The sequence below is a fragment of the Streptomyces sp. NPDC006174 genome (assembly GCF_040614075.1).
Lineage (GTDB): Bacteria > Actinomycetota > Actinomycetes > Streptomycetales > Streptomycetaceae > Streptomyces.
In genome coordinates this window covers 54,889-169,812 of sequence record NZ_JBEXTJ010000001.1, presented here as the reverse complement: position 1 = coordinate 169,812, position 114,924 = coordinate 54,889, and the positions used below count along the sequence as shown (strand labels likewise).

At 71.6% G+C, this 114,924-nt stretch carries 98 protein-coding genes and 1 riboswitch (2 of these 99 cut by a window edge); of the genes, 40 read left to right on the top strand and 58 right to left on the bottom strand.

What is annotated here, in order from left to right; translation table 11 throughout:
• The 4 genes in view from ABZ267_RS00785 to ABZ267_RS00770 are tightly spaced (at most 20 nt apart) and all read right to left on the bottom strand, a layout consistent with a single transcriptional unit that may run on beyond the window.
• Positions 1-1,016 carry the 5' portion of a hypothetical protein gene (locus tag ABZ267_RS00785; protein ID WP_356755816.1) on the bottom strand. Its footprint begins 19 nt before the window's first position, so the window shows 1,016 of its 1,035 coding nt (coding positions 1-1,016); it begins with the start codon at positions 1,014-1,016; the stop codon falls past the left edge of the window.
• A gap of 10 nt (positions 1,017-1,026) precedes the next feature.
• On the bottom strand, positions 1,027-1,959 hold the full coding sequence (locus tag ABZ267_RS00780; RefSeq protein WP_356755818.1) for an N-acetylneuraminate synthase family protein: 933 nt from the start codon (positions 1,957-1,959) through the stop codon (positions 1,027-1,029).
• A gap of 12 nt (positions 1,960-1,971) precedes the next feature.
• The gene (locus tag ABZ267_RS00775) at positions 1,972-3,210 is read right to left on the bottom strand and encodes an acylneuraminate cytidylyltransferase (protein WP_356755820.1); all 1,239 of its coding nucleotides are present in this window, start codon (positions 3,208-3,210) and stop codon (positions 1,972-1,974) included.
• Positions 3,211-3,230: 20 nt separating this feature from the next.
• Positions 3,231-4,613 carry a DUF6716 putative glycosyltransferase gene (locus ABZ267_RS00770; RefSeq protein ID WP_356755821.1) on the bottom strand — a complete coding sequence of 461 codons (1,383 nt, stop codon included), beginning with the start codon at positions 4,611-4,613 and terminating at the stop codon, positions 3,231-3,233.
• A 208-nt stretch (positions 4,614-4,821) separates the two neighbouring features.
• On the opposite strand from ABZ267_RS00770, the gene ABZ267_RS00765 reads away from it, so the two are divergent.
• From ABZ267_RS00765 to ABZ267_RS00745, 5 genes are all read left to right on the top strand, one after another.
• Positions 4,822-5,835 carry a glycosyltransferase family 2 protein gene (locus tag ABZ267_RS00765; protein WP_356755823.1) on the top strand — a complete coding sequence of 338 codons (1,014 nt, stop codon included), beginning with the start codon at positions 4,822-4,824 and terminating at the stop codon, positions 5,833-5,835.
• Entirely contained in the window at positions 5,835-7,229 is a 1,395-nt protein-coding gene (locus ABZ267_RS00760; protein WP_356755825.1) for a polysialyltransferase family glycosyltransferase, read from the top strand. The genes ABZ267_RS00765 and ABZ267_RS00760 overlap by 1 nt, the downstream gene beginning before the upstream one ends.
• 80 nt (positions 7,230-7,309) lie before the next feature.
• Positions 7,310-8,407, top strand: a complete 1,098-nt coding sequence (locus tag ABZ267_RS00755) for an acyltransferase (RefSeq protein ID WP_356899702.1) — start codon at positions 7,310-7,312, stop codon at positions 8,405-8,407.
• Between the two features lie 57 nt (positions 8,408-8,464).
• On the top strand, positions 8,465-10,399 hold the full coding sequence (locus tag ABZ267_RS00750; RefSeq protein WP_356755829.1) for a sialidase family protein: 1,935 nt from the start codon (positions 8,465-8,467) through the stop codon (positions 10,397-10,399).
• Positions 10,400-10,476: 77 nt separating this feature from the next.
• Entirely contained in the window at positions 10,477-10,938 is a 462-nt protein-coding gene (locus ABZ267_RS00745) for a MarR family winged helix-turn-helix transcriptional regulator (protein WP_356755831.1), read from the top strand.
• Positions 10,939-10,967: 29 nt separating this feature from the next.
• Here ABZ267_RS00745 and leuE read toward each other — a convergent pair whose 3' ends face one another.
• Positions 10,968-11,624: a leucine efflux protein LeuE gene (gene leuE, locus ABZ267_RS00740; RefSeq protein WP_356755832.1), complete on the bottom strand. Its 657-nt coding sequence runs from the start codon at positions 11,622-11,624 to the stop codon at positions 10,968-10,970.
• A 147-nt stretch (positions 11,625-11,771) separates the two neighbouring features.
• On the bottom strand, positions 11,772-12,383 hold the full coding sequence (locus tag ABZ267_RS00735) for a Uma2 family endonuclease (RefSeq protein ID WP_356755834.1): 612 nt from the start codon (positions 12,381-12,383) through the stop codon (positions 11,772-11,774).
• Positions 12,384-12,556: 173 nt separating this feature from the next.
• On the opposite strand from ABZ267_RS00735, the gene ABZ267_RS00730 reads away from it, so the two are divergent.
• Entirely contained in the window at positions 12,557-13,573 is a 1,017-nt protein-coding gene (locus tag ABZ267_RS00730) for a L,D-transpeptidase family protein (protein WP_356899698.1), read from the top strand.
• A 203-nt stretch (positions 13,574-13,776) separates the two neighbouring features.
• On the opposite strand, the gene ABZ267_RS00725 is transcribed toward ABZ267_RS00730, so the two are convergent.
• The 6 genes from ABZ267_RS00725 to ABZ267_RS00700 all read right to left on the bottom strand — a co-directional run bounded on the left by ABZ267_RS00725 (position 13,777) and on the right by ABZ267_RS00700 (position 19,217).
• Positions 13,777-14,949: a hypothetical protein gene (locus ABZ267_RS00725; RefSeq protein WP_356755838.1), complete on the bottom strand. Its 1,173-nt coding sequence runs from the start codon at positions 14,947-14,949 to the stop codon at positions 13,777-13,779.
• A complete protein-coding gene (locus ABZ267_RS00720) occupies positions 14,949-15,728 on the bottom strand; it encodes an RNA polymerase sigma factor (RefSeq protein WP_356755839.1) in 780 nt (259 codons plus the stop codon). Before ABZ267_RS00720 ends, ABZ267_RS00725 begins: the two co-directional genes overlap by 1 nt.
• A gap of 313 nt (positions 15,729-16,041) precedes the next feature.
• Positions 16,042-16,344 (bottom strand): hypothetical protein, encoded by a 303-nt coding sequence (locus ABZ267_RS00715; protein ID WP_356755841.1) that lies wholly within the window; start codon positions 16,342-16,344, stop codon positions 16,042-16,044.
• Between the two features lie 123 nt (positions 16,345-16,467).
• The gene (locus ABZ267_RS00710; protein WP_356755843.1) at positions 16,468-17,049 is read right to left on the bottom strand and encodes a hypothetical protein; all 582 of its coding nucleotides are present in this window, start codon (positions 17,047-17,049) and stop codon (positions 16,468-16,470) included.
• A 66-nt stretch (positions 17,050-17,115) separates the two neighbouring features.
• Positions 17,116-17,526, bottom strand: coding sequence for a DUF4328 domain-containing protein (locus ABZ267_RS00705; protein WP_356899697.1), 411 nt, complete (start codon positions 17,524-17,526; stop codon positions 17,116-17,118).
• An 80-nt stretch (positions 17,527-17,606) separates the two neighbouring features.
• The gene (locus tag ABZ267_RS00700) at positions 17,607-19,217 is read right to left on the bottom strand and encodes a family 20 glycosylhydrolase (RefSeq protein ID WP_356755847.1); all 1,611 of its coding nucleotides are present in this window, start codon (positions 19,215-19,217) and stop codon (positions 17,607-17,609) included.
• A gap of 405 nt (positions 19,218-19,622) precedes the next feature.
• Between ABZ267_RS00700 and ABZ267_RS00695 the strand changes: the two genes are divergently transcribed.
• The 10 genes from ABZ267_RS00695 (at position 19,623) to ABZ267_RS00650 (ending at position 27,092) form a co-directional block, all read left to right on the top strand.
• The gene (locus ABZ267_RS00695; RefSeq protein WP_356755849.1) at positions 19,623-20,246 is read left to right on the top strand and encodes a 2-oxo-4-hydroxy-4-carboxy-5-ureidoimidazoline decarboxylase; all 624 of its coding nucleotides are present in this window, start codon (positions 19,623-19,625) and stop codon (positions 20,244-20,246) included.
• Positions 20,247-20,473: 227 nt separating this feature from the next.
• Positions 20,474-20,854 carry a succinate dehydrogenase, cytochrome b556 subunit gene (gene sdhC / locus ABZ267_RS00690; RefSeq protein ID WP_073740310.1) on the top strand — a complete coding sequence of 127 codons (381 nt, stop codon included), beginning with the start codon at positions 20,474-20,476 and terminating at the stop codon, positions 20,852-20,854.
• 5 nt (positions 20,855-20,859) lie between these two features.
• Positions 20,860-21,342, top strand: a complete 483-nt coding sequence (locus ABZ267_RS00685; protein WP_356755850.1) for a succinate dehydrogenase hydrophobic membrane anchor subunit — start codon at positions 20,860-20,862, stop codon at positions 21,340-21,342.
• A 30-nt stretch (positions 21,343-21,372) separates the two neighbouring features.
• Complete coding sequence (gene sdhA, locus ABZ267_RS00680) at positions 21,373-23,127, top strand: succinate dehydrogenase flavoprotein subunit (RefSeq protein WP_356755852.1); 1,755 nt, start codon at positions 21,373-21,375, stop codon at positions 23,125-23,127.
• Positions 23,127-23,903, top strand: coding sequence for a succinate dehydrogenase iron-sulfur subunit (locus ABZ267_RS00675; protein ID WP_356755854.1), 777 nt, complete (start codon positions 23,127-23,129; stop codon positions 23,901-23,903). Before sdhA ends, ABZ267_RS00675 begins: the two co-directional genes overlap by 1 nt.
• A 149-nt stretch (positions 23,904-24,052) precedes the next feature.
• A complete protein-coding gene (locus ABZ267_RS00670; RefSeq protein ID WP_356363298.1) occupies positions 24,053-24,673 on the top strand; it encodes a hypothetical protein in 621 nt (206 codons plus the stop codon).
• 47 nt (positions 24,674-24,720) lie between these two features.
• On the top strand, positions 24,721-25,344 hold the full coding sequence (locus ABZ267_RS00665; protein WP_356755856.1) for a hypothetical protein: 624 nt from the start codon (positions 24,721-24,723) through the stop codon (positions 25,342-25,344).
• Between the two features lie 95 nt (positions 25,345-25,439).
• Entirely contained in the window at positions 25,440-25,880 is a 441-nt protein-coding gene (locus tag ABZ267_RS00660) for a hypothetical protein (RefSeq protein WP_356755858.1), read from the top strand.
• Positions 25,847-26,308, top strand: a complete 462-nt coding sequence (locus ABZ267_RS00655; protein ID WP_356755860.1) for a DCC1-like thiol-disulfide oxidoreductase family protein — start codon at positions 25,847-25,849, stop codon at positions 26,306-26,308. The genes ABZ267_RS00660 and ABZ267_RS00655 overlap by 34 nt, the downstream gene beginning before the upstream one ends.
• 10 nt (positions 26,309-26,318) lie before the next feature.
• Positions 26,319-27,092: a TetR family transcriptional regulator gene (locus ABZ267_RS00650; RefSeq protein WP_356755862.1), complete on the top strand. Its 774-nt coding sequence runs from the start codon at positions 26,319-26,321 to the stop codon at positions 27,090-27,092.
• A gap of 21 nt (positions 27,093-27,113) precedes the next feature.
• On the opposite strand, the gene ABZ267_RS00645 is transcribed toward ABZ267_RS00650, so the two are convergent.
• From ABZ267_RS00645 to ABZ267_RS00635, 3 genes are all read right to left on the bottom strand, one after another.
• Positions 27,114-28,667 (bottom strand): ABC transporter substrate-binding protein, encoded by a 1,554-nt coding sequence (locus ABZ267_RS00645; protein ID WP_356755863.1) that lies wholly within the window; start codon positions 28,665-28,667, stop codon positions 27,114-27,116.
• A 278-nt stretch (positions 28,668-28,945) separates the two neighbouring features.
• Positions 28,946-30,322 carry a metallophosphoesterase gene (locus tag ABZ267_RS00640; RefSeq protein ID WP_356755904.1) on the bottom strand — a complete coding sequence of 459 codons (1,377 nt, stop codon included), beginning with the start codon at positions 30,320-30,322 and terminating at the stop codon, positions 28,946-28,948.
• A 30-nt stretch (positions 30,323-30,352) separates the two neighbouring features.
• Positions 30,353-30,601, bottom strand: a complete 249-nt coding sequence (locus tag ABZ267_RS00635; protein WP_356755865.1) for a hypothetical protein — start codon at positions 30,599-30,601, stop codon at positions 30,353-30,355.
• A 133-nt stretch (positions 30,602-30,734) separates the two neighbouring features.
• Between ABZ267_RS00635 and ABZ267_RS00630 the strand changes: the two genes are divergently transcribed.
• Positions 30,735-32,000, top strand: coding sequence for a D-alanyl-D-alanine carboxypeptidase (locus tag ABZ267_RS00630; protein WP_356755867.1), 1,266 nt, complete (start codon positions 30,735-30,737; stop codon positions 31,998-32,000).
• A gap of 1 nt (position 32,001) precedes the next feature.
• Here ABZ267_RS00630 and ABZ267_RS00625 read toward each other — a convergent pair whose 3' ends face one another.
• On the bottom strand, positions 32,002-32,937 hold the full coding sequence (locus ABZ267_RS00625; RefSeq protein WP_356755869.1) for a YihY/virulence factor BrkB family protein: 936 nt from the start codon (positions 32,935-32,937) through the stop codon (positions 32,002-32,004).
• 186 nt (positions 32,938-33,123) lie between these two features.
• Between ABZ267_RS00625 and ABZ267_RS00620 the strand changes: the two genes are divergently transcribed.
• Both ABZ267_RS00620 and ABZ267_RS00615 read left to right on the top strand, forming a co-directional pair.
• Complete coding sequence (locus tag ABZ267_RS00620; protein ID WP_356755871.1) at positions 33,124-34,473, top strand: FAD-binding oxidoreductase; 1,350 nt, start codon at positions 33,124-33,126, stop codon at positions 34,471-34,473.
• A 40-nt stretch (positions 34,474-34,513) separates the two neighbouring features.
• Positions 34,514-35,269 (top strand): decaprenylphospho-beta-D-erythro-pentofuranosid-2-ulose 2-reductase, encoded by a 756-nt coding sequence (locus tag ABZ267_RS00615; RefSeq protein WP_356755873.1) that lies wholly within the window; start codon positions 34,514-34,516, stop codon positions 35,267-35,269.
• A gap of 24 nt (positions 35,270-35,293) precedes the next feature.
• On the opposite strand, the gene ABZ267_RS00610 is transcribed toward ABZ267_RS00615, so the two are convergent.
• Positions 35,294-35,884: a 2'-5' RNA ligase family protein gene (locus ABZ267_RS00610; RefSeq protein WP_356755874.1), complete on the bottom strand. Its 591-nt coding sequence runs from the start codon at positions 35,882-35,884 to the stop codon at positions 35,294-35,296.
• 102 nt (positions 35,885-35,986) lie between these two features.
• Complete coding sequence (trpS, locus tag ABZ267_RS00605) at positions 35,987-37,054, bottom strand: tryptophan--tRNA ligase (RefSeq protein ID WP_356755876.1); 1,068 nt, start codon at positions 37,052-37,054, stop codon at positions 35,987-35,989.
• A 280-nt stretch (positions 37,055-37,334) separates the two neighbouring features.
• Between trpS and rocD the strand changes: the two genes are divergently transcribed.
• Positions 37,335-38,540: an ornithine--oxo-acid transaminase gene (rocD, locus tag ABZ267_RS00600; protein WP_356755878.1), complete on the top strand. Its 1,206-nt coding sequence runs from the start codon at positions 37,335-37,337 to the stop codon at positions 38,538-38,540.
• 19 nt (positions 38,541-38,559) lie between these two features.
• Here rocD and ABZ267_RS00595 read toward each other — a convergent pair whose 3' ends face one another.
• Both ABZ267_RS00595 and ABZ267_RS00590 read right to left on the bottom strand, forming a co-directional pair.
• Entirely contained in the window at positions 38,560-39,747 is a 1,188-nt protein-coding gene (locus tag ABZ267_RS00595) for a glutathionylspermidine synthase family protein (RefSeq protein WP_356755879.1), read from the bottom strand.
• A 5-nt stretch (positions 39,748-39,752) separates the two neighbouring features.
• A complete protein-coding gene (locus ABZ267_RS00590; RefSeq protein ID WP_032756527.1) occupies positions 39,753-40,028 on the bottom strand; it encodes a hypothetical protein in 276 nt (91 codons plus the stop codon).
• Positions 40,029-40,158: 130 nt separating this feature from the next.
• Here ABZ267_RS00590 and ABZ267_RS00585 point away from each other — a divergent pair, with 130 nt between their 5' ends.
• Positions 40,159-41,001 carry a hypothetical protein gene (locus ABZ267_RS00585; RefSeq protein ID WP_356755906.1) on the top strand — a complete coding sequence of 281 codons (843 nt, stop codon included), beginning with the start codon at positions 40,159-40,161 and terminating at the stop codon, positions 40,999-41,001.
• A 30-nt stretch (positions 41,002-41,031) separates the two neighbouring features.
• On the opposite strand, the gene ABZ267_RS00580 is transcribed toward ABZ267_RS00585, so the two are convergent.
• Positions 41,032-42,435, bottom strand: a complete 1,404-nt coding sequence (locus tag ABZ267_RS00580; RefSeq protein ID WP_356755881.1) for a PLP-dependent aminotransferase family protein — start codon at positions 42,433-42,435, stop codon at positions 41,032-41,034.
• Between the two features lie 47 nt (positions 42,436-42,482).
• Here ABZ267_RS00580 and ABZ267_RS00575 point away from each other — a divergent pair, with 47 nt between their 5' ends.
• Entirely contained in the window at positions 42,483-43,007 is a 525-nt protein-coding gene (locus ABZ267_RS00575; protein WP_356755883.1) for a carboxymuconolactone decarboxylase family protein, read from the top strand.
• Positions 43,008-43,080: 73 nt separating this feature from the next.
• On the opposite strand, the gene ABZ267_RS00570 is transcribed toward ABZ267_RS00575, so the two are convergent.
• The 4 genes from ABZ267_RS00570 to ABZ267_RS00555 all read right to left on the bottom strand — a co-directional run bounded on the left by ABZ267_RS00570 (position 43,081) and on the right by ABZ267_RS00555 (position 47,420).
• Positions 43,081-44,070: a malate dehydrogenase gene (locus ABZ267_RS00570; RefSeq protein ID WP_356755885.1), complete on the bottom strand. Its 990-nt coding sequence runs from the start codon at positions 44,068-44,070 to the stop codon at positions 43,081-43,083.
• Positions 44,071-44,282: 212 nt separating this feature from the next.
• Positions 44,283-45,413 carry a DUF2690 domain-containing protein gene (locus tag ABZ267_RS00565; RefSeq protein WP_356755887.1) on the bottom strand — a complete coding sequence of 377 codons (1,131 nt, stop codon included), beginning with the start codon at positions 45,411-45,413 and terminating at the stop codon, positions 44,283-44,285.
• A 388-nt stretch (positions 45,414-45,801) separates the two neighbouring features.
• Entirely contained in the window at positions 45,802-46,515 is a 714-nt protein-coding gene (locus tag ABZ267_RS00560; RefSeq protein WP_356755889.1) for a DUF3017 domain-containing protein, read from the bottom strand.
• Positions 46,516-46,538: 23 nt separating this feature from the next.
• Entirely contained in the window at positions 46,539-47,420 is an 882-nt protein-coding gene (locus tag ABZ267_RS00555) for a bifunctional methylenetetrahydrofolate dehydrogenase/methenyltetrahydrofolate cyclohydrolase (protein ID WP_356755891.1), read from the bottom strand.
• Positions 47,421-47,639: 219 nt separating this feature from the next.
• Between ABZ267_RS00555 and ABZ267_RS00550 the strand changes: the two genes are divergently transcribed.
• Entirely contained in the window at positions 47,640-48,287 is a 648-nt protein-coding gene (locus ABZ267_RS00550) for an RDD family protein (protein ID WP_356755893.1), read from the top strand.
• A 120-nt stretch (positions 48,288-48,407) separates the two neighbouring features.
• Here the strand turns inward: ABZ267_RS00550 and ABZ267_RS00545 are convergent, their stop codons facing one another.
• The 3 genes from ABZ267_RS00545 to purN all read right to left on the bottom strand — a co-directional run bounded on the left by ABZ267_RS00545 (position 48,408) and on the right by purN (position 52,327).
• Complete coding sequence (locus ABZ267_RS00545; RefSeq protein ID WP_356755895.1) at positions 48,408-49,934, bottom strand: DUF2079 domain-containing protein; 1,527 nt, start codon at positions 49,932-49,934, stop codon at positions 48,408-48,410.
• A gap of 196 nt (positions 49,935-50,130) precedes the next feature.
• Entirely contained in the window at positions 50,131-51,684 is a 1,554-nt protein-coding gene (purH, locus tag ABZ267_RS00540; RefSeq protein ID WP_356755896.1) for a bifunctional phosphoribosylaminoimidazolecarboxamide formyltransferase/IMP cyclohydrolase, read from the bottom strand.
• Positions 51,671-52,327: a phosphoribosylglycinamide formyltransferase gene (gene purN, locus ABZ267_RS00535; RefSeq protein ID WP_356899696.1), complete on the bottom strand. Its 657-nt coding sequence runs from the start codon at positions 52,325-52,327 to the stop codon at positions 51,671-51,673. The genes purH and purN overlap by 14 nt, the downstream gene beginning before the upstream one ends.
• 279 nt (positions 52,328-52,606) lie before the next feature.
• On the opposite strand from purN, the gene ABZ267_RS00530 reads away from it, so the two are divergent.
• On the top strand, positions 52,607-53,488 hold the full coding sequence (locus ABZ267_RS00530; protein WP_356754755.1) for a hypothetical protein: 882 nt from the start codon (positions 52,607-52,609) through the stop codon (positions 53,486-53,488).
• Here ABZ267_RS00530 and ABZ267_RS00525 read toward each other — a convergent pair.
• Complete coding sequence (locus ABZ267_RS00525) at positions 53,478-55,115, bottom strand: DUF6350 family protein (RefSeq protein ID WP_356754919.1); 1,638 nt, start codon at positions 55,113-55,115, stop codon at positions 53,478-53,480. The genes ABZ267_RS00530 and ABZ267_RS00525 overlap by 11 nt on opposite strands.
• A gap of 126 nt (positions 55,116-55,241) precedes the next feature.
• Between ABZ267_RS00525 and ABZ267_RS00520 the strand changes: the two genes are divergently transcribed.
• Entirely contained in the window at positions 55,242-56,525 is a 1,284-nt protein-coding gene (locus ABZ267_RS00520; protein ID WP_356754757.1) for a helix-turn-helix domain-containing protein, read from the top strand.
• A 90-nt stretch (positions 56,526-56,615) separates the two neighbouring features.
• On the opposite strand, the gene sucD is transcribed toward ABZ267_RS00520, so the two are convergent.
• From sucD to ABZ267_RS00490, 6 genes are all read right to left on the bottom strand, one after another.
• Positions 56,616-57,500: a succinate--CoA ligase subunit alpha gene (gene sucD, locus ABZ267_RS00515; RefSeq protein ID WP_030561710.1), complete on the bottom strand. Its 885-nt coding sequence runs from the start codon at positions 57,498-57,500 to the stop codon at positions 56,616-56,618.
• Between the two features lie 19 nt (positions 57,501-57,519).
• Positions 57,520-58,701, bottom strand: coding sequence for an ADP-forming succinate--CoA ligase subunit beta (gene sucC, locus ABZ267_RS00510; protein ID WP_356754759.1), 1,182 nt, complete (start codon positions 58,699-58,701; stop codon positions 57,520-57,522).
• Positions 58,702-58,975: 274 nt separating this feature from the next.
• On the bottom strand, positions 58,976-60,247 hold the full coding sequence (locus tag ABZ267_RS00505) for a VWA domain-containing protein (RefSeq protein WP_356754761.1): 1,272 nt from the start codon (positions 60,245-60,247) through the stop codon (positions 58,976-58,978).
• Positions 60,244-62,784, bottom strand: a complete 2,541-nt coding sequence (locus ABZ267_RS00500) for a DUF5682 family protein (RefSeq protein WP_356754763.1) — start codon at positions 62,782-62,784, stop codon at positions 60,244-60,246. The genes ABZ267_RS00505 and ABZ267_RS00500 overlap by 4 nt, the downstream gene beginning before the upstream one ends.
• Positions 62,781-63,905: an AAA family ATPase gene (locus tag ABZ267_RS00495; RefSeq protein WP_356754765.1), complete on the bottom strand. Its 1,125-nt coding sequence runs from the start codon at positions 63,903-63,905 to the stop codon at positions 62,781-62,783. The genes ABZ267_RS00500 and ABZ267_RS00495 overlap by 4 nt, the downstream gene beginning before the upstream one ends.
• Positions 63,906-64,039: 134 nt before the next feature.
• Positions 64,040-64,486 (bottom strand): hypothetical protein, encoded by a 447-nt coding sequence (locus ABZ267_RS00490; RefSeq protein WP_356754767.1) that lies wholly within the window; start codon positions 64,484-64,486, stop codon positions 64,040-64,042.
• A 151-nt stretch (positions 64,487-64,637) separates the two neighbouring features.
• Between ABZ267_RS00490 and ABZ267_RS00485 the strand changes: the two genes are divergently transcribed.
• On the top strand, positions 64,638-66,044 hold the full coding sequence (locus tag ABZ267_RS00485; protein ID WP_356754769.1) for an SWIM zinc finger family protein: 1,407 nt from the start codon (positions 64,638-64,640) through the stop codon (positions 66,042-66,044).
• Positions 66,045-66,241: 197 nt separating this feature from the next.
• Positions 66,242-67,864, top strand: coding sequence for a DUF5691 domain-containing protein (locus tag ABZ267_RS00480; protein WP_356754771.1), 1,623 nt, complete (start codon positions 66,242-66,244; stop codon positions 67,862-67,864).
• Between the two features lie 60 nt (positions 67,865-67,924).
• Here ABZ267_RS00480 and ABZ267_RS00475 read toward each other — a convergent pair whose 3' ends face one another.
• Positions 67,925-68,338, bottom strand: a complete 414-nt coding sequence (locus ABZ267_RS00475; RefSeq protein ID WP_356754773.1) for a cobalamin B12-binding domain-containing protein — start codon at positions 68,336-68,338, stop codon at positions 67,925-67,927.
• Between the two features lie 293 nt (positions 68,339-68,631).
• On the opposite strand from ABZ267_RS00475, the gene ABZ267_RS00470 reads away from it, so the two are divergent.
• Both ABZ267_RS00470 and ABZ267_RS00465 read left to right on the top strand, forming a co-directional pair.
• Complete coding sequence (locus ABZ267_RS00470; protein ID WP_356754775.1) at positions 68,632-69,501, top strand: alpha/beta fold hydrolase; 870 nt, start codon at positions 68,632-68,634, stop codon at positions 69,499-69,501.
• Between the two features lie 205 nt (positions 69,502-69,706).
• Positions 69,707-71,326 (top strand): peptidoglycan DD-metalloendopeptidase family protein, encoded by a 1,620-nt coding sequence (locus ABZ267_RS00465; protein WP_356754777.1) that lies wholly within the window; start codon positions 69,707-69,709, stop codon positions 71,324-71,326.
• 66 nt (positions 71,327-71,392) lie between these two features.
• Here the strand turns inward: ABZ267_RS00465 and pcrA are convergent, their stop codons facing one another.
• On the bottom strand, positions 71,393-73,834 hold the full coding sequence (gene pcrA / locus ABZ267_RS00460) for a DNA helicase PcrA (protein WP_356754778.1): 2,442 nt from the start codon (positions 73,832-73,834) through the stop codon (positions 71,393-71,395).
• 259 nt (positions 73,835-74,093) lie between these two features.
• Positions 74,094-74,261, top strand: a riboswitch (cyclic di-AMP (ydaO/yuaA leader).
• Between pcrA and ABZ267_RS00455 the strand changes: the two genes are divergently transcribed.
• On the top strand, positions 74,260-75,483 hold the full coding sequence (locus ABZ267_RS00455) for an NlpC/P60 family protein (protein WP_356754780.1): 1,224 nt from the start codon (positions 74,260-74,262) through the stop codon (positions 75,481-75,483). (Overlaps the previous riboswitch by 2 nt.)
• 514 nt (positions 75,484-75,997) lie before the next feature.
• On the opposite strand, the gene ABZ267_RS00450 is transcribed toward ABZ267_RS00455, so the two are convergent.
• Positions 75,998-77,782, bottom strand: a complete 1,785-nt coding sequence (locus tag ABZ267_RS00450; RefSeq protein ID WP_356754782.1) for an AIPR family protein — start codon at positions 77,780-77,782, stop codon at positions 75,998-76,000.
• A gap of 287 nt (positions 77,783-78,069) precedes the next feature.
• Positions 78,070-78,423 carry a hypothetical protein gene (locus ABZ267_RS00445; protein ID WP_356754784.1) on the bottom strand — a complete coding sequence of 118 codons (354 nt, stop codon included), beginning with the start codon at positions 78,421-78,423 and terminating at the stop codon, positions 78,070-78,072.
• Positions 78,424-78,686: 263 nt separating this feature from the next.
• Between ABZ267_RS00445 and ABZ267_RS00440 the strand changes: the two genes are divergently transcribed.
• On the top strand, positions 78,687-79,814 hold the full coding sequence (locus ABZ267_RS00440; protein ID WP_356754786.1) for an NlpC/P60 family protein: 1,128 nt from the start codon (positions 78,687-78,689) through the stop codon (positions 79,812-79,814).
• A 39-nt stretch (positions 79,815-79,853) separates the two neighbouring features.
• On the top strand, positions 79,854-80,615 hold the full coding sequence (locus ABZ267_RS00435; RefSeq protein WP_356754788.1) for a GNAT family N-acetyltransferase: 762 nt from the start codon (positions 79,854-79,856) through the stop codon (positions 80,613-80,615).
• A 40-nt stretch (positions 80,616-80,655) separates the two neighbouring features.
• Here the strand turns inward: ABZ267_RS00435 and ABZ267_RS00430 are convergent, their stop codons facing one another.
• Together ABZ267_RS00430 and ABZ267_RS00425 are read right to left on the bottom strand one after the other, a co-directional pair.
• Positions 80,656-81,351: a response regulator transcription factor gene (locus tag ABZ267_RS00430; protein ID WP_084748772.1), complete on the bottom strand. Its 696-nt coding sequence runs from the start codon at positions 81,349-81,351 to the stop codon at positions 80,656-80,658.
• Positions 81,348-82,646: a PspC domain-containing protein gene (locus ABZ267_RS00425; protein ID WP_356754790.1), complete on the bottom strand. Its 1,299-nt coding sequence runs from the start codon at positions 82,644-82,646 to the stop codon at positions 81,348-81,350. The genes ABZ267_RS00430 and ABZ267_RS00425 overlap by 4 nt, the downstream gene beginning before the upstream one ends.
• A 180-nt stretch (positions 82,647-82,826) precedes the next feature.
• Between ABZ267_RS00425 and ABZ267_RS00420 the strand changes: the two genes are divergently transcribed.
• Both ABZ267_RS00420 and ABZ267_RS00415 read left to right on the top strand, forming a co-directional pair.
• The gene (locus ABZ267_RS00420) at positions 82,827-84,173 is read left to right on the top strand and encodes a PspC domain-containing protein (RefSeq protein WP_356754792.1); all 1,347 of its coding nucleotides are present in this window, start codon (positions 82,827-82,829) and stop codon (positions 84,171-84,173) included.
• Positions 84,160-84,423 carry a hypothetical protein gene (locus ABZ267_RS00415; protein ID WP_356754794.1) on the top strand — a complete coding sequence of 88 codons (264 nt, stop codon included), beginning with the start codon at positions 84,160-84,162 and terminating at the stop codon, positions 84,421-84,423. The genes ABZ267_RS00420 and ABZ267_RS00415 overlap by 14 nt, the downstream gene beginning before the upstream one ends.
• On the opposite strand, the gene ABZ267_RS00410 is transcribed toward ABZ267_RS00415, so the two are convergent.
• From ABZ267_RS00410 to guaA, 5 genes are all read right to left on the bottom strand, one after another.
• A complete protein-coding gene (locus ABZ267_RS00410; RefSeq protein WP_356754796.1) occupies positions 84,330-84,845 on the bottom strand; it encodes a DoxX family protein in 516 nt (171 codons plus the stop codon). The two genes, ABZ267_RS00415 and ABZ267_RS00410, sit on opposite strands and share 94 nt — an antisense overlap.
• 88 nt (positions 84,846-84,933) lie before the next feature.
• Positions 84,934-86,202: a hypothetical protein gene (locus tag ABZ267_RS00405; protein ID WP_356754798.1), complete on the bottom strand. Its 1,269-nt coding sequence runs from the start codon at positions 86,200-86,202 to the stop codon at positions 84,934-84,936.
• Between the two features lie 112 nt (positions 86,203-86,314).
• Positions 86,315-87,103 carry a class II aldolase/adducin family protein gene (locus tag ABZ267_RS00400; protein WP_356754800.1) on the bottom strand — a complete coding sequence of 263 codons (789 nt, stop codon included), beginning with the start codon at positions 87,101-87,103 and terminating at the stop codon, positions 86,315-86,317.
• 75 nt (positions 87,104-87,178) lie between these two features.
• Positions 87,179-87,784: a Uma2 family endonuclease gene (locus tag ABZ267_RS00395; RefSeq protein WP_356754802.1), complete on the bottom strand. Its 606-nt coding sequence runs from the start codon at positions 87,782-87,784 to the stop codon at positions 87,179-87,181.
• A gap of 135 nt (positions 87,785-87,919) precedes the next feature.
• Entirely contained in the window at positions 87,920-89,506 is a 1,587-nt protein-coding gene (guaA, locus tag ABZ267_RS00390) for a glutamine-hydrolyzing GMP synthase (protein WP_356754804.1), read from the bottom strand.
• Between the two features lie 342 nt (positions 89,507-89,848).
• On the opposite strand from guaA, the gene ABZ267_RS00385 reads away from it, so the two are divergent.
• A complete protein-coding gene (locus ABZ267_RS00385; RefSeq protein ID WP_356754806.1) occupies positions 89,849-90,127 on the top strand; it encodes a chorismate mutase in 279 nt (92 codons plus the stop codon).
• A gap of 316 nt (positions 90,128-90,443) precedes the next feature.
• Here ABZ267_RS00385 and ABZ267_RS00380 read toward each other — a convergent pair whose 3' ends face one another.
• The 7 genes from ABZ267_RS00380 to ABZ267_RS00350 all read right to left on the bottom strand — a co-directional run bounded on the left by ABZ267_RS00380 (position 90,444) and on the right by ABZ267_RS00350 (position 105,268).
• Positions 90,444-92,216, bottom strand: a complete 1,773-nt coding sequence (locus ABZ267_RS00380) for a peptidase (protein WP_356754808.1) — start codon at positions 92,214-92,216, stop codon at positions 90,444-90,446.
• A 93-nt stretch (positions 92,217-92,309) separates the two neighbouring features.
• Positions 92,310-94,190 carry a GMC family oxidoreductase gene (locus tag ABZ267_RS00375; protein ID WP_356754810.1) on the bottom strand — a complete coding sequence of 627 codons (1,881 nt, stop codon included), beginning with the start codon at positions 94,188-94,190 and terminating at the stop codon, positions 92,310-92,312.
• A 58-nt stretch (positions 94,191-94,248) separates the two neighbouring features.
• Positions 94,249-95,865: a succinic semialdehyde dehydrogenase gene (locus tag ABZ267_RS00370; RefSeq protein ID WP_356754811.1), complete on the bottom strand. Its 1,617-nt coding sequence runs from the start codon at positions 95,863-95,865 to the stop codon at positions 94,249-94,251.
• Positions 95,866-96,081: 216 nt separating this feature from the next.
• On the bottom strand, positions 96,082-97,746 hold the full coding sequence (locus ABZ267_RS00365) for a serine/threonine-protein kinase (protein ID WP_356754813.1): 1,665 nt from the start codon (positions 97,744-97,746) through the stop codon (positions 96,082-96,084).
• 144 nt (positions 97,747-97,890) lie between these two features.
• Complete coding sequence (locus tag ABZ267_RS00360; RefSeq protein WP_356754815.1) at positions 97,891-100,917, bottom strand: protein kinase; 3,027 nt, start codon at positions 100,915-100,917, stop codon at positions 97,891-97,893.
• A gap of 209 nt (positions 100,918-101,126) precedes the next feature.
• The gene (locus ABZ267_RS00355; RefSeq protein WP_356754817.1) at positions 101,127-103,310 is read right to left on the bottom strand and encodes a serine/threonine-protein kinase; all 2,184 of its coding nucleotides are present in this window, start codon (positions 103,308-103,310) and stop codon (positions 101,127-101,129) included.
• 251 nt (positions 103,311-103,561) lie between these two features.
• Positions 103,562-105,268, bottom strand: a complete 1,707-nt coding sequence (locus ABZ267_RS00350) for a glycerol-3-phosphate dehydrogenase/oxidase (protein WP_356754819.1) — start codon at positions 105,266-105,268, stop codon at positions 103,562-103,564.
• A 246-nt stretch (positions 105,269-105,514) separates the two neighbouring features.
• Between ABZ267_RS00350 and ABZ267_RS00345 the strand changes: the two genes are divergently transcribed.
• The gene (locus ABZ267_RS00345) at positions 105,515-106,777 is read left to right on the top strand and encodes a nucleotide sugar dehydrogenase (protein ID WP_356754821.1); all 1,263 of its coding nucleotides are present in this window, start codon (positions 105,515-105,517) and stop codon (positions 106,775-106,777) included.
• A 154-nt stretch (positions 106,778-106,931) separates the two neighbouring features.
• Positions 106,932-107,558, top strand: coding sequence for a hypothetical protein (locus ABZ267_RS00340; protein ID WP_356754823.1), 627 nt, complete (start codon positions 106,932-106,934; stop codon positions 107,556-107,558).
• Positions 107,559-107,639: 81 nt separating this feature from the next.
• On the opposite strand, the gene ABZ267_RS00335 is transcribed toward ABZ267_RS00340, so the two are convergent.
• From ABZ267_RS00335 to ABZ267_RS00320, 4 genes are all read right to left on the bottom strand, one after another.
• Positions 107,640-108,764 (bottom strand): GuaB3 family IMP dehydrogenase-related protein, encoded by a 1,125-nt coding sequence (locus tag ABZ267_RS00335; RefSeq protein WP_356754825.1) that lies wholly within the window; start codon positions 108,762-108,764, stop codon positions 107,640-107,642.
• A 104-nt stretch (positions 108,765-108,868) separates the two neighbouring features.
• A complete protein-coding gene (gene guaB / locus ABZ267_RS00330; RefSeq protein WP_356754827.1) occupies positions 108,869-110,371 on the bottom strand; it encodes an IMP dehydrogenase in 1,503 nt (500 codons plus the stop codon).
• Positions 110,372-110,521: 150 nt separating this feature from the next.
• Positions 110,522-111,097 carry a sigma-70 family RNA polymerase sigma factor gene (locus ABZ267_RS00325; RefSeq protein WP_006126954.1) on the bottom strand — a complete coding sequence of 192 codons (576 nt, stop codon included), beginning with the start codon at positions 111,095-111,097 and terminating at the stop codon, positions 110,522-110,524.
• 287 nt (positions 111,098-111,384) lie between these two features.
• Positions 111,385-111,996, bottom strand: coding sequence for a response regulator transcription factor (locus ABZ267_RS00320; protein ID WP_003948568.1), 612 nt, complete (start codon positions 111,994-111,996; stop codon positions 111,385-111,387).
• A gap of 451 nt (positions 111,997-112,447) precedes the next feature.
• Between ABZ267_RS00320 and ABZ267_RS00315 the strand changes: the two genes are divergently transcribed.
• A complete protein-coding gene (locus ABZ267_RS00315) occupies positions 112,448-112,789 on the top strand; it encodes a WhiB family transcriptional regulator (RefSeq protein WP_026238029.1) in 342 nt (113 codons plus the stop codon).
• Between the two features lie 64 nt (positions 112,790-112,853).
• Here ABZ267_RS00315 and ABZ267_RS00310 read toward each other — a convergent pair whose 3' ends face one another.
• Positions 112,854-113,744 (bottom strand): LysR family transcriptional regulator, encoded by an 891-nt coding sequence (locus tag ABZ267_RS00310; RefSeq protein ID WP_356754830.1) that lies wholly within the window; start codon positions 113,742-113,744, stop codon positions 112,854-112,856.
• Positions 113,745-113,825: 81 nt separating this feature from the next.
• Between ABZ267_RS00310 and ABZ267_RS00305 the strand changes: the two genes are divergently transcribed.
• Both ABZ267_RS00305 and ABZ267_RS00300 read left to right on the top strand, forming a co-directional pair.
• Positions 113,826-114,518, top strand: coding sequence for an MOSC domain-containing protein (locus ABZ267_RS00305; protein WP_356754832.1), 693 nt, complete (start codon positions 113,826-113,828; stop codon positions 114,516-114,518).
• 10 nt (positions 114,519-114,528) lie between these two features.
• Positions 114,529-114,924, top strand: the 5' portion of a protein-coding gene (locus ABZ267_RS00300) for an SDR family oxidoreductase (RefSeq protein ID WP_356754834.1). Its footprint extends 378 nt past the window's final position; only the first 396 of its 774 coding nucleotides appear in the window; its start codon is at positions 114,529-114,531; its stop codon lies beyond the right edge, outside the window.

Below are 114,924 nucleotides of genomic sequence, written 5' to 3'. Positions count from 1 at the left end.
GTCAGCCGCTGCACCCCCCGCGCCGTCTCCGTGACCCCGCTCAGGAAGCCCTGCGCGCGCGGCGAGGCCGTCGTACGGAGCCACTCCGGCGCGATGTCGCAGACCGCGACGTTCACGCCGGTGCCGGCCAGGGCCAGCGGGAGCGTGTGGACCACTGTGGACGGGAAGCTGACCACCGTGTGGCCGATGGGGCCGCGGCGGGCGATGAGTTCCAGCGGGAGGTCCGGGCGGACGATCTCCAGGCCGGTGGCGGCCTCCAGCGCGTGGAGCTTCTCGGCGGACTCGCGGCGGTGGGCGAAGTAGCGGGTGGCGCCGTGGGTACGGGCCAGGGCCGCGACCGCCTCCTGGTACGGGACCGGGTCGACCACACCCGTCTCCACCAGCGAGGTGCCGACCAGGTCCGCGCCCTTGCCGACGCTCGGCGGGCCGAAGCGGGCGCGGGTCCAGGCGAAGGTGTTCGCGGTGACGGTGACACCGGGCGGCGGCTCGACCGGCATCGCGGTGAAGACCTCCACCTGGTGCCGGGCCGTCGGCGTGAAGCGGCGCCGCGCGGTGGCCGTGACGGGGGCCAGGAGCAGCTCGCGCGGGCCGCCGCGGCCCTTGCGGTGCCAGCGGGTCAGCCGCTCGCCGCGCGCCAGCTGCGTGACGAACTCCATGGTCGCCGTGCCGTCGTCGACCACCGTGAGGCGCTCGGCGCGGACCAGGGTGAGCAGGAGCTGCACATAGCGGGAGAACGGGTCGCCGATCACGATGTGGTCCGCGCGCCTGACCAGTCCGGCCAGGGCGCGCAGGGCCTTGAGAGGCGCGCCGGAGTCCCCGCGCGCCTCCTGCCAGCGGACGGTGATGCCCTCGTCGCGGGCCAGCTCCGCCATCCGGCGCAGCTGGCCGCGCGACATCGGGTCGACCGGGGGGAGGACGACGACCGTGGTGCCGGCCGGATCGTCTCCCCCCATGGCGTGGGTCCACTCCAGGACGTTCAGGAGCTGGACCGGGCTCTCGACGAAGGCGAGGTTCACCGGTCGGCGCTCAGACCGCGACCGGCTCGGGGGCCGGCGCGTTCTCGGTCTCCGCGACGACGCCCGCGACCCGGCGGAGCTTCTTCATCGGGCCGAGCTCGGACTCGTACACCTTCTTGACACCGTCGCCGAGGGAGGCCTCGATGGTGCGGATGTCGCGGACCAGGCGGGTCAGGCCCTGCGGCTCGACGGAGGCGGCCTGGTCGGAGCCCCACATGGCGCGGTCCAGCGTGATGTGGCGCTCCACGAAGGTGGCGCCGAGCGCGACGGCGGCCAGCGTGGTCTGCAGGCCGGTCTCGTGGCCGGAGTAGCCGATCGGGACGTTCGGGTACTCCTGCTGGAGGGTGTTGATGACCCGCAGGTTCAGCTCCTCGGCCTTGGCCGGGTAGGTGGAGGTGGCGTGGCAGAGCAGGATGTTGTCGCTGCCGAGCACCTCGACCGCGTGCCGGATCTGCTTCGGCGTGGACATGCCGGTGGAGAGGATCACCGTGCGGCCGGTGGCGCGCAGGGCGCGGAGCAGTTCGTCGTCGGTGAGCGAGGCGGAGGCCACCTTGTGGGCCGGGACGTCGAACTTCTCCAGGAAGGCGACGGCCTCGGTGTCCCACGGGGAGGCGAACCAGTCGATGCCGCGCTCGGCGCAGTGCTCGGAGATGGCCTGGTAATCCTCCTCGCCGAACTCGACGCGGTGGCGGTAGTCGATGTACGTCATCCGGCCCCACGGGGTGTCGCGCTCGATGTCCCACTGGTCGCGCGGGGTGCAGATCTCCGGGGTGCGCTTCTGGAACTTGACCGCGTCGCAGCCGGCTTCGGCGGCCACGTCGATCAGCGCGAGGGCGTTGCCGAGGTCGCCGTTGTGGTTGATGCCGATCTCGCCGGTGATGTAGACGGGGTTGCCGGGTCCGGCGGTACGGGTGCCGAACGTGCGCAGACGGGAGGTGCTCATGGTGGTGCTTCCTTACTTGGTGGGGACTGTGGGGACAGGAGAGGTGGTCGTGGTGAGGGTGGGGCCGAGCAGCCAGGCCGCGATCTCGCGGATGGCGCCGTAGCCGCCGGGGGTGGTCGTGACGGCGCGCGCCGCGGCGCGTACCGAGTCGTGGGCGCTGCCGACCGCCACGGGCCAGCCGGCCAGGGCGAAGCAGCCCAGGTCGTTGACGTCGTTGCCGACGTAGAGCACGCGGTCGGGAGCGATGTTCTGCTCGTCGCACCACTGCTTGAGCGCCTCGTCCTTGCGGTCGATGCCGTGCAGGACGGGCACCTGGAGCTTGCGGGCGCGGGCGGCGACGACCGGGTTCTGTTCGGTGGAGAGGATCAGGAGCGGCACACCGGTCTTGCGCAGCGCGGCGATGCCGAGCCCGTCGCCCCGGTGCACGGCCACGGTCTCGCGGCCGTCGGAGTCGACCAGGACCCGGTCGTCGGTCTGCGTGCCGTCGAAGTCCAGGACGACCGCGTCCACGTCCGCGAGGGACGGCAGCGGCGAGGGGTCCAGGAGCGGCGCGAGCGCGCGGGCGCGGGCCAGGTCGTGCGGGTCGTCGATCTCCAGGACCCGGGCCGGGTCGGTGGCGACGAGCGCGGTGTGGCCGAAGAAGCGGTGGCGGTGGGTACGGAAGCCCGCCGCGTCCATCGCGTAGGCGGCGCCGGTCTCCAGGAAGTCCTGAGGACGGTCCTGGCGGCGCGGACGTACGGACTTGTCGTGGTTGACGCCGTACGTGCCGTCCTCCACCGCGTGCCCGTCGCGCCAGACGAAACCGTGGAACGGCGCGACGGTGACGGCCGTGTCGGCGCCTTCGTGGGCCACCGCCCGTGCCACGCCGTCGATGTCCTCGCGGGAGACGAACGGGCTGGTGCACTGGACGAGGAGGACCACGTCGACGCTCCGGGCGCGCTCGGCCTCGTAGACGTCCAGCGCGTGCAGCACGGCCGCCTCGCTGGTCGCGGTGTCGCCGGCGATGGCGGCCGGGCGCTCCACGCAGTGCAGCCGGTCGGCGGCGCCGAGGTGGGCGGCGGCGGTGCGGGCCGCCTGCGCGATGGCCGTGTCGTCGGTGGTGACGACGACGTCGGTGACCTCGGGTGCGGCGAGCGCGGCGCGGACCGCGCGGGCGACCAGCGGGATACCGCCGACCTCGGCGAGGTTCTTGGCGGGCACGCCCTTGGATCCGCCGCGTGCGGGGATCACGGCGAGGACGGTCGGTGTCATCGAAGCTCCTGAGGTGGTGGTCACAGCTCCCCCATCCGGCGGATCACCGGCGCGACGCGCTGGACGCCGTGCCGGTAGGCGCCGCGCGCCGCGTTGCGTACGGTCTCCCGCACCGCGCCGCGCACCCGGCCGGTCTCCTGCGGCGCGGCGGCACCGGGCAGCGGCGTGCCGTCCGGGGCCAGGTGGTGGCGGGCGAGGATGGCCGGGAGGTAGCCGGGCGCGGTGGCGGGCGTGTAGTACGGCGCCAGAGGCGGGAGTTGGCGGTCCGCCAGCAGCTCGGCCACCTTGGCGCGGGCCGTGTCGTAGGCGCTGCCGTACGAGCCGTCGGCGGCGACGCCCTGTCCGGCCAGCCACTCCTCGTCGGGGCGCGGGCGGTAGCCGCCGTCCAGCCGGTCCCAGGAGGTGAGGAGCCCGGAGCCGACGAAGTGGTGGTTGCCGAGAGGTTCGCGTACGCCGAGGTCGGTGAGGACCGCGGTCGGGATGCGGCGGTGCAGGGACTCCAGCGCGGCGGTGGAGGAGACGGTGACCAGGAGGTCGGTACGGTCCAGGACCTCGCCCATGTGCCCGTACACCAGGCGGAAGTTGGGCGGCAGGCCGCCGGGAAGCCTCTGCGCGAGCTTCTGGTACGGCAGTTCCTCGATGTGCGTGGTGTGCTCACCGGGCCTGGAGCGCAGCTTGAGCAGCACCTCGCGGCGCGGGTGGAGCCGGGCGTGCTCGACGAGCCGGCGGAGCAGGTACGTACGGTCGGCACGGGAAGCCGGTACGGAGGGCTGCGCGGCGAACACCACGGTGTCGCGGCCTTCTTCGGGCTCGTACGGGGCTCCGCCGAGGAAAGGCAGCGCGGCCTCGGTGACGGCCGAGGCGTCGGCGCCCACTCCTTCGTACACCGTGCGGAAACGTTCCGCGTCGTGGGCCGAGTTGGCGAGGACGACATCGGCGCCGTGGCGCAGGAGGAGGCCGTCGGCGAGCTTCTCGTAGACGACGCCGACGTATCCGGTGACGATGACCGGCCGGCGTGTGAGGTGCAGTGCGGCCAGGCCGTGCAGCATCGCCTGGACGCCGCCGCCGACGAGCGCGAGGACGACCACGTCGTACGCCTCGTCGCGCACGGTGTGCAGGAACTCGACGGCGGTGACCTCGCGGACCTTCTCCGCCTCGATGCCGACCTCGCCGACCTCCGCGAGCTGGCGAGGTGTCGGCGTGGCCCGGCCGCGCAGCAGCAGCCCGCTCACCTGGACGGGACGCGCGTCCCGCTCGTCCGCCTCGGCGGTCAGGCGGCGCGCGGTGAGCGCGCCCCATTTCCACCGGGTGTCGGAGTCGGCGAGGACGGCGACCCGCAGCGCCGGGCGGGGCTCGGCGGGGGTCGGGGCCGGATCGGCCGCATTGCTGGTACGTGGGGGCACGTCCTAGAAGTTAGGAAGGCATTTCGATGCGCGGCCCAACGTGACGGCAACAAATGGTTAACAGCGAGCCGACGGTTGGGGATTTCGCCGGCCGGAGCGGCCAACTGCCGCTCGACGCGGTTCGATTCACTGTTCGGACATTCATCGTTCACCCGCAGTACCTTTCCGGGACAAGGAAAGTGCCGGGCCTCCGACTAGCGTGACGCGGGTGGTTAAGCTCTCCGTCATCGTGCCGTTCTTCAACGTGCAGACATACGCGCCCGACACCCTCAGAAGCCTGCGGTCCAACGCCCGCGAGGACTTCGAGTTCATCCTCGTCGACGACTGTTCGACCGACGGGACGGCCGAGGTCCTCCAACGCGCGAGGAAGGACATTCCGGGCGCGAAGGTGATCGTCCACGAGCGCAACGGCGGTCTGGCCACGGCCAGGAACACCGGCCTCGACGCGGCGAGCGGGGAGTATCTGACCTTCCTCGACGGCGACGACTGGCTGGCTCCCGGCTACTTCGCGGAGCTGGTCGCCGCGGCCGAGCGGCTGGACTGCGATTTCGTCCGCTCCGACCATGTGCAGGTCACCGGCCGTACGCGGAAGGTGCACCGGGTGCCGCACGGCCTGCGGAACGAGGTGCTCAGCCCGCGCTCGGTGATACTTCCGGCCGACCGCACCACGTCGGTCGACTATCCGTACGCCTGGGCGGGCATATACCACCGCCGCCTTCTCGACCGGGGCCTTCTGCATTTCACCGACGGCCTGCGCACCGCCGAGGACCGGCCCTGGATCTGGCGGCTGCACCGGGAGGCGGAGAGCTTCGCGGCGGTCGGACTGCTCGGCGTCTTCTACCGGCGGGGAGTCGCTTCCTCGCTCACGCAGATCGGAGATGTCCGGCAACTCGATTTCATCCGGGCATTCGACCAGGTCATCGCGGAGACATCACAGGACCGCGACGCGGATGTTCTGCTGCCGAAGGCCATTCGTACGTATTGCGCGGTCATGGCCCACCACCTCGGCTCCATAGAACGGTTCGAACCGCCCGTGGCCCGGACGCTGCGCTCCATGAGCGCCGCCGCGCTGCACAGGCTTCCCGGCGACATCCTCGACGAGACCCTGCTCTCGCTGGGCGACCGGCGCGCGGCTCTGCTGCGCCGGGTGCGCCGCCGCGCCGCCGGTGCCGAACCCACGCCCGCCGCCTCACCTGCCGCCGCCTCCGGAGCCCGTGCCTGATGTCTGCCATCCGTTCCACCCAGCTCTTCTTCGCGGCCTCGCAGTACGCCGCCGCCACGGTGACCGCCGCGATCCGGGCGGGCCAGTTCGGCCCGCGCGCCGAACACCGCCGGCTGCTGATCGTCAGCGACACCTCTCCCGCGCCCGAGGTGGGCACACCGCTCGACCGCATGGCCGGATTCGGCTCGCTGCGGCCGGAGTTCGACGAGGTCCACTCGTGGAACGCGTTCATCAGGCCCTTCCATCCGGCGGGCTGGTTCCCGCGCGAGCAGGACGCCCTGCTCTGGGAGCGGTATCTGCGGCTGGCCTGGAAGCTGGGTGACGGGCCGGTGGAGATCGCCTGCGAGTCCATCCAGGCCAACCCGTCCAGCGCGGTGGCCAAGATCTTCGGCGAGAGCCCGATCCACCTCTACGCGGACGGCCTGATGAGCTACGGGCCCACCCGCAGCAAGATCGACCCGCTGATCGGCACCCGGGTGCGGCGCCTGCTCCACCTGGACCTGGTGCCGGGACTGCGGCCGCTGCTGATGACCGAGTTCGACGTCGAGCCGGAGGTCGTGCCGACGGCCGAGTTCCTCAAGGTGCTCGGCGAACTGGCCTCCTCCGCCGCGGAGTTCGATGCTCCGACGGACGCACCGGCGCTGCTGCTCGGCCAGTACCTCTCCGCCATCGACATCCTCACCGCGGACGAGGAGCAGGAGCTGCACCTGCGGATGCTGCGCGGCACGGTCGCGCTCGGCCACACCCGCGTGGTCTTCAAGCCGCATCCGGCCGCGCCGGTCGGCTGGTCGCGCGCGCTGGAGCAGGAGGCCGAGCTGCTCGGCGCCGAACTCACGGTGCTGGACTCGCCGGTGATCGCCGAGGTGGTGTACGAACGGACGCGGCCGGCGCTGGTCGTCGGCGCGTTCTCCACCGCGCTGCTCACCGCCGCCACGTTCTACGGGATCCCGGTGGCGCGGGTCGGCACCGAGGAGCTGCTCGCCGCACTGACGCCGTACCAGAACAGCAACCGCGTCCCGGTCACGATCGTCGACGCTTTGCTGCCGGCCCTGGAGGACCGCGAGGCGGTCACCTCGTGGCGGCTGCCGAGCGAGGAGCGCGTGCGCGCGGAGCTCTCGGGTCTGGTCACGGCCGTCGGCTTCGCGATGCAGCCGCAGATCTATCCGGGGCTGCGGGCCGCCGCCGCGCAGTACCTCGCCGCGCACCCCGCTCCGGCCTCCTCCCCGTACTTCCGCCGCCGCCGGCTCACCGCACTCGCGCTGCCGGGAGCCCTTCCGGCACAGTTCGACTTCATCCCGCGCAACGCGACGGTCCGCAGGATCGCCCGGCAGGCCGTGGCCTGGAAGCGCGGGACGGGCCGCCGCCTTCCCGGTGTCCGTGGCGCGCGCGGCTGATGGGGCAGGCGGTGAGCAGAGGAGCGGACCTGACGCGTACGCCGACGCTGCCGGTCCCGGAGGTCCGCGTCGCGGAACCGGTGCGGCCGGCCTCCGCTGCCGGGAAGCGGGACCGGATGGCGGCTCTGGACGGGCTGCGCATCCTGGCCGCGCTGATGGTCTGCCTCTACCACTACGCGGGCAAGGAAGGCCCGGTCGCCGAGTCCTGGGGCCAGTCGCCGGCGCACCTCTTCCCGACCCTGTCGTCGTTCGCGACGTACGGCAGTCTGGGTGTGCAGCTCTTCTTCATCATCAGCGGCTTCGTCATCTGCATGAGCAGCTGGGGCCGTTCGGTCGGTGACTTCTTCCGCTCCCGGGTCGCCCGCCTCTACCCGGCGTACTGGGCGGCGATCGTCGTCGTCACGGCCGCGGCGGTCGCGCTGCCCGTCGTGGTGAAGCCGCTGCGCCTGGACGAACTGCTGGTCAACCTGACGATGCTCCAGCAGCCGATGGGCGTGGACCGGGTGCTCGGGGTGTGCTGGACGCTCTGGGTGGAGCTGCGTTTCTACGTGCTGTTCGCCGTGTTCGTCGTCTGGCGCGGGGTCACGTACCGCCGGGTGGTCGTCTTCTGCTGCGGCTGGACGCTGGCGGGCGCCTTCGCGCGGATCGCCGACCATCCGCTGACCGACGCCCTGGTGATGCGGGACCACGCGCCGTACTTCATCGCGGGCCTCGCGCTCTACCTGATCCACCGGCACGGCAGCGATCTGCTGCTCTGGGGCATCGTCCTGGTCAGCTGGCTCCTGGGCCAGCGCTACTCGGTCACGGCCCTGTGGCATCCGGGCGGAGGCGGCGAGTTCGACCGCTCTCCGTACGTCATCCAGCTGATCGTGACGCTCTCCTTCGTGGCGGTGGCCGCCGTGGCACTGGGGTGGCTGAAGTGGGCCAACTGGCGCTGGCTGACGTTCACGGGAGCGTTGACGTACCCCTTCTACCTCCTGCACGAGCACCTGGGCTGGTTCGCGATCCGCATCATGAGCCGGGGTCTGCATCTGCCGCCGCAGCTGACGCTCGTCGCCACGGTGGTCTCGATCCTGGTCCTGGCCCATCTGATGCACCGGTTCGTCGAGAAGCCGTTCGGGCTCCGGCTGAAGCGGACGATGACGGAGCAGAGCCGGCGGGTGCGTTCCCGGAGGTGAAGAGGCGGGCACGCCCCGTGCCCGTCGACCACGCGTACGAAGACAGGGACGGACACCATGCGCTTGTTCGGACGGCCACCACGAGCACATCGCCACAGACCCCGGCTGATCACGGCCGCGCTGACGACAGTGCTGGCCACCACGGCCCTCGGCGTACCCGCTCCCGCCTCGGCCACGGCAGCGGCGGCAGCGGCAGCGGCCGTACCGTCAGCGGTCGCCACTCCGTTCGAGGCGAACACCGAGGGCTACCGCTGCTTCCGGATCCCCGCGCTCGTCACCACCACCTCGGGCGCTCTGCTGGCCTTCGCCGAGGGACGGGTCTCCACCTGCGCCGACATCGGCCACAACGACATCGTGATGAAGAAGTCCACCGACGGCGGCCGGAGTTGGGGCCCGCTGAAGGTGGTGGCCGGCACGGGTGACCAGGACGCGCACGGCAACCCGGCGCCCGTCGTGGACGCGGCGACCGGGCGGGTGTCGCTGCTGTACGCGACCGGCGGCTGGACCGACGGCACCGACGGCCCGTCCCGTGGCGAGCGCAGCCTGCGCGTCGTCCACAGCGTGAACGACGGCACCACCTGGACAACCGGCGCCTCACTCAGCCACCTGAAGCCGGCCGGCCGGCGCTGGATCTCCACCGGCCCCGGCCACGGCATCCAGCTCAACCGGGGCCCGCACCAGGGCCGGCTGGTCGTGCCGGGCGACTACACGACCACGGGCGACCGGGCCGGCGGCCAGCTGTACTACAGCGACGACGGCGGACTGACCTGGGTGCTGGGCGCGCAGGCGGACGTGGACCGCAACACCGCTCCCGCGTTCCCGGCCGAGCTCACCGTCGCGGAGACCACCGGCGGAGGCGTGTACGTGAACGCCCGCAGCTCGGCCCGGTGCGGCACGGACGACCACCGGATGGCCGCCACCAGCGCGGACGGCGGCGCCACCTTCGACGCGCCGTTCTCACCGGTGCCCGGTCTCGACACCGCGCCCGTCTCCGGCTCACTGCTCCGGCTGCACGCGAAGGAGCTGGGCGCCACGCAGAACCGGCTGCTCGTCTCGCTGCCGTCCCGGCTGGGCCCGCACGTCCTGGAGGACCGCCGTGAGCTGGCGATCCGCTCCTCCTACGACGAGGGCCGGACCTGGCAGACGGCCGGTACGGTGGTGACGCCGGGCCGGTCCGGCTACTCCGACCTGGCGCTCCTGTCCACGGGCGCCATCGGCGTGCTCTACGAGAGCGCGGGCAACATCCCGCACAGCGACATCGTTTTCACCTCGTTCACCGAGAGCCGGCTGGACGCGGACCGCCGCGAACTGCGCCTGCCCCGCACCTCGGACACCGGCCCCAACGGGTACGGCAACCACGCCGTGGTCCACGGCGGCGCCCAGCTCTCCACCCGTAACTCCGGCAAGTCCATGGCCTTCGACGGCCAGGACGACTACCTGCGCCTGGTCTCCTGCTCCGACTCGCTGCGCCTGGGCACGGGCGACTTCACCGTGACCGCCTGGTTCCAGCACTCGGCGACGACCGGCGCGCGGCCCATCATCTGGGGTTACGGCATGGGCTCCGGCGTCAAGCAGTTCTGGCTGCGGGCGGAGCCGGGCAGCGGCAGTCTGCGCGCCGCGATCGACACGGGCGGCGCCTTCGCCGACGTACGGACCACGTCCTCGTACAACGACGGGCAGTGGCACCACGCGGTCCTCAAGCGGCAGGCGGGCCGACTGACGCTGGCGGTGGACGGCGGCCAGGAGTTCAGCGCGGCGGCCCCGGCCGGCGACATCACTCCGTCCGCGCAGTTCTCGGTCCACATCGGCGCCCGCCCGGACTTCCCGAACCAGCCGGCCGGCGTCTCGGAGCTCTTCCGCGGCGGCCTGGACGACGTCCGGATCTACGGCCGCGGCCTGACGGCGCAGGAGGCGGCCCGGGTCAAGGGCGGGGCGCTGGATGTGGCCAACGAGGAGGAGCGGGTGCGGCTGGGGTTCTCCAGCATCTGGTAGCCACTGCCCGAACCGAGCGGTCCTGGACCTCAACTCCGCTTGACCTCAAGTGGACTTGAGGTCCTACCGTCACCGTCATGGACTACTCACACGACGACGCCGGACTCGCCCGCCAGCCGATCGGCTACTGGAGCTGGGCCGCGCACGACGCGACAGTGACCCACATCCGCGCGGCGCTGGCCGAGCACGGGCTGACCCAGCCGCCCTGGTGGGTGATCAACCAGCTCGTCGGTACCGAGGAGGACGGCCGCGACCGCGCCGAGGTGGTCACCTTCCTCAGCGGCTATCTCGACACCGGGACTGACGGCATCGAGGCGGCCGTCGACGAACTCCTCGGGCGCGACCTGATCACGCGGGACGACGCGGCACGGCTACGGATCACACCCGAGGGGCGGGCGCTGCGCGACCGGACGTTCGCACGGGTGGCGCGGGCCCGCGCGGAGATCCACGAAGGCATCGCGGACGAGGAGTTCGTCGCCGCGCTGAAGGTGCTCCAGCGGATGATCCACAACGTCGGGGGGAAGGCCTGGCACGAGTGAGGGAGCCGGCGGCCCAGGCCTCCGTACGCCTACACGCTGCTGAGCGAGAGCTTCGCCGCGAACCCCAGGAACAGCACACCGGCCGCCGAGGTCGCTCCCGCCGAGAGCCTCTTGCGGCGGCGGAAGGCGGCGGCCAGGCGGGTGCCGCCGAAGATCAGCGTGGAGAGGTAGAGGAAGCTGGCGAGCTGGAGCAGCGTCCCGAGCAGCAGGAACGACAGGGCCGGATAGGCATAGCCGGGGTCGACGAACTGCACGAAGAACGAGATCAGGAACAGGATCGCCTTCGGGTTGATCAGACTGACCACCAGCGCCCGCCGGTAAGGGTTCTCCACCGTGGCGGGCGCCTCGGCCGCCTCCGCCAGTTCGGCCGTGCGCTGATGCCGTTCGCGCCACAGGGACACCGCCACGCGCAGCATGCCGACCGCCAGCCAGGTCAGATAGCCGGCGCCCGCGTACTTGACGACGGCGAACAGCAGCGGCGTGGTCTGGAGCAGCGAGGCGGCGCCGAGCGCGGAGAGCGTCATCAGGACGGCGTCCCCGGTCCAGACGCCGGCGGCGGCCTTGTAGCCGGTGCGGACACCGCGCCGGGCGGCGACGGAGAGCACGTACAGCGAGTTCGGACCCGGCAGAAGCACGATCAGCAGCAGGCCGGCGAGATAGGTCGGAAGGTCGGTGACACCCAGCATGGACGGAGTCTCGCACAGCCGTACGGTGCAGCGCAGACACGTTCACCGACCGGTCACCGCGACGCCCGCGCCCGGGTTGCCCGACGCGTTCGCGGACCGGTCACGCACCGCCCGCCTCGGGATCCCCCAGGCGGGCACGTCCGGTCGTCAGTCCTCGTCGCCGTCCAGAAGACGGTCGACGGAGAGCTTCATCTCCACACCGACCACCTCCGGCACGACGAACGAGGTTCCGCGCTTGTGGGGCGTCTTGTTCCTGTACACCCCGGCCCGCGGATCGGTGCAGAGCAGCACCTGATCGTGCTTGCGGTCCGCCACCACGTAGACCGGCACACCGGCCTGGGCGTAGTCCTCGACCTTGGGGCCGAGGTCGTCGGCCCAGTTGGTCGAGGTCACCTCGAACACCATGCGGAAGACGTGGGCGGCATAGCAGTTCTTCATGACGTGAGCGTCCTTGATGTCGACCTCGACGACCGACAGGTCCGGAATCGCGTAGTCCTCCGGACCTGTGGGCAGCCAGAGCCCGACGCCTTGGACGAGCCGGAGCCCCACTTTGCGGGCTCGGGCACCGAATTCCTCGCTGAGCCAAGACAGAGCCAGCGCATGCGAGACGTCCGGCGGTGGTGTCACAATGAGCCTCCCCTGGAGAATCTCCACGCGATGCCCACGCAGCGAGCGTGCGAGCTGGCCGGCGACTTCACCGAGCGTCGGCTCGGGTTCTGCGTCCATCCGCACCTGCTCCTCGTGCTGTATTACAGCCACGGCATCCTCCTTTCGGGGACCACTGTTCACGAGTTTATCCAGGGCCTCGGACGTTCAGCCAGGGATCGCTCCTGAGGGTGACCTCCCCAGGGGGTCTGGACGCGCCGCCCCTGTCATGCGCAGGATGCGATCACCGGGCCGACGGGTGCCAGAAGGAAGCGGGGATGGCGGGGATGCTGGACAGGAACAGGGACGGGGAGAGCGACGCGTACGGAGAGGAGAGCGGCCGTCCGTACGCGCGACGGGGCTGGTACGGGAGCGGAGGCGGCGGCAGGCACGGCCGACGCGCCGCCACCTCGACCGCCGCCGGATTGCTCGCGATAGCCGCCCTCGCGGCGGGGTGCGGGCCGCAGGACCCGGCCGCCGACGCGCCGCGCCGACCACCGACGCCTCCACCCGCCACCACAGCCCCCGCCCCCTCCACCACCGACGACGCCAAACCCGAGGCCACATCCACCACCCCCACCCCGGAGACCAGCACCGCACCTCCGCCCTCACCCACCGCACCACCCACCTCCGCACCCGCCTCTCCCGCCCCGACCACGGCCTCTCCCCCGCCCCAGGTCCTCATGCGCACCGGCTCCGAGGGCGCACAGGTGCGGGAGTTGCAGGCGCGGTTGCGGCAGATCGGGCACTTCGGGCGCACGCCCACCGGCTACTACGGCACGGTCACCGCCGAGGCCGTCCGGTCCTTCCAGGTCAAACGGGGTACGGAGGCAACCGGCTCCACGGACGCGGTCACCTGGCGGAAGCTGCTGGCCATGACCCGTACGCCGACGGCCGATGAGCTGGACCCGCCGACCGAGCGGCCATTGGCCAAGCCGGACGAGCGGTGTCTGACCGGCCGGGCGCTCTGCGTCAGCAAGAAGAGCCGGACCCTGGCGTGGATGGTCGACGGCCGGGTCGTCTCCGCGATGGATGTGCGCTTCGGCTCGGAGTACACGCCCACGCGCGAGGGCGAGTTCAAGGTGTTCTGGAAGTCCCGGGACCATGTGTCGACGCTGTACGACACGCCGATGCCGTACGCGCTGTTCTTCAGCGGTGGCCAGGCCGTGCACTATTCGGCCGACTTCGCGGCCAACGGCTACGGCGGTGCCTCGCACGGCTGTGTGAACGTCCGGGACAAGGCGAAGGTGGCGGCCCTCTTCGACCAGGTGAAGAACGGCGACAAGGTCGTCATCTACTGGTGAGGGATCCGGCGGTGAGGAGAGGGCGCGGGCGGGACCGGGGGAACGTGTCCCGCCCGCGCCGATGCGCTGAGCCGAAGGTACGGGGGGAACCCCGGCTCGTCGCGCTGCCGATGACCAGTCGGCTCACTCTGTACTGCGCCCGGCCGTCGAAAAACGTCACACTTGTCGGCGGCGCACTTCTCCGCGTACGGATAAGGCGCAGGTCAGCGGGTGAGTACGGCTGTCGGGACAGGCGTCGCCGAGCGCGGCGGAACCGCTGCCTCCGCCCGTACGCCGACATCGGCGCGACGCTCGCCGTCCGCGTCGGACGGTGCGGGCTCGAAGGAGACGGGTGGCAGGGAGCCGCCGTCGCCGTCTCCGCGACCCGGTCCGTCGTCGTCTCCGCCGTCTCCGCCTCCGGGAGGGCCGCCGGAACCGGGACCGCCGGAACCGTCGCCGCCGAGGATCCGGTCGCAGAAGCGCTCCAGGTTCTCCTCGCCCTTGGCCAGCTGGATCAGCTGACGCCGGCTCCGCTCGTCGAGGGTGCCGGCGCGGAAGGCCTTGCAGGCCTTGACGGACTTCTCGTACCAGTTGCCGCCCTCGCCCTGGCCGCCGGAGCCGCCGGGCCGCTCGTCGCGTTCGGCCGGGTCCTTGGAGGCGTGTTCGCGGCCGGAACCGCCACCGCTTCCGCCACCGCTCCCGCCGCCGGAGCCATCCGTTCCGTCCGGGCGGTTCCGGTCGCCGGTGCGGTCGCCGCCGTCCGCCTCCGCGTCGGTCTCGCCGCTCTCCGGCCGCTCGGCCTCCTCAGACGCGCCGGGCTGCCGGCTCTCGGGCGAGGAGAGCGGACCGGGCTCGTCGGGCGGCGTCGGCAGGGCCTCGGTGGACGGGTCGTCGGCGGGCAGCCTGGAGACCAGCGGCTCCGAGGTCGCAGCCGATACGGAGGAGGCGGGCGCGGGCGAACCCTGGCCGCCGAAGGGGCCCGGGAGCATCCCCGTACCGGCGGCGACGGCCACTCCGCCGAGCGCGCAGCCCGCGAGCGAGACGGCCAGGCCGAAGCGGACCGGGCGGCTCCAGCGCGGGCGGCGCGGCGGTGCGGCGGGGGCGGCGCCGATGTGGACGGAGTGCAGCGTTCCGGGCCGGCCGGGGAGCGCGGCGCCCGCGTTTCCGGCGAGCCGGTCGCCGCCGGAGCGGGTGGCCTGCCGGAACGCGGTGAGGACGGCGTCCTCACCGGGCAGTTCACCAGCGGGACCGCGGCGGACGGCACGGGCCGCGCCGAGCGCTTCGGCGAGCCGGACGGCATCGTCGCGGGCCAGGTCGCCGAGGGGTACGACCGGCTCGCCGCGGAGCAGTTTCTCCGCCGCGTCCTTGTCGAGCCACTCGTACTGCTCGTCGGCCATCACATGTCCCTCTGCGTCCACGGTCGCGAATGCGTCACACCGGGAGTGACCCCGGCCGGCGCCGCCGGACCGCCCCTACCGGGGCGCTGAGAGGGTACGGCACCGAGTCCCGAATCGCCGCCCTGGCCTTGACCCGCGTCGCTCCCGGCCTCCTGGGCCGAAGCGCGGTCCGGCCCTTCAGGGCCACCACCGGAGGCGGGCGCGCCGGCCGGGAGGGGCGGGTCGGGGTGCTCGGCACCGAGGAGTTCGGCGAGCCGCTTGAGGCCGCGATGGGCGGCGGTCCGTACGGCGCCGGGGCGCTTGCCGAGGGTCTGGGCGGCGCTCTTGGCGTCGAGCCCGACGACCACGCGCAGCACGACGGCCTCGGCCTGGTCCTGCGGGAGCTGGGCGATGAGGGACATCGTGCGGTCCGTGTCCAGCGCCTCCATGGCGTCACCGGCGGTGTCGGACTCGGCGGGCCGGCCGGTCAGCTCGGTCTCGTCACCGCCGATCGCGGGCCGGCGGCTGCGCATCCGCAGATGGTCGAGCGACCGGTTCCGCGCGATCCGGGCCGCCCAGCCCCGGAACCGGTCGGCGTCCCCGCTGAACCGGTCGAGGTCACGCGCTATCTGGAGCCAGGCCTCGGACGCCACGTCCTCGGCGTCCGGCTCGCCCACCAGCGTCCGTATGTAGCCCAACAGCCGTGGCTGCACAGCGCGGTACACAGCACGGAAGGCGTCCTCGTCCCCGTCCTGTGCCGCGAGCACCGCGGCGGTCAGCTCCGCGTCGTCCCCCAGCACTCCCTCAACCCGCCCTGCTGTCCAAATCGCAGCTGGTCACCACTGCTGCGCCACTCTGCGCGACTCAGCACGCTACGTGGTCGGCAGGGGTCGCGTCCATGACTTGTACAACTCGCAACAATTCGCGGCCCTCGGTGCGGTGTGACAGAAAACGCAGCCGTGGCGCTGAGATGAGTACGGGGTCGTGCTGCGACCCCGTGGAAGACGGCCGGGGCCTCTCCTGTGGGGGGTGGCGGCCCCGGTCGTCGCTCCTCTTTTTCTCTTCCGCGCCCTGATCAGGGACGCCCTCCCGGCTATCGGCCGAGGCCGTGGATCAGTGGTCGTCCCAGTGGCCGTCGTGCTCCGAGTGGCGGTGGCCGTCGTGGACGTAGTCCACGTGGTCGCCGTGCGGGACCGCGACGTGGCCGCAGTCCTGGCCGTGCTGGTGGTCGTGGCCCTCGTGGACCTCGTGCGCGGACTTGGCGCACTCGTCCACGTGGTCGCCGTGCACGCGGTGCAGGTGATCGTCGTGGACGTAGTCGACGTGGTCCTCGTGCGGGACCGCCACGTGGCCGCACCCCGGAGCGTGCCGGTGGGCGTGGTCGGCGTGGGGGCGGTGCTCCGTGGTGGTGGACATGTGCGCGGCTCCTCGTCGAGTGAGGTGTGGGTGTGCCAGCCGGGAGCCGGACACGCACACCTTGCGGCTTATGGCCCATTTTATCGCCGTTCGACCATGAAGTCCGAGGAGAGCCACGCCGCTTCACCCGCGGATACGGGCCCGGCGCGACATCACCGCGCGCAGCACCCGGCGCCCCTCCGTCGACAGGTCCAGAGCCTTGAGCACCCCGGCCCCGCTGCCCGTCGTGCCGGTCGTCTCCGCCAGGATCTCCAGGATCCGGACCTGGCGCTCCAGCTCACCGGCCACCAGCGGCCCGGCTTCGGTCGGCTGCCCGCCGCGCGCCGCCTTCAGGAGGACGGCCCCGTTCACCGGGGCCTCTCCGTCCGGGGCGTCGAAGCGGCCGTGGATCTCCAGCGCGACCAGCGAGCAGGCGTCGGCCCACTCCCGTAGCGGCACGGGAGCGAAGTCGGAGGGCGCGGCTCCCAGCATCGCGCGCACCCGTGCGGCCGGTCCGTCGCTGACGGCCTCGTCGTCCATCGCCGTACGGACGGCCGCGAGGCGGATGGCCCATTCCCGCCCGTCCTCGCAGCTCGCCCAGAGCGGGCGCAGCGGTTCGGGTCCGTCCGGTCCCGCCAGCAGTGGCAGGCAGCGGTCCAGGCAGGCCACAGCACTGGCGGCGAGCGCTCGCTCGTCGGCGCGTTCGATCAGTTCCAGCAGACTCATCGACGTCTCCCTCGGTCTACCGCGTACTGCGCCGAATGGCCGAAAAGCGTCACTTCTGAGCGGCTGTCAGCGGTGCGCACCCGGGACCGGCGGCGCGGGAACCAGGGGCTGCGCCGCGCGGTCCACCTGCATCCGGGTCAGGGTGCGGACGAACAGGATCGCCACGACCGCTGAGACGATCTCCAGCGCGTCGGCGCCGGCCAGCAGTCCGAGGCCGTCCGGACCCACCCAGCCTTCGGCCAGGCGATCGGTGATCCGGTCGGTGAGGAGCGACGCGATCCACAGGGCCCACCAGAAGTGGAGCAGCGACCGCGGGACGGCAACCCGGCCGCCCTCCGGGCCGGAGGGAGCGCTGCCCCTCCAGACCCCGTCGGCCACCCGGTAGGGAAACCAGAGGTATGGGCCCTGGCTGGGCCGTGGGCGGCTGGTTCGTCCCCGTGGCCCCCCAGGGCGTGATCTCGGTCGGTGACCTCTCACGTCCTCCTCAGGAGCGCGCGGCCGGCGGACCGTATCAGCTATCCGCAAAGCACACGGCCCGCCGACCGTCCGGGCCGACGTCAGCCCGCGCTGCCCGTCCGAACCGCCAGCTCCTGGAACTGTGCCCAGGTCAGCTCCGGTTTCCGCGGGTCCCACAGCTTCTGCGAGGTCGCGACGAGCGGCATCCTGATGCCGTCGGCCACCTGCTGGGTCGTCTGCGCGTTCGGCAGGTCGCCCCAGACCGCGAACCGGCCACCGAGGATCTGCGGCGAATAGCGCTGCGCCACCGGTTCGGTGCCGCGCAGGACCATCGGGGTCCACTGCTCGTAGATCCGCTTGCCGGTCGGGTAGACGAACTCGTTCGGCTCGCCGAGCACGTAGTACAGGAACTCGTCGTTGAGGTTGAGCATCTTGTAGCCCTCGGCGAGGTACTCCTGCGGCGGCCGGGCGCCGATCTCCTTGCCGGTCCAGTACTCGATCTCGATGTTCTTGGCCGCCTTGACCTTCGAGTCGCGGAAGAGGCCGTCGTTCCACGCCTTGGCGGTGCGGCCCTTGGGCTCGACCACCTCGGCCCGGTCGTTCAGCCAGCCGGTGGCGAGGTCCTCGATGGTGGCGCCCGAGCCGTGCTTCTGCTCGGCGGCCCGCTGGAGCTGCGGATAGGAGGCGGCCGGGTCGCTGACCATCAGCGCCTGGTACTCGTCGGCGCCCAGGTGCCAGTACTTCCCCGGGAACAGGTCGGTGTACTCGTCGAGCAGCTCGTCGATCAGCTTCGCCGCGCCCGGCTTGGAGATGTCGATCGAGCCCGGGGACTCACGGCCCTGCGTGTTGCGGAGCTGGAGGTCGGGATGGGCGCGCAGCACCGCGCCGAGGTGTCCGGGCGAGTCGATCTCGGGGACGACCTCGATGTGCAGGCTGCTGGCGAGGCCGACGATCCGGCGGACCTCGTCCTGGGTGAGGGCCTCGTCGGAGACCACCTCGGGATGGGTCTTCGACTCGATCCGGAACGCCTGGTCGTCGGAGAAGTGCAGGCCGAGCTGGTTGAGCTTGAGGTCGCCCATCTCCCGTATGCGGTCCTCGATCCACTCCGCGCTGTAGTGCTTACGGGCGATGTCGAGGTTGAGCCCGCGCTGCGGCCGGTCCGGCCGGTCGTTGACGACGCCTTCGGGGACGGTCTTGTCGGCCTTGAGCGACTGCTTGAGGGTCCGGGTGCCGTAGAAGACGCCCGACTCGTCGGGGCCGGTGATCCGCACCTTCCGGTCGCGGACGGTGAGCGTGTACGACTCGGCCGGCCCCTGGTCCTTCGCGCCGAGCGCCAGCTCGACGTCACCTTCGCGAGGCGCCTCCGCGCCCCGGTACGGAACCTTCAGCTCCTTGGCGAGCAGTTGGGCCTCGTCGGCGAGCACCTGGCTGCCCTTGGCTATGACGATCGAGCTGTCCTTGCCCGGCTGCCAGCCGGGACCGCGCGCGGCGGTGTGCTCGCGGACCGCCGGGATGGTGCTCGGCGTGGTCGAGAGCGGATAGCTGCGGGACGGCGACGGGGCGGCCGCCGTGGCGGAGGTCCCGGACGGTGAGGCCGCGTCGCGGGAGGGGTGGCTGCCGGAGCCTTCCGGCCAGACGACGACGGTGAGGACGACGGCGGCCGCGGCGGTGACAGCCGCGCCGGTGACGAGGGCACCTCGCGTGGGCGACATCGGTCAGATTCCTCCGGAGTAGAGGCCAGTGGGGGGAGGTGGAGGCGGATGGGTCGAGGGTGCGTGGGGATGGTGAATAGGCTGAAAGGTTGACATTTCTGGCGGTGATCCGCTCACCGAGGACGATCGCGGAGCGTACAGAACGCCGGACGTCGCAGGTCAGAGGGTCGTCAAACGTTCCGAAACTCTCCCGTTCGGGTGATTTTCGGCCGATCCCCCGGACGGCCCCCGACGGATCTCGCTAGCGTTGCGGCACATTCATCCCTCTCTTCACTTCCACCCCGAGAACACCTCCGCTTCCACCCGGGACCGTCACACCCCCACCCCGCGGCCGTCCCGGTTTCACCCCGCGTTCGTCCCCGTCGGGCAACCTCGTTGCCCTCCTGCCCGTCTTCCGGGACACAGATGTCATTGATCGAGGAGTCCACGCTGTCCAGGTCCAGCGAGTCCCCCGCCGGCCTGCCCGAGCAGTCCGCGCCGCCGGCCCGGCCCTCCGCCATACCCGTGCAGCTCCGCCGCCCGCCGCAGGTCAGCGGCGTAGCCGGAGTGTCCGCCGCCACACCGGCGGCCGGTCTCGCCCGGTTCAACGAGTCGCCCTTCACCACCGCCGAGGCCGCGCTCCTGGAGTGCTGCGGCAGCGGGCGCTGGGCCCACCGGATGGCGGCGCACCGGCCCTTCCACGACCTGGCGTCCCTGCTGGCCGCCTCCGACGAGGCCGGGTACGACCTGGGGCCCCGGGACATCGCGGAGGCGCTCGCCGCCGAGCCCGCACCGTGCCTGCACCACGACGCGCCGCGCGCCGCGCACCTGGCACTGCAGGCCGCGCACGCGGCGTACGAGAGCAGATTCGGCCATTCCTTCGTGATCTGCCTCGACGCCTGCCCGCCCTCGCAGGCCGTGGACCAGGTCCTGGCCTCCATCCGGGTCAGGCTGACGCACGAGGTGGACGAGGAGCGGGCCCAGGCCGCCGACGAACTGCGGCGACTCGCCCGGAGCCGGCTGGTCGAGCTGGTGACCGAGGGCTGGTGACCCGGGCGGCGGCAGGCCGCCCGGGGCCTCGGGGCCCGCGTCCCGGATGGACGCCCTCTAGCCCGTACGTGCCTGTTTGATTGCCACTTTGATCACACCAGAGGCCCCGGCGGATACGAACCGACAATGCGTCGCTACGATGGCCAGGGCCGGTGGACCGTACCCGGCCGGGTCAGACCGACAGTCAAGCCGGCCGACCCCAATCCCCGCTCCCGGAGGGTTCTTCCGTGCCGGCTGGAACGCTGTACCGCGGCCGGGAAGGCATGTGGTCCTGGGTGGCTCATCGAGTCACCGGTGTCCTCATTTTCTTCTTCCTGTTCGTACATGTCCTGGACACCGCTCTCGTCCGCGTCTCTCCCGAGGCCTACGACGATGTCGTGGCCACGTACAAGACGCCGATCGTCGCGCTCCTCGAATACGGCCTCGTGGCCGCGATTCTCTTCCACGCGCTGAACGGTCTCCGGATCATCGCCGTGGACTTCTGGGCCAAGGGCCCGCGACTCCAGAAGCAGATGCTCTGGACCGTGGTGGGCATCTGGATCGTGCTGATGGTCGGGGCCCTGTACCCCGTCCTCGGTCACGCCGTACGCGACGTCTTCGGGAGCTGAGGCCCATGTCCAGCGAGACTTCTTCCGCAGCCGCGATCGGCGACGTCGAAGGCGTGAGCCTGTACGACGTCGACAACCCGGCCCCGGTGATCGAGCCGCCGCGCAAGCGGACCGGCAAGACGCCCAAGGGATCGCGCACCAACTTCGAGATGTACGCCTGGCTCTTCATGCGCCTGTCGGGCATCCTCCTGACCGTCCTCGTCATCGGCCACCTGCTGATCCAGCTGGTGCTCGACGGCGGCGTCTCCAAGATCGGCTTCGCCTTCGTGGCGGGCCGCTGGGCCTCGCCGTTCTGGCAGGCCTGGGACCTCATCATGCTGTGGCTCGCCATGCTCCACGGCGGCAACGGCCTGCGCACGGTCATCAACGACTACGCCGAACGGGACAAGACCCGCTTCTGGCTGAAGATGCTCCTGTACACCGCCACGGTGTTCACCGTCCTGCTGGGCACGCTGGTGATCTTCACCTTCGACCCGAACATCCGCTAGGCGCCGGGACAGAGGGACCAGAGGAAAACCATGCAGATCCACAAGTACGACACCGTCATCGTCGGCGCCGGCGGCGCCGGCATGCGCGCGGCCATCGAGTCGACCAAGCGCAGCCGTACCGCCGTGCTGACGAAGCTCTACCCCACCCGCTCCCACACCGGTGCGGCGCAGGGCGGCATGGCCGCCGCGCTCGCCAACGTGGAGGAGGACAACTGGGAGTGGCACACCTTCGACACGGTCAAGGGCGGTGACTACCTGGTCGACCAGGACGCCGCCGAGATCCTGGCGAAGGAGGCCATCGACGCCGTCCTCGACCTGGAGAAGATGGGCCTGCCGTTCAACCGGACGCCCGAGGGCCGCATCGACCAGCGGCGCTTCGGCGGTCACACCCGCAGCCACGGCGAGGCCCCGGTCCGCCGGTCCTGCTACGCGGCGGACCGCACCGGTCACATGATCCTCCAGACGCTGTACCAGAACTGCGTCAAGGAGGGCGTGGAGTTCTTCAACGAGTTCTACGTCCTGGACCAGCTGATCACCGAGGTCGACGGGGTCAAGAAGTCCGCCGGCGTCGTCGCCTTCGAGCTGGCGACCGGCGAGATCCACGTCTTCCAGGCGAAGTCGGTCATCTACGCCTCCGGCGGCACCGGCAAGTTCTTCAAGGTGACGTCCAACGCGCACACGCTGACCGGTGACGGCCAGGCCGCCTGCTACCGGCGCGGCCTGCCGCTGGAGGACATGGAGTTCTTCCAGTTCCACCCGACGGGCATCTGGCGCATGGGCATCCTGCTGACGGAGGGCGCCCGCGGTGAGGGCGGCATCCTCCGCAACAAGGACGGCGAGCGCTTCATGGAGAAGTACGCGCCCGTCATGAAGGACCTCGCCTCGCGTGACGTCGTCTCGCGCTCCATCTACACGGAGATCCGCGAGGGCCGCGGCTGCGGTCCGGCCGGTGACCACGTCTACCTGGACCTGACGCACCTGCCGCCGGAGCAGCTGGACGCCAAGCTTCCGGACATCACCGAGTTCGCGCGGACCTACCTCGGCATCGAGCCCTACACGGACCCGATCCCGATCCAGCCGACCGCGCACTACGCCATGGGCGGCATCCCGACCAACGTCGAGGGCGAGGTGCTGGCCGACAACACCACCGTCGTGCCGGGCCTGTACGCCGCCGGCGAGGTCGCCTGTGTCTCCGTGCACGGCGCCAACCGCCTGGGCACCAACTCGCTGCTCGACATCAACGTCTTCGGCAAGCGCTCCGGCATCGCGGCCGCCGAGTACGCGGTGAAGAACGACTTCGTCGACCTTCCCGAGAACCCGGCCCAGCTCGTCGCCGACCAGGTGGAGCGGCTGCGCAACTCCACCGGCACCGAGCGCGTGGCGACGCTGCGCCTGGAGCTCCAGGAGTGCATGGACGCCAACGTGATGGTGTTCCGCACCGAGCAGACGATCAAGACGGCGGTCGACAAGATCGCCGAGCTGCGCGAGCGGTACCTCAACGTGTCCATCCAGGACAAGGGCAAGCGGTTCAACACCGACCTGCTGGAGGCCGTCGAGCTGGGCAACCTGCTCGACCTGGCCGAGGTCATGGCGGTCTCCGCGCTCGCCCGCAAGGAGTCCCGCGGCGGTCACTACCGCGAGGACTACCCCAACCGCGACGACGTCAACTTCATGCGCCACACCATGGCGTACCGCGAGGTGGCCGCCGACGGCGCCGAGTCGATCCGGCTCGACTACAAGCCGGTCGTGACGACCCGCTACCAGCCGATGGAGCGTAAGTACTGATGGCTACCCCGACCCTGGACAAGACCGACGGGACCGCGAAGCCCGAAGCCGGCTTCGCCGACTCCCCGTTCATCACCGCCACGTTCCGGATCCGCCGCTTCAACCCCGAGGTGTCGGACGAGGTCCAGTGGCAGGACTTCCAGATCGAGATCGACCCGAAGGAGCGTGTCCTCGACGCCCTTCACAAGATCAAGTGGGAGCTCGACGGAACCCTGACGTTCCGCCGCTCCTGCGCGCACGGCATCTGCGGTTCCGACGCGATGCGGATCAACGGCAAGAACAGGCTCGCCTGCAAGACGCTGATCAAGGACATCAACCCGGACAAGCCGATCATGGTGGAGGCCATCAAGGGCCTCACGGTCCTCAAGGACCTCGTGGTCGACATGGACCCATTCTTCCAGGCGTTCCGCGACGTCATGCCCTTCCTCGTCACCAAGGGGAACGAGCCGACCCGCGAGCGCCTGCAGTCCGCCGAGGACCGCGAGCGGTTCGACGACACCACCAAGTGCATCCTGTGCGCCGCGTGCACGTCCTCGTGCCCGGTGTTCTGGAACGACGGCCAGTACTTCGGCCCGGCGGCGATCGTCGCCGCGCACCGCTTCATCTTCGACTCGCGTGACGAGGCCGGCGAGCAGCGGCTGGAGATCCTCAACGACCGTGACGGCGTGTGGCGTTGCCGTACGACGTTCAACTGCACGGACGCCTGCCCGCGTGGCATCGAGGTCACCAAGGCGATCCAGGAGGTCAAGCGCGCGCTCATCACGCGTCGCTTCTGATCCCCGCGCGTATCCCTGCGCACCACTTTCACGGGCCCCGTCCGCCGTCGTCTTCATGACCTCGGCGGGCGGGGCCCGTTGCTGCGTCCGGGCGATATGGGCGGTACGGTCGTGCCGAGCTGAAAGCCGCGCAGAGAACGGGGATCCCCATGAGCGAGCCGAATCCGTACGCGGGCGACGCGTACAAGTGGGGTCCTCCCCAGCAACAGCCCGGCCACCCGCAGCAGCCAGGCCACCCGCCGACGGTGGCCGACGGTCAGGCGTACGGCTGTCCGCCGCCGGGTGCGACGCCCGCGTACGGCTATCCGCAGCCGCTTCCCGAGTCGGCGACCGAGCCGGGACCGGGCTACGGCTACCCGCACCAGGCGCAGCCGACGATGCCCGGCCAGTACCTCCCGGCGCCGCACGGCATGCCCGGACAGGGCGGTGTCCCGGTGCTGTCCATCGGCGACATCACCGTCATGAGCGACGCGATCGTCACGCCGTCGGGGACGATGCCGCTCAAGGGCGCGGTCTGGACGGCCACCGACATGTCGCGCACCGAGGAGAAGATCCCGGCGCACGCGATCGTGCTGGCGATCGTCTTCGCGCTGTTCTGCCTGATCGGGCTGCTCTTCCTGCTGATGAAGGAGAGGCGGACCGTCGGCTTCGTGCAGGTCACCGTCACCAGCGGCGGCCGCCACCACGGCACGATGATCCCGGCGACGGGCCCGCACACCTTTCCGGGCGTGATGGGCCAGGTCAACCAGGCCCGCTCGATGAGCGCCTGAGCGCCGGGCCGGCGTCATGGCAGGAGTCGGGCGCGCGGTACGGGGAGATGGCCGGGCCGGACCGGGACGGCGCCCCGGAGGCCACCGTGCTGCGGGAGTGGCGGCCGTCCCGCACCGTCGAGCTGGAGAGCCTGATGGCGGAGGAGGGCATGTCCATGCGGGTGGGGGTGCGGGTGCGCGAGCCCCGGACGCCCAGGGAGCTGGAGGTGTCGCTCGACGGACACAATCCGAAGGGCGGTTCGCTGTACCGCTTCTCGGGCCGCGCCAAGGTCGACCTGCGCGCCTGGTGGGCCGCGCTGGAGCAGCCGCTCTCGGCGCCTTTGGCCGCCCGCGCGCCGGTGGTCGGCCGGGCGGTGCACCGGCTCGGCAAAGCCCGCCTCACGGTGACGCCGCGTCCGGCCGAGGACGGCTCCTGGCAGGTCTCCGTCGTGCTGAGCGTGCGCGGGCGGTGGCTGCTGCGGCCGGTCGCGGCGGTGGCGCTGGTCTTCGCCCGCAGGCCGATCGAGCGAGGGTTCCGGGAGGGCGTGGACAGCGCGGCCGAGGAGTGGGCCGAGATGCTGGCGGAGGTGGTGCCGCTGCACGGTGAGGCGCTGCGCGCGGAGATCGCGGACGCGCTGACGGAGCCGCCGGAGCCGGTGGAATCGCCCGAGCCACTGCCCAGGACTCTCTGACAGACACCCTGTAGCCCTTTTCTTGAACATGTTCAAGAAGAGGGCTACAGTCATGCCCACGAGCAGTTTTGAACACGTTCAAAGGAGAGTCGGGCATGGACCTCACCGTGGTCGCGTACGTCCTCTACCTGCTGATCAGCGTGGCGCTCACCATCTGGGTCGCCCGCACTCTCAGCCGTAACGGCCGGGTCTTCCTCGCCGACGTGCTGCACGGGAACGAGAAGCTCGCCGAAGCCGTCAACCACCTGCTGGTGGTGGGCTTCTACCTGGTCAACCTCGGCTTCGTCACGCTCTACCTGAAGAACGCCGACGGGGTCGCGAACGCCCGCGAGCTGTTCGAGGCGCTCTCGGTGAAGGTCGGCGTGGTCCTGCTGGTGCTCGGCGTGATGCACCTGGGCAATGTGTACGTGCTCGGCCGCATCCGGCGCCGCAGCGCACTGGAGCGCGAGCAGACCCCGCCCGTACCGCCGCAGGGCTGGACGAGGCCGGGAGCTCCGGGCCCGTGGGCCGCGCCCGCTCCGACGCCGGGGCAGTGAGCCCGGTGACCGCCGCCGCTCCTGTCCGCCGGCTCACCGTCCTCTACGACGCACGGTGCCCGCTCTGCACGCACCTGCGGCACTGGCTCGGCCGGCAGCGCCAGCTCGTCCCGCTCGACCTCGTACCGGCCGGATCGGTGGAGGCACGGCAGCGGTTCCCGGAGCTGGACCCGGCCTCCACGTACGAGGAGATCACCGTGGTCGGCGACCTCGGGCAGGTCTACCGCGGGACCTCCGCCTGGATCGTCTGCCTGTGGGCGCTGGCCAAGTACCGCTCCAAGGCCCACTGGCTGACCACACCGGCCGGAGCGCCGTTCGCCCGGGGGACCGTGCTCGCCGCGGCGAGGTACCGGGCGGCGACGGCTCCGCGGTGCGGCCCGGCGCAGGCGTGCCCGGTACCGCCAGGTGCTCGGTGGGCTCCCCGCTAACCTTGGGACCGTGGTGAAGGAAGAGAAGAACGTGCAGGAGAACGGGGCCGCGAAGCCCGCCAAGGCGGCCAAGGCGCCGAAGAGCGAGCAGACCCGCACGCTGATTCTCGAAACGGCGCTCCGGCTCTTCGCCGAGCGTGGCTACGACAGGACGACGATGCGGGCCATCGCGCAGGAGGCGGGCGTCTCCACCGGGAACGCCTACTACTACTTCTCCTCCAAGGAGCACCTGGTCCAGGGCTTCTACGACCGCATCGCCGGTGAACACGCGGCGGCGGTGCGGCCCGTCCTGGCGGACGAGGCGGAGCTGGCCGGCCGGATCCGCGGAGTGCTGCTGGTCTGGCTGGAGGTGGCGGAGCCGTACCACCGGTTCGCCGCACAGTTCTTCAAGAACGCGGCCGACCCGGACAGTCCGCTCTCGCCGTTCTCCGACGAGTCGGTGGCGGCCCGGGAGGCGGCGATCGCCATCCACCGCCAGACCCTCGCCGGTTCGGACACCAAGAGCGATCCCGAACTGGCGCCGCTGCTGCCCGAGTTGCTCTGGCTGATGCAGATGGGGCTGGTGCTGTTCTGGGTGTACGACCGCTCGCCGGGCGCGGAGCGCAGCCGGCGGCTCGTCGAGCGCACCGCGCCGATCGCCGCACGCGCGATCGGGCTCTCCCGCTTCCGCGTGCTGCGACCGCTCGTACGGCAGGTTCACGCACTGCTGGCGGAGTTCATGCCGGGCGGCGAGACTCCGGCCTCCGCCGCTTCGGACGGGACGCGGCCCGGGGCGGCCGGCTGACCGGCCGTCCCGGGTGGCGCGTCAGATCCAGCTGAGCTCCCACAGGCGCCAGAAGCCGGTGCCGTCGGAGAGGTACTGGGAGCCGGCGACGTCCGACTTGGCGACGACGTAGTCCTTCTTCTGCCAGAGCGGCAGCAGCGGCACGTCCTCGCCGACCAGCTTCTGCATCTCCTTGAAGTCGTTGGAGGTGCGGCCGCGGTCGCTGAACTGCTGCGTGGCGGCGATCAGCTTGTCCATCTTCTTGCTGGAGTAGCCGCTGTGCAGGACGTTGCCGGTGCCGACGAGCGGCTGGCTGAAGGTGTCGGGGTCCGGGAAGTCGGGGAACCAGCCGACGGTGTACATGTCGTACTCACCGGCCGCGTAACCCTTCTGGTACCGCGTCCACTCCACCGCCTTGACCGAGACCTCGAAGAGGCCGTCCTTCTCCAGCTGGCGCCGTAGCTCGGCGGTCTCCTTGGTGTACATGTCGCCTTCGCGGTAGGCGAAGTTGACGGCCACCGGCGTCTGGAGCCCGGCCTCGGCGAGGAGCTTCTTGGCGCGCTTGGGGTCGGAGGAGGGGTAGGCGTCGAAGAACGGGGTGCTGTGCCCGATGTAGCCGGTCGGGATCAGCGAGTACAGCGGCTCGACCGTGCCCTGGTAGACCTTGCTGACCAGCGGGCCCCGGTCCAGGAGTGCGGCGACGGCCTGGCGGACCTTCTTCTCGCCGAACGGCGAGTCCTTGCGGGTGTTGAAGATGATGTTGCGGATCTCGGCGCTGGCCGCCTCGGTCACGCGCAGCTCCGGATCACCCTCGTCCAGCTCCGCGAGCTTGGAGGACGGCAGCTGGCGGTGGGCGATGTCGACCTCGCCGTTGTTCCAGGCCGCCAGCAGGTCCTCGGAGGCCGTGAAGTAGCGGATGTCGACCGCTTCGCCGATCTTCTTGAGCGCGCCCTTGTACTTGAGGTTCGGGACCAGCTCGGCGCGGGCGTTCGGCTCGTACGAGTTGAGGACGTACGGGCCGGAGCCGTCGACCTGGTTGCCCTTGCGGAGCTCGTCCTTCGGGTACTTGGTCGAGTCGACGATCGCCGCCGCGCCGGTGGCGAGCTTCTGCGGGAAGGTCGCGTCCTTGCCGGACAGGTTGAACGTGATCGTGCGGCCCTCGGTGGTGACCGTGTCGAGCGTCGGGAAGAGACCCGAGGGGCCGACGTCCGACTTGATCGCGAAGATCCGGTCGAAGGAGTGCTTGACGTCCTCGGCGGTGATCTTCCGGCCGTTGGAGAAGGTCAGGTCGTCCCGGAGCTTGCACTGGTACGTCTGGAGCTTCTGGCCGACGAACGCGCAGCTCTCCGCGGCGTCCGGCTCCGGCACGATGGCGCCCGGCTTGAAGGTCATCAGCGACTGGTAGATGTTGCTGTAGATCGCCCAGGAACCCGCGTCGTACGCGCCGGCCGGGTCCAGCGAGGTCACGATGTCCGATGTCCCGACCGTGATCGCGTCGGTCTTCCCCTCCCCTGAGGGGAGCAGTTGCCAGGCGCCGACGCCTGCGATGACCAAAACCGCGAGAATCGCGAGAATCCGTACCCGGACCGACCGCATTGCCGTGCTCTCCCTTACCAGCCCCACCACGGCAGTTGCGCTCAGACACGCACATTGCCGCACGTTCGCGCTTACCCAATCACACGATTTTCACATCTGGAAGAGTAAATGGGGCACTCACAGCCTTTTGTTGGACACGTTCGACTCGGCGTGTCCGAAAAGGCTGTTTCCCGCCTCTCACCTGCGACTTTACGTAGCGGAGCGTGACGTTACGGTTCGGTTTAGTTGAAGATCGCATGATCGCAACCGCAACGCCCGCACACATGAGGGGCGGGGATTCAGGCCTGGCGCGAGGCGAGTTCGACGACGGTGATGTCGGCCGGAGCGCCGACCCGTACCGGCGGGCCCCAGGCGCCCGCGCCGCGCGAGACGAACAGCTGCGTGTCGCCGTACTGTTCGAGCCCGGCGACCGTCGGGTTGGCCAGCTCGGCGAGGTAGTTGCCCGGCCAGAGCTGTCCGCCGTGGGTGTGGCCGGAGAGCTGGAGGTCGACGCCGTGCTCGACGGCGTCGTGGATGACGACGGGCTGGTGCGCGAGGAGGACGGCGGCCCGCGAGCGGTCCCGGTCGCCGAGCGCGCGGACGAAGTCAGGACCCTGGCCCTCGGTCTCGCCGGCGATGTCGTTAACCCCGGCCAGGTCGAACCCGCCCATCTCCACCCGGGCGTTCTCCAGCGGGATCAGGCCCAGCTCGCGGACATGGTTCACCCACTGCTCGGCGCCGGAGAAGTACTCGTGGTTGCCGGTGACGAAGAAGCTGCCGTGCCGGGCCCGCAGCCCGGCCAGCGGTTCGGCGGCGGAGCCGAGGTCGGCCACGGAGCCGTCGACGAGGTCACCGACCACGGCGACCAGGTCGGGCGAGGTGGAGTTGATCGTGTCGACGATGCGCCGGGTGTGGGCGCGGCCGAGGATCGGGCCGATGTGGATGTCGCTGACCACGGCGATCCGGAAGCCGTGGGCCGCGCGCGGCAGTTTGGCCAGCGGCACGGTGACGCGCTGGACGCTCGGCCCGCGCAGCACGTCGGCCGTCCCGTACCCGACGGTGGCGAGGCCCGCGGCGGCTGCCGCGCCGCCGACGACCCGGGAGACGAAGAGGCGGCGGGAGGGCAGGGCGACGGCCGGGGCAGGTGTGCGGTCGGCCGGTTCCGGTTCCGGTTCCGGTTCCGGTTCGGTGGGCGAGGTGGTCGCGGAGGCCGGATCGGCCGAGGTGGTGAGGGTGTCCGGCCCTGCCGGAACGAGTTCTTCCGTACGGGAGTGGGTTCCGCTTGTCGTTGTCGCAGCGGCCTCCTGCGGCAGCGCGACGGCGGTCGGGGCGCCGGCGCTACGGGCGGCGGCCGACGCGTCGCGCTTGGCGAGCAGGCGGGTCAGGAGCGGGCGGACGACCTCGCCCACGAGCAGGGCCAGCGTCAGGTACATCAGGCAGGCCAGCCACAGGAAGCCGGGCCAGGCCAGCACCTGCTGGAGCCAGAAGGGCGCGCCTGTCCGGCCGGAGGTCATGGCGCCGACGCTCAGGAGCGGCAGCACGAAGGCGGCGACGGTGCCCACCTTGCGCAGTGTGCTGCCCGGTGCCGTCGTGTCACCGACGAACCGGCGCCACACATAGCGGTGCACGCTCGCGAGCAACGCCAGCACCACGAGCGCCACCAGGACGAAGACCACTGCTGCCATCCGTGCCTACCCACGTTCTTCTCATCGTGCGCGCTCGTCGCGCAAAGCCCGGACGCCACGCAACCCGATCGCGCCGACCACCGTCCCCAGAAGAAAGGACGTGATGGCGAGCAGCAGGTGGACCCAGAAGTACCCGGTCGGCTCACCCGCGTCGTCGAACGCGAGCCCGCTGCCGTCCTGCCACAGGTTCTTGACGAAAGTGATCCAGATGAACCAGCTCCACACCCCGAAGACGAGCAGGAACCAGGAGGCGGGGCGGCTGAGCTTCATGGGTCCAGTATCGCCGCCGCCGTCCGGGGCCCTCGCCCGGGGTGGCGTCCGAAAGGAGCAGTCCCGGCCACCACTCCGGCGGGTCAGCCGGTCCGGGTCCTCATCCACATCTTCGCCCTGTACTTTTTCGACCGTGCCTGCTCTGAAAAAGATCGCTTCGACGGTCATCTCCGCCGCCCTGCTGTCGAGTCTTGCCCTTACGCCCGTACACGCGGCCGATAAGGACAAGACGGACGACAAGCAGCCCAAGCCGCCGAGCACGATGTCGAGCCTCGGCGGGGAGCAGCTCGCCAGGACAGGCCCTCAGGTCAACCTGGGCCGAGGAGCACCGGTGCTGCCGAAGAAGCTGTCCGGCCGCTCGTGGGTCGTCGCGGACGCGGAGAGCGGGTCCATCCTGGCCTCGAACAACGCGCACTGGCGGCTGCCGCCCGCCTCCACCCTGAAGATGCTGTTCGCGGACACGGTGCTGCCCGCGCTCCAGCCCACCTCGCTGACCCACACGGTGAAGGAGAGCGACCTGGCCGGTGTCGGCGAGGGCAGCAGCCTGGTGGGCATCAAGGAGGACCAGACGTACACGGTCCACGACCTGTGGCTCGGCGTCTTCCTGCGGTCGGGCAACGACGCGGTGCACGTGCTCTCGGAGATGTACGGCGGCGTCCCCAAGACGGTGGACGCGATGCAGAAGCACGCCGAGGAGCTCCAGGCGCTGGACACGACGGTTGTCTCGCCGGACGGGTACGACGCGCCGGGCCAGGTCTCCAGCGCCTACGACCTGACGCTGATCGCCCGCAGCGGCATGCAGAAGAAGGACTTCCGCGAGTACGCGGCCACGGCCTCCGCCGACTTCCCCGGTGAGAAGAAGAAGGGCAAGAGGCGCGAGAGCTTCGAGATCCAGAACACCAACCGGCTGATCACCGGGGACATCGGCGTCGACCCGTACAAGGGCATCGCGGGCGTCAAGAACGGCTACACGACCCACGCGGGCTCCACGTTCACCGGGGTCGCCGAGCGCAACGGCCGGGTGCTGCTGGTCACCGTCATGAACCCGTCGGCGGAGGAGAGCCACGCCGTCTACAAGGAGGCCGCCCACCTGCTCGACTGGGGCTTCGCCGCGAGCGGCAAGGTGACCCCGGTCGGCCAGCTGGTGCCACCGAAGTCGCTGCACACCGGGAACGCGGACGGCGGCGACGGCGTCGGGCCGGCAGCCGGCGCGGACCAGGGCTCCGGCGGCCCGGCGAAGGCCGCGCACGTCGCGACCGCCGGGCAGCAGGAGTCCGGCGGAGTCGGTGTCGCGCTGGCGGTCGTCGGCGGCGTGCTGGTGGTCCTGGCGGCCGGCGTGTTCCTGGTGAACCGGCGGTGGCCGGTGCCGGGTCTGGGCCGGCGGACGCCGCAGGACTGACTCAGGAGGCCCGGGTGGAGCCGCCGGCCTGTTCCGCGGCCTCCGGCTCCGCCTTCGCGTCCTTGCCGTACCCGTCCAGCTCCTCCTCCTTGGACCCGGTCGCGGTCCAGGCGGCGCAGAACAGCAGCAGCTTCGCGGAGAAGTTGATCCAGAGCAGCAGCGCGATCGGCACGCCGAACGCGCCGTACATGCTCTTGCCCGCGACGCCCTTCATATAGCTGCCGAGCAGCAGCTTGAGCAGCTCGAAGCCGACCGCGCCGACCAGCGCCGCGACCGCCAGCCGGCGCCGGGGCGGCTCGACTCCTGGCAGCAGCGTCAGCAGGTAGAGGATCAGCAGGAAGTCGGCGAGGACCGCGACCACCAGGGCCGCCAGCCGGAGCAGGACGCCGCCCGCGCCGCCTTCGGGGATGCCGAGCTGGTCGGCGGTCCAGCCGACGGCCGTCGTCCCGACGGTGGAGACCGCCAGCGTGGCGAGCGCCGCGCCGCCGAGGCCGACCAGCAGCACGGCGTCCTTGAGCTTGGCGACGACCGGATTGGCCTCCTGGACGTCGTCCAGCTCCCAGACCGCGCGCAGGCACTCGCGCATCGAGCCGACCCAGCCGACACCGGTGAAGAGCAGCAGCGCACCGGCCACCAGACCGACCGTGCCCGCGTTGGCCACCAGGGTGTCGATGCCGAGCTGGTCGGAGATACCCGGCACCTGCTCGGCGAGCTTGTCCTTGATGGTGTCCAGCTGCTTGTCGCTCAGCAGCGCGGCCGCGATCGCCGCGCCGACCGCGATCAGCGGGAAGAGCGCCAGGAAGCTGATGAAGGTGATCGCGGCGGCGAGCCTGGCCCAGTGGACCTTCTCCAGACGCTCGTAGGAGCGCCAGGCGTGCGTCTCCATCAGCCGCGCGACGAGCGGCCCCACGACGGGAAGTTTCTTGAGCCAGTCCATGAACCTACGCGTACCCTCCCGGGCCCGGAAAACCTGCGGGCCGCACCGGGCACTCTTCCGGACGCGTCCGGAAGGCCCACTCCCCGTCCCGGTGACACGCGATCCATCACCCGTTCCGGTGAGCGGTGTAACAAAAGGTACGAATAGGTTTTCCCGGACGATACGCCCGGGGCTACGGTCACGGGCATGTCCGTCGACACGGTGTCCTTGACCGGCTGGGGCCGCACCGCCCCGACCACCGCCGTACGGTTTCGCCCCCGTACGTACGAGGAAGCGGCTGCCGTGGTCCGCGGCCGCGGGCCCCGGGGCGCGCTGGCCCGGGGGCTCGGGCGGGCGGCCGGTGACGCGGCGCAGAACGCGGGCGGTTCGGTGCTCGACATGACCGGCCTGGACCGCGTCCGCGCGCTGGACGAGGCGGCCGGGACGGTCCGCTGCGACGCGGGTGTGACCTGGGAGCGGCTGCTGTGCATCCTGCCGCCGCGTGGCCTGTTCCCACCGGTCGTGCCCGGCACCGGCAGGCTCACGGTCGGCGGTGCGATCGGCTCCGACGTGCACGGCCGCGACCATCCGGCCGCCGGTTCGCTCGCCCGGTACGTCGAAGGGCTGGAGCTCCTCACCGCCGACGGCGAGGTGCGTACGGTGACGCCCGGCACCGACCTCTTCGACGCGACCACCGGCGGCCTCGGGCTGACCGGCGTGATCCTCTCCGCCACCCTCCGCCTGCGGCGCGTGGCGTCGCCGCTGATCGCCGTCACCGCCGAGCGGGCGACGGACCTGGACGACCTGCTGGCCCGGTTCACCGCGGCCGGCAGCGACCGTACGCCGTACGCCTCCGCCTGGATCGACCTGCTCGCCCGGGGCCGGGCCACCGGACGAGGCGTCCTGACCCGAGGGGAGCACGCGCTCTCTTTCGTGCCACCGGCGCACGCCCGGCGCACGATGCGCGCACCGCGCACGGACCACCGTCCGACCGCACCGCTCCTTCCCGCCGGTCTGCTGGGCCGGACCTCTGCCGCGCTCCTCAACGAGGTGCGCTACCGGAGTGCGCCCCGCTCCCGGACCGGCGCGCTCCGCACCACCACCGCCTTCTTCCACCCCTTGGACGCCCTCCCCGACGCCAGCCGGCTGCACGGCCGCGCCGGGCTCGTGCGCTACCGGTTCACGGTCGGTCACGGGCAGGAGGAGACGCTGCACCGCATCGTGCGGCGGATCGCGGCCCGGCGCTGTCCCGCCTTCGGCGCCGAACTCCAGCGGTTCGGCGCCCCGTCGCCCGGCTGGCTGTCGTTCCCCGTGCCGGGCTGGACGCTCGCCGTCGACCTGCCCGCCGCCCTGCCCGGCCTCGGCCGCCTCCTGGACGGACTGGACGAGGAGGTGGCGGCGGCCGGTGGCCGGGTCTGCCTGGCGCAGGACGCGCGGATGCGGCCGGAGATCGCGGCCTCGATGTACCCGCGCCTCGGCGATTTCCGGCGGCTGCGGGCAGAGCTGGACCCGACGGAGGCGTTCCGCTCGGACCTGGCGCGCCGGCTCGACCTGTGACGTACCCGCATCGCCCCCACCCCGCGAACAGGAGTGTTCCGTGAAGGACGCCTTCGGTGCCCCGCAGTCCCTGCTCGTCCTCGGCGGCACCTCCGAGATCGCGCTCGCCACCGCGCGCCGCCTGATCGCCCTGCGCACCCGCCGGGTCTGGCTGGCGGGCCGTCCCTCACCGGCCCTGGACGCGGCCGCCGTCGAGCTGCGCGACCGGGGCGCCGACGTGCGTACGGTCGCCTTCGACGCGCTGGACCCCGGTACGCACGAGGAGGTGCTCGGCAAGGTCTTCGCGGAAGGCGACATCGACGTGGTGCTGCTGGCGTTCGGGATCGCCGGGGACCAGGGCCGCGACGAGGAGGAGCCACTCGCCGCCGTGCGGGTCGCGCAGACCAACTACACCGGAGCGGTCTCGGCCGGGCTGGTGTGCGCGAGCGCACTCCAGGCGCAGGGCCACGGGTCGCTGGTGGTGCTCTCCTCGGTGGCCGGTGAGCGCGCCCGGCGGGCCGACTTCATCTACGGCTCCAGCAAGGCCGGGCTCGACGTCTTCGCCCAGGGACTCGGGGACGCGCTCCAGGGCACCGGCGTACAGGTGCTGGTCGTGCGCCCCGGCGCCGTACGGACACGGGCGTCGGCCGGGCCGCCGGAGCATCCGTTCTCCACCACGCCGGAGGCGGTCGCCGGTGCGATCGTGACGGGGCTGCGGCGGCGGTCGGAGACGGTGTGGGTGCCCGGCTCGCTGCGGGTGGTGATGTCGGCGCTGCGGCACGTGCCGCGCCCGCTGTTCCGGCGGCTGCCGATGTGACCGCCGGCGCTCACGGATCAGCGGTCAGGGGCGCAGCGACGGCGCGTCGACCGAGTAGCCGCCCTGGGCCGGGACGGCGGGTGTGGAGCCGCCGGTGTCGAACGGGAAGTCGCGGAGCTTGCGCCAGACGGCGTCCGCGCCCTGTTCGTACAGCGCGAAGGAGCCGCAGGTCCAGGCCGCCTCGTAGTCGGCGAGCTCCGCGTACGCCCGGTCCATCGCCTCTTCGGAGATGCCGTGCGCCACGGTGACGTGCGGGTGGTACGGGAACCGGAGCTCGCGCACCAGCGGCCCCGACGCGTCCCGGACCCGCTTCTGGAGCCAGGAGCAGGCCGAGGCGCCCTCCACCACCTGGACGAAGACCACCGGCGAGAGCGGCCGGAACGTGCCGGTGCCGGAGAGCCGCATCGGGAAGGGGCGGCCGGCCGAGGCGATCTGGTCGAGGTGCGCCTCGATCGCCGGCAGGTCGGCCGCCTCCGCCTCGGTCGGCGGCATGAGCGTGACGTGGGTGGGAATGCCGTACGCGGCAGGATCCCCGAAGCTCGCGCGCCGCTCCTGGAGCAGGCTGCCGTAGGGCTCCGGGACCGCGATCGAAACGCCGAGCGTTACGGTCCCCACGTCGTTCTCCTCCATCGTCGATGGTCGATTTCCGGCCTTGCGCCGCGACCCGCCACCGCAAGTGTGGCCCCTTCGGCCGTGATCTCGCCAGAGTCCTTGGACTCAGTGCTTGGCGGGCAGGAAGCCCATCCGGTCGTACGTCCGCGCCAGGGTCTCGGCGGCGACGGCCCTGGCCTTCTCCGCTCCCTTGGCCAGGATGGAGTCCAGCGTCTCCGGGTCGTCCAGATATTCCTGGGTTCGGACCTGGAACGGGGTGACGAATTCCACCATGGCCTCGGCCAGGTCGGTCTTCAGCGCCCCGTACCCCTTGCCCGCGTACTTGTCCTCCAGCGCCTCGACCGTGCTGCCGGAGAGGGTGGAGAGGATGGTGAGCAGGTTGCTGACGCCCGGCTTCTTCTCCTCGTCGAAGCGGATCACCGTGTCGGTGTCGGTGACCGCGCTCTTGACCTTCTTGGCGGTGACCTTCGGGTCGTCGAGGAGGTTGATGAGACCCTTCGGCGTGGAGGCCGACTTGCTCATCTTGACCGCCGGGTCCTGGAGGTCGTAGATCTTCGCCGTCTCCTTGAGGATGTACGGCGCCGGGATGGTGAACGTCCGGCCGAACCGGCCGTTGAACCGCTCCGCGAGGTCGCGGGTCAGCTCGATGTGCTGGCGCTGGTCCTCGCCGACCGGGACCTGGTCGGCCTGGTAGAGCAGGATGTCGGCGACCTGGAGGACCGGGTAGGTGAAGAGGCCGACGGTGGCGCGGTCGGCGCCCTGCTTGGCGGACTTGTCCTTGAACTGCGTCATCCGGGAGGCCTCGCCGAAGCCGGTGAGGCAGTTCATCACCCAGCCGAGCTGCGCGTGCTCGGGCACATGGCTCTGGACGAAGAGCGTGCACCGCTCCGGGTCCAGTCCGGCCGCGAGCAGCTGCGCCACGGCGAGCCGGGTGTTGGCGCGCAGCTCGGCGGGGTCCTGCGGAATCGTGATCGCGTGCAGGTCCACAACCATGTAGAAGGCGTCGTGCGTCTCCTGGAGCGCCACCCACTGGCGCACCGCGCCCAGGTAGTTGCCGAGGTGGAACGAGCCTGCGGTGGGCTGGATCCCGGAGAGCACACGGGGCCGGACAGGCACGCCGGTGCGGCCCGTCTGCGGCTGGTCGGTGGAGAGCGCGGAGCGATCAGAGGCCATGGGCCCATTGTCTCAGGTGCGGCGGCGATCTCCGGCAGCCGGTGCGGGGCGCAGCGGGGGCGCACCCGCTCGGGTGCGGGGCCGCTCGCGCCCCGGGAGCGCGCGCCTGAGACGAAGCGCACATTCCGGCCGCCGGAGCGCGCGCGGGCCGACACAGGGAGCACGCGGAAGCATGCGCGGGCGGGCGCGCCGGAGGGTGAAGGTTTCCCTGCGCCGGATGCGACCGACGATACAAAGTGGGCACCACCCCCGCCCACGCCGTACGACGAACGGAGATCCCGTGTCCGCCACGGAAACTGCCATCGCCTCCGCCGAGGCGCACAGCGCGCACAACTACCACCCGTTGCCGGTCGTCGTGGCCTCGGCGGAGGGTGCCTGGATGACCGATGTCGAAGGCCGCCGCTACCTCGATCTGCTCGCCGGCTACTCGGCGCTCAACTTCGGCCACGGCAACCGCCGTCTGCTCGACGCGGCCAGGGCCCAGCTGGAACGGGTGACGCTGACCTCGCGGGCCTTCCACCACGACCGGTTCGCCGATTTCTGTACGGAGCTGGCCGAGCTCTGTTCCATGGAGATGGTCCTGCCGATGAACACCGGCGCGGAGGCCGTGGAGACGGCGGTGAAGACCGCCCGGAAGTGGGGCTACCGGGTCAAGGGCGTCCCGGACGGGATGGCGAAGATCATCGTGGCCTCGGACAACTTCCACGGCCGCACGACGACGGTCATCAGCTTCTCCACTGACCCGGAGGCGAGGGCTGACTACGGCCCGTACACACCGGGGTTCGAGATCGTGCCGTACGGGGATCTCACCGCGATGCGGGAGGCGATGACGGAGAACACCGTGGCGGTGCTGATCGAGCCGATCCAGGGCGAGGCGGGCGTGCTGGTGCCGCCGGCCGGTTATCTGGCCGGTGTGCGGGAGCTGACCCGGGAGCGGAACGTGCTCTTCATCGCGGACGAGATCCAGTCGGGTCTGGGACGTACCGGGAAGACGTTCGCGCTGGAGCACGAAGGCGTGGTGCCGGACATGTACCTGCTCGGCAAGGCGCTCGGCGGCGGTGTGGTGCCGGTGTCGGCCGTGGTCTCGTCGGCGGAGATCCTCGGTGTGTTCAGGCCCGGTGAGCACGGTTCCACCTTCGGCGGGAACCCGCTGGCGTGCGCGGTGGCGCTGGAGGTGATCGCGATGCTGCGGACCGGCGAGTACCAGGAGCGCGCCGCCGAGCTGGGCGACCATCTGCACCGGGAGCTGGGGCTGCTGGCCGGAGGCGGCGCGGTGGAGACCGTACGCGGCCGGGGGCTGTGGGCCGGCGTCGACATCGTGCCCGCACTCGGCACCGGCCGGGAGATCTCGGAGCGGCTGATGGCGGAGCGGGTACTGGCGAAGGACACGCACGGCTCGACGATCCGGATCGCGCCGCCGCTGGTGATCTCCAAGGAGGACCTGGACTGGGGCCTGGACCGGCTGCGTACGGTGCTCGGCGCCTGAGCCCTGCGAGAAAGAGCGCTCAGAGGATGACGTGGGGCAGGAAGCGGGCGTACTCGTCCGTGACCGGCCCCGCCGATTCCCGGATGCCGAGCCCGGCCGCCTCGTCCTCCACCACCCAGGCCCCGAGCACCACGCGGTTGCCGTCGATGTCGGGCAGCGGCGCCAGCTCCTGGTAGCAGCACGGCTCCTCGCGCAGGACGGTCGGTGAGCCGGGCCCGTGCAGGTCGACCCCGGCGCCCTCGCGGCCGAGCAGCGGCTTGGAGACGTATCCCGCGCCGCCGGGTCCGGCCAGCTCGCGCGGGCCGTCGAGGTAGGCGGGCAGCAGGTTCGGATGGCCCGGATACAGCTCCCACAGGATCGCGAGGAGCGCCTTGTTGGAGAGGAGCATCTTCCAGGCGGGCTCGATCCAGCAGGTGGTACCGGAGCCGCCGCCGTTGTCGAGGGTCTCCAGCACCCGCGTCCCGAACCGGTCCGTGGTCAGCCACTCCCACGGGTAGAGCTTGAAGCAGCTGCGGAGGAAGCGGAGCCGGTCGTCGACGAACCGTCCGCTCAGCCGGTCCCAGCCGATGTCCTCCACGGAGAGCGCGTGGGTGTCGAGGCCGGCCTGGTCGGCGGTCTCGCGGAGGTACGCGACCGTCATCAGGTCCTCGCCGAGCTCGTCGCCTTCCGAGTGCGCGAAGTGCAGCGGGCCCGGCGGCAGCAGGTGCGCCTGCCGCTTCCAGGCGTCGACCAGCCGCTCGTGCAGCGAGTTCCACTGGTCGGCTCCGGGAAACCGCTCCTCCATCCAGAACCACTGCGCGCTGGCGGCCTCCACCAGTGAGGTCGGCGTGTCGGCGTTGTACTCCAGCATCTTCGCCGGGCCGCCGCCGTCGTAGCGCAGGTCGAACCGCCCGTACAGCGACGGAAGTTCGTCGCGGCGGCGCCAGGACTCGGCGACGAGCGTGGCGAGTCGCGGGTCGGTGATGCCGAGGTCGGTGAAACGGTCCTGCTCCACGATGTGCGCTGCGGCGGCCAGGCACATCGTGTGCAGCTCCTCGACGGTCTCCTCCAGCGCCTCGACCTCCGGCAGCGAGAAGACGTAGTAGGCGCTCTCGTCCCAGTACGGGCGCAGCGAACCGTCCGGATAGCGCGTCAGCGGATAGACCAGCCCCTGCGACTCGACGGTCTCCTGCCAGCCGTGGCGCGGCTCGATGGTGCGGCGCTCCACCGCGCTCAGCCTCCGCCGGACTTGGTGCAGCCGAAGCCGCCGCGGTCGACCGCCGACTTGTCGAAGCTGCCGCCCTGGACCTTGCCGTCCCCGCTCTTGCCGCCGCCGTAGTAGTACGAACCGCTCCCGCCGCTGCGGCACTCGGAGCTGGGCAGGGTCCTCTGGGTCGTCCGGTCGGCGCAGCGCCGGTCCGGTTCGGATCCGCAGGATGTGATGGTCAGGGCGAGCAGCCCCATGCCGCCGAGCACGACCGTGCTCGACCTCAGCCTTCGCTTGGCCATGTGTGCGGTTCTCCCCCGTGCGTCGTGCGCCGAACTGCTTGTCAGAATAGTTGTACGGTGCGCCGGTTCGGAAGCCGAAGGTGGAGGGGCGCCGGAGTGCGCCCGGTACATTCCCTTTGTGCTCCTGGGGATGATCTGCGCGCTCGGTGCCGCCCTCTGTTACGGGACGGCCTCCGTCCTCCAGGCGATCGCCGCTCGGGCCGCGAGCCGGCCGGATTCCGGTGCGGGCGTGGACCCCGCGCTGCTGCTGCGGGCGGTGCGGCAGTGGCGTTACGTCGCCGGACTCACCCTGGACGGCCAGGGCTTCGTGCTCCAGATCGTCGCTCTGCGCGCGCTGCCGATCTATGCCGTCGGGGCCGCGCTCGCCGCGTCGCTCGCGGTCACGGCGGTGGTCGCGGCCCGGCTGCTGGCGGTCCGGCTGAGCCGGACGGAGTGGGCGGCGGTGGCGGTGGTCTGCGCCGGGCTCGGGATGCTGGGGCTGGCCTCGGGTGAGGAGGGCCGGCTGGCGGGCCCTTGGTGGCTGCCGTGGGCGACGATCGCCGCCGCGCTGGCGGTGCTGGTGCTCGGCGCGGTGGGCGGGCGGCTGCCGACGCGGGCCCGGGCGCTGGCGCTGGGGCTGGGCGCCGGGTTCGGGTTCGGCGTGGTGGAGGTGGCGGTGCGGCTGGTCGACGAGGTGTCGCCGGGCGCGCTGGTGCGGAATCCGGCGGCGTACGGGCTGCTGCTGGGCGGGGCGGCGGCGTTCCTGCTGCTGACGTCGGCGCTGCAGAAGGGGTCGGTGACGACGGCGACGGCCGGGATGGTGCTCGGCGAGACGGTCGGCCCGGCGCTGGTCGGCGTGGTGTGGCTGGGCGACGGGACCCGGGCGGGGCTGGGCTGGCTGGCGGTGACGGGGTTCGCGGTGGCGGTGGCGGGGTCGCTGGCCTTGGCGCGCTTCGGTGAGGCGCCGGAGGCCAAGGGCGTGGGCCCGACATGACCACTCGTGACGACGCATCCGTAAGCCCTCCTACGGCAGCACCCGGCACAGCGCGTCCAGTGCGCCCGTCCAGGCGCTTTCCGACGGCGATCCGTAGCCGATGACCAGCGCGTCGCGGCCGGGCGGGGCGTCGGGGTGGCGGTAGCGCGCGAGGCCCTCCAGCCGCAGGCCCTGGAAGGCCGCCGCCTGGATCACCGGACGCTCGGTGCCCGGCGGGAGTTCCAGGACCGCGTGCAGTCCGGCCGCGATGCCGCTGACCTCGATGCCCGGCGCGCGTTCGGCGAGCGCCGTGACGAGCTGGTCGCGGCGGCGCCGGTAGCGCAGCCGCATGGAGCGCACATGCCGGTCGTACGCTCCCGAGGCGATGAACTCCGCGAGCGTCAGCTGGTCGATGGCGCCGGACATCCAGTCCGCCGGCCCCTTCGCCGCCACGACCTCCCCGACCAGCCCGCGAGGCAGCACCATCCAGCCGAGCCGCAGGCCGGGCGCGAGCGACTTGGAGGCGGTGCCGAGGTAAACGACCCGCTCGGGATCGAGGCCTTGAAGAGCGCCGACAGGTTGCCTGTCGTAGCGGAACTCTCCGTCGTAGTCGTCCTCCAGGATCAGGCCACCGGTGGCGCGGGCCCAGTCGACGGCGGCGGCCCGCCGGTCCGGATGGAGCGGTACGCCGGTCGGGAACTGGTGCGCCGGGGTCAGCAGCACCGCTCCCGTACCGCGCATTCCGGCCAGCTCTCCGGTCCGCGAGCCGAGTTCGTCCAGCGGCAGGCACGGCGTGGCGAGACCGGTTGCGGTGATGAGGTCGCGGTGCAGGTCGAGTCCGTACGACTCGACGGCCAGCTCCCGCACCCGGCGGCCGCGCAGGACCGCGCCCAGCAGCTTCAGCCCGTGGACGAAGCCGGCGCAGATCACGATGCGTTCCGGGTCGGCGTGGACGCCGCGTGCGCGGGCCAGGTACTCGGCCAGCACCGTGCGGAGTTCGACGCGCCCGAGCGGATCGCCGTAGTCGAACACCTCGTCGGGTGCGGCGGTGACCGCCTTGCGTGCGGCCCGCAGCCAGGCGGTGCGCGGGAAGGCGGACACGTCCGGAGAGCCCGCCTTGAGGCTGTGGCCGGTCCGCGGACGGGCCGGACGGGTACGGGGCGCCACCGGGTCCGGCGGCCGGCGCGGTGCGGCCCGCTGAGCGACCCGGGTGCCCGAGCCCTGGCGGGCGGTGAGCCAGCCCTCGGCGACGAGTTCGGCGTAGGCGTCGGCGACGGTGTTACGGGCGATGCCGAGGTCGGCGGCGAGCGCACGGGAGGACGGCAGCCGGGTGCCCGGGGCCAGCCGTCCGCTGCGCACCGCCTCGCGCAGCGCCGCCGTCAGCCCGCTGCGCAGCCCCGTACCGACCGGCTCCAGATGCAGGTCGGCGCCGAAAGTGGCCCAGGAATCCGTCATGGAAATGGACCATACCGGTGCGCCACCGACGCCGTAGCGTCGTCCTCATGACCACCGCACACGAACACCCCGCACCCACCGCCCACCCGGCCGGCCGCGCCGCCGAGCACCCGCGGCGCCTCTCCGTCTCCGAGCTCCTGCCCGATGTCTACAAAGCGATGGTCCGCCTCGACATCGCCGCCCGGAAGGGCCTGGACCCGGTCCTGGTCGAACTGGTGAAGATCCGGGCCTCGCAGCTCAACAAGTGCGCGTTCTGCCTGGACATGCACACCAAGGACGCGCTCGCGGTGGGCGAGTCCGTCGAGCGGATCGTCCAGCTGAGCGCCTGGGAGGAGTCGCGGCACTTCTACACCGAGAAGGAGCTGGCGGCGCTCGCGCTGACCGAGGCGGTCACCGTCCTCACCGACGGTTTCGTCCCGGACGCGGTGTACGCGGAGGCCGCCGAGCACTTCGCGGAGACCGAACTGGCCCAGCTGGTCGCGGCCATCACGGTGATCAACGCCTGGAACCGCTTCGGCGTGACCGGCCGGCTGACACCGGGCCACTACACACCGGGCGACTTCAAGCACTGAACGCCCAAGCGCCCCCGGCGGCCTGTGCGGGCTGCCGGGGGCGCTCGGTGCACCCGGTGGTGCGAGGTGCGGATCAGATCAGGCCGAGCTCGCGGACCGCGTCGCGCTCCTCGGTGAGCTCCTTGACCGACGCGTCGATGCGCGTACGGGAGAACTCGTTGATGTCCAGGCCCTGGACGATCTCGTACGTGCCGTCCTTCGTGGTGACCGGGAACGACGAGATGATGCCCTCGGGGACGCCGTAGGAGCCGTCCGACGGGATGCCCATCGAGGTCCAGTCGCCGGCGGCGGTGCCGTTGACCCAGGTGTGGACGTGGTCGATGGCGGCGTTGGCGGCCGAGGCCGCGGAGGACGCGCCACGGGCCTCGATGATCGCGGCGCCGCGCTTGGCGACGGTCGGGATGAAGGTGTCGGCGAGCCACACCTCGTCGTTGACGGTCTCGGCGGCGTTCTTGCCGGCGATCTCCGCGTGGAAGATGTCCGGGTACTGGGTGGCCGAGTGGTTGCCCCAGATCGTCAGCTTCTTGATGTCGGAGACGGCGGCACCGGTCTTGGCGGCCAGCTGCGAGATCGCGCGGTTGTGGTCCAGGCGGGTCATCGCGGTGAAGCGCTCCGCCGGTACGTCCGGGGCGGCGGCCTGCGCGATGAGCGCGTTGGTGTTGGCCGGGTTGCCGACGACGAGGACCTTGATGTCGTCCGCGGCGTTGTCGTTGATGGCCTTGCCCTGCGGCTTGAAGATGCCGCCGTTGGCGGCGAGCAGGTCACCGCGCTCCATGCCCTTGGTACGCGGGCGGGCGCCGACGAGCAGGGCCACGTTCGCACCGGCGAAGCCGACGTTCGGGTCGTCGGTGATCTCGATGCCCCGCAGCAGCGGGAAGGCGCAGTCGTCGAGCTCCATCGCGGTGCCCTCGGCGGCCTTGAGGCCCTGCGGGATCTCCAGGAGGCGCAGGTTGACCGGCACGTCCGGGCCGAGCAGGTGGCCGGAGGCGATGCGGAAGAGCAGCGCGTAGCCGATCTGGCCGGCAGCGCCGGTCACGGTGACATTCACGGGAGTGCGGGTCATGGCGGTCTCCGTTAGACAGCTGGCGGTGGGGGTCCCGGCCCCTGGTGCCGGACCCTGGTGCGGGAGACCCCTTCGCGCCGCGACGCGTCGTCCGACCAATCTTGACGTGAAGAGATTTCCGGCGGCCAGGCTATCGGACCCGGCAGGTCCGGACCGCCCGGCCCCCTGTGGCACCGCACACAGCCCGTCACTCACCGCACGCGGCCCGCCTCCTACGTGGTGCAGCCCTTCGTGCCGGAGGTGAGCGTCGCACAGGCCTTCGCGTCGGCCGCCTGCTTCACCGCGACCATCGGCGTGTACGCCTCGCTGACCGTGACCTCGCCGTTCTGCCCGTCCGCCGCCGCGCTCCCGGTGATCGTCACCGTGTCGCCCGGCCCCGCCTCGGTGAGCCGGGCCCAGGCGGCGGAGCAGACCTCGCTGTACCGGACCTCGACGCGGGAGGCGCCGACACCGGTGGTGGTGACCGTACGGGCGTACTCGCCGCCGCATCCCATCTCGTCGGGGTTCTGCCCGGTGCAGTCGGCACCCTGGCACTCGACGCCGGCCGGCGGTGCGGGTGCGGGCTCGTCGGTCGTGGGTTCCTCGGTCCCAGGGGCCTGGCTCGTCGGCGCGGCCGTCGGGGTCGGCGGGGCGGCCTCGGCGGGCTTGTCGCCGCTGGGCGCGAGCATCAGCGCTCCGACGACGACGATCAGCGCTCCGGCCGCACCGACGGCGAGCGAGATCGCTCGGCCGCGGCCCTCGGTGGCCGAGCCGCCGCGCTCGGCGTCCGCCTGCGGTCCGGCCTGGCGCTGCTGCGGGACCGGAGGAACGGTTCCGCGCTGGGCGGGGACGAAGGGGGCGCGGTCGTCGGGGCGGTGAGGGTCGGCGCGGTGAGGATCCGAGCCGTACGCGTGGTCGGAGCCGTACGCGTGGTCGGAGCCGTACGCGTGGTCGGAGCCGTACGCGTGGTCGGAGCCGTACGCGTCGAAGCCGTGGCCGTTCGGCCGGCCGTCGGCGGCCGCGTCCGTCGCACCGAGCGACTCCCGCACCCGTCCGATGCGGAGGGTCTCGTCCGTCATCTCGTGGCCCGTCCCGGCCCGGCTCCAAGAGCGCTCGGCCGACTCCCACAGGTTCGTGAGGTGGTGCTGCGGAGTGCCCGTCACATCGGCGAGAGCCACGACGGCACGGCGCGGAGGAAGGATCCGGCCGTCCAGGTACCGCTCCCAGGACGTCTCGCTGAACCCCGTGCGGCCGGCCACCGCGTCGACGGTCAGCCCGCTGCGGTCCACGAGCATGCGCAGCTCGCTCACGAACTCCCTGATCTGCGGGTCGAGTTCCTCGGGCAGTGCCTTCCAACGAGGCATCGCGCCTCCCCCTCTGTTCTCCCCGGTGCATCCCCCGGACGTGCTTCCTGTGCCCCCGCCGCGGCCGGTACCGCCGGCCGGCGCCTCCCCCGGACCGGTCCGCTCCTCGTCCGCGGCGCCGTGTCAGTCTGCCATCGTCGCACGGCGATCACACCGTGCCGGAATGGTCACTTCCGTGCCACAGGCTCCGGGCGGACCTTGTAGCCGGCCTTCCCTGTCCATGACGCTGAAGCCGGGACGGGGCGAGGCCGCTCCTTCCGCCGTGATCCGGGGCCACGCCGCCGGAGCCCCGGACCGGGCTGTCCGTCCCTCCTCGGGGGTGGGGACCGGGCACACCGGGCGGGCACCTCCTGACGGGTGCCCGCCCGGGCCCACGGGGCCTGCCGCGCTAGCGGATCGTGAAGCGGACCGCGTTCTCCAGGATCGGCACGTCCAGCCACGGCTTCGGCTGCGCGACCAGCGCGAGCAGCACGATCAAGGTGCCCATCAGCCCGTACGTCACCAGGTCGGTGAAGCGGGAACGCACCGCGAGCATGCCGACCGACGGCACCACCCAGCGCAGCACCGCTCCGGCGATCAGGGCCGTGCCGATCAGGATGGTGCCGATGCGGAACGCCTCGGCGAACGGGTCCAGCGCCACGACCAGCAGCCCGACGCCCGCCGCGCCGAGCACGGTGAGCAGCGGCCACTGCCGGGCCGGCGCGGGCGCGTCACGCGGGGCGGCCCGGCCGCCGCCCTCGGGACGGGCGGTGTCCCGCGTGAAGAGCGGGAACCGCCGGGTCCGGCGCGGGGCGGGCGCCTCGCCGTCCGGGTCGGCGGCGGTGGAGCCGCCGCCGGCCGGTTCGGCACGCTCGGACGCGGGCTCGGACGCGGTGGAGCCGTCGCCCGCCTCCGTACGCTCCGGCGCGGTGGAGCCACGGCCCGCCTCCGTACGCTCGGACGCCGTGGAACCGCCGCCCGCCTCCGCACGCTCCGGCGCGGTGGAGCCACGGCCCGCCTCCGCGCTGCCGGACTCCGTGGAGCCGTCCGCCGCGGCCGGATCCGGCCCGTCGGCCGCGCGGCCCGCCGGGGCCGGGTCGGCCGGACTCGTACCAGCACCCATGAGGTTCCCTCCGGATCCGGCCGTCAGCCCGCGGCAGCCGCGTCGGCGGCCTCGGCCGCGGTCCGCTCGGCCGCCTCGACCACGTTGACCAGGAGCTGGGCGCGGGTCATCGGGCCGACGCCGCCGGGGTTCGGGGCGACCCAGGCCGCCACCTCGCGGACGCCCGGGTGCACATCGCCGACGATCTTGCCGTTCTCGTCCCGGCTGACGCCGACGTCGAGCACGGCCGCGCCCGGCTTGACGTCCTCGGGCTTGATCAGGTGCCGCACGCCCGCCGCGGCGACGATGATGTCGGCCTGGCGCAGGTGCGAGGAGAGGTCCCGGGTGCCGGTGTGGCACTGGGTCACCGTGGCGTTCTCCGACTTACGGGTCAGCAGCAGCGGGATCGACCGGCCGATGGTGACACCGCGTCCGACGACCACGACGTGCGCGCCGTTGATCTCCACGCCGTGCGCGCGCAGCAGCTGGACGACACCCTGCGGGGTGCACGGCAGCGGGCCGGTCTCGTTGAGGACGAGACGGCCGAGGCTCATCGGGTGCAGCCCGTCGGCGTCCTTCTCCGGGTCCATCAGCTCCAGGACCCGGTTGGTGTCGATGCCCTTCGGCAGCGGCAGCTGGACGATGTATCCCGTGCACTCCGGGTCGGCGTTCAGCTCCCGTACGACGTCCTCGATCTCCTCCTGGGTGGCGGTGTCGGGGAGTTCGCGCTGGATCGAGCCGATGCCGACCTCCGCGCAGTCGCGGTGCTTGCCGTTCACGTACCAGCGGCTGCCCGGGTCGTCCCCGACGAGCAGGGTTCCGAGGCCGGGAGTGATCCCCTGCGCCTTGAGAGCCGCCACACGGACGGTCAGATCGGACTTGATCGCGGCAGCGGTGGCCTTGCCATCGAGAATCTGGGCAGTCATGGCCCCATCCTCGCGGATGACCCCGCCCGCATACCAACTGCCTGTGCCTCAGCTGTGGCCGAGATTGCACTTGCACAACGTCCTGTGGCCCGGACTGGACAAACGCAGGTCGCGCTCATAACGATGAAGGCCGCGGTTGTACGGGGGGCGGGCCGCTGAACGTCGTCCTTCCTCCGTGTGGCCATCCGTCCCCACACGTCTGTTGAAGGAACACCCCTTATGAGCTTCGGCGACCCCAACAACCCGTACGGGCAGCAGCCCGGCCAGCCTCCGCAGGGCCCGCCGCAGGGGCAGCCGGGCTACGGCTACCCGCAGCAGGCTCCTCAGGGCGTTCCGCAGCAGGGCTACGGCTACCCGCAGCAGCAGCCGGGACATCCGCAGCAGCAGGGGTACCCGCAGCAGCCCGGCCAGCCCTACGGCGGCGGCTACCCGCAGGGCCAGCCCGGCTACGGCGGTGGCATGCCGGAGCTGGCGCACTGGGGCCTGCGGGCGGGCGGCCTGATCATCGACGGCCTCATCATCGGCGCCCCGTACGTCCTCCTCGTCGGCATCGGCGGCGCCATGGGTGATGCGGCGGGTGGTGTCATCGTGCTGATCGGCTTCCTCCTGACGCTCGGTCTCGCCGTCTGGCAGCTGTACCAGGAGGGCACCACCGGCCAGACGATCGGCAAGAAGGCCGTCGGCATCCGTCTGCTGCGCGAGGCCGACGGCCGTCCGCTGGGCTTCGGCATGGCCTTCGTTCGCCGCCTGGCCCACTTCCTGGACAGCATCGCGTGCTACATCGGCTGGCTGTGGCCGCTGTGGGACGAGAAGAAGCAGACGTTCGCGGACAAGGTCTGCTCGTCGGTGGTCATCCGCTCCAGGTGACGCCGGACCTCGATCGGTCCGAAGGCCGCACCCGTACGGAACGGGTGCGGCCTTCGCACGTACGGGACCGGGTCCGCGCTCGATCCGCGCGCGGGCCCGCCCGGTCTCCGCGGACCGGGCTCAGCCCCTCCGTACGCCCGGGATCTCCGCCGGCTCCGGCGTCGTCCGCTCCATCACCACGAAGCTGCCGCCCCGGTGCTTGAGCCGGTAGCGCGCCTCCGGGTGGAGTTGCTCGGCGTACGCCACCGGGTCCTGGATCGGTCGTGACCAGCCGAAGTCCAGGTTGATGGCGACGATGTCGGGCGCGGTCTCCGGCGCGCCGCCGATCCAGTAGACGGTCCGGTCGGAGGTGAGGTGGGCCATGAGCGTGATGTCCGTCTCGACCCGCGCGCCGACCGGGATGGCCTTGAGCGCCGCGCGGGCCATTTCCGTACGGGCGTCGGTGCTGTAGGACTCCGGGCGCAGCAGGTCGCGCAGCGGCAGGTGCTGGGTCATCGCCACGGCGATCGCGACGGAGACCGGGACGACGGCCTTCGCGTACGAGGAGAGCCAGGGCCGCTGTGACGCGCGGCTGCGGCGGACGCCGTCGGCCATCGCCAGGAAGAGGACCGGCATCAGGATCGCGCTGTAGTGCCAGACCATGCCCCAGTGGTTGCTGTCCTGGGAGAGCAGCCGCCAGCCGAGCGTCGGGATGATGAGCAGCGTCAGCGGCGAGCGCAGCGCCATGAACGCGGTGATGCCGATCAGGAAGACCAGCATCTCGATCTTGGTGGAGGAGTTAAGGACGCCGAGGACCGAGTCCACCATCGAGACGTCCTGCTCGCCGTTCTTGTCGATCTTCTGCCAGTAGTCGTACGTCCCGGCGCTGGAAGCCGCCGGGATGAGGACCATGAGCGTGACCACGAAGGCGGCCACGCCGAACGCGGCGAGCAGCGCGCCCTGGAGGCGGCGCCCGTACACGAAGAGCAGGAAGCCGACGACGGCGACGGTCGCGCCGAGGTCCTCCTTGACCAGGACCAGCGGCAGCGACCAGAGCAGCGCGGCCGTCCACCGCTCCAGGAGCAGCGCGCGGCAGACGAGGGCCAGGAGCGGGACGGCGAAGGCGATCTCGTGGAAGTCGGACTTCACCGCCTCCTGGATGCCCCAGGAGAGTCCGTACGCGACGGTGACGCAGAGCCCGGAGCGGCCGCCGAGCAGCTGCTGCGTGGTGCGGCCGACGATGACCGCGCCGAGCGCGAAGAACGCGGCCTGCGCGAAGAGCAGGGCCTCGGCGGAGGGCCAGAGCCAGTAGAGCGGGGCCAGCAGCGCGACGATCGGTGAGAAGTGGTCGCCGAGGATCAGATAGCCGGGGCCCTTGATGTCGACGATCGGCGCGCGGAGGTCCGCGTACGCCCGGACCTCCTGTTCGAAGATCCCGAGGTCCCAGGACGGCGAGCCGAAGCGGGCGTACTGGAGGTAGGAGTAGAGGAAGTACAGGCCGCACAGGATCGCGCCGACGATCAGATACGGCCGCAGCGGTACGCGTTCGGCGGAGGCGGTCTCCGGGCCCGGTGAGCCGTCCGCCGAGTGGCCGTCCGGCCCGGTCCCCTGGGCGGGCAGCCGGCCCGGCTCCGACCGGTCCGGTGCACTCTTGTTCAGCTCAAGCACGGTGACTGCCCCCGCTAGGGATTCCTGCTGTTCTTCGGCTACGGCCGCTGCTCATCGGATACGGCCGTTCATTAGAACAGAGCGGCGAGGAGATTTCGTACGCCGGACACGGGCGGTCATGGCGGAGGCCGCGTCCCGGTCGCACCGGAACGCGGCCTCGCGTCTGATCGGTATCAGTGGAAGAACCTGATCGGTATCAGTGGAAGAAGTGGCGCGTCCCGGTGAAGTACATCGTGACGCCCGCCTTCTTCGCGGCCTCGACCACCAGCTCGTCGCGGACCGAGCCGCCGGGCTGGGCGACCGCCTTGATGCCGGCGGCGGTCAGGATCTCCAGGCCGTCGGGGAACGGGAAGAAGGCGTCGGACGCGGCGTACGCGCCGGCCGCCCGCTCCTCGCCCGCGCGCTCGACGGCGAGCTTCGCGGAGTCGACGCGGTTGACCTGGCCCATGCCGACGCCGACCGAGGCGCCGTCCTTGGCGAGCAGGATCGCGTTGGACTTGACCGCGCGGCACGCCTTCCAGGCGAAGGCCAGCTCCCTCAGCTCGGCCTCGGAGAGCGCGTCGCCGGTGGCGAGCGTCCAGTTGGCCGGGTCGTCACCGTCGGCCTGGAGGCGGTCGGTGACCTGGAGGAGCGCGCCGCCGTCGATCGGCTTGACCTCCGTCGTGGCGGCCGGGGCCTCGGATGCGCGGAGCACGCGGATGTTCTTCTTGCGGGCCAGCACCTCGACCGCGCCGTCCTCGTAGGCCGGGGCCACGATGACCTCGGTGAAGATCTCCGCGACCTGCTCGGCCAGCTCGACCGTCACCGGACGGTTGACGGCGATGACGCCGCCGAACGCCGAGAGCGGGTCGCAGGCGTGGGCCTTGCGGTGCGCCTCGGCGACGTCGTCACCGATCGCGATGCCGCACGGGTTGGCGTGCTTGATGATCGCGACGCACGGCTCGGCGTGGTCGTACGCGGCCCGGCGCGCGGCGTCGGTGTCCGTGTAGTTGTTGTACGACATCTCCTTGCCGTGCAGCTGCTCGGCCTCGGCCAGTCCGCCGGAGCCGGAGGTGTAGAGGGCGGCGGGCTGGTGCGGGTTCTCGCCGTAGCGCAGGACGTCTCTGCGGGTGAGGGCGTCACCGAGGAACTCCGGCAGGCCCGAGTCGTCGGCGGGCGCGTAGCCGTCCACGAACCACGAGGCCACGGCCACGTCGTAGGCGGCGGTGTGCTGGAACGCCTCGGCGGCCAGCCGCTTGCGCGCGGTGAGGTCGAAGCCGCCGGCCTTGACGGCCGCGAGGACGTCCGCGTACCGCTCCGGGCTGGTGACCACGGCCACGGACGGGTGGTTCTTGGCGGCGGCGCGGACCATGGACGGGCCGCCGATGTCGATCTGCTCGACGCACTCGTCGTCGGAGGCGCCGGATGCGACGGTCTCCTTGAACGGGTAGAGGTTCACGACCACCAGGTCGAACGGCTCCACGCCCAGCTCGGCGAGCTGCTCGCGGTGGGCGTCCAGGCGCAGGTCGGCGAGGATGCCGGCGTGGACGCGCGGGTGCAGCGTCTTGACCCGGCCGTCCAGGCACTCGGGGAAGCCGGTCAGCTCCTCGACCCTGGTGACCGGCACTCCGGCGGCGGCGATCTTCCCGGCGGTGGAGCCGGTGGAGACGAGTTCGACGCCCGCCTCGTGGAGACCGCGGGCGAGGTCTTCGAGCCCCGTCTTGTCGTAGACACTGACCAGGGCGCGGCGGATGGGCTTATTCACCGACATGACCGAGATGAACCTTTCGTCCCTCAATGCGATGGCCGTCACGGGCGATCCGCCCCACGGCCTCGACGAGCAGCGAGCGCTCGACTTCCTTAATGCGTTCGTGAAGGGCGGCTTCGCCCTCCGGAGTGTCCTCCTCGGTCACCTCGACCACGCCCTGCGCGATGATCGGACCGGTGTCGACACCGTCGTCGACGAAGTGGACGGTGCAGCCCGTGACCTTGACGCCGTACGCGAGTGCGTCACGCACTCCGTGGGCGCCGGGGAAGCTGGGCAGCAGGGCGGGGTGGGTGTTGACGGTCCGGCCGCCGAAGGCGGCGAGGAACGCGGGGCCCACGATCTTCATGAAACCGGCGGAGACGACGAGGTCCGCGCGGTGCTCGGCGACGGCCGCGGTGAGCGCCTCGTCCCACTCCGTACGCGTCGCGTGGTCCTTGAGCTTGCACACGAACGTGGGGATTCCGGCCCGCTCGGCCCGCTCCACGCCGCCGGTCCCGTCGCGGTCGGCGCCGACCGCGACGATCCGCGCCCCGTACGCCGCCGGGTCCTCGCCGATGGCGTCGAGCAGGGCCTGGAGGTTGGTGCCGGATCCGGAGACCAGGACGACCAGCCGGGCGGGAGAGGCGGAGGGAGGCGGCGAGGCCACGTCGGGGCCCTTTCTCACGTGATGACCGCGCGGTGACGCAGGTGCGGCGAACTCTTTGTGGGGTCGTACGTCTTTGTAGGGTCGTACGAAAGAATCGCTTCGCCCGATACGGGGAACCCTACGAACGGGCCGACCGTCAGCAACGATACCGGCACACCCGGCGGCCCCCACGGGACGGGGGCCGGGCCGAGAGGTAGCGTCAGGGGACAGCGAGCCGTCTACCGGGCGGTCGAACCGTCCTTCGGACGGACATGACGAGATGGGGAAGACGTTCACCACATGCCGGACCGACGCCGTCGCACCGCCTTCCGCCTCCCGTCGCCCGCACGGGCCGCTCTGCTGATGAGGGAGCGCCAGTCCTCTTCGCCGGACTCCTCCCCGGAGTCGCCGGACTCCTCCTCCGCTTCGGGCTCTTCCGGTTCGTCGCCGGACGCGCCCGCGAAGCCGGCCGACGACAATCCGTTCGCTCCGCCGCCTGCGGGCCGGCCCGACCAGCCGTGGCAGCCGCGCCACCCGTCCGGGTCGGACGGCAGGGGCGAGGACGAGGGCTCCGGTGGCCGCTCGTCCTGGGGCAGCCAGTGGAGCAACAAGCAGCCCGGCCGAGGCGGCGGCGGCTTCGGCGGCCGTTCCGGTTCGAACGGCCCGGGCGGCAAGGGCGGGCCCGACGGCGGCCCCTCCGGGATGCGCTGGGACCCGACCGACCCCGTCCAGCGGCGCGCCCGCTACGCGCTGCTCGGCGGCATCTGGTCCGTCTTCTTCGCGCTCTTCGACTTCACGGAGATCGCGCTGCTGCTGGGCGCGCTCTCGGTGTACTGGGCGGTCAGCTCGCTGCGCGCCGAGCCCAAGAGCCCGACCACGCCGGACCGTACGGCGGTGGGCGCGGCCACGGGCGCCGGAGCTCCGGCCGCGGGCGGCGGAGGTGCTTCGCCGGCGGCCGCCACGGGCCGGACCGGTGAGCGCCGGCCTCAGACCACGGCGGCCATCAGCGGTCTGGTGACCGCGCTGCTGGCCCTGATCATCGTGATCACGACGTACACCGTGCAGCTGGTCTACCGCGACTACTACACGTGCGTGAACGACGCGCTGACCAAGAGCGGCGCGGTGGCCTGCAACGACCGGCTGCCGAAGCCGCTGGAACCGCTGTTCGGCGTCAAGGACTAGCGCCGCCCCGGCCGTCGGCGTCGGCTTCGGCGGGGGTCGTCTCGGGCTTCGCGTCCGTGTCGGCGGGCTTCGCTGACGTCTCCTCGGAGCGCAGGGCGGCCGGGACGCGTGCGGGGAAGTCGGCCATCAGGCCGCCGGAGCCCCGCTTGAGGGAGGCCCACCGGGCCTCCCTCGCCTCTTTCTCGTGCCAGGGGTCGGTCGGCAGGAAGTCGTACGGCTCAAAGCCCGCGTCGTCGTCCGTGTCCTCGTCCTCCGGCGCGGGCTCGGGCTCGGCCGCCTTCTTTCCGGGCTTCTTGTCGCCTGCCGCTTCCTTCTCCGCCTCCCCGCTCTCCTCCGGTACGGCCGCGTCCCTGCGCCAGGCCCAGCCCGGTTCGCGCAGCCGCCACAGCCGCAGGAGCAGGGCCGCCGGTACGCCGACGGCCGCCGTCCACACCAGCGCCGCCGGGCCCGCCAGCCACCACACGGGCCCGAACGCGGCGAGCGCACCTGACCCGAGCGGGCCGCCCGCCACCGCCATGAGCAGCGCCGTACCGGCTCCGCATCCGAGCGCGGCGAGGCCCGTCACCAGCACCGTCTCGCGCGGCGCCCAGGCCTGCGCGCGCGGCGCTTCGGCGGGAGCAGCCCGGCGTACGACGCACCAGGCGACGGCCAGCGCGGCCACGGCCGGTACGGCGAGGGCCGCCCAGTTCAGCACGGTGGCCGGGCCCTGCTCCGGTACCGCCGCCAGCAGCGGGAAGCGCGGCACGGCCGGCGTCCCGGCGAGGCCCAGCGGGGTGGCCGTGGCGCCCGTACCGAGCGCGAAACCGGGGCCGAGCCCGTACGCCGCGCCCCACAGTGCCGCGTTCGGCACCAGCGACACGGCGAGCAGCAGCACCGCCAGCCGGCCCGACCAGTCACCGGAGAGCGCCAGGAAGGATTCCTGCGCCGCCGCCGCGTCCCGGCCCAGCGCCACCGCCACCAGGAGCGCGCCTCCGCCCATCAGCACCGCGACACCGACCGCCGCCGCCCGGCACGCGGCCTCGGCCCGGTCGCGGAAGAGGGTCCGCGCGACGGCCTCCTGGAGCACCAGCGGGAACCAGGACGGCAGCGGCCCGAACGGACGTCCCGCCGCCGTCCACACTCCGGCCGCCGCCGCGCCGGCCACCACCAGCGCCACCGGGAACGCCAGCGTGTCCGGCACGACCCGCAGCGAACCACCGCGCGCATAGGCCGCCGCTCCGGCCACGACCAGCAGGTATCCGGCGGTCACCGCACAGAAGGCGCCTGCCTGCGAAGGCCTGGCCCGCCCTTCCTCCGGCTCCGCCGCGTCGCGCGCCGCCCGGTGCGCCAGCCAGACGGGACCCGCCACGAGGAGCAGCGGGACCACGCCGACCGGAGCCGGTACGCCGCTGAGGGTGTCGGGCCGGACGAGTTCGGCGCCGTGCGCGAGCAGCCACACGGCGGCCGCCGCGCGCAGCGCTCCGCCGGGTCCGCTGTCCGGGAACGGCGAGCTGATCCAGCCCACCGTCACCAGCACGGCCAGGGAGCCGAGACCCAGACCGGCGGCGGCCACGCCCCGCAGAAAGGCGGAGGCCAGAGCGAGGGTCCTGGTCCGTTCGGGCGGCAACATCGGGCTGCGTTCGGTCATTTGGGTCACGCCGCCCATGCTCCCAACGACACGCGCTTATCCCACGTAACGCGCGAACAGCCGCCGTGTCGCTCAATATACGTTTATGTACTTTTTCTCCCAGTGCAGGGCTGCCGGGGGTCGTCGATGACCCGGAGCACCACCGACGAGGCCGCCGCACCACCGCTGCCCTCACCCAAGGAGCGGCGCAGACTGCGCGAGGCGAAGTCGCTGACCGAGCAACAGGTGGCGGAGGCCGTGGGCGTCACGCGCGCCACCGTGCGCTCCTGGGAGACGGGGCGTACGAGCCCGCGCGGCCGCAAGCGCGCGCTGTACGCCAAGCTCATCGCGCCGGACCCGAAGACGAGGCCGAAGCGGAAAACGAAGTCGCCTCCCGCACCTCCTCCCGTGAAAGGGCCCGAGCCCGCGTCCGTGATCGCGGCCGAGCACGTTCCCGTGAGCTCACCCGAGCCCGATCCTGTGGGCGCGCCCGAGCCCGATCCTGTGGGCGCGCCCGAGCCCGCGAGCGCGTCCGCGGCCCCGGACACCTCGTCACCTCCCGTACCGGCGACTCCTCCGCCGCCTCCCGAGCCGGAACCCGCCACGCCTCCGCTCTCTCCCGACGAGGCGTTCGACGCGCTGTACGCGCACGCCGCGCCCGGCCTCGTACGGCAGACCTATCTCCTGACCGGGCGGCGCAGTCTGGCGCGGGAGTCCGTCGAGCGGGCCTTCCAACTGGCCTGGCACCGCTGGCCCGAGGTGGCCGTGGACCGGGATCCGGTCGGCTGGGTGCGGGCGGCGGCGTACGAGTACGCGATGTCTCCCTGGCACCGGCTCCGCCGCGTCCACCGGCATCCCGACGCGCCGCCTTCCGAACCGGCCAGGCGGGCCCTGTTCGAGGCGCTGCTCGACCTGCCTCCGGTCTACCGGCGGACCCTGCTCCTCTACGACGGCGTCGGCCTGGACCTGCCGGAGACCGCGGCCGAGACGGAGGCGTCCACTCCGGCGGCGGCGGGACGGCTGGAGGTGGCCCGGGCCGCCGTCGCCGTGCGGGTGCCCGAACTGACGGCCGCCGCCTCGCCCGCCGCACAGTCCGAGCTGCTCCACGACCGGCTCGGCGGACTCGCCCGCGCCGAACACGTCCCGGTCCCGTCGCCGGCCGGCGCCGTCCGCACCGGCAGCGAGAACAAGGCGCGGCTCTGGACCCGGGCCGCCATCGCCTTCGCCGCGCTGCTCATCGGCGCGACCGCTCTGACCCTGCACACCGCGCCCACGTACTACGAGCCGCCGATCGCGCCGCCGGAACGGGTCGGCGGCGTACCGCCGCGCGGTGGTCCGCAGAAGCTGACCCCGCAGGACCTGCAGCTGCAGATGGCGCTGAAGGAGCAGCTGGCGCGCGGCCCGGAACGGCTGGTGCCGCGCATCCCCTGACCTGCGCGAACGACGAACGGCGCGGGCCCGCACCCCTGGTCGAAAGGGGTGCGGGCCCGCGCCGTTCACGCGTGGTGCGGGCTGCCTGGATCAGGCGCCGAGGATCTCGCGCGCCAGCTTGGCGGTCTCGGTCGGCGTCTTGCCGACCTTCACGCCGGCGGCCTCGAGGGCCTCCTTCTTCGCCTGCGCGGTGCCGGAGGAGCCGGAGACGATGGCGCCCGCGTGGCCCATGGTCTTGCCCTCGGGAGCGGTGAAGCCCGCGACGTAACCGACGACCGGCTTCGTGACGTTCTTCGCGATGAAGTCGGCGGCACGCTCCTCGGCGTCGCCGCCGATCTCGCCGATCATCACGATGAGGTCGGTCTCCGGGTCCGCCTCGAACGCCGCGAGGGCGTCGATGTGCGTCGTACCGATGACCGGGTCGCCACCGATGCCGACGGCGGAGGAGAAACCGATGTCACGGAGCTCGTACATCATCTGGTAGGTCAGCGTGCCGGACTTGGACACGAGACCGATGCGGCCGGGCTTGGTGATGTCGCCCGGGATGATGCCGGCGTTGGACTGGCCGGGGGTGATGAGACCCGGGCAGTTCGGGCCGATGATCCGGGTCTTGTTGCCCTTCTCGTTCGCGTACGCCCAGAAGGCGGCGGAGTCGTGAACGGCGATGCCCTCGGTGATGACGACCGCGAGCGGGATCTCGGCGTCGATCGCCTCGACGACGGCGGCCTTGGAGAAGGCCGGCGGGACGAAGAGGACGGAGACGTTCGCGCCGGTCTTCTCGATCGCCTCGGCGACGGAGCCGAAGACCGGTACCTCGGTGCCGTCGAAGTCGACGGACGTGCCGGCCTTGCGCGGGTTCACGCCGCCGACGATGTTGGTGCCGTCGGCCAGCATGAGCTTGGTGTGCTTCATGCCCGTGGCGCCGGTCATCCCCTGGACGATGACCTTGCTGTCCTTGGTGAGGAAGATAGCCATGGTGTGGAGTCCCTCGTCCTTACTTCGCAGCCGCGGCGAGCTCGGCGGCCTTGTCGGCCGCGCCGTCCATGGTGTCCACGCGCTGCACGAGCGGGTGGTTGGCGTCGGAGAGGATCTTGCGACCCAGCTCCGCGTTGTTGCCGTCGAGACGCACGACCAGCGGCTTCTCGACCTTCTCGCCCTTGGACTCGAGCAGCGCGAGCGCCTGCACGATGCCGTTGGCGACCTCGTCGCAGGCGGTGATGCCACCGAAGACGTTGACGAAGACGGACTTGACGTCCGAGTCGCCGAGGATGATCTCCAGGCCGTTCGCCATGACCTCGGCGGAGGCGCCGCCACCGATGTCGAGGAAGTTGGCGGGCTTCACGTTGCCGTGCTGCTCACCGGCGTACGCGACGACGTCCAGGGTCGACATGACCAGACCGGCACCGTTACCGATGATGCCGACCTCGCCGTCGAGCTTGACGTAGTTGAGGTTCTTGGCCTTGGCGGCAGCCTCGAGCGGGTTGGCTGCGGCCTTGTCCTCCAGGGCCTCGTGGCCCGGCTGGCGGAAGTCGGCGTTCTCGTCGAGCGAGACCTTGCCGTCCAGCGCCAGGATGCGGCCGTCCTTGGTCTTGACCAGCGGGTTCACCTCGACGAGGAGCGCGTCCTCGGCGACGAAGGTGTCCCACAGCGTCACCAGGACCTCGGCGACCTGCTCGGCCACCTCGGCCGGGAACTTCGCCTGGGCCACGATCTCGCGGGCCTTGACGATGTCCACGCCGGAGTTGGAGTCGACCGGGACCTTCGCGAGGGCCTCGGGGGTCTTCTCCGCGACCTCCTCGATGTCCATGCCGCCCTGCACCGAGGCCATGGCCAGGAAGGTGCGGTTGGTGCGGTCCAGGAGGTACGAGACGTAGTACTCCGCCTCGATCTCCGGCGACAGCTCGGCGATCATCACCTTGTGGACCGTGTGGCCCTTGATGTCCATGCCGAGAATGTCGGTCGCCCGGGCGACCGCCTCGTCGGCGTCGGCTGCCAGCTTGACGCCACCGGCCTTGCCTCGGCCGCCGACCTTCACCTGCGCCTTGACGACAGACTTGCCGCCCAGCTTCTCGGTCGCCTCGCGGGCTGCCTCAGGCGTGTCGATGACTTCACCGGCCAGCACCGGTACACCGTGCTTGGCGAAGAGGTCCCTCGCCTGGTACTCGAACAGGTCCACGCGCGTCCGTCCCTTTTCAGTGGTATCGCGGTTCGTTCTTCTGCGTGGGCAGTGCCGCGAAGGGCAACGTGACTGCTGTGTCACCAGGGAGGCGCACACGGTTTCCGAGTACGCGGCATGTCCATCCGGCAGGTTATCCCCGCACTCCGTGTGACCCTAAATCGCAGATCACACCTGAGCGGTGATAACAGTCACAGAGGGTGCCGGAGGGGCGTGTCCGGTGGCATTCCCGTGGCGTGCCCCATGGCCTGCCCGCGGTCGGCTCTTCGCGCGTCTACGTCCCGGTCTCCTTGTCCGGTATGGGCAGGGGCCGCTTCTCGATCGCGGCGGCCATGATGTCCGGGAAGAGGTCCGGCGTGCAGGCGAACGCCGGGGCGCCCAGCGCGCCGAGCGCCGCCGCGTGCTCGTGGTCGTAGGCGGGCGCGCCTTCGTCGGAGAGGGCCAGCAGCGTCACGAACTGCACGCCGGACGCCTTCATCGCCGCGACCCGCTTCAGCATCTCGTCCCGGATGCCGCCCTCGTAGAGGTCGCTGATCAGGACGACCACGGTGTCGGCGGGCCGGGTGATCCTGGACTGGCAGTAGGCGAGTGCCCGGTTGATGTCGGTGCCGCCGCCGAGCTGGGTGCCGAAGAGGACGTCGACCGGGTCGTCGAGCTGGTCGGTGAGGTCGACGACCGCCGTGTCGAAGACGACGAGGCGGGTGGCGAGGGTGCGCATGGAGGCGAGGACCGCGCCGAAGACCGAGGCGTAGACGACGGAGGCGGCCATCGAGCCCGACTGGTCGATGCAGAGGATGACGTCCTTCTTCACGGACTGCGACGCGCGGCCGTAGCCGATGAGGCGCTCCGGGACGACCGTGCCGGTGTCCGGGCCGCCGTCCGTACCCGGGACGGTCAGGTAGTTCTTCAGGTTGGCGCGAATGGTGCGGTCCCAGTCGATGTCCCGGTGGCGCGGACGGCTGATCCGCGCGGAGCGGTCCAGCGCGCCGGTGAGGGTGGCCCGGGTGCGGCTCTTCAGCCGCTTCTCCAGGTCGTCGACGACCTTGCGGACGACGGCGCGCGCGGTCTCCTTGGTCGTCTCGGGCATGGCCTTGTTGAGCGAGAGCAGAGTGCCGACGAGATGGACGTCCGCCTCGACGGCCTCCAGCATCTCCGGCTCCAGGAGCAGCGCGGAGAGGCCGAGCCGGTCGATCGCGTCGCGCTGCATGACCTGGACGACGGAGCTCGGGAAGTACGTACGGATGTCGCCGAGCCAGCGGGCCACGGAAGGCGCCGACGCGCCGAGCCCGGCCGACCGCCCGCCGCCTCGGCCGCCCGGCTTCTTCCCGCCGCCTCCGCCGTAGAGCGCGTCGAGCGCGCCGTCCATCGCGGCGTCCTGGCCGGTGAGCGTGCAGCCGGTGCTCTCCGTGCTGTCCGCGCCGAGCACCATGCGCCAGCGCCGCATCCGCTCGCCGTCGGCGGGGTGCGCCCGCTCGGTCCGTGTCTCCACCGTCTCCCCCGTTCGGTCGTGGTCCTGTGTGGCGTGCCGGGTGGCGTGTGCGGTCATGCGGTCGCCTCCTCCGGTACGGGTGTCCCGGCCGTTATGGGTGTCCGGTCCAGGAGCAGATGCAGCACCTGTTCCACCGCGTCGGCCCGGTCGGTGTCGAGGCCGGGACCGAAGCCCGGGTAGGCGTGGTCCGTGGCGGCGGGTCCGGCACCCTCGGGGACGGGGCCGCGCCGGACCAGCTCGCCGAGGGTGCGGCGTACGCCTGATTCGAAGGCGGAGAACGTACGGCGCAGGAGCGGTAGTACGTCGGTGAAGGTGTCGGCGGGCACGCCGGTGAGCCAGGCGTCGACCAGGGAGAGCAGCCGCTCGTCGTGGACCAGCAGCATGCCGCCGCCGGACGCGCCGCCGACGAACCCCTCGATCCAGGCCGCCGCGTCGGTGGGCGGGGTGCCGGGCGAGAGGGCCAGGCCCATGAGCCGCGCCGCCTCGTCCTCGGTGAGCCGTCCGTCGTCGAGGAGGAGCCGGGCGGCGCGGCCCCGGATGATCCCGGCGACCGTGTCCCGGCCGGCCAGCTTGCGCAGGACGGCGGCCCAGCGGTCCCGGAGGCCGTCGGTGGGGGTGGCGGCGGCCTCGGCGGGGATGGTGGCGCGGGCTTCGGCGGACGTGGCGGTGTCGGCTTCGGTGGGCGCGGCGGGGTTCGTTTCGGTGGGTCTGGCGCCGGCGGCGAGCAGGCCGATCGCGCCGTGCACGCCGTCCACCTGGCGGCGGAGCGCCTCGGCGCCGTCCGGGTCGAGGCCGGTGCAGGCCGGAGGCAGGCCGACGCAGATCCGCTCGGCGAGTCCGGCGGCGACCTCGGCGAGCGCGGCGGTGTCCGTGGAGCGCACGTCGCCGTAGCGGAGGGAGCGGGCGAGGGCCGGGAGGGCGTCGGCGAGGTGGCCGACGTCCGCGTCGAGCGCGGCGCGGTCGGCGAGGGCCTTCATCACGACCGGCAGCGCTTCGGTCAGCCCGGCCAGCAGGCAGTGCTCGGCGAGTGCGGTGACCTCGGAGAGCGCGGTCGCCGCGAGGGCCTGGGACTCGGCCTTCGCGGTGGCGGCGGTCTCCACGGTGGTGCCCCACACCCCGGCCTCCGCGACCCGGACATGCAGCTCCGGCTCCCAGCGCAGCCGCCAGCTCTCCCGGAACGTACCGGTGCTGCCACGGCCCTGGGCCGGTGCGCCCCAGCCGATACCGAGAAGCCGCAGCCGGTGCAGGAGCCGGCTCCTGGCGGCATCGGTCTCCTTGCGCAGGTCGAGGTCGAGCTCCTTCTCCAGCGCTTCCGGCTTGAGGCGGAGGGTGCGCTGGGTACGGGTCAGATCGCGTTGGAGCGGGACGGCGGGGGCGCTGTCGGGCACCTCGCCGAGGGTCTCGCCGACGACGAGCCGGTCCTGGATGAGCGCGAGCGGTACGTCGGAGCCCTCGCACATCACGGCCCGTACCGCGTCGGTGGTCTCGCTCAGCCCCGCCAGCGGGCGGCCCCGCATCGCCGCGAGCGTCTCGGCGAGCCGGACGGCCTCGATGACGTGAGCGGTGGAGACGAACCTGTCCTCCTCGCGCAGCAACCCGGCGACCTTCGTCATCCACCGCTCGATCGGCCGGTCGGCGGCGCCGAAGAGGTGCCCGTACCAACCGGGAGAGTCGATCCCGGCACCGTAACCGCTGTGCCTCGCGAGCCTGCGGTGGGTCCACGGCACCCAGGTCATCTCGGCCTTGACCTTCGGGAGCCCTTTGAGGAGGGCGCGGTCGGCGGCGAGGGTCGTGCGGGCGGCGAGCGCGGGGACGTGCCAGGCACCGCAGACGACCGCGATGCCGTCCCCGAACTCTTTGCGCGCGGTACGCAGTTGGATTCGCATGTACGCCTCGCGCACGGCGTCCCTGGGATGCCCGCCGTCCCCGTACGCCTCGCGCAGAGCCGTCATGGCCTCCGCGAGCGCGGCGAACGGCGCGAGCGCGTCGGCGGTGGCGTCGGCGGCCGGTGAGCGGTGTTCGACGACGTCCTCCCACCAGCGCTCGGGGTCGTCGTATCCGGCGGTCTCGGCGAGCGCGCGGATCGGATCGACGGCAGGGGTGAGCTCGTCGTCCGCCGGAGCCTCGGGAGCGGGTGCGGCCTCCTCGCCGTGGGGCTCCTTGAGGGCCAGCGAGTGGGTGGCGGGGAGGTCGATGAAGCGGACCGGGACATCGTTCGCGAGGGCCCAGCGGATCGCCACCCACTCCGGCGAGAACTCGGCCAGCGGCCAGAAGGCGGCCCGGCCCGGATCGTCCACGGCATGGGCGAGCAGAGCGACGGGCGGCCGCATCTGCGGGTCGGCGGCGAGCGGCAGCAGCGCGTCGCCTTCCGGCGGCCCCTCGACCAGCACGGCGGCCGGCCGGGCGGCGTCGAGCGCGGCACGGACCGCACGGGCGGATCCGGGCCCGTGGTGCCGCACGCCGAGCAGCAGCGGCCCGGCGACGGCCACGGCTCCGGTGACTGCGGGGCCGGCGGCAGCAGGGCCGGCGGCGACGGCTCCGGTGGTGTCCGGGCCGGCGCTGACCGGGCTGCTGGTGGCCTGGGTGTCGGTCATGCGGAGACCTCGCGGCAGGCGCGGTAGAAGTCCTTCCAGCCGTCCCGCTCGCGCACCACGGTCTCCAGGTACTCCTGCCAGACCACGCGGTCCGCGGCCGGGTCCCGGACGACCGCGCCGAGGATGCCCGCCGCGACATCGCCGGGGCGCAGGATGCCGTCGCCGAAGTGGGCGGCGAGGGCGAGGCCGTTGGTGACGACGGAGATCGCCTCGGCCGTGGAGAGCGTGCCCGAGGGCGACTTGAGCTTGGTGCGGCCGTCGGTGGTGACGCCGTCGCGCAGTTCACGGAAGACCGTCACCACGCGCCGGATCTCGGTGAGCCCCTCCGGTGCGGCGGGCAGGTCGAGCGAGCGGCCGATCTGGTCGACGCGCCGCGAGACGATGTCGACCTCGGCGTCGGGTGTGGCGGGCAGCGGCAGGACGACGGTGTTGAACCGGCGGCGCAGCGCGCTGGAGAGCTCGTTGACGCCGCGGTCGCGGTCGTTGGCCGTGGCGATGACGTTGAAGCCGCGGACGGCCTGGACCTCTTGGCCCAGCTCCGGGATGGGCAGGGTCTTCTCGGAGAGGATCGTGATGAGCGAGTCCTGCACATCGGCGGGAATGCGGGTCAGCTCCTCGACCCGGGCGGTCATGCCCTCCGACATGGCCCGCATGAGCGGACTGGGCACCAGCGCGTCGCGGCTGGGTCCGTTGGCGAGCAGCTGCGCGTAGTTCCACCCGTAGCGGACGGCTTCCTCCGGGGTGCCGGCGGTGCCTTGCACGAGGAGCGTGGAATCGCCGCTGACGGCGGCGGCCAGGTGCTCGGACACCCAGGTCTTGGCGGTGCCGGGGACACCGAGCAGGAGCAGCGCGCGGTCGGTGGCCAAGGTGGTCACGGCCACCTCGACCAGCCGGCGCGGGCCCACGTACTTCGGTGTGATCACCGTTCCGTCGGCCAGCGTCCCGCCTTGCAGGTAGGTGGCGACGGCCCACGGCGAGAGGCGCCAACGGGCGGGCCTGGGCCGGTCGTCGGCGGCCGCGAGCGCCTTCAGCTCGTCGGCGAACGCGTCCTCGGCGTGCGGGCGAAGAGGCTCGGCGCCGGACGCCTCGCCGACTGCGGTGGTGGTTTCGGACACGGTCATGGATCCCCCTCCAGATCGTCGACTGATCGGTCGACCTGATGTGGTTCCACCGTGCACCATGCCACTGACAACGGGCCCTGAGCTGGGCCTTTCAGGGGCCCTGACCTGTGGTCAGGACCCCTGCCCGGCCTCGGTCAGCCCACGATCGGCGAGACGGCCACGCAGCCGCCCGCCGTGAGCATGCCTTCGCCCTTCGCCTCCTTGATGACCTCGCCCTGGTACGTGATGGTGCAGGTGACGTCGGCGCCACCGGCCTCCAGCGCCATGGGCATGACGGCGGGCGGCATGATGCCGCGCAGCGTCACGGTCTTCTTCCACGGCAGGGTGGGCGAAGTGACGTTCTCCAGCTTCGGGTTCATGGCGTCGCCGCCTCCGCCGTGGAACGCGATCTCGTCGACGCTCGTGCCGGTCACCTCGTACGTGACCTCGTACGTCTCGTCCACGGTCCTGTCGACCGCCTTGCCGACCGCCTCGTCCACCGACTCGGCCGAACAGGCGCCGAGGCCGAGGACGAGGCCGGTGACGGCGAGGGCGCGAGCGGCCGCGCGCAGACGGCCGCCGGTGCGGTGGATGTGCTTCATGTGGGACCCCCTGGATCGGTCCGCGACCGGATCTCTTCCAGGCGCGGAGATCGCAGGAAAACGCAAAGGGCGAGTAAAGTCAAACGAGTCGGCAGGCATCGAAGGCGCAGGTCAGCGGGGACTGTCAGTGGCGCCGCTTACCGTCGTTCCCATGCTGCTATCTCACGGGGGAGAACCCTTGCCCGCCACGGAACCGGTGGCGCGCTGGACGGTGGAGCAGGTGCTGTCCCTGGCGCCTGACGACGCATCACGCAAGGCCGGAAACAAGCTGGCCTCGGCCGGGCAGTGGTCGGGGACCGGCTTCGATGGGACGGGGGCGGTGTGGGGGCTGTGCAAGGGGAGCGGGAGCAAGCCGTATCAGACGGTGGTCGACACCACGGGGCCCGCGTACAAGTGCAGTTGCCCGAGCCGTAAGTTCCCGTGCAAGCACGCGCTGGGGCTGTTGCTGCTACGGGCCTCCGGCGACGGGTCGGTCGCGCAGGGCGAGCCGGCGGACTGGGCCGCACAGTGGCTGGAGGGCCGGCGCGGACGGGCGGAGGCCAAGCAGGCGAAGCAGGAGGCCGTCGCGAACGGTGAGCCGGCGGCCGGACCGGCCGACAGCACGGCCGCCAGGAAGCGGGCGGAGCGCCGGGCCGAGCGGGTCACCTCCGGCGCGCAGGAACTGGAGCAGCGCCTGACCGACCTGCTGCGCGGCGGGCTCGCCACCGCCGACCGCACGGGATACACGCTGTGGGAGGAGACCGCCGCCCGCATGGTCGACGCACAGGCGCCCGGACTGGCGGGCCGGGTCCGTGAGCTGGGTGCCATACCCGGCTCCGGTCCGGGCTGGCCGGTGCGGCTGCTGGAGGAGTGCGGCCTGCTCCATCTGCTGGACACGGCCTGGCTGGGCCGGGAGCGGCTGCCGGAGCCGCTGGCCGCCACGGTGCGTACGCGGGTGGGGCTGCCGATGTCCGCCGACGGCCCACCGGTCCGCGACCGGTGGCTGGTCCTCGCGCAGTACGACACGCCGGACGGCCGGCTCACCACGCGACGGATCTGGCTGTACGGAAGGGAGTCGGCCCGCACGGCCCTGCTGCTCTCCTTCGGCGCGGCGGGCCGGGCCCCGGACCTCGCACTGCCGGTGGGCGTCACGATCGACGCCGAACTGACGCCGTACCCGGGCAGCGGGCTCCGGGCCGACCTGGGACGGCAGTTCACCCCGGCAGCCCCGGCGCCGGACAACCCGCCACCGCCGGGAGGCTCCACGGCGGCGGCCCTCGCCGCGTACGGAGAGGCGCTGCGGGGCGATCCGTGGCTCGACGCCTGGCCGGTCACGCTGCGGGACGTCATACCCGTGCCGTCGGAGGGCGGCTGGCAACTGGCCGACGCGGAGAGCCCGACCGCGCTGCCTCTCGCTCCGGCGGCGCTGTCCCGCCCGGGCCTGTGGACGCTCGTCGCGCTCTCCGGCGGCGCCCCGGTCACGGTCTTCGGCGAACTGGGCCACCGCGGCTTCGAGCCGTACGCGGGGTGGGAGGCAGGGAGCGAGGGCGCCTCGGACGGGACCGTACGGCTCATCTGATCCGTACGGGCAGCCGTCAGGCCACCTCGCTCCGCGGATCCGGGGCCGGGGACGCCTAGGACCGGACCGTACGGCTGATCCGACCCGTACGAGCAGCTGTCGGGCCACTTCCGCCCGCCTGCCGCTGACGGCCACCGGCGACCGGCCACCGCCGACCACCCTCGATCGACGACCTGAACGCCACAGAAGGGGACCCGATGCCTCCCACCACCACCGCAGCCCACCCCCTCGCCTCCCTCCCGTGGGAGGAGCTGGTCACCTCGGCCCTGCTCGGCACCGACCGCCGGCCTCCGGGCGCGCCCGGAGGCCCGATACCGGCCGACGGCCCGGCCGCACTGCTGGACGCCGCCGCGCTGCACACCGTGCGGCGGCGGGCCGGGCTGCTGCCCGCCGTGGCGGCGGCCAGGTCCGCGCCCGCGCCGCACGACCCGCGCCCGCACCTGCCCGAGACGGCCAGGCACCGGCTCGCCCAGCTGCTCGCCGACCGGGCCGCACCGAGCTCCTCCGGGCGGCGCGGGGCGGCGCCCGATCTGACCGAGCTCATCCCGCAGTGGCTGGCCACCGCCAACCGGCGCGGCTTCCGGCCTCCGGCCGCCCTCGTGCCGCCGCTGCTGGACGCCGCGCGGGCCCGCACCGATCTGCGGCCGCAGGCGCTCGCGTTCGCCGGCCCGCTCGGCCTGTGGCTGGCCGCGCTGAACTCCGAGTGGAAGTTCGCCCTGCGCGGTTCCGCCGGCGGCTCGCTCGTGCCCGACACCGACGACCCGGAGGCGGTGCGCCGGCTGTGGGAGGAGGGGCTGTTCGCGGAGCGGGTCGCGCTGCTCGACGCCGTACGGACGCGGGATCCGGCCGCCGCGCTCGCGCTGCTCACCACCACCTGGTCCACCGAGCGGGCCGAGGACCGGCTGATGTTCCTGGACTCCTTGCGGAACGGGCTCCAAGAGGCGGACGAGGAGTTCCTGGAGCAGGCGCTCGCCGACCGGAGCCGTAACGTGCGCGCGACGGCTGCCGAGTTGCTCTCGGCCCTGCCCATGTCGGCCTTCGCCGGGCGGATGGCGGCCCGCGCGATGTCGTGCGTGAATCCCGACCGTACGGGGGCCGGCGCGTCCATCGCGGTGGAGGCGCCGCACGAATGCGATGCCGGGATGCAGCGCGACGGGGTGGCCGCCGTTCCACCGTCGGGCCGGGGTGAGCGGTCGTGGTGGCTCGGGCAGTTGGTGGAGGCCACGCCGCTCGGGGTCTGGCAGGAGCGGTTCGGCGGACGCCCGGCGGCGGAGATCGTGGCGCTGCCGGTCGCCGACGACTGGGCGGGCGAGCTGCACGCCGCCTGGTGCCGGGCCGCCGTGCGCCAGCGCCACCCGGAGTGGGCGCGGGCCCTGCTGGGTGCGGCGTCGGTGCCTCCGGCCGGCTCGCCGGGGCCCGCGTCGATCGCCGAGCGGTCCAAGCTCCTGGCGGTGCTGTCCGAGGCCGAACGCGCGGACTGGGTCGCCGCGTTCATCGCCGCGCACGGGCTGTCCGAGGCGTTCCAGCTGCTCGGCGTCTGCACGGTGCCGTGGACGGGCCCGCTCGGGCGTGCCGTGGTGGACGCGCTCGACATCGCGCGGGACGGCGGGAGTTATCCGTGGAGCTTCAGCGGGGTGATGGGCCTGGCCGAGCGCTGCCTGGACCCGGCCGAGGCCGACCGCCTGGAAATCCTCACCGCCACACCGGACGAGCGGGAGGGAGCGTCACCGGGAGCGGGCGGCTACTGGGCGGAGGCGTTCCAGCGCCTGGTCTCCACGCTGCGGCTGCGCGCCGCGATGGAGGCGGAGCTGGCCACCTGACGCCCCGGCCCCGGGGCCGACGCTCCGACCCCGGCCACGTACGCGTGGACGAACCCCGTCTCAGGCCTGCGCCGGCTGGCGGACGTTCGCGTTCACCCAGGTGACGATCTCGGTCGTCGTCGCGCCCGGAGTGAAGAGCTCCGCCACGCCCAGCTTCTTCAGCGGCGCGATGTCGTCCTCCGGGATGATCCCGCCGCCGAACACCTTGATGTCCTCCGCCTCCCGCTCCTTCAGCAGCTCGATCACCTTCGCGAACAGCGTGTTGTGCGCGCCGGAGAGGATCGAGAGGCCGATGGCGTCGGCGTCCTCCTGGATCGCCGTGTCGACGATCTGCTCGGGCGTCTGGTGGAGCCCCGTATAGATGACCTCCATACCGGCGTCCCGCAGCGCCCGCGCGATCACCTTGGCTCCGCGGTCGTGGCCGTCGAGCCCCGGCTTGGCCACCACCACACGGATCGGACCGGTCACACCCATCACTGCCTCCACATGGTCTCCCGCGCCTGAAGGGCCGGGGATGTGAACGAACGTTATCCACAGCATCCCGCAAGCCGCCGTTTCGCGGCAGGCGGGGAGGGGGAAATCACACGTGGGACATGTTCGCCAGGCGCGGCCCCCGGAGAAACGCGGCAATCCGGCCGCGCGAGACACCCGCCTGGAGAGCCGCTACGAGGTCGCCGTACCACCGCGCCGCCAGCCGCACGGCACGGTGGTACGGCCCGTCGCCGCCTCCCGGTGCTCCCCGGTGCCCGCCCGTCCAGGAGGCCGCGATGAAGCCCCTCCCTCTCCTGACCCTGCTGCCCCGCCTCCCCGGTCTGCCGGGCCGGCTCACCACCGCGCTGTTCGGCGCCACCGTGCTGGAGCTGATCGTCCTCACCGGCCACCTGGCCGCCTACCCCTTCGGCCTCACCCAGGAGCGCCGCACCCCGCACCGGCCACCGCAGGCCGGATCCCTGCCCGGCTCCCCCGCCGCCGAACGGCCCGTCGTCCTCCTCCACGGGTTCATCGACAACCGCTCCGTCTTCGTCCTGCTGCGCCGCGCGCTCGCCCGCAACGGCCGCCGCCACCTGGCGTCCCTCAACTACTCGCCGCTCACCCGTGACCTGCGCACCGCCGCCGAGCTGCTCGGCCGCCATGTGGAGGAGATCTGCGCCCGCACCGGGCAGCGCGAGGTCGACATCGTCGGGCACAGCCTCGGCGGCCTCATCGCCCGCTACTACGTCCAACGGCTCGGCGGCGACCACCGGGTGCGCACGCTCGTCACCCTCGGCACCCCGCACGGCGGCACCGCCGTCGCCCCTGGAGCCGGCCTCCACCCGCTCGTGCGGCAGATGCGCTCCGGCTCGCCGCTGATCGAGGAGCTGCGCCGTCCCGCGCCCGGCTGCCGGACCCGGTTCGTCAGCTTCTGGAGCGAGCTGGACCAGATGATGGTCCCGGTCGGCACGGCCTGCGTCGACCATCCGGACCTCGACGCCGTCAACGTACGCGTCACCGGAATCGGCCATCTCGCTCTGCCGGTGCACCCGGCGGTCGCCGCCGCGGTCCATGAGGCTCTGGAGTCGACGCCCCATCAGGCTCTGGAATCACAGGAGGCCCAGGAGGGAACAGCACCCTCAACCGGAACGACCCCTGTCGCTTAAAATAGAACAGTCCTCGAACATAGAGCCAAGCCTCTGCCTGCCGTCCACCGAAAGACGGCCGATTGCCCGTTTCCTGAGGACGCAAAACCTGCCGAAGATTGTCGTCCTCACATACTGCCGGGTACAGTCGCGGCCATTGCTTCCCCTTGGGACCCCCTTCACCGGGATCCAGAACAGTCCTGCTGCCGAGGCGAGAGAGAAGTTGGTGAACGACCAGCACCCCCACGCCGGGCCCGTCGGGTACGACACCCGATCGACCGGCAGCTTCGACACCGACCCGCTCTTCGGTTCTCTCCCCGGCGGTTCCGGGACCACGGATTACGCGGCTTCCGGTTACGACACCTCTTATGGTGCCCACGACGGCCAGTACGATTCCTCCGCCTGGGACACCGGCGCGCAGCAGACCGTCACGTACGACGCGTACGCCGCCCCGGCCCACACCGCCGACCACCAGCAGTGGGACACCGGCGCGACGCCCGTCTGGCAGCAGCAGCCCTCCGACCAGGACGGATTCACCACACCCGCCTACGGCACGGCCCCGTACGGCACGGGCGGCTACGAGCCGGACGCGTACGACACCGGCCCCTACGCCACCGCCACGTACGGCACGGGTACCGCGTACGTCACCGACGGCTCGTACGGGCCGGACTCCTACGGGACGGACGCCTACGGGACCGGTACGCACGACACCGGCGCGTACGGGACGGTCGGCGCCGACGGGACCGGCACGTACGACACCACCGCCTTCACCACCGGTGTGTACGGCACCGGCGCGTACGACACGGGGACGTACGACACCGGCGCCTACGACGCGACCGCCTGGAACTCCGGCGCCACGCCCGAGGACGCCGCGTACGAACCCGAACAGACATCGCATCAGCTGTACGAACAGCAGGCGCCCGAGGAAGAGTCCGGCACCGCCGAGTTCGCCGTCCTCGACGCCGATCACCTCGAAAGCCACGAGGCCGGTCACGAAACCGGTGTCACCCCGGAAGCCGACCTCGACGGCGACGACAGCAACACCCCCGAAGCCCCTCCGCTCTCCCTCGACCGCACCGTCGTCCGCGCCCCCGCCCCGCGCAGCCGGGCCCGCCGGCGCAGCCCGGCCAAGCGGTCCGCCCTCCTGACCGTCGCGGTCCCCTCCGCATGCGTGATGAGCGTCGCCGGTATCGCGGCCGCCTCCGTCAGCGGGATCAGCGACGAGGAGAAGCCGGAGAAGACCACCTCGCTGGCGGTCGCCGATCCGAGCACGGTCAAGGCGGTCGCCGCGAACAACAAGCTCGACAGCCAGCTGGAGCAGCTCTCCGAGGGCAGCGACGACTTCCGCCAGCGCGCGAGCCGTACGCAGGAGCGCATCGACCTCAAGCAGCGGCAGGCCGAGGAGAAGAAGAAGCGCGAGGAGGAGGCCGCACGCCGCGAGGCGCTGCGCCCCAAGTTCGTCCTGCCGGTCAAGCAGCACGGGCTCAGCGCCTACTACGGCCAGGCGGGCGTCAACTGGATGTCCGTACACACGGGCATCGACTTCCCCGTCAGCTACGGCTCGCCGGTGATGGCCGCGACCGACGGCACCGTCCGCACGCAGTACAACAGCGCCTACGGCAACATGGCGATCGTGACGATGGCCGACGGTACGGAGACCTGGTACTGCCACCTCAGCAGCACCAAGATCCGCTCCGGCCCGGTGAAGGCCGGTGACGTCATCGCGTACGCGGGCAGCTCCGGCAACTCCACCGGCCCGCACCTCCACTTCGAGGTCCGGCCCGGCGGCGGCGCGGCGGTCGACCCGCTGGCGTGGCTGCGCAGCCACGGCGTGGAGCCGACCTGACGGAGAACGAGCGAGAGGGGCGGGACGGCCGCAACAGCGGCCGTCCCGCCCCTCTCGCGTACTCCTCTACAGCTTCTCGACCGGCGCGTACCGCAGGAGCAGCTTCTTCGGGCGCTCGTCGCCGAAGTCCACCGTCGCCTTGGCCTGGTCGCCGAACCCCTCGACGGCCGTCACCGTGCCGAGCCCGAACTGGTCGTGCGTGACCCGGTCGCCGACCACCAGCGTGACCGTCGGCTTCTCCGTGGAGCGCCGGGTCGCGAAGCCCGACGGGCCGGAGCGGGCGCGTGAGGAGGAGAGCGAGGACGTGATGCCCGAGGTGGGTCCGGCCGGGGCGGCCATCGGGCCCTTGCGCTTCCACTCCAGGTGCGCTTCCGGGATCTCCTCCAGGAACCGCGAGGGCGGGTTGTACGAGGGCTGGCCCCAGGCGCTGCGCATGGCGGCCCGGGTCAGGTAGAGCCGCTCGCGGGCGCGGGTGATGCCGACGTACGCCAGGCGGCGCTCCTCCTCCAGCTCCTTGGTCTGGCCGAGGGCCCGCATGTGCGGGAAGACGCCGTCCTCCAGGCCGGTGAGGAAGACGACCGGGAACTCCAGGCCCTTCGCCGTGTGCAGCGTCATCAGCGTGATGACACCGGAGCCGTCCTCGTCCTCGTCGGGGATCTGGTCGGAGTCGGCGACCAGCGCGACCTTCTCCAGGAACTCCGCGAGCGTGCCGCTGCCCTCGTCCTCGCCGCGCTCCTGCTCGAACTCCAGGGCCACGGCGGCGAGTTCCTGGAGGTTCTCGATACGGGTCTCGTCCTGCGGGTCGGTGGAGGCCTGGAGCTCGGCGAGATAGCCCGTACGCTCCAGCACCGCTTCCAGCACGACGGCGGGCCCGGCGCCGGACTCCACGATGGTGCGGAGCTCCTCCATCAGCGTGTTGAAGCGCTTGACGGCGTTGGAGGAGCGGGCCGCCATGCCGTACGCCTCGTCCACGCGGCGCAGCGCCTGCGGGAAGGAGATCTTCTCGCGCAGCGACAGTGCGTCGATCATCGCCTCGGCGCGGTCGCCGATGCCGCGCTTGGGCACGTTGAGGATGCGGCGGAGCGGAACAGTGTCCTCGGGGTTGGCGAGGACACGGAGGTAGGCCAGGACGTCCCGGACCTCCTTGCGCTCGTAGAAGCGCACGCCGCCGACGACCTTGTAGGGCAGGCCGACGCGGATGAAGATCTCTTCGAAGACACGGGACTGGGCGTTGGTGCGGTAGAAGACGGCGACGTCGCCCGCCTTCGCGTCGCCCTTGTCGGTGAGCCGGTCGATCTCCTCGGCGACGAACTGCGCCTCGTCGTGCTCGGTGTCCGCGACATAGCCGGTGATGCGCGCGCCGGAGCCGGCGTTGGTCCACAGGTTCTTCGGGCGACGGCTCTCGTTGCGCTCGATGACGGCGTTGGCGGCGGAGAGGATCGTCTGTGTGGAGCGGTAGTTCTGCTCCAGGAGGATCGTCTTCGCGTTGGGATAGTCCTCCTCGAACTGGAGGATGTTACGGATGGTCGCGCCGCGGAAGGCGTAGATCGACTGGTCCGCGTCACCGACGACACACAGCTCGGCCGGAGCGTCGGCGGCCTCTCCGGACGGGCCGACCAGCTCCCGTACGAGCGTGTACTGGGCGTGGTTGGTGTCCTGGTACTCGTCGACCAGGACGTGCCGGAAGCGGCGGCGGTAGTGCTCGGCGACGTCCGGGAAGGCCTGGAGGAGGTGGACCGTCGTCATGATGATGTCGTCGAAGTCCAGCGCGTTGGCCTCGCGCAGGCGGGCCTGGTAGAGCGCGTACGCCTGGGCCAGCGTCTTCTCGAAACCGTCGGCGGCCTGCCCGGCGAAGGTCTCCTCGTCGATGAGCTCGTTCTTGAGGTTGGAGACCTTGGCGGTGAAGGACTTCGGCGGATAGCGCTTGGGGTCCAGGTCGAGATCGCGGCAGACCAGGGCCATGAGGCGCTTGGAGTCGGCGGCGTCGTAGATCGAGAACGACGAGGTGAAGCCGAGCTTCTTGGACTCGCGGCGCAGGATGCGGACGCACGCGCTGTGGAAGGTCATGACCCACATGGCGTTGGCGCGCGGGCCGACCAGCTGCTCGACGCGCTCCTTCATCTCGCCCGCGGCCTTGTTGGTGAAGGTGATCGCGAGGATCTGTCCCGGGTGGACTCCGCGCTCGGCCAGCAGGTGGGCGATGCGGTGGGTCAGCACGCGGGTCTTGCCGGAGCCGGCCCCGGCGACGATGAGCAGCGGCGACCCGGCGTGCACGACGGCGGCGCGCTGCTCGGTGTTCAGCCCGTCGAGCAGCGCGGCGGAGTCGATCACCGGGCGCGGGTGACCGTCGCGGTAATACCCGTCGCGCGGCGGCGGAGGCGCGTCGTAGGCGCCCTCGAAGAGCCCCTCCGGCACCGCTTCGGGTGCGTGGTCCTCGGGGGGCGGCGGCGGGCCGTCCTCCGCGGACTGGAGGCCGGTCAGGAAACTGTCGTCAAAGAGGCTGCTCATCGCCTCCCGAGTCTAGGCGGCCGCACTGACAACCTTCGGCCGAAGGCCGGAAGCGACCGTTCCCAGCCGTACGCACCGAGAGCGGACCTCCACGTTCCGTGAAGAAAGGCCCGGTAGGAGGGGGTGCGGGGCCCTGGATCCGGAAAGGTCACGAAAATGTATCGGGCATATCGCTCATCCTCCTTCCCAGCGGTGCCACCGGTTGGCTAGCGTGCTCGGTCAGGTGATCCGTAATCTCCCTGAGACGAACCGCGTCTCACGGTCACCTCTGCCGAATCCGTCCTGCCCTCCCAGCAGTTCGGAACCGGGGACCCACACGCGTAACCGGGGTGAATCGGTCCATACCCTCGCACAACGGACCGTAGGACAGCCTTCCGTTCCGTCCGAACCCGACAGCTAACCCGGTAGGCGGTCCACGGAAGGAGATGCCGGTCTTGGCATCGCATCGCAAGCCGCGCACGAAGGTGCGCACGACCACCCCCGCCGTCGGGTTCACGACGGCCGCGCTGGCCTCGGTGACGCTGCTCTCCACGCAGAGCGCGACCGCGGCCCCCGCCGAGCCGAAGCCGGCCATCGAGGACGTCCAGAAGAAGGTCGACGAGCTCTACCGGCAGGCGGGCAGCGCGACCCAGCAGTACAACCGGGCGAAGACCGCCTCCACCGCCCAGCGCACCAAGGTCGACACGCTGCTCTCCGACGTGGCGAAGCGGACCGAGAAGATCAACGAGGCACGCCGGGAGCTCGGCGCCTTCGCGGCCGAGCAGTACCGCACCGGCGGTATCGCGCCGACCGCCACCTTCTTCCTGGCGGACGACCCGCAGGCGTACTTCGACCAGAGCCGGCTGATGAGCCGGTCGACGGAGCGCCGGCAGAAGGCCGTCGACGACTTCCGTACGCAGCAGGCCGCGGCGTCGAAGAAGCGCGCGGAGGCCGTGCGGAGCCTGGAGTCGCTCACCGAGACGCAGACCACGCTCCGCTCCAGCAAGCAGAAGGTGCAGACGAAGCTCACCGAGGCCCGGTCCCTGCTCGCGAAGCTGACCGCCGAGGAGAAGGCGCGGCTGGCGGAGCTGGAGCGCAAGAAGGAGGCCGAGGCCAGGGAGAAGGCGAAGCGCCTCGCCGCCCGCCAGGCCGCCGAGGCCAAGGAGCGCGAGGAGCGCGAGGCGGCGGAGAAGAAGGCACGCGAGGAGGCCGCGAAGGAGTCGGGCGGAGACAGCGGCTCCGGTTCCGGCAGCGGTACGGGGACGAGTCCGGGATCCGGTACGGGCACGGGTACGGGCGCCGGGACCGGCAGCGGCTACGCCACCAAGGCCGAGAAGGTGCTGGCCTTCGCGCGCGCCCAGATCGGCAAGCCGTACGTGTGGGGCGCCTCGGGCCCGTCCTCGTACGACTGCTCCGGGCTGACCCAGGCGGTCTGGCGGGAGGCCGGCGTCACGCTGCCCCGGACCACCTGGGACCAGGTGAAGGTGGGCACGCGGGTCGCCACGACCGACCTGCAACCCGGCGACCTGGTCTTCTTCTACGACGACATCAGCCACGTCGGCGTCTACAAGGGCGACGGGATGATGATCCACGCGCCGAAGCCGGGAGCGAACGTCCGCGAGGAGTCGATCTACTCCATGCCGATCTACGGCAGCGTGCGTCCGGCGTAATGCCAGGTAGGCAGTCGCAGAACCGCATAGACCAGTCGGAGTCTCAGCGATCTGTCGTCGATTCGCCATCTGCGACAGATCGCCGAGAATCGCCCAGCAGAGTGCTTCTCAGCGATGCACAATATTCTCGCTTCGCCGGACCCACGGAACAGGGCGACTCACGGCTAGTTTCGGTCGCAACCACTTTCTGTGCACCTATCCTGCACGGCCTGCTCGACCACCAGGACGCGAAGTTCCACGGTGCCCACATCCGCAGGAGGACCGGCATCGATCCTAGAAGCGTCTGCGCCCAGATCAAGAGAATGGAACGGGCCCACCGGCCCACCAGTCCGCCCGCCCGAGACCGAAAACTGTTAGTTCGCAGAAGCGCGGGCCGCCTGCGGTCCCGGGCGTTGGCGCACCTGGTCGCCAAATAAATAAATTCCGTTGCGCGCAGTCCATCCAGGGCGGATCATCGGCCCAGAAATTCCTGCACCGCCCGGACTGTCCCGTCGTTTCGTTTGCCTAGGAGTCGTCAGGCAGGAGGTGCGGGCGTAAGCGCAACCGGCCAGCGCGACTTGGCCGTGTATCTGCTCAATCGCCTATCGATTTCACTGGCCCACTCTCCGCCCTTGGCAAGAACACCAAGATCGTCAACGCCTGTGGCTTTGACCACGGAATCCCTGGAAACAATAACCCATTCATATACACGATTCAGAAACGCGGCGTCGAGGACAGAGAGATCAAGACCTGCCACAGCCTTCCCTTGAGGACGGGACGATTTGAGCGCAAACGCTGTAGCAGCCCTGGCTAGATGGAAGCGGATATTGGAACGCTCATGGCGACCACTCAGGCCGGCCTCCACAATAAGGAATTCATCGACGGATTTCATGACACGGATACTACGCAGATAAGCCTCCAGAGGAATTGTGTTCCTGAAGACTTGCTCATACCTCTTCCGCACCAGGGTGGAGGGCGCACCACGGGCAACTTGAGGTTGCTGAAGAAGGATTCCACCCACCGCCTGCGCGAGTTCGAGAACCTCTACAATCTGAGTGTGCGGCTTCCCCATGTTCTTGTAATGATTCTTCTTTCGCTCGTAGTAGTACCCATTGCGATGGAAATACTCCTCAATATTACGCTGGAAAGGGTCTCCGGAGCGCAGTGAAGCCGCTGACACTCGGTTCTGACTATTCGTGGCCTTGATCACTTGCGCGGTAATGGCGTCGTCCCGGGTTTCAACAACCCGTACGAGAATCTGCCTCATTCGTCCCTCGGGAGCTACTCCCGTACCATCTGAGAGGGTCCTGGGCGGGTGGAAGTAGGCGTGGACGTTCCGTGATGTCTGGAGACCGTTGACGATTTGAGGGTCCTCGATCTGCAGCATCTTCCCTTGGGCATGGACCCGCTTCCCGATCACGGTAACGCCATTATTGAGCCACCAGAAATCGGCTGCAGCACCGTCTCCCTCCTGCAAGGAGTCCGCGATGCCTTGGTTGATTACCGTGGCTCCTTCGTAGCCTCGGATATTCTCCTCGAAGATTTCGTCTCGCAAGCGCCCATTCTCTTCAGTGATGAAGCTGTTGTAGTCCTCCAGCCGCACGAAGGAAACGAAGCCTCCCTTCTCCGGCGACATTGGACTCTCCGACAGCCTTAGCGTGAGTGTGGTGGTCTTCCTTTGTCGGGCAAGGGCATTCAGTTCACCCGCACCAATGAGGTTTACAGCAACGTTGGCGTTTGGGAAAAGCTCTCCAATTCTCCTCTCAAGACGGCTAGCCTTTCGCTTCACTTTTGCATGGGGAGCTTCTGAGGACCGCGTCAGGTACCGAACGTTGATGGAGAGCTCCGGGAACCGACTTGCGACGGCCAAGTAGGCTTCTCGGAAAGAATCGAAGCGCTCCAGAAGGCGCGGACTGAACTCCTCTTCGAGTCCGTCCGGACGGTCAAGTTGCAGCAGCAGTGGGAGGTGATCGATCAGCAGCTGAAGTGGCAGCTCCTTGAAGCCGCTCTCATCCTTTGCTTGGATTACTTCTAGCTCGAGTTGCGGCATGCTGCTGTGCGACGCCTCCAATGCGTCCACAACGATCTGGCCGTCGATGAAGAGATAGACAGCATCGATTCCACCGTCATTGGTGCCATCGGTGATCCCATCGTCGATCTGGCGTGAAGACAGACCCTTATGGCGTAGAACAGTATCCGTGGAACTGATAAGAAAGTATTCCTGATCGGAGATACCCGGATACGAGTCAGCCTTACTTTGCTTCAACCGCTCCGTGAGGAGCATGACCTCATTGGACATCGGCTGCACTACCTTGGCCATGGAACCCCTTCGCGATGACTCGACGCAGAGAACATACTCCGCATCGACCAAGGCGCGCAGGAAAATAGCGCCGCTCCTCGCGACTCTGCGGGGCCATGCGCAAGATGAAGGACTCGGGCATCTCGAAGGAGCCGGACACTTCGATGAGAACGAACACGAACAAGCTGTTGAGAATCTGGTCCGAACCGCAGGTCACAACCCCGTTCTCGGACGGAAGGGTTGAGAACCCACAACCGGGGCGGCCTCTCGGAGGCCGCCCCGGTTGCCTCTCGGGCCCCTCAAGCCCCTCAGGTCCAGAGCGTGGCGATGAAGATGTTGGCGACCGTCAGTCCGCCGACCGCCGCGAACGCGCCCTTCTCGACCTTCTCGTCGTCCCGCTTGACGTAGACCAGCGCGAGGATGACGACGAGGAGCGCCAGCTTCACGCCGATCTTGATGTTGTTCACGGCCTGGTCGTCGGCCTGGTTGAGTCCGACCAGCGCGACGCCGGTGACCAGCATGGTCAGCGCGCCGTGCAGCATGGCCGGGACGAAGCGTGCGGTGCCCGCGCCCATCGCCTTCATCTGCGTCAGGAAGCCGCCGAGCAGGGAGGCGATGCCGATGATGTGCAGCGCGACGAAGACGCCGATCAGTGCGTTCATGGCCCGGAGCCTAACCATGGCCAAACCGTTACCCGGCAGTGAGGTGAGCCTTCCTTGGCGCCTTCGCCGGAACTGTGTGCCCTCCGTCCGAACCTGCCGGAATGATCAGTTCCGACTCTGCGCTACGGTCATCCGGCAGCGCCGAAGCGTCACATCCGGGCAATACCTGTCATGGCGACCCTTTGCCGTGCGCCCGGATTAGCGTCCCTGGCGGACCTGTCGGTATCCCCCGGCGGGCAGCCGACAGGAAGGATGCCGCTCTCGTGGCCGCGCACCGGAAATCCGCTCACCGGAAACCCAAGCAGCGCCCGTTCTCCGGCTCTGCTGCCCGCACCGCCGCCACCCTGGCGCTCGCCGGGGCCGCCACCGCCACTTCGGCCTCCGGCGCCGGCGCCGCACCCGCCGAGCCCGCGCCCACCGCCGCCCAGGTCCGGGCCAAGATCGACCGGCTCTACCACGACGCCGAGGTCGCCACCGAGAAGTACAACGGCGCGAAGGAGAAGGAGACGGCCGCCAGGAAGGCCGTCGACAGCCTGGCCGACGAGGCCGCCCGCCGCACCGACCGCCTCAACACCGCGCGCCACACGCTCGGTTCGATGGCCACCGCCCAGTACCGCACCGGCGCGCTCGACCCCGCCGTACAGCTGGCGCTCTCCTCGGACCCCGACAGCTACCTGGAGCGCGCCGCCCACCTGGACCGGGCCGGTGACCGGCAGGCGAGCCTGCTCAGCGGGATCCGGCGCCAGCTCTCCGGCATCGCCCGGGTCAAGGCCCGCGCCGACAAGGAGACCGAGGCGCTCGCCGCCCGCCGCGCCGAACTGCGGGAACACCGCACCGCGATCCACACCAAGCTGGCCGACGCCCGCAAGCTCCTGGCCACCCTCACCGCCGAGGAGCGCGCCGCGTACGAGCGCGTCGCCGACGCTGCCCACGGCGGCGGCCCGGCGGCCTCCGCCGACCAGGCCGGCGCAGGCGCACCTGCCGGCCGCTCCACGGCCCACGCCGACCGCTCGGCCCCGCGCTCCTCGGTCGCCGCGCCCAACTCCCGCGCGGCCAGAGCCGTCGCCTTCGCGCACGGCGCGATCGGCAAGCCGTACGTCTGGGGCGCGACCGGCCCGAACGCCTTCGACTGCTCCGGGCTGACCCAGGCGGCCTGGCAGGCGGCGGGCGTGAGCCTGCCTCGCACCACCTACACGCAGATCAACGCCGGCCGGCGCGTCTCCCGCTCCGAACTGGCCCCCGGTGACCTGGTGTTCTTTTACTCCGGGATCAGCCACGTCGGCCTCTACATCGGCGGCGGCCAGATGATCCACGCCCCGCGTCCCGGCGCCCCGGTGCGGATCGCGCCCATCGATCAAATGCCTTTCGCCGGAGCGACCCGGGTGGCATAGTCCCCGGCGCCGAACTCCTCCGCCGAAGGAACTTCCCGTATGTCGATGGCGAATGCCGTCCAGGAGTACGCCCGCACGCTCACGCTGCGCTCTCCCACCCACTACCGGGTGGGCCCGTTCACCGTCCGGCACAACCCGGGCTGGGAGCTGAAGTACGCCAACTACGCCATCCCGGACCGGGATGCGGAACCCACGGCCGACGACGTGGCGGCCCTCATCGACGCGTTCCGGGCGCGGGAGCGGCTGCCGCGCCTGGAGTTCCTGCCCGCCTGGGCCCCGGCCGTCGAACCGGCCCTGCTGGCCGCCGGGTTCACCGTGGAGAACCGGGCTCCGCTGCTCGCCTGCGCCCGCCCGGACCTCCGTATGCCGAAACCGGTCGAGGGCCTCCGCATCGCCGTGCCCGCCACCGAAGCGGAATTCACCGACGCAGCCCGCGTCCAGCACCACGGCTTCGGCGGCACGGGCGAACCCGAGCCGGGAGCGACGGACTGGCTGCGCGCGGCGGCGGCCGGTGACGGGGTCGCCGCCTTGGCGGTCCTGGACGGCGCACCGGCCGGGGTGGGCGGCTGCTCGGTCGCGATCGACGGCCTCAGCGAACTGGCCGGCCTCACCGTCGCGGCCCCCTTCCGCCGCCGGGGTGTCGGCGCCGCACTCACCGCCTGGCTCACGGAACGGGCCCTGGACCAGGGGTGCCGGGCCGTCTGGCTGGAGCCCGGCGGCCCGGATGTCGAGCGGATCTACGCGGGCGTCGGCTACCGCCGGATCGGCGAGAAGGTCAACATCTCGCTGGAGCCCGCCTGACCCGATCCGGAGCCCACACAGCTCATCCGGGCTCTTCCGCTCAGACCAGCCGTCGCGCCGTCGCCCAGCGGGTCAGCTCGTGGCGGTTGGAGAGCTGGAGCTTGCGCAGCACCGCCGAGACGTGCGACTCGACCGTCTTCACCGAGATGAACAGCTGCTTCGCGATCTCCTTGTACGCGTAGCCACGGGCGATGAGCCGCAGCACCTCGCGCTCGCGCTGGGTGAGGCGGTCCATGTCCTCGTCGACCGGCGGGGCGTCCGTGGAGGCGAAGGCGTCCAGGACGAAGCCGGCCAGCCGCGGTGAGAAGACCGCGTCGCCCTCCTGGACCCGGAAGACGGAGTCGACCAGGTCGGTACCGGTGATCGTCTTGGTGACATAGCCCCGGGCGCCGCCGCGGATCACACCGATGACGTCCTCGGCGGCGTCCGAGACGGAGAGCGCGAGGAAGCGGACCGGGTCGTCGGCCGCGCCCATCAGCGGGGCGCAGCGGCGCAGCACCTCGACACCGCCGCCGCCCGGGAGATGGACGTCGAGGAGGACGACCTCGGGGCGGGTCGCGGTGATGACGGTGACCGCCTGGTCGACGTCGGCGGCCTCGCCGACCACTTCGACGCCGGTCTCCTCGGTGCGGCCGATCTCGGCCTGCACGCCGGTACGGAACATCCGGTGGTCGTCGACGAGCACGACCCGTACCCGTCGCTCCGGGCCCCCGGTGGCTTCGGTGTTCTCGGTCATTCGCTCGCCCTCTCCATCTCCAGCTCGACCTCGGTGCCCCCGCCGGGCACCGAACGCAGCCGGGCAGTGCCGCCGTTGCGCTGCATCCGGCCGATGATTGATTCTCGTACGCCCATGCGGTCGGCGGGAACCTCGTCCAGGTCGAAGCCCGGACCCCGGTCCTTCACGGAGACGAAGACCGTGGTGCCCTCGACCTCCGCGAAGACCTGCACGGCGCCGCCCTCGCCACCGTACTTGGCGGCGTTGACCATCGCTTCGCGCGCGGCCTGCATCTGCGCGCCCAGCTTGTCGTCGAGCGGGCAGTCGCCGACGACGACCACCTCCAGCGGGACGCCGTGCTTGTCCTCCACCTCGGCGGCGGCCCGCTTCACCGCCTCGGCGAGCGTCTCCGGCTCGTCGTCCTCGTCCTTGCCGGTGCCCTCCGGGTTGTAGAGCCAGTTGCGCAGCTCGCGCTCCTGGGCGCGGGCCAGGCGTCTGACCTCGCCGCCGTCGTCCGCGTTGCGCTGGATCAGGGTGAGGGTGTGCAGGACGGAGTCATGGACATGGGCGGCGACCTCGGCGCGCTCCTGGGCGCGGATGCGCATCAGCCGCTCCTCGGAGAGGTCCTGGACCATGCGGACCAGGTAGGGGCCGGCGAGCAGGGCGATACCGGTGAGGACGGCTATGGCGGCGGTCAGCACGTTGCCCAGCTGTGCGGCCGAGCCGCGCACCACCATGAAGACGGCGAGCCCGAGCCCCACCAGCGCCACTCCGGCCAGCGCGCGGGCCAGTTGGAGCAGCCGGCGGTGTCGGCCGACCTCCATCCAGCGGGCGCGCCGCGCGTTGTCCGCCTGGCGCCAGACGAGGACGGAGCCGGCGCCGATGAGGAGCGTCGGCCAGATGTAGCGGTCGGCCTCGCTGCCCATGTCGACGTTGACGACGAAGACGACCGCGCCGACGAGGAGGGCGACCAGCGCGAAGACCTGGCCAGGGTCCGGCTTGCGGAGCTTGCGCCGGCCGTCGGCGGCGGTCTCGAAGACCGAGCGCGGAGCGTGGACGCCGCCGACTCCGCCGACGCCGAGAGGGACGACGATCCAGAACACCGCGTACAGCAGAGCGCCCAGGCCGTCGCTGAGGAAGAGGCCGAGGAAGACGAACCGGACCCAGGCGACCGGCAGCCCGAGGTGTCCGGCGAGCCCGCGCGCGACGCCGCCCAGCATCCGCCCGTCGGCGCTGCGGTACAGCTTGCGCAGCGGCGGCTCCTCCGGGTCGGAGGCGAGTGAGCTGTGCGCGGCTCGGGCGGTGGCGGCTGGCATACCCCGATCGTCACACGCGGCCAGGTCGCGAGGCATCAGGGTAGTCCCCCTGATCGACCCTGGGCCAGCCCTACCTTCACCACCCCCGCCACCCCCTGCGGGACGGCTCGGCGCAAAATCAGGGACCGGCCAGGGTCGGCGCGGCTCCCACCGGCCGGTGCGGGCCGTCACCATGGAGGTATGACCGCTCCCCCGGACGCCGCCCCCGGCGTCGCACCCCCCGACGCACCCGAACCGCAGCTGCGCCGCAGCCCGCGGCAGAAGATGGTGGCCGGGGTCTGCGGCGGACTCGGCCGGTACTGCGACGTGGACCCGGTGATCTTCCGGATCGTGCTCGGCGTCCTCTCGGCGACCGGCGGGATCGGCCTGATCTTCTACGGCTTCGCCTGGCTCCTGCTGCCCTTGGAGGGCGAGGAGGAGAACGAGGCGCGCCGGCTGCTGTCGGGCCGGGTCGACGGAGCGTCGCTGGTGGCGCTGCTGCTGGCGCTGATCGGCTGCGGGCTCTTCCTGTCGATGCTGGGCAACCGCGGGATGCTGGCGTTCGCGGCGCTGCTGTCGGTGGCCGTGGTCGGCTGCTCGGTGTGGACGCAGTCCCGCAGGACGTCGGCGCCGGAGGACCCGGCGGCCCCGCCGGGCACTCCCGCCGCTCCCGCCCACCCGCACACCGGTGGCCTCGGCACGCCTCCGCCGGAGGTCAAGGCGCCGCCGAAGCCGGGCGGTCCGTCGTGGTGGCGGGACCCGATCGTCAAGGACGGGACGACGGGTCCGGTCGGCCCGGGCTATCTCTGGGGCCCCTCGGACACCGACCCGGACACGGCGCGGGAGACGGTCCTGGCCGGGCGTCCCAGCGCGGACGCCCCGTTCCGGCCACCGGCACCGGCGCCCGCCGCTCCGGGGCCGCGCCCGATCGGCGGGCTCGTCTTCCTGACCGCGCTGGTGGCGGGCGGTCTGACCACCTGGCTGAGCTGGGCGCACGAGCCGCTCGGCACGGTGCTGCAGATGGGCCTGGTGGCCGCGCTCGCCGTCTTCGGGCTCGGGCTGCTGGTCTCCTCCGCGCTGGGCCGGACCGGGTTCGGCACGGTGCTGCTGGCGATGGTCACGGCGGTGCTGCTGGCCGGCGCGACGATGCTGCCGAAGGAGATCAGCACGGACTGGGCCCGTCAGGAGTGGCGTCCGGCCGAGGTCACCGCCGTACAGCAGCGGTACGAACTGGGCAGCGGCGATGCCCGGCTGGACCTGTCCGGCGTGGTGGTCCCGCCGGGCGGGACCGTACGGACCCGGCTGGAGGTCGGAGCGGGCCGGGCCGCCGTCGTCGTGCCGAAGGACGTGACGGTGAAGGTGCGGGCCGAGGCCGGTCTCGGCGAGATCCGGCTGGAGGAGGGCCAGCGGGTCCAGGTCCGCATCAACAGCGACCAGACGGCGGAACGGACGCTTCCGCCGCCCAGGGGCAGCAAGCCGGCCGGGACGATCGAGCTCGAAGTGGAAGTCGGAGTCGGACAGGTGGAGGTCAGCCGTGCTGCGTCATGAGTTCCGGCCCGGACGGGCGGTGGCGGGTCTGACGATGCTGGCCCTGGCCGGAGGGTACGCGGCCGACGCGGCCGGGGCCTGGGAGGTGCCGTGGACCTTCTTCCTGCCGGTGTTCCTCGGCGGTCTGTGGCTGGCCGCCACGGCGACCTGGACCGCCTACATGCTGCGGCGCCGCCGCGACGCGAGGAAGGCGTCGACGGAGAACATGGAGGCGCCGGCGAGCACCAAGGGCAGCCACGCCATCAAGTAGGGCAGGTCGTTGCCGTAGTAGTACGGCGTCGCCTGCCAGCTCACCGTCAGCCACAGGCTCAGCGAGATCAGCGCTCCGCCGAGCGCGGCGAGCCGGGCCCAGAGGCCGACCAGGGTGCCGAGGCCGACGAGGAGTTCGCCGATCGCGATGGCGTAACCGAATCCTTCGGGGCTCTTCAGCGCCAGGTCGACGAGGGCGGGGATCGCGGAGGAGTCGCGGACCCCGTTCATCATCTCGCCGATCGAGCCGGGGCCGGTGGCGGAGAGGAAGCCGCTGTCCGTCAGCTTGTCGAGACCCGCGTAGACGAAGGTGACCCCCAGGAAGAGCCGCAGCGGCAGCAGAGCATACTGACCCGCCCGCTCACGCAGCCCTCTCGGCTCGCCCGTACCGTGCAGTCCGCCGCTGCCGCCGTAACCGTTCATCACCACTGCCCCGCTTCCCGAAGACCCGTCATCCGACCATACGTACGCCTGTACGGCGCCGCTCACCAGAGGCGGGAAGCGGATGTGGTCAGTCCGTGACGTCGATGGAGCAGCGGTCGGTCTCCACTCCGGCGGCGGTGACCACCTGGACGTCCACGGTTCCCGGCTCGACCTCGACCGGTACCGGCACGGTGAGCACGGTGTCGGTCGGGTTGGCGAAGCCTCCGGCGACCGGGATCAGCGGTACGTGGACGTGGACCGTGCCGATCCGTACGACGAGCCGGGCCAGCAGGTCGGGGCTGCCGGCGCCGGGCGGTACGAAGCCCGCGCCCCGGATCTCGATGTCGTCGCCGGTCCGGATCGGCGCGTCCAGGTCACCGGCCTCCCGGGCCCGTACGACGGAGAGCACGACCGGACGGCCGCCTTCCGCGTACTTCCCGGCGAAGTACGTCGCCGCCGAGACGGCCACCAGCAGGGCCAGGCCCCACGGCAGGTCCGGCAGCTGCTCCGGGCGGCGGGCCAGCCGGACGGCGGCGAACAGCACGGCGACGGCGCTGACCAGCACGTACTGCACATCGGTGAACGAGCCGCGCCCGGAGTCGTCGGTGAGCAGATCGGCTGCGCGCGGCCGGTCCGCACGCAGCTTCTGCAGCCGCCGGCCCAGCACCCGTACGGTCACCACGCGGCGTACGACGACGGCGACCGCGCACACCAGCGCCAGCACGGCCACCATCCCGGCGGACCGCACCAGGTCGAGCCCTTCGATCAGCGCGTCCCGGCTCTCCGGGGCCGAGGCACCCGCCAGCTGGAGAGCGAGCACCAGGACGGCGAAGACGGCGAGCAGCACCCAGGCGGCGGCGACGGCCCTGGAGGTGGAGAGCCGGTTGTCCTCGCCGATCAGCGGTGCGAGGAGGCCGCCTCGCGCACGGTGGAGGCGGGCGGCGAAGGTCAGCAGGGCGGCGGTGATGACCGCGGCGACCAGAGCGGCGGTACGGGCGGTGGTCCAGCCGGGCCCGATCGCGGTGAGGCTCGCGCCGACGAGGAGGGCGACGACCGCGCCCCAGACCACGAACAGGGTGCCCCGCCACACATGGTGCAGCCAGACGTCCCCGGCGGCCCGGCCCCGTTCGGCGACGGTACGGGCGGACTCGGTCAGCTCGTCGGAGACCCACTGCCGGGACGCGGAGGCGGACTGCGCGACTCCGGCGGGCAGGCCGTTCCCTGCTGCCAGTTCGTCCCGCTTGGCGAGGAATGCGGCGACCGCGCGCCGGTGCCCCTCGCGTGCGCCGTGCGGGCAGTCGCCGCACGTACAGCCTCCGCCGTGCGTGCCGCTCATCCTTGCCTCGTCCAACGCCACGGAGATTTACACCCTTTCCCACCCCGGTACAGCCAACTCACCTGCGATACCAGCGAATTGTGCCGTACGGGACGGGCACCTCCCGCATCGGGTCGGACACGAACGCATACCGTCAGAACGTTCGACCGATCCGCTGCCACAGCGGCTGGTAGTTGATCCACGCCACCAGGTCGCTGCCGAGCTGGTCACGGGTGGTGAGGGCGTCCCGGTGGTCGATCAGCACCGGCTTCCCGGCGGCGCGCGCCAGCAGCTGCACCTGGCAGGCGCGCTCCATGGTCAGGAACCACCAGGCGGCCGCGTCCACCGAATCGCCCACGGTCAGCAGCCCGTGGTTGCGCAGGATGACGGCCTTGCGCTCGCCGAGCACCTCGGCGATCCGCCGCCCTTCCTCCTCGTCCACGACCACACCGGTGTACGCGTCGTACAGTGCGTGGTCCTCGTAGAAGGCACAGGCCTCCTGCGTGATCGGCTCGATCAGCTCCCCCAGCGCGCCCAGCGCCCGCCCGTGCGTGGAGTGCGTGTGCGCCACGGCGACAGCCCCCGGCCGGCCCCGGTGCACGGCCGCGTGCACGGCGAAGGCGGCCTGGTTGACGTGGAACCGCCCCTGGACCACCTGGCCGTCGCCGTTGACGAGGATCAGGTCCTGCGGGGTGATCCCGGCGAAGGGCGCACCGAACGGATTGACCCAGTAGCAGTCGGCCAGCTCCGGATCGCGCACGGTGATGTGCCCGGAGACCCCGTCCTCGAACCCGTACTCCCCGAACAGCCGCAACGCCCCGGCCAGCCGCTGCCTGCGGTAGGCCCGCTCCTCTTCCGGCGACGCGTGCACGGGCGGCATGGCGAAGTGCAGCTGCTCCACGGGGATGGGTGCGGGGGCGGGCACGGCGGGCGGCTCGGACATGGCGGCTCCTCACTTTCCCGGAGGCGTACGGGATCGGAAGTTACCGGCGGGTGGGGGTGAGGGGAAGGGGTGCGACTACGGGCGGCGCTGGTTGATCGCGGTGAGGTCGATGGAGAGCGGGAACGGGACGTCGAGCTTCAGGGCGTTGTGGTGGATGCCCGTGGGCGTGTACGCCTTCAGTGCGGGGTCCAGTTCGTAGACGTACACGACGGGAAGACTGTCGGGGCCCTGCTCGACGCGCCAGAAGTGGACCACGCCTGCGGCAGCGTACTTACGAGGCTTGGTCTCGCGGTCCCTTGCCTTGGATTCCTCCGACACGACCTCCACCGCCAGAATGACGTCGTGCGGCTGCAAACACGATTCCTTCGGGCCGGTATCCGCGCCCGCCGGGACGACGAGCACATCCGGCTCAGGCCGGTTACGGCTGTCGAGTTTGACGCTGAACTCACGGAAGACATCCAGGCCGTCCGGTGCCTGACGCAGGAGTGAGTGCTCCAGCAGACGCATGGTCCGCATGTGAAACTTGGTCTGCGGACTCATGAAGACGAGAGTCCCGTCGATCAGCTCCGTGCGCCGCGGAAGGCCCGGAAGCCGGTCGAGATCCTCCGCCATCCAGCCCTCTGCGGGAGGAACGGGATAGGGGTAGATCTCGGACAGCTCATGATCGGGTGCGGCGCTCATGGTTGCTCCCATACACCGAAGTCTCATCTCTTCGCTCAGCGTACCCAGCCCATACGACAATGCCGCCGCCCAAACGAATGAGCGACGGCATCGACGTTGTCCAGGAGCCTTACGAGGGCACACGGCCCGGGAAGGTCACTCCCACTCGATCGTCCCCGGCGGCTTGCTCGTCACGTCGAGGACCACGCGGTTGACGTCGGCGACCTCGTTGGTGATGCGGGTGGAGATCTTCGCCAGCGTCTCGTACGGCAGGCGCGACCAGTCGGCCGTCATGGCGTCCTCGGAGGAGACCGGACGCAGCACGATCGGGTGGCCGTAGGTGCGGCCGTCGCCCTGGACGCCGACCGAGCGGACGTCGGCGAGGAGGACCACCGGGCACTGCCAGATGTCGCGGTCCAGGCCAGCGTTCGTCAGCTCCTCGCGGGCGATGGCGTCGGCCTCGCGGAGCAGGTCCAGGCGGTCCTTGGTGACCTCGCCGACGATGCGGATGCCGAGGCCGGGACCGGGGAACGGCTGGCGCTGGACGATCTCCTCCGGCAGGCCGAGCTCCTGGCCGACCATCCGGACCTCGTCCTTGAACAGCTGGCGCAGCGGCTCGACGAGCTGGAACTCGATGTCGTCCGGGAGGCCGCCCACGTTGTGGTGGGACTTGATGTTGGCGGTGCCGGTGCCGCCGCCGGACTCCACCACGTCCGGGTAGAGCGTGCCCTGGACCAGGAAGGCGACCTCGGGGCCCTCCTCCTGGAGGATCTCCAGCTGGGCCTGCTCGAAGACGCGGATGAACTCGCGGCCGATGATCTTCCGCTTCTGCTCCGGGTCGGAGACCCCGGCCAGCGCGTCGAGGAAGCGCTTCTCGGCGTCGACCACCTTCAGCTTGGCGCCGGTCGCGGCGACGAAGTCCTTCTCGACCTGCTCGGTCTCGCCCTTGCGCATCAGGCCGTGGTCGACGTACACACAGGTCAGCTGCGAGCCGATGGCCTTCTGGACGAGCGCTGCCGCGACCGCGGAGTCGACGCCGCCGGAGAGGCCGCAGATGGCGCGCTTGTCGCCGACCTGCTCGCGGATGAGCGCGATCTGCTCCTCGACCACGTTGGTGGTGGTCCAGTTCGGCTCGATGCCCGCGCCGCGGTAGAGGAAGTGCTCCAGGACCTGCTGGCCGTGGGTCGAGTGCATGACCTCCGGGTGGTACTGGACGCCGTACAGCTTCTTCTCGTCGTTCTCGAAGGCCGCGACCGGGACCACGTCCGTGGAGGCGGTGACGGCGAAGCCCTCCGGCGCCGCCGAGCAGGCGTCGCCGTGCGACATCCAGACCGGCTGCTCGGTGGGCGTGCCCTCGAAGAGCGTCGAGCCCGCCTTCGTGACGTGCAGCGGAGTGCGGCCGTACTCACGCGCCCCGTTGTCGTCGACCGTGCCGCCGAGAGTGGTCGCCATCAGCTGGAAGCCGTAGCACATGCCGAAGACCGGGACACCGGCCTCGAACAGCGAGCGGTCCAGCGAGGGCGCGCCCTCCGCGTAGACCGACGACGGGCCGCCGGAGAGGATGATCGCGCGCGGGTTCTTCGCCAGCATCTCGGCCACCGGCATGGTGGACGGGACGATCTCGCTGTAGACCCGGGCCTCACGGACGCGGCGGGCGATGAGCTGGGCGTACTGCGCGCCGAAGTCGACGACGAGGACCACGTCGGCCGTGGCGTCGGGGGCGGCGGGGGGTGCTGCTGGCACGGGGCGGCCTTCCGGCGGTGGTGGAGGGGGTCGGTCCTACCGATTCTACCGGCCGTACGTGAACCCTCCGCCGGACCGGTGATGCCAGGACCGACGTCCTCACGTCTCACGGTCCGGGCCCCGTTTTGCCGGGGCCGCCGGGCCGGGGCCATACTGTGCCCCATGCGTCAGCACACGATCTTCGTCTTTACCTATGGCATCCGGCCCGCCGGCTGCCATGGTCGTGCTGCTTGAGCTACTGACAAGCAACGTTCCAGGCGCCCCGGGCCATCAGGCCCGGGGCGTCTCGCGTATCCGGGCCCGTTGCCCCGGGTGGCCTCCGACCCACCAGGAGTCACCACCATGAACAGCACCGCCACCGGCGCGCACACCGACGAGGCCGCCACCCTGATCGGCGGCGCCCGTGAGCGCATCGACGCCCTCGACGACCGGATCATCGGCCTCGTCCAGGAACGGATGGCCGTCTCGGCGGTCATCCAGGAGGCCCGCATCACCTCCGGCGGCCGCCGGGTCAACCTCTCCCGCGAGACGGCCGTGCTCAGCCACTACAGGGACGCGCTGGGCAAGCCGGGCACCGCGCTGGCGATGACCCTGCTGGAGCTGTGCCGCGGCCGGGTGTGAGGCGCGGGACGGCGGCCGCAGGACCGTATCTGCGTTCGGTGCCCGTCTCACCCGTACGGCGCGTGACCGGGACCGGCGTGCCTTCGTTGGTCCCGGTGTCCGTGCCAACCAGGGGCGGCATCGGTGGAAACCACGCGTGGCTCCGCCGGGAGGTGTGACGTACCGCAGGTACGTCGTGGGACCACATCCCGGCGCACGTGACCGGTCCGCAGGGGACAGCGGCCCGGTCACCCCATGTGCGGCCGAACCCGGGGACGCCCGGGTCGGCCGCATCGGAACATTCCGGGCGGAGGCCCTGTTCCCCCTCCGCTCCCGCTCAGCCGTGCTGCGCGGCGGCCCGTCGCCGTGCCGCCGCGAACAGCACCAGGCCCGCCGCCAGCGCCGCGGCCGCCGTGCCCGAGGCGATCAGCACCGTCGATCCCGTCGCGGCGAGACCGCCACCGCCGGAGCCTCCCGTCGTACCCGCCGCACCGCCGCCGGACGTGGTGGCCGGAGCGGACGCGGCGGACTCGGAGGGGACGGACGTCTCCGACGGGCTCTCCTCCGGGTCGGGGGCCGAGGTCGGCGGTGTGGACGGCTCGCCGGAGCCGCCGTCCGTGCCGTCCGTCGTACCGCCGGAGTCGGCGCCCTCGCCCTCGCCGTTCACGATCAGGTACGCGGTGTTGTTGGCCGGCTTCGGGTCGAACGGCAGCTTCGGGTCCCGGAGCCAGGTGTTGCGTACGGTGACCTCGCCGCCCGCGCCGACCATGGCCTTGTCGATCCGCAGCTCGAACGGCAGGTCGAGGCCGGCCCCGTCCCGCACGGTCATCGAGGTGTTGCAGACGTAGCGCGGCGCGGGGCTCTTCTGGTCCTCGCGGTACGTGCCGTCGGCCGTCACCGCGCGGCAGCGGTCCGGCCTGGCCGTGACGGTCGTGCCCTGCGGGACGGTGAAGTCGACGGTGGCGACGTCCTCGCCGGAGCGGATGTAGCCGATCCACGCCGGGCCCTGGTTGCGGAAGCCGATGTCGGCCTTCACGGTCGAGCCCTCGGGCCCGGCCACCTTGTCGCCGTACGCCACGAAGTCGGCCGTGTTCTCCGTACGGAAGTCGGCCTCCTGCTGGTTGTCGTACGGGTCCAGGTCCGCGCTCCTGGCCGCGGCGCCCGAGTTCACCGGGACCGCCTTCAGCACGGCGCCGTCACCGCGCTCGAAGCGGGCGCCCGCGCGCTGGGCGGTGCGCTGGGCGGCGCTGTTCTCCTCGATGCGGTAGAGGAAGGTGTCGTAGAAGGCGCGCTCGGTGGCCTCCAGCGTCAGCGGAGTCGCCAGCGTGTACGTCGCGCCCGCCTCGAAGGCTCCCGCGACGGAGCAGAGCGCGGTGGTCGAGCCGAAGTCCGGCTGGGCCGGATCGTCCACGGTGTACTCGCAGTTGGAGTAGCGCTGCGGGATGTCCAGGCCGCGCGAGTACCGCAGCGTGAGCAGGACCCCGTCGGCGTCCCTGGTGCCGCGGTTGGCGAAGGTGATCGGAGCCTGCTGCTTCTCTCCCGGAGTCAGCTCCGACCTGAACGGCAGCTGCTTCATCACGAGGTCGGGGCCGCCGACCGTGAGCCGGGTGGTGAACGGCGTGAAGGTGGCGCCCTGCGCCTCGCCGGTCACCGTGATCGTGCCGGTGTCGCCGTCCTCGCTGCCGTCGGCGGCGGTGACGATGAGGTCGGCGGCTCCCTGGAGGCCGGGCCGGACGCCCCAGTCCTCACAGACGGCCTTCGTGCCGGTGACCGTGCACTCCGGACCCGACTCGCCGTCGAATGTCACGTCGGCGACGCCGGCGACGCCGCTGAGGTCGAAGGTGAGTGTGAAGTCGCCGCCGAAGCCGCCGTTCTCCTCGTCCTCGGACGGGTTGTCGAGCGTGATCCCGACCGTGGCGGCCTTCGGCCGGCCGCTCTCCGGATACGGGTGCAGGCCGGTGTCGGCCGGACCGCCGAGCGTGAACACCGGCGCGTCAGCGGCCTGCGCCGGACCGGCCGCCCCGGCCAGCGAGACCGCGGCCAGCAGGCCTGCGGCGGCGAGAGAACCGGCCGCGCGGCGCAGCGCGGTTCTCGGGGAGAAGCGTGTCATCGGGACCTCTGGTACTCGGCGAGAGCTGTGGGGCTGCTGTGAGGCAGTACGGGTTGGACCGCACAGCTCGCCGAACAGTTGTCCTCCGCAAGATCACGGATTGGGTACGGGTGTGTTCCCGACGCCCTTCACCTCGGCCCCGGCCTCCACCGTCCCCTTCGGCGGGACGACGGGGATGCCGAGGAACGGCAGCTTCAGCGCCGCGAACGCGTCCTTCGGCACGGCCGGCGCCAGCGGTTCGACCGGCGTGAGGCGTTCGTAGGCCGCGCCCTGCTCCGGCCGCGGGTCCGCCTCGCCCTTGTTGGGCCAGAGCGACATCGCGCGCTCGGCCTGCGCGGTGATGGTCAGCGACGGGTTGACGCCCAGGTTGGCGGAGATCGCGGAGCCGTCGACGACGCTGATGCCGGGGTGGCCGTAGAGGCGGTGGTACGGGTCGATGACGCCTTCGTCCGCGCTCGCGCCGATCGGGCAGCCGCCGAGGAAGTGTGCGGTGAGCGGAGTGCCCATCAGCTCACCGACGTTGGAGCCGGCGAAGCCGTTGATCTCCTCCGCGAGGAGCGAGGCGCTGCGCGTGGCCTCCGGGATCTGGGTCGGGTTGGGCGCGCCGTGGCCCTGGCGGGCGGTGAGCAGGCCCTTACCGATGCCTCCCGGTTTGCGGTACGTCGTCAGCGAGTTGTCGAGCGACTGCATGACGAGACCGATGATGGTGCGTTCGGACCAGTGGTGGTTGGAGAGCGAACGCGCGGCGAGCGTCGGGTGCTTGACCATGTTGGCGAGCCAGCCGCGCACCCGGTGGGCGCCGTACGGCACCTGGAGGATCGACATCGCGCCCATGGCGTTGGAGCCCTTGCCGTAACGGACCGGCTCGATGTGCGTGTTGTCGTCCGGATGGATCGAGGAGGTGATCGCGACGCCTCGCGAGAAGTCGGCCTTGGCGATGCCGTGCTTCCTGCGGTAGCGGCGGTCGCTGGTCTGGGAGCCGACCAGCGCCTCGGAGTTGGTACGGGTCAGCTCGCCGAGCTTCGCGGAGAGCCGGGGCAGCAGGCCGCGGTCCTTCATGGAGTGCAGCAGGGTCTGCGTGCCGTACGTGCCGGCCGCGACGACCACCTTGCGGGCGCGCAGCCTCGTCGGTTCGGCCTTGCGGCGGCGGTCGGTCGGGACGGTGAGGACGCGGTAGCCGCCTTCGGCGTCGTCGGTGACCGCGACGACGGAGGTCATCGGGTGGATGACCGCTCCGGCCTGCTCGGCGAGGTGGAGGTAGTTCTCGTTAAGGGTGTTCTTCGCGCCGTGGCGGCAGCCGGTCATGCACTCGCCGCACTCGGTGCAGGCCTTGCGAGCGGGTCCGGCGCCGCCGAAGTACGGGTCGGGAACGGTGTCGCCGGGCTTGGCCTTGGCCGTGCCGTCGGCGTCCTTGCCGTCGCCGAAGAAGACGCCGACCGGGGCCAGGTGGAAGGTGTCGCCGACGCCCATCGCCTCGGCGGCGGCCTTGAGGTGGATGTCGGAGGGCGTCATGGTCGGGTTGAGGCGGACGCCGAGCATCCGGCGGGCCTGGTCGTAGTACGGCTTCAGCTCGTCCTGCCAGTCGGTGATCGCGGCCCACTGGCGGTCCTCGAAGAACGGCGCGGGCGGCACGTACAGCGTGTTGGCGTAGTTGAGCGAGCCGCCGCCGACCCCGGCGCCCGCGAGCACCATGACGTTGCCGAGCAGATGGACGCGCTGGATGCCGAAGAGGCCGAGCGCCGGAGCCCAGAGGTAGTTCTTCAGGTCCCAGGAGGTCTTCGGGAGCGTGCCGGGCGTGAAGCGGCGGCCCGCCTCCAGGATGCCGACGCGGTAGCCCTTCTCGGTCAGCCGGAGCGCCGACACCGCGCCGCCGAACCCCGAACCGACGACCAGGACGTCGTAGTCGTACGCGGCGTCGTCCTCGGCCGGCACATGGCTCACGGGCTGTTTCTGGGCAGGGCTGTCCTGGGACATGGCGCTCCTCACTACGGAATCGGGGCGAAAAGGGCGGACTACGGCGTCGAAACGGCGCTCAGCGCAGCCGGAACGCCTTCATCGCCTTCAGGCTGCGGGTCATGAACGCGGCGTGCTGTTCGTCGCTCATGCCGAAGGACGGAGCGAGCGGGATCAGGCGCTGCTGGGCCACGGTCTGGGCCTCGGTGTACTTGAGGATGCCCTCCGAGCCGTGCCGCCGGCCGAGGCCGGAGTCCTTCATGCCGCCCATCGGCGACTGGACGCTGCCGTAGGCCGGTGCGAACCCCTCGTTGATGTTGACGGTGCCGGTGCGCAGCCGGGCGGCGACCTGGTGTCCGCGCCGGGAGTCGGTGGTCCAGACGCTGGAGTTGAGGCCGTACGGCGTGGCGTTGGCGAGCGCGATCACCTCGTCCTCGTCGGTGAACCGGTAGATGGAGACGACCGGGCCGAAGGTCTCCTCGGTGCAGACGGCCATCGGCGCCTCCACGCCGTCCAGGATGGTCGGCTCGTAGAAGAGCGGCCCGATGTCGGGACGCGCGACGCCGCCCGCGATGAGCGTGGCGCCCTTCCCGACGGCCTCGGCGACATGCCGGCTGACCGTCTCCAGCTGCCGCTCGCCGACGAGGGAGCCCATGTCCGCGCCGTACGCGAGAGAGGCGCCGAGCCGCATGGCCTTGGTCCGGGTGGCGAACCGCTGCACGAAGTCGTCGGCGATCGACTCGTGGACGTACAGCCGCTCGATGGAGATGCAGAGCTGTCCGGCGGAGGAGAAGCAGGCGCGGACGGCGCCGGCGGCGGCCTTCTCCACGTCGGCGTCCTTGAGGACGAGCATGGCGTTCTTGCCGCCGAGCTCCAGCGAGACGCCGACCAGCCGGGAGGCCGCGCCGACGGCGACCTCGCGGCCGGTGCGGGTGGAGCCGGTGAAGGAGACGTAGTCGGCGCGGCTGACGACCTCGGGGCCGACGACCGGGCCCTTGCCGAGCACCACCTGGAAGACCTCGGCGGGCAGTCCGGCCTCGATGAGCAGGTCACGGGCCCAGAGCGCGGTGAGCGCGGTCTCGGTGTCGGGCTTCATCACGACGGCGTTGCCGGAGACGAACGCGGGCAGCGCGTCGCCGACGGACAGCTCGAACGGGTAGTTCCACGGCGCGATCTGGCCGATGACTCCGCGCGGCTGGCGCAGCTCGGTGACCTTGGTGAGGGCCGGGATGACACCGGTGTGGCGGCGCGGCTTGAGGTAGGCGGTGGCCCTGCGCCCGTAGTGGCGGGCCGCCACGGCGACGGCCTGCACCTCCTCGTGGGCGTGCAGGCGGGCCTTGCCGGTCTCCAGCTGGATGAGGTCGAGGACCTCGGACTGGCGGCTGAGGACCAGGTCGTGGAAGCGCAGGAGGATCGCGGCCCGCTGCCGTACGGGAGTGGCGGCCCAGGCGGGCTGGGCGGCGCGGGCCCGGTCGAAGGCGGTGGCGACGTCCTCCGGCGTGGACTCGGGCAGGTCGGCCAGCTTCTCGCCGGTGAACGGCGAGTGGTTGGCGGTGCGTCCCGATCCGACGACGCCGCGGATCAGCTGCGCGATCACCTCCGGGGTGACCACATCGGCGGCGGTGCGCACGCCGGCGGGGGCGACCGCGACGGGGTTCGTACCGAGAGGGGCGTCAGGGGCCTGCGAGTCCGTCATGAGGCCGAGAGTATGTCCAGCCGCACCCTTTGGGTACCCGTCGGTAACAGTTTTTCACAGGACCCGGCGCCCGCCTCGGACCGCCCAGCCGATCGAGCCAGTGATCGCTGGCGGCATAACCGCTGATCAGGGCCTATACAGAGGTGCGAGCGACCGTGCCGCGGTCCACCACGCCGAATTTCGGCCCTCGGCGTACGCGAAGGGCGCGGCGGCCGCTCACTCCTGCGCGCCCGGCGCCCGCCAGCTGCGCAGCATGATGTCGAACTTCTCGCGGCTGGCGTCCCAGCCCTCCTGCGGCGCGGTCAGATACAGCGCGTACTCGGGGCCGCCGGACCCGCCGTAGTACATCTGGTCGATCCCGTGCCGGGGTCCCGGGTGGTCCTTGGTCTCGTGCCAGGTGAACTCCCAGAGCGAGCCGGGCCGGTCGCGGAAGGTGTTCTTCTCCAGCGCGATCCGCTGGTAGCCCGGCAGCCGCTCCGCCAGCTGCTGCTCCATGTTCCGCATGTGCAGATACGGATGGTCGAAATCCGGCTCCGGGTCGACGCTGATCCGGATGCGGTGGGCTCCGCCGTCCGGCGTGTAGTCGATCTGGCCGTCGTTCACCTCGCGCGTCCAGTTCTCCGGTACGACGAGGCTGAAGCCCGCCGGATCGTCGACCCGGCGCCAGCCGTCGGGTATCTCCGGCGCGGACGAGGTGGGTGCGGGCGGGGAGGTGCGTGGGGTGTCGGGCGTGGTGGGGGCGGTGGGTGTGGTCGTCCGGCCGCTGGCCGACGCGCCCTGTCCGTACTTCATCGCGGCCAGCCCGCCCGCGCCTCCGAGGACCGCCGCCGCGACGACCACGACGAGGACCGTCCGCCACCGCCGGGAGCCGGCGCGCCGGGTGACGGGGGCGGAGGCGGGGCCGGTGAGGGGTCCGGTGGCGGGGAGCGGCGGCGGGCCGGCCGCTCCGGGGATCCGGGCCGTGGAGCCGTCCGGGCCCGGGTATCCGTAGCGGCCCTCCTCCGTGACCCGCTGGGTCGGCACGTACTCCTGGGCCGCGCGCGGCTGCCGGCCCTCCATCGCGTCCAGCAGCATCTGCTCGGTCTCGGCGGCCGTCGGGCGGTCGGCCGGGTCCTTGCGGAGGAGCGCGGTGATGACGGGGCCGAGCGGACCGGCGTTGACGGGCGCGGGCGGTTCCTCGGTGACGACGGCCTGCATGGTGGAGATCGGCGACGTACGGCGGAACGGCGAGCGGCCCTCCACCGCCGTGTACAGCGTGGCGCCGAGCGACCAGAGGTCGGAGGCCGGTCCCGGGTCGCCGCCGCGCACCCGTTCGGGCGCCAGATAGTCGATGGAGCCGACCAGTTCGCCGGTTCTGGTGATCGTGGAGTCGCCTTCGATCGCGGCGATCCCGAAGTCGGTGAGGAGCACCTGACCGCTCCGGGCCAGCAGGACGTTGCCGGGCTTGACGTCCCGGTGCAGCACTCCGGCGCTGTGCGCGGCGCGCAGCGCGCTCAGGACGTGGAGGCCGATCCTGGCGGCCTCGCGCGGCGCGATGTCGCCCTTCGCCTTGGCCTCGTCGGCGAGCGAGGGCCCGTCGACGTACTGCATGACGATCCAGGGCCGTTTGTCGTACTCGATCACGTCATGGACGGTGACGACGCCGGGATGCGTGATGCGGGCCGCCGCGCGCGCCTCCTTCTGCGTACGGGCGTGCAGGACGAGCCGGTCGGCCTCGGCGACGTACAGCCCGGCGGTCAACTCCTTGACGGCGACCGTGCGGTGCAGCACCTCGTCATGAGCGCGCCACACCTTGCCCATGCCGCCGCGGCCGAGCTCCTCGCCCAGCCGGTAACGCCCCGCCAGCACCAGTCCCGCGGCCGTGCCCTGTGATCGGTCCACCTGTGTCCCCGCCCCCGTTCCTCAGCTTGCCAGATTACGGAGCGCGGGCGGCGGGGCGGAACGGGGGATCGCCCACGAGACCGCACTGTGATGGTTGTCGACATCGCACAACGGCCGTTGCGGTCAGGGCACGATGACGTGTGGTCAGGCGTTGACCCGGTAGGAGGCGATGGCCTGCTGGTAGATCTCGGTGACCTTGTCGCGCTCGTTCTCGGGGCCGATGACCTGGACGATGTGGTAGCGGCCGTCGACGATCATGGCGAGGTTGCGGACGTAGACCTCGCGGCCGCCGCTGTCCTGCCAGGTGAACTGCCCCTCGGCCATGGCCTGTCGGCCCACGTCGACCCGGCGCAACCCGGAGGAGGTGGCCCAGCTGGATTCCCGGAACGGCTGCAGCTCGGGCTGCTTGACGCGCTGGTAGTCCAGCGGATCGCTGCCGCCCGCCTCCACGGTGTCCCGGCCGGGCACGACGAGGAGCGTGAACCCGTCGCTGCCGTAACGGATCTGACGGTCCGCGTTGGCCGGGCTGCGCTGCCAGCCCTTCGGTACGCCGACCTCGAAGCCCTCCGCGTCCTTGCTGAGCGTGTAGCCGGGAGCGAGCGCGACGGCGGAGCGGCTGGTCTGCGGCTGCTGCGAGCCCGCGTCGGAGCTCGCGCCGTCTGAAGGTGCCGGCGAGCCGGAGGCGGCCGGTGGTGGTGCGGCGGAGCCGGTGGGCTGCCCTGGCGCACCTTGTTGCGACCCGGTCTCCTGCTTCGGCATGAAGAGGAAGGCGTACGTGATGGCCGCGGCCATCAGCATCAGGATGAAGATCAGCAGCAGTCGGCCGAGGTGGCGCGGCGAGCGCCCGTCGCGCGGCCGGGCGGGCTCGCGCAGCACCTTGGGGCCCTTGGGCTCACGCGGTGCACGGGACGGGCGCGGCTCCCAGGCGTCGACCGGGTGGCCGGAGGGCTCGGGAGGCAGCAGCGACTCGTGGCGCGGCGGTGGCTGCCGCAGGTCGTGGCGTTCGGCGGCGCGCTGCTGCTTCTCCAGCTGCTGCCGCCGGCCCTGCCGGTGGCGGCCGTGCGCCGAGCCGCCGCCGAACCGGCCCCACCGCCTGCGGACCAGCTCGCCCCGACGGCGTACGACGGGAAGCCTGGTGGCGTCGGGAGCGGGCAGCGGGACGACGTCGGTGCCCGCCTCGGGCTCGGGCGCGGACCGCACGAGCGAGCGCAGCCAGCCGCGCAGCTCCTCGAAGTCCGGCCGCTCGGTGGGGTCCTGGCGCAGCAGCGACTCGACGACGGGTCGCAGCGCGCCGCACTCCTCGGCGAAGGCGGGCGGCTCGGCGCAGACCATCTGGACGAGCTCGGCCGCGCTCTCCTCCGGGTAGGGCGCGTGGCCCTGGACCGCGCGGTAGAGCAGCGCGCCGAGCGCCCACAGGTCGGTGGAGGGACCGATGGGCGGTGCGAGCTGCCAGTTGTCGTGGACCGGACCGGCCTGTTCCGGCGCCCAGCGCTCGGTGACGGGCCCGACGACCGCGATCCGGGCCTGCCGGGCGCGCTCGGCGGCGAGCGGCGTGGCGGGGCCCCGGTAGACGGCGGTCTTACGGCTGCCCGCGACGGCCTCCTCCCAGGTGGAGGAGGGCGTGCGCTCGGCCGGCAGGCGCGGGGCCGGGGCGAGGGGCGGCGGTCCGGGGCGGCGGGAGTCGGCGCGCAGCGCGTCCGCGCCGGAGCCGCCGGCGGGCACGGGACGGCCGGAGCCGGGCCCGTCGTCCCAGGTGCCGGCGAGGTGGACGCGGCGCGGCGGACGGGGACCTTCCTCGTCGTCGTCCTCGTCCTCGTCGTCGTAAGGGTCCTCGGGCGGGCTGCTCCAGGGGCCGGCGAGCCGGGGGCCGGGGAGGCCCGGGGTGGCGGGGGCTTCGGGTTCGGAGCGCCGCGGAGGGAGGATGCCGGTCGCTTCGGCCTCGGAGGCCGGGGCCGCCTCCTCCTTCGCGAGGCCGGCCGGAGTGGATCCGGCCGCCTGCTGGCGGTCCTCGGTGACCCGGGCGGCGGCGCGCGCACCGGCCCGGTAGGCGGCGATGGCCCCGGCACGAGCGGCCCGCAGCTGGGCGGCGCTCGCGGCTCCGAGCTCGGCGGGAGGCCTGGGCGTGGGGGTGTAGGGCACGGCGGGCGTGGCGGGACGCGGAACGAGTTCCTGGCCGCCAGGAGCGCCGTACGCCTCGGGAGCTTCCTGTCCGTGCGGCTCGCTCCGGCCGTCCGGACGGCGGACGTGGTCCTGCGGCTGGGCCCGTACGTACGGCGGGACGAGCGGGAGTTCCTGGCCGTCGTAACTGTCGGCCGTCGGCGGCAGAGCGTAGGCGCCACGGCTGTCCGGCGTGCCCGGCAGCTCTTCCGGCTCATCGGCGTCGACCGTCTCGACGACCGGTATCCCGAGCGTGTCATCGGCCCCACCGACCCCGGGAGCCGCATAGGCCCCAGGCGTCTCGTACGCACCGGGCCGGCCGCCGTACGTCTCCGCCGGCCCTCCGTACGACTCCGACCCGCCTCCGTACGAGTCAGACGTGCCCCCGTACGACTCCGCGCCCGCCACCGGCTCGTCGTCGGGCAGCGGCTCCGGCGCGTATCCGCAGAGCGCCTCCTCGGCGGCGCCCGCCGCGAGGCCGGTCAGCATCACGCGGCCGTCGTCGCAGACCAGGACCGTGCGGACGGTGATGTTCCGGTGGGTCCAGCCGTGCGCGTGGAGCACCCGCAGCGCGGTGAGCACGTCGGAGCCGATCTCGGCGGCCCGGTACGGGTTCAGCGGACGTTCGGCGAGGAGCGCGGCGAGCGTGCGGGCGGCGACGAGCTCGCTGACTATCCAGAGCGAACCGGCCTCGGCGAACACGTCGAAGACCTGGTCGAGCCGCGGATGGTCGGGCACCTGGGCGGCGGCCTGCGCGGCCTCGATCGCCCGCCGGACCGCCGGGTCCGTACTCCGCCGCACCGCCCGCCCGGTGGTGCGCCCGCCCGCCGAGGCCCGGCCGTCGGCGTCGACCACCTCGGCGTCCACGATCTCCGGCAACGGCACCTGGCGGACCAGGACTTCCTGACCGCTGTACGTGTCGAACGCCCGGGTCTCGACCAGTTCGAACCCGTCGGACGGCGGCAGCGGAAGGCGGTAGCGGTCGGCAAGCACCCGACCCGCGTAGTCGTCCACGACGCCTCCCCAGAGCGCGCTGTTCCCCCGGTCATCTGTTCCGTACGAATCAGCAGGTTCAGTCAATTATGGTCGTTCGGCGGGCAATTGACCCACTGTCCCGGCTGCGTACGGTCTCCGTCGTCTTACGATACGTGGCAACGCGCGCGGAGGGGCCGGGTCGCACCAACCCGGCCCGCCCAATACGCCCCCGCGCGGCCTGCCGACGCTCACTTCGTGGGCGTGAAGGTGGCGTACGCCGTCTCGCGCAGCGTGCGGCACGCGTCGCCGTCCCACTCGTCGACCTTGCAGCTGATCATGATCGAGTAGCCGCGCTGAGCGTCCACCTTGAAGCCGCGGTTGACCACCCGGACCCGGACGCCGTTGTGGCTGCGCTCGAACGTCCAGTCCGCGACGGTCGGATAGCCGTTGTACTCGACCTTCTCTATGCCGATGTGCTTGTAGTTGTCGCTGAAGAGCTTGACGCTGGCGACGGCCCCGCTCCAGGCGGCTGCCGCGTCGTCCTTGGGCGAGCCGTTGAAGTCGACCTGGACCCTGGGGAAGCTGCCGCGCTCGGCGTTGTAGATGCCGCCGGAGTTGGAGCCCGCTATGCCCGTGCGCCGGAAGTTGCCGGGCATCGCCATCGTGAAGTGGAAGCGGTCATCGGTGACCTTCTCGTACCCGGCGGGCAGGGAGCCGCCCGGCTCGTCGGTCTTCGGGTCGTCTCCGGCGGGGTCGTCCGTACCGGGGTCGTCCGTCTTCGGGTCGCCCGTAGCCGGGTCGCCGGACGGGTCACCGGTCGCCTTGCCGTCCTCGGCGCCCTGCCCCTCCTTCTGGCCGCCGCCCTCGCCCTCGCCGTCCGAACCGCCTGCCGCTGCTCCGGCCGACGCCGCGGTGTCGCCCTTGCCGTTACCGGTGTCGGCCTTGTCGTCGCCGCCCAGCGTCAGCGCGAGGACGGTGCCGAGGATCGCCAGCGCGACGACGGCCGCGATGATCGCGAGCGTGCGGCGCGGCACGACATCGGTGATCGAGGCGCGGGTGGTGGCCGGTGAGGTCGGAGGCCGCTGCGGAGGTACGGCCGCGCCGGACGCGGCCCCGGAACCCGCCGGCGTCGCCGCCGACCCGGAGCCGGTGGCCAGAGCGGTGGTGACCGCCGGGCCGGAGGCCTTCGTGGCCGTGTCGCCCGGAGTGCCGGGAGGCGTGGCGGGCTTGGGCGGAGCGACCGGAGAGCCGGTCGCGGCGGAGGCCTGAGAGGCGGAGGCCTGAGAAGCCGGAGCCTGAGAAGCGGAGGCCGGGGACGCCGAGGCCGCCGCCGCGCCGGCCGCGCCCGCCGCGATACCGGACGCCGCCTTCGCGCCGCGTACGGAACGGAGCGCTCCGCGCAGCCGGTCGCGCGTGCCCTCGCCGGGGCCGGACTCGCTCGACGCACCGGTGGTCTGCTTCGGCGGCTTGGCCGCCTTCGCCGCCTTCGCGGCCCGGCCCGCGCCCGGCTCGGCGTCGGCCGGAACCACCGGCAGGGCCATGACCTGCGTGGAGTCGGCAGGCGGGACAGCGGGGGCGTCGGGAGCGTTGATCACCTTGTTGAGCAGCGCTCGCGCCCCGGCGTCGTCGAGCCGCTGGTCCGGGTCGCGGGCGAGGAGACCGTAGATGACCTCGGTCAGCGGGCCGGCGTTCTTCGGCGGGTCGAGCGGCTCGGTCATCACGGCCGTCAGCGTGGCGATGGCCGAACCCTTGTCGTACGGCGGGGAGCCCTCGACGCTCGCGTACAGCAGGCCGCCGAGCGACCACAGGTCGGCAGGCGGTCCGGGCTTGTGGCCGCGGGCCCGCTCCGGCGAGATGTACGAAGGGGCGCCGACGAGCATGCCGGTGGAGGTGACCGACGGGTCGCCCTCGACCTGGGCGATGCCGAAGTCGGTGAGGACCACGCGGCCGTCCTCGGCGATCAGCACGTTGGACGGCTTCACATCGCGGTGCAGGATGCCCTGGCGGTGGGCCGAGCGCAGCACGTCGAGGATGGCGAGCCCGACCTCGGCGGCCCGCTTCGGCGTCAGCGTGCCGTCCTCGCGGATGGCTTCGGCCAGCGACTTGCCTTCGACCAGCTCCATGACGATCCACGGGCGGTCGTCCTCGTCGACCACGTCGTAGACGGTCACCGCGCTGTTGTTGCGGATCCGTGCGATCGCCTTGGCCTCACGCAGCGTGCGCGTGATCAGCCGGCGCTTCTCGTCCTCGTCGATGGCGCCGGGGAACCGCAGTTCCTTCACCGCCACCGTGCGGCCCAGCGTCTCGTCGTCGGCGCGCCAGACCGTACCCATGCCGCCCCGGCCGAGCACTCCCCCGAGCCGGTAGCGCCCCGCGAGGAGACGACCGTTCTTGTCCCCTTGGGGCTCCCGTGCCTGCTCCGCCTCCGACATGCGTCCCCTCTGCGATCAACCCGCCCTGGCAGAGCGTTCATTGTCCCTCACCCCGGGACCGGTCCTGGTGCCGGGTCCTCAAGTCCGCCGCGACGCGGTCCGGAGAGGGAATCTCCCACAGCCTCCTACCAACCCGGCCTCCCGTCCAGCGCCGACCGGGCGGCCACCGCGCCGGAACGGGGCCTCGGCCTCTCAACTGACGGAGAGGTCAAGGGCGGTGACCACCCTGGTGAACGCCTGCCGGCCAGTCCTCAGATCGGCACGATGTCCGGCGCACCGAGCCGGGCCGCGTCCGCCGTGAGGTCGTCGGGCTGCCGCTGCGACTCGCGCTCGGCCTCCACCCGCTTCTCGTAGTGCTCGACCTCCCGGTCGATCTGGTCCTCGTCCCAGCCGAGCACCGGGGCCATCAGCTCCGCGCAGAGGCGGGCGCTGCGGGTGCCCCGGTCGAAGGTCTCGATGGAGATCCGGGTGCGGCGGGTCAGGACGTCGTCGAGGTGGCGGGCGCCTTCGTGGGAGGCGGCGTAGACGATCTCGGCGCGGAGATAGTCGTCGGCGGCGGGCAGCGGTTCGCCGAGGGTGGGGTCGGCGAGGATCAGCTCAAGAATTTCCTCCGTCATTGAGCCGTACCGGTTGAGCAGGTGCTCCACCCGGACGACATGGAGTCCGGTCCGGTCCGCGATCCTGGCCCGCGCGTTCCACAGGGCCTTGTATCCCTCGGCGCCGAGCAGCGGCGTGTCCTCGGTGACGCAGGCGGCGACGCGCTGGTCGAGCCCGTGCACCGCCTCGTCCACCGCGTCCTTGGCCATGACCCGGTACGTCGTGTACTTGCCGCCCGCCACGACGACGAGGCCGGGAGCGGGGTGGGCGACGGTGTGTTCGCGCGACAGCTTGCTGGTGGCGTCGGACTCACCGGCCAGCAGCGGGCGCAGTCCGGCGTAGACGCCTTGGACGTCGTCCCTGGTCAGCGGGGTGTTGAGGACGGAGTTGACGTGCTGGAGGAGGTAGTCGATATCGGCGCTGGAGGCGGCCGGATGGGCCTTGTCCAGGTCCCAGTCGGTGTCTGTGGTGCCGATGATCCAGTGCCTGCCCCACGGGATCACGAAGAGGACGGACTTCTCGGTGCGCAGGATGAGGCCGGTGGAGGAGTGGATGCGGTCCTTGGGGACGACCAGGTGGATGCCCTTGGAGGCCCGGACGTGGAACTGTCCGCGCTCGTTGATGAGCCCCTGGGTGTCGTCCGTCCACACGCCGGTGGCGTTGACGACCTGCTTGGCCCGGACCTCGTACTCCCGGCCGCCCTCGACGTCCTGCACCAGCGCGCCGACGACCCGCTCGCCCTCGCGGAGGAAGCCGATGACCCGGGCGCGGTTGGCGACCTGGGCGCCGTACGAGGCGGCGGTGCGGACCAGCTCGGTGACGAAACGGGCGTCGTCCATCTGGGCGTCGTAGTACTGCAAGGCGCCGACCAGGGCGTCCTTCTTGAGCGCGGGCGCGACGCGCAGGGCGTGCTTGCGGGAGAGGTGGCGGTGCACCGGCAGGCCGCGGCCGTGTCCGGAGGAGACCGACATCGCGTCGTACAGCGCGACGCCGGAGCCCGCGTAGAACCGCTCCCAGCCCTTGTGCTGCAACGGATAGAGGAACGGCACCGGCTTCACCAGGTGCGGGGCCAGCCGCTCCAGGAGGAGGCCGCGCTCCTTCAGCGCCTCGCGGACCAGCGCGAAGTCGAGCATCTCCAGATAGCGCAGCCCGCCGTGGATCAGCTTGCTCGACCTGCTCGATGTGCCGGACGCCCAGTCGCGCGCCTCGACCAGGCCGGTCGAGAGCCCTCTGGTGGCGGCGTCCAGCGCCGTGCCCGCGCCGACGACGCCCGCCCCGACGACCAGCACGTCCAGTTCGCGCTCGGCCATGGCGGCGAGCGCGGTGGTGCGCTCGGCGGGTCCCAGTGTCGCTGTCCTCACTGCTGCCTCCCGGTGGATCGGGGTGGTCGGAGACGGGAGTGCCACCCGGCCGAGGGGCCGGCCGCCCGTGTCCACTCCTCGATTCTGTCCGCGCTCCCCGACTTCAGCCACCGCCTGTGGACAACACTCGGACGACAGGCGTCACGCAATGCGACATATAGGTCATATTTACGCCTAGTCTGACATTGCACTGTCCACAGCAGTTGCGAAAAACGTTCTCCGGTCTTAGGGAAGGCGGCCTTCGACATGCCCGCAGACCTCGCCGTCATCGGACTCGGCCACCTCGGCCTGCCCCTGGTCCAGGCCGCCGTGGCCGCCGGGATCGACACCGTCGGCTACGACACCGACCCGCGCCCCGTCGCCGAGCTGCGCGCGGGCCGCACGCCTGTCGAAGGCTCCCTCACCGCGTCCGAGATCCGCCGTATGCTCTCCGGCGGCTTCCGCCCGACCACCAGCGCCGCCGAGCTGGGCCGGGTCCGTACCGCCGTGATCTGCTCCCCGACACCTCTCGGCCCCGACGGCACCGTCGACCTCACCGCACTCCGCGACGCCGCCCGCGCGCTGGCCGCCAGGCTGCGCCCGCACACCACCGTGGTGCTGGAGTCCGCCGTGCCGCCCGGCACCACCGAGAACGTCCTGCGCCCGCTGCTCGAAGAGGGCTCCGGGCTCACCGCCGGACGCGACTTCCACCTCGCCTGCTCCCCCAGCCGCCTCGACCCCGGCAACCGCACCCACACCTACGCCTCCACGCCCAAGGTCATCGGCGGCCTCACCTCCGCCTGCACCGAGTCGGCCGCCGCCTTCTACGGCCGCCTCGCCGACAAGGTCGTCCGGGCCAAGGGGCCGCGCGAGGCGGAGATGACCAAGGTGTTGGAGACCAACTTCCGGCACGTCAACATCGCGCTGGTCAACGAGATGGCGGTGGCCTGCCACGACCTCGGCGTCGACCTGTGGGACGTCATCCGGTGCGCCGAGACCAAACCCTTCGGCTTCCAGCCCTTCCGTCCCGGGCCCGGCGTCGGCGGCCACGGCGTCCCGGTGGACCCGGGCTGCCTCCCGTACAGCGGCCGCACGCCCGGCCATCCGCTGCGGATGGTCTCGCTGGCGCAGGAGATCAACGACCGGATGCCGCGGTACGTCATCCAGCGCTGCGCCACTCTCCTCAACGAGCACGGCAAGTCCGTCCGTGGCGCCCGCGTCCTGCTGCTCGGCGTCACCTACAAGCCGGACAGCGCCGACCAGGAGGCCTCGCCCGCCCGTGATATCGCCACCCGGCTGATGGACATGGGCGCCCAGATCGGCTACCACGACCCGCACGTCCTGGACTGGCGGGTGCGCGAACTCCCGGTCCCGCGCGCCGACTCGCTGTACGAGGCAGCGGCCGCCGCCGACCTGACCGTACTGCTCCAGCACCACCGCACCTACGACCTCCAGGGCCTCGCGGTGAAGGCCCAGCTCCTCCTGGACACGCGGGGCGCGACGCCGGCCGGAGCGGCACACCGGCTCTGACAGCGGATACCGGCCACCGACACATGTGCATATCGGCCATCGGATAGCTAGTGACCAATTTGGCTGCGTACTGCTACCGTGCGGCGTCACAGAGCGCACGCGTGTTCGCGTCAAGAACCGCAGCTGCGTATTTCGCCCCAGGGGGAGAGCCACCGTGAGCCAGCCCGTGCAGCCGCCGAACCAGCCCCAGCAGCCGTACGGAGGCCAGCCCGTCGACGGCAACCCGTACGCCGCCGCACCGGCCGCCCCCGCCCCCGCCGCCCCGACGGGCAACCCCTACGGCGAGCAGTCCCAAGCACCCACCGGCAACCCCTTCGGCAACCCGCAGGGCCAGCCCGCCCCGTTCGGCGGCGGCGCCCCCTTCGCCCCGGCTCCTCCGGCCCGCAACGGCCTCGCGCTCGGTGTGCTCGTCGCCCTCGGCGCGGCGATCGTCGCGTCCATCCTGTACGGCGTGCTCCTCGGCTCCATCGAGCGCGAGTTCGGGTACGCGGCGATCGGCGTCGGCTTCCTCGTCGGCTTCGCGGCGGGCAAGCTCGGCGGCGCCAACCCGGTGACCATCGCCGCGTCCGCCGTCTTCTCGGTCGGCGCCGTCTACTTCGGCCAGCTCATCGGCTACGCCATGGTGATGGCGGACGTCGCCCATGTCCCGTTCTCCGAGGTGTTCTTCGACCACTTCGACGCCGTGACGAGGATCTGGAAGGAGGAGGCCGACTTCATGCGGTACCTCTTCCTCGGCCTCGGCGCGCTCGCCGCCGTCGGTGGCGCCAGGAAGGCGAACTGACACCTCGTAGCAGCAAGCGGAAGGGCCCGTACCGCCGTGGCGGTACGGGCCCTTCCGCTTACGTACGAGCGTACGGGCGGGTCAGCGGCGGTGCTGCGAGTCCGCCACCGTCACCTCGACGCGCTGGAACTCCTTCAGGTCGCTGTAGCCGGTGGTGGCCATCGCGCGGCGCAGGGCGCCGAAGATGTTCATCGAGCCGTCCGGGGTGTGCGAGGGGCCGGTGAGGACCTCCTCCGTCGTCCCGACCGAGCCGAGGTCGACCAGCTTGCCGCGCGGCACGTCCTCGTGGACGGCCTCCATGCCCCAGTGGCGGCCGCGGCCCGGCGCGTCCGTGGCGCGGGCCAGCGGCGAGCCCATCATCACGGCGTCCGCACCGCAGGCGATGGCCTTCGGCAGGTCGCCGGACCAGCCGACACCGCCGTCGGCGATGACGTGCACGTACCGGCCGCCGGACTCGTCCATGTAGTCGCGACGGGCACCGGCCACGTCCGCGACGGCGGTGGCCATCGGGACCTGGATGCCGAAGACGTTGCGCGTGGTGTGCGCGGCGCCGCCGCCGAAGCCGACGAGGACACCGGCCGCGCCGGTCCGCATCAGGTGCAGAGCGGCGGTGTACGTGGCGCAGCCGCCGACGATGACCGGGACGTCCAGCTCGTAGATGAACTGCTTGAGGTTGAGCGGCTCGGCGGCACCGGAGACGTGCTCGGCGGAGACCGTCGTACCGCGGATGACGAAGATGTCCACCCCGGCGTCGACGACGGCCTTGGAGAACTGCGCGGTGCGCTGCGGCGAGAGCGCGGCGGCGGTGACGACACCGGAGTCGCGCACCTCCTTGATGCGCTGCCCGATCAGCTCCTCCTGGATCGGTGCGGAGTAGATCTCCTGGAGCCGGCGGGTCGCCGACTCGACCGGCATCTCGGCGATCTCGTCCAGCAGCGGCTGCGGGTCGGCGTGCCGGGTCCAGAGCCCTTCCAGGTTAAAAACGCCCAGGCCGCCGAGCTCACCGATGCGGATGGCGTGCTGCGGAGAGACCACGGAGTCCATGGGAGCGGCCAGGAACGGCAGCTCGAAGCGGTAGGCGTCGATCTGCCAGGCGATCGAGACCTCCTTCGGGTCCCGGGTGCGGCGGCTCGGCACGACGGCGATGTCGTCGAATGCGTAAGCCCGGCGGCCGCGCTTGCCGCGCCCGATCTCGATCTCAGTCACGATGTGTGGCCTTTCCCTCTACGTCTGCGCTGACCAGTATCCCCGACACGTGCCTGAGGGGCGGTACCGGGAACTCCGGTCCGCCCCTCACCTGCGCCGATGCGTTACTTCCGGCTGTAGTTCGGTGCTTCCACCGTCATCTGGATGTCGTGCGGGTGGCTCTCCTTGAGACCCGCCGAGGTGATCCGGACGAAGCGGCCCTTGCTCTCCATCTGGTCGACGGACGCGGCGCCGACGTACCCCATGGTCTGGCGGAGACCGCCGACGAGCTGGTGCAGGACGTTGGCCAGCGGGCCGCGGTAGGGAACCTGGCCCTCGATGCCTTCGGGGACGAGCTTGTCGTCCGAGGAGACCTCGCCCTGGAAGTAGCGGTCCTTGGAGTACGAACGGCCCTGGCCGCGCGACTGCATGGCGCCCAGCGAGCCCATACCGCGGTACGACTTGAACTGCTTGCCGTTGATGAACATCAGCTCGCCCGGCGACTCCTCGCAGCCCGCGAGGAGGCTGCCCAGCATCACGCTGTCCGCGCCGGCGGCGAGCGCCTTGCCGATGTCGCCGCTGTACTGCAGGCCGCCGTCGCCGATGACCGGGACGCCCGCGGCACGGGCGGCGAGCGCGGCCTCGTAGATCGCGGTGACCTGCGGGACGCCGATACCGGCGACCACGCGGGTCGTACAGATGGAGCCGGGTCCGACGCCGACCTTCACGCCGTCGACACCGGCGTCGATCAGCGCCTGGGCGCCGTCGCGGGTGGCGACGTTGCCGCCGATGACGTCGATACCGACGCTCGACTTGATCTTCGCCATCCAGTCGAGCGCGTTGCTGTTGTGGCCGTGCGAGGTGTCGACGATGAGGAAGTCGACCCCGGCGGCGGCGAGCGCCTGGGCGCGGTCCAGCGCCTCCGGGCTGGCGCCGACGGCCGCGCCGACCAGCAGCCGGCCTTCGGCGTCCTTGGCGGCGTTCGGATACTGCTCGGCCTTCTTGAAGTCCTTGACCGTGATGAGGCCCTTGAGGATCCCGGCGTCATCCACCAGCGGCAGCTTCTCGATCTTGTGGCGGCGCAGCAGCTCCATGGCCTCCACGCCCGAGATGCCGACCTTGCCGGTGACGAGCGGCATCGGCGTCATGACCTCGCGCACCTGGCGCGAGCGGTCCGACTCGAAGGCCATGTCGCGGTTGGTCACGATGCCGAGCAGCTTGCCCGCGGCGTCGGTGACCGGCACGCCGCTGATCCGGAACTTGGCGCAGAGCGCGTCCGCCTCGCCGAGCGTGGCGTCGGGGTGCACGGTGATCGGGTCGGTGACCATCCCGGACTCGGACCGCTTGACCAGGTCGACCTGGTTGACCTGGTCCTCGATCGAGAGGTTGCGGTGCAGCACGCCGACGCCGCCCTGACGGGCCATCGCGATGGCCATCCGGGACTCGGTCACCTTGTCCATGGCGGCCGAGAGCAGCGGGATGTTCACGCGGACGTTGCGCGAGATGAGGGACGAGGTGTCGACCGCGTTGGGCAGGACCTCTGACGCGCCCGGCAGCAGCAGCACGTCGTCGTATGTCAGCCCGAGCGTCGCGAACTTCTCAGGCACTCCGTCGACGTTTGCAGTCATGACACCTTCCCCAAATGGTCTTGATCGGTGCGGATGTCCATGCTAACGGGCTCTACGGGTGTCTCATTCCACGACCAAGATCAGTTGGACGTTCTGTAGCTTCCTACGGGCCGCCGCGAGCCTTCTACGGGACGCCGTACGGGATGTGTCCTACTGCTCGGCCAGCGCCCGCAGCCGGCTGAGCGCGCGGTGCTGCGCGACCCGGACCGCGCCCGGTGACATGCCGAGCATCCGTCCGGTCTCCTCAGCGGTCAGGCCGACCGCGACCCGCAGGACCAGCAGCTCGCGCTGGCTCTCCGGAAGGTTGGCCAGGAGCTTCTTGGCCCAGGCGGCGTCGCTGCTGAGCAGGGCGCGCTCCTCCGGGCCGAGGGAGTCGTCGGGCCGCTCGGGCATCTCGTCGGAGGGGACGGCGGTGGAGCCGGGGTGGCGCATCGCGGCGCGCTGGAGGTCGGCGACCTTGTGGCCGGCGATGGCGAAGACGAAGGCCTCGAAGGGCCTGCCGGTGTCCTTGTAGCGCGGCAGCGCCATCAGCACGGCGACGCAGACCTCCTGCGCGAGGTCCTCCACGAAGTGACGGGCATCACCGGGAAGCCGGTTCAGCCGGGAGCGGCAGTAGCGCAGGGCGAGGGGGTGGACATGGGCCAGCAGATCGTGCGTGGCCTGCGCGTCGCCGTCGACGGCCCGGTGCACGAGGGCACCGATCACCGTGGTTTCGTCGTCGCGCATCGGACCATGGTGCCCTGATGCCGCACGGTCCGCTCCATCGCGTCCCGAGTTGTGCACCGAAGCGTTATGAGCGGGTGCGCCGGATGTCATGTCCTGCGCCCTCCCCTTCCGCTCGACCGAATCGTTCCTACCGTTCCTGAGGAACTCCACGACTCAAGGATGCGTCATCGGCCGGGAAGCGTCACACGGCGCCGTCGGCGGGCGCCCGGATCCGGGGTCGTACCGCTGGTGACCCGTCCCATCGCCCCGTCCGCCGGTCTGCGGACGGGGGCGGTCCGGGCCGGGCGTCAGCGGACCAGCCCCCAGCGGAATCCCAGGGCCACCGCGTGGGCGCGGTCCGAGGCTCCGAGCTTCTTGAACAGCCGCCTGGCGTGGGTCTTGACCGTGTCCTCGGAGAGGAACAGCTCACGGCCGATCTCCGCGTTGGAGCGGCCGTGGCTCATGCCTTCGAGCACCTGGATCTCGCGCGCGGTGAGCGTGGGAGCCGCGCCCATCTCGGCGGACCGCAGCCGACGCGGCGCGAGCCGCCAGGTCGGGTCGGCCAGCGCCTGGGTGACGGTGGCCCGCAGCTCGGCGCGGGAGGCGTCCTTGTGGAGATAGCCGCGGGCACCGGCGGCGACCGCGAGCGCGACACCGTCCAGGTCCTCGGCGACGGTCAGCATGATGATCCGGGCGCCGGGGTCGGCGGAGAGCAGCCGCCGGACCGTCTCCACACCTCCCAGACCGGGCATGCGTACGTCCATCAGAATCAGATCCGAACGGTCGGCCCCCCAGCGGCGGAGGACTTCCTCGCCGTTGGCCGCCGTGGTCACGCGCTCGACACCGGGCACGGTGGCCACCGCGCGGCGGAGCGCTTCTCGGGCAAGCGGGGAATCGTCGCAGACGAGCACGGATGTCATGACCGGCCTCCGCAGCTGATGCGCGTCACCTTGTGCCTCCAGGCTGATACAAGTCGTCACCTGCGCGGTTGACCCCTTCGGACATGTGCCCGAGCTCGTTCTCCGTCAACCGCATCCGCCCTCTTAACGATGGTCACTCGAAAGAGTTACGGGTCGGACCTTCGGGTTCGGCACTCTACGTGAGGGCCCGCACACGGAGGAGAGCGACGCGGGTGATTCACCCGTCAACCGGATCTTCACTCCCCGGCTTGCCCTATTTGGCGAGACTTCTTCCCTTTTAAGGGTGTCTGTGGCTAGATTCGCAAACAGTCATATTTACATCTACTAGCACCGCAGATGTACGGTCGAGACTCAGGTCACCGAAGAGACGATCGCCGATCACGGACCGCCGGTTCACCGGCGGTCGAGGATGCCGCTTCCGACGCAGCACGGCTTCGAGGGGACAAGCGCAATGGCAGATTTCTCCCGCCTTCCCGGACCCAACGCAGACCTGTGGGACTGGCAGTTGCTCGCCGCCTGCCGAGGCGTCGACAGCTCCCTGTTCTTCCATCCCGAAGGTGAGCGCGGCGCCGCCCGCAGCGCTCGCGAGACCTCCGCGAAGGAGGTGTGCATGCGGTGCCCGGTACGCGCCGAGTGCGCGGCCCACGCCCTCGCCGTACGGGAGCCGTACGGGGTGTGGGGCGGCCTGACCGAGGACGAGCGCGAAGAGCTCATGGGCCGGGCCAGAACCAGACTGATCACCGCCGCGCCCTCCGGCGCCACCACGGCCACCACGGGCTCCCGCCCGACCTGACACCCGGCAGTTCCAGTCGAACGCAGAAACGTTTCTCCAGCACGGCCCCCCAGCGGCACGCCCCTCAGCGCGCGGCCGCCAGGGACAGCTGGTCCAGGGTGGCCGCCACCGCCGGGACCCGGGCCAGGTCCGGCAGCGTGAGCGCCACGATCTCCCGCTCGATCGCGGGCTCCACGGCCACGGTCCGGGCGCCCTTGGGCCGTACGGACTCCACGGCCAGCTCCGGCAGGACCGCGACCCCGAGACCGGCTCCCACCAGGCCCATCACCGCCGGGTAGTCGTCGGTGGCGAAGTCGATCCGGGGCGTGAAGCCGGACGCCTCGCACACCTCCACCAGCTGGCGGCGGCAGCGCGGGCAGCCCGCGATCCAGGACTCGTCTGCCAGCTCGCCGATGGAGACGCTCGAAGCGTCCGCCAGCCGGTGACCGTCCGGGACCAGGCCGATCAGCCGGTCGGTGAGGAGCGGCCGCACCACCAGGTCGTCCCACTCACCGCCGGAGGCGCCGTACCGGAAGGCCAGCGCGATGTCGCAGTCGCCGTCGCGCAGCAGGTCGACCGAGCGCGGCGGCTCGGCCTCCACCAGCGAGACCCTGGTGCCGGGGTGCTCGGCGCGCAGGGCGGCCAGGGCGCCGGGGACCAGGGTGGAGCTGCCGCTGGGGAAGGAGACGAGCCGGACGCGGCCGGCCCGCAGCCCGGCGATGGCGGCGACCTCCTCCTCGGCGGCGGTCAGCCCGGCGAGGATGCCGGAGGCGTGCCGTACGAGCGCCTCGCCGGCCTGGGTCAGGCGCATCTCGCGGCCGGTGCGGATCAGCAGCGTGGTGCCGGCGGAGGACTCCAGGGCCTTCATCTGCTGGCTCACCGCGGGCTGGGTGCAGCCGAGTTCGCGGGCGGCGGCGGAGAACGAGCCGGTGGTGGCGACGGCGCGCAGGACGCGGAGGTGGCGTGCTTCGATCACACCTCCACCATAAGAGATTCTTGGGTGGGAGGCGAATTAATGGCGTGCCCCTTTGAGGGTTGAGCCATTAGCGTGAACCGTATGAGATTGCTGAGCGTCAATGTCGGCCGCCCCACCCCGCTCCCGTCCGCCGGAGGTCCTGGCGGTCTGTCCGGGATCGACAAGCGGCCGTTCGAGGGCTCCGTACGGGTCTCGGACCCCGGGCCCAAAGGGACCGGCGGCAGCGGACTCGCCGGGGACGCGGTCTGCGATCTGCGCCACCACGGCGGCAGCGACCAGGCGGTGTACGCCTTCGCGCGGGAGGATCTGGACGCCTGGGAGCGGCAGCTCGGCGGCCGGGCCCTGGCCGACGGGGCGTTCGGCGAGAACCTCACCACCGCCGGGGTCGACGTGAGCGGCGCGCTGATCGGTGAGCGGTGGCGGGTGGGGCCGGAGCTGCTGCTGGAGGTGACCTCCGGCCGCATCCCGTGCCGGACCTTCGCCGACCACATCGGCGAGGAGAAGTGGGTGCGGCGGTTCACCCAGGAGGCGGTGACCGGCGCCTATCTGCGGGTGATCGAGCCGGGCACGATCCGGGCCGGTGACCCGGTCGAGATCGTGCACCGTCCGGACCACGAGGTGACCGCGGCCCTGCAGTTCCGGGCCACCACCACCGAGCGCACCCTGCTGCCGTCGCTGCTGGCCGCCGCGTCGGCCCTGCACCCGGAGGTGCTGCGCACGGCCCGGGAGTACGTGGCGGCGGGCGGTGGTTCCGGCGCGGGCGCGGGGCACTAACGTGCCGCGTATGACGACTGCACTGATCACGGGCGCGACGGCGGGTATCGGGGCTGCCTTCGCGCGGCGGCTCGCGGGCCAGGGGCACAACCTGGTGCTGGTGGCCCGGGACACCGCACGGCTGCGCGAGCAGGCCACCGAACTGCACGACCGGCACGGCATCGAGGCCGAGGTACTGCGCGCCGACCTGTCCACGGACGCCGGGATCGAGGCGGTCGAGCAGCGGCTCGCGGACCGTACGCACCCGGTCGATCTGCTGGTCAACAACGCCGGGTTCGGCAACAAGGGCCGCTACCTGGAAGTGTCCATGACCGACGAGCTGACGATGCTGAAGGTGCACTGCGAGGCGGTGCTGCGGCTGACCTCGGCCGCCGCCACCGGCATGAAGGAGCGCGGCCGCGGCGCG

Coding starts and splice junctions, on each gene's coding strand:
- ABZ267_RS00780 (WP_356755818.1), bottom strand. CDS start 1,959: ATGAGCACCTCCCGTCTGCGCACGTTCGGCACCCGTACCGCCGGACCC.
- ABZ267_RS00775 (WP_356755820.1), bottom strand. CDS start 3,210: ATGACACCGACCGTCCTCGCCGTGATCCCCGCACGCGGCGGATCCAAG.
- ABZ267_RS00760 (WP_356755825.1), top strand. CDS start 5,835: ATGTCTGCCATCCGTTCCACCCAGCTCTTCTTCGCGGCCTCGCAGTAC.
- ABZ267_RS00750 (WP_356755829.1), top strand. CDS start 8,465: ATGCGCTTGTTCGGACGGCCACCACGAGCACATCGCCACAGACCCCGG.
- ABZ267_RS00745 (WP_356755831.1), top strand. CDS start 10,477: ATGGACTACTCACACGACGACGCCGGACTCGCCCGCCAGCCGATCGGC.
- leuE (WP_356755832.1), bottom strand. CDS start 11,624: ATGCTGGGTGTCACCGACCTTCCGACCTATCTCGCCGGCCTGCTGCTG.
- ABZ267_RS00730 (WP_356899698.1), top strand. CDS start 12,557: ATGCTGGACAGGAACAGGGACGGGGAGAGCGACGCGTACGGAGAGGAG.
- ABZ267_RS00725 (WP_356755838.1), bottom strand. CDS start 14,949: ATGGCCGACGAGCAGTACGAGTGGCTCGACAAGGACGCGGCGGAGAAA.
- ABZ267_RS00715 (WP_356755841.1), bottom strand. CDS start 16,344: ATGTCCACCACCACGGAGCACCGCCCCCACGCCGACCACGCCCACCGG.
- ABZ267_RS00710 (WP_356755843.1), bottom strand. CDS start 17,049: ATGAGTCTGCTGGAACTGATCGAACGCGCCGACGAGCGAGCGCTCGCC.
- ABZ267_RS00700 (WP_356755847.1), bottom strand. CDS start 19,217: ATGTCGCCCACGCGAGGTGCCCTCGTCACCGGCGCGGCTGTCACCGCC.
- ABZ267_RS00695 (WP_356755849.1), top strand. CDS start 19,623: ATGTCATTGATCGAGGAGTCCACGCTGTCCAGGTCCAGCGAGTCCCCC.
- ABZ267_RS00685 (WP_356755850.1), top strand. CDS start 20,860: ATGTCCAGCGAGACTTCTTCCGCAGCCGCGATCGGCGACGTCGAAGGC.
- sdhA (WP_356755852.1), top strand. CDS start 21,373: ATGCAGATCCACAAGTACGACACCGTCATCGTCGGCGCCGGCGGCGCC.
- ABZ267_RS00675 (WP_356755854.1), top strand. CDS start 23,127: ATGGCTACCCCGACCCTGGACAAGACCGACGGGACCGCGAAGCCCGAA.
- ABZ267_RS00670 (WP_356363298.1), top strand. CDS start 24,053: ATGAGCGAGCCGAATCCGTACGCGGGCGACGCGTACAAGTGGGGTCCT.
- ABZ267_RS00665 (WP_356755856.1), top strand. CDS start 24,721: ATGGCCGGGCCGGACCGGGACGGCGCCCCGGAGGCCACCGTGCTGCGG.
- ABZ267_RS00660 (WP_356755858.1), top strand. CDS start 25,440: ATGGACCTCACCGTGGTCGCGTACGTCCTCTACCTGCTGATCAGCGTG.
- ABZ267_RS00645 (WP_356755863.1), bottom strand. CDS start 28,667: ATGCGGTCGGTCCGGGTACGGATTCTCGCGATTCTCGCGGTTTTGGTC.
- ABZ267_RS00635 (WP_356755865.1), bottom strand. CDS start 30,601: ATGAAGCTCAGCCGCCCCGCCTCCTGGTTCCTGCTCGTCTTCGGGGTG.
- ABZ267_RS00625 (WP_356755869.1), bottom strand. CDS start 32,937: ATGGACTGGCTCAAGAAACTTCCCGTCGTGGGGCCGCTCGTCGCGCGG.
- ABZ267_RS00620 (WP_356755871.1), top strand. CDS start 33,124: ATGTCCGTCGACACGGTGTCCTTGACCGGCTGGGGCCGCACCGCCCCG.
- trpS (WP_356755876.1), bottom strand. CDS start 37,054: ATGGCCTCTGATCGCTCCGCGCTCTCCACCGACCAGCCGCAGACGGGC.
- ABZ267_RS00590 (WP_032756527.1), bottom strand. CDS start 40,028: ATGGCCAAGCGAAGGCTGAGGTCGAGCACGGTCGTGCTCGGCGGCATG.
- ABZ267_RS00585 (WP_356755906.1), top strand. CDS start 40,159: ATGATCTGCGCGCTCGGTGCCGCCCTCTGTTACGGGACGGCCTCCGTC.
- ABZ267_RS00580 (WP_356755881.1), bottom strand. CDS start 42,435: ATGACGGATTCCTGGGCCACTTTCGGCGCCGACCTGCATCTGGAGCCG.
- ABZ267_RS00575 (WP_356755883.1), top strand. CDS start 42,483: ATGACCACCGCACACGAACACCCCGCACCCACCGCCCACCCGGCCGGC.
- ABZ267_RS00570 (WP_356755885.1), bottom strand. CDS start 44,070: ATGACCCGCACTCCCGTGAATGTCACCGTGACCGGCGCTGCCGGCCAG.
- ABZ267_RS00565 (WP_356755887.1), bottom strand. CDS start 45,413: ATGCCTCGTTGGAAGGCACTGCCCGAGGAACTCGACCCGCAGATCAGG.
- ABZ267_RS00560 (WP_356755889.1), bottom strand. CDS start 46,515: ATGGGTGCTGGTACGAGTCCGGCCGACCCGGCCCCGGCGGGCCGCGCG.
- ABZ267_RS00555 (WP_356755891.1), bottom strand. CDS start 47,420: ATGACTGCCCAGATTCTCGATGGCAAGGCCACCGCTGCCGCGATCAAG.
- ABZ267_RS00550 (WP_356755893.1), top strand. CDS start 47,640: ATGAGCTTCGGCGACCCCAACAACCCGTACGGGCAGCAGCCCGGCCAG.
- purH (WP_356755896.1), bottom strand. CDS start 51,684: ATGTCGGTGAATAAGCCCATCCGCCGCGCCCTGGTCAGTGTCTACGAC.
- ABZ267_RS00530 (WP_356754755.1), top strand. CDS start 52,607: ATGCCGGACCGACGCCGTCGCACCGCCTTCCGCCTCCCGTCGCCCGCA.
- ABZ267_RS00525 (WP_356754919.1), bottom strand. CDS start 55,115: ATGACCGAACGCAGCCCGATGTTGCCGCCCGAACGGACCAGGACCCTC.
- ABZ267_RS00520 (WP_356754757.1), top strand. CDS start 55,242: ATGACCCGGAGCACCACCGACGAGGCCGCCGCACCACCGCTGCCCTCA.
- sucD (WP_030561710.1), bottom strand. CDS start 57,500: ATGGCTATCTTCCTCACCAAGGACAGCAAGGTCATCGTCCAGGGGATG.
- ABZ267_RS00505 (WP_356754761.1), bottom strand. CDS start 60,247: ATGACCGCACACGCCACCCGGCACGCCACACAGGACCACGACCGAACG.
- ABZ267_RS00500 (WP_356754763.1), bottom strand. CDS start 62,784: ATGACCGACACCCAGGCCACCAGCAGCCCGGTCAGCGCCGGCCCGGAC.
- ABZ267_RS00495 (WP_356754765.1), bottom strand. CDS start 63,905: ATGACCGTGTCCGAAACCACCACCGCAGTCGGCGAGGCGTCCGGCGCC.
- ABZ267_RS00490 (WP_356754767.1), bottom strand. CDS start 64,486: ATGAAGCACATCCACCGCACCGGCGGCCGTCTGCGCGCGGCCGCTCGC.
- ABZ267_RS00485 (WP_356754769.1), top strand. CDS start 64,638: ATGCTGCTATCTCACGGGGGAGAACCCTTGCCCGCCACGGAACCGGTG.
- ABZ267_RS00480 (WP_356754771.1), top strand. CDS start 66,242: ATGCCTCCCACCACCACCGCAGCCCACCCCCTCGCCTCCCTCCCGTGG.
- ABZ267_RS00475 (WP_356754773.1), bottom strand. CDS start 68,338: ATGGGTGTGACCGGTCCGATCCGTGTGGTGGTGGCCAAGCCGGGGCTC.
- ABZ267_RS00470 (WP_356754775.1), top strand. CDS start 68,632: ATGAAGCCCCTCCCTCTCCTGACCCTGCTGCCCCGCCTCCCCGGTCTG.
- pcrA (WP_356754778.1), bottom strand. CDS start 73,834: ATGAGCAGCCTCTTTGACGACAGTTTCCTGACCGGCCTCCAGTCCGCG.
- ABZ267_RS00455 (WP_356754780.1), top strand. CDS start 74,260: ATGCCGGTCTTGGCATCGCATCGCAAGCCGCGCACGAAGGTGCGCACG.
- ABZ267_RS00450 (WP_356754782.1), bottom strand. CDS start 77,782: ATGGCCAAGGTAGTGCAGCCGATGTCCAATGAGGTCATGCTCCTCACG.
- ABZ267_RS00445 (WP_356754784.1), bottom strand. CDS start 78,423: ATGAACGCACTGATCGGCGTCTTCGTCGCGCTGCACATCATCGGCATC.
- ABZ267_RS00435 (WP_356754788.1), top strand. CDS start 79,854: ATGTCGATGGCGAATGCCGTCCAGGAGTACGCCCGCACGCTCACGCTG.
- ABZ267_RS00430 (WP_084748772.1), bottom strand. CDS start 81,351: ATGACCGAGAACACCGAAGCCACCGGGGGCCCGGAGCGACGGGTACGG.
- ABZ267_RS00425 (WP_356754790.1), bottom strand. CDS start 82,646: ATGCCAGCCGCCACCGCCCGAGCCGCGCACAGCTCACTCGCCTCCGAC.
- ABZ267_RS00420 (WP_356754792.1), top strand. CDS start 82,827: ATGACCGCTCCCCCGGACGCCGCCCCCGGCGTCGCACCCCCCGACGCA.
- ABZ267_RS00410 (WP_356754796.1), bottom strand. CDS start 84,845: ATGAACGGTTACGGCGGCAGCGGCGGACTGCACGGTACGGGCGAGCCG.
- ABZ267_RS00400 (WP_356754800.1), bottom strand. CDS start 87,103: ATGTCCGAGCCGCCCGCCGTGCCCGCCCCCGCACCCATCCCCGTGGAG.
- ABZ267_RS00395 (WP_356754802.1), bottom strand. CDS start 87,784: ATGAGCGCCGCACCCGATCATGAGCTGTCCGAGATCTACCCCTATCCC.
- ABZ267_RS00385 (WP_356754806.1), top strand. CDS start 89,849: ATGAACAGCACCGCCACCGGCGCGCACACCGACGAGGCCGCCACCCTG.
- ABZ267_RS00380 (WP_356754808.1), bottom strand. CDS start 92,216: ATGACACGCTTCTCCCCGAGAACCGCGCTGCGCCGCGCGGCCGGTTCT.
- ABZ267_RS00375 (WP_356754810.1), bottom strand. CDS start 94,190: ATGTCCCAGGACAGCCCTGCCCAGAAACAGCCCGTGAGCCATGTGCCG.
- ABZ267_RS00370 (WP_356754811.1), bottom strand. CDS start 95,865: ATGACGGACTCGCAGGCCCCTGACGCCCCTCTCGGTACGAACCCCGTC.
- ABZ267_RS00355 (WP_356754817.1), bottom strand. CDS start 103,310: ATGTCGGAGGCGGAGCAGGCACGGGAGCCCCAAGGGGACAAGAACGGT.
- ABZ267_RS00345 (WP_356754821.1), top strand. CDS start 105,515: ATGCCCGCAGACCTCGCCGTCATCGGACTCGGCCACCTCGGCCTGCCC.
- guaB (WP_356754827.1), bottom strand. CDS start 110,371: ATGACTGCAAACGTCGACGGAGTGCCTGAGAAGTTCGCGACGCTCGGG.
- ABZ267_RS00325 (WP_006126954.1), bottom strand. CDS start 111,097: ATGCGCGACGACGAAACCACGGTGATCGGTGCCCTCGTGCACCGGGCC.
- ABZ267_RS00320 (WP_003948568.1), bottom strand. CDS start 111,996: ATGACATCCGTGCTCGTCTGCGACGATTCCCCGCTTGCCCGAGAAGCG.
- ABZ267_RS00315 (WP_026238029.1), top strand. CDS start 112,448: ATGGCAGATTTCTCCCGCCTTCCCGGACCCAACGCAGACCTGTGGGAC.
- ABZ267_RS00305 (WP_356754832.1), top strand. CDS start 113,826: ATGAGATTGCTGAGCGTCAATGTCGGCCGCCCCACCCCGCTCCCGTCC.